The sequence below is a fragment of the Shewanella sp. TC10 genome, assembly GCF_009663145.1.
In the GTDB taxonomy this organism is placed as follows: domain Bacteria; phylum Pseudomonadota; class Gammaproteobacteria; order Enterobacterales; family Shewanellaceae; genus Shewanella.
Genome location: NZ_VKHR01000004.1, coordinates 1 through 115,343, shown reverse-complemented (window position 1 = coordinate 115,343; position 115,343 = coordinate 1). Strand labels below are relative to the sequence as shown.

Below are 115,343 nucleotides of genomic sequence, written 5' to 3'. Positions count from 1 at the left end.
AGGTCAACATCACTGTTTTGAAATGCACTGACCATTTCAATATTGTCTTCAACACTGAAACCTGAAACGCTGACAATGACTGGCTTACCTAACGCTTTTAATTGCGGGATCATTTCTAAATAGGCTTTGTAACCTAAGTTAGGTAACCCCATAGATTGGATAGAACCTAAAGGTAAGTTTTGATATCTAGGTTCAGGGTTTCCTTCCCGAGGTTCAATAGTACAAGATTTTGTCACCACTGCAGCTGAAGCTGAATGAGCAATGGTTTGCAGTTCATCCCAAGTTGTACATTTAGGGCCAGAGGCATTCATCAAATAACTGTCTAGCTGTACTCCAGCAATTTGAGTGGATAAATCGATTTTCATGAAGCGTCCTCTTGACTGAATTAGTATGGATAAAACAATACGACCGCTTTGTGGTGATAAGAGCTTATAGAAAGATTCACCGCCAAATTGCGCCATAGTTTATTCAGCAAGACAATAGAGACTTTGATTAGAAACAAGAAAAAAGCAAAAGAGATAATAAAATTGTAATAGTGTTAACTAGAGCAAACAAACAAGATGGCCCGCTTGTGCTAGGCCACCCTTTTAGTTGTTTAGATGTGTTTATTGGCTACTTTAAACGATAAACAACTTCTACACGTTCTTGGACGCTAACTTCACCATATTGATAGCTTTCTGCAATATCATTTTGCATAGCACTCATGCGCATCATGACTGGTTGAACAGGGTGCTGAGTTAAATAGCGAATTTCCCACACACCTGCCAACTCACGTTCAAAACCTTGGGCTAAAGATTGGGCTTTTTGTTTGGCATCTTTTATTGCAGCTTGCCTTGCTTGCTCAACTGCTTTGGTTTCGTCAGATGATTTTAGGGCAATGTTTTGAACACGATTAATGCCTTCTTCCAAGGCGGAATCAAGAATGTCGTTCAGCTTTGTTAAGTCCTTAACACTCACTGTAATTTGTCTGCTCGCGCTGTAACCTGTTAACTCTTTCGGCTGGTTTGATGGATAATGATATTGAGGTTGAATGTGCAGGTTGGCACTTTGAATGTCCTGTTTGTTGACCCCAGCTTGATTTAAGCGCTTTATAAATTTGCTCACAGCTTGATCAACGGCAGTCTTAGCCTCTTTAGCATTATCTTTGCTTAAGCTAACTTGAACTGAGATTTCAGCCATGTCTGGCGCAATATTAACTTGGCTAGTGCCAACAGTTTCTAAGTGCGGGAAATCATAATTAGCAGCAATAGCACTATTAGCGGCAAAACCAATAAACAGTCCAGAGGCAATTAATGTATTTAAGATGGTTTTTTTTAGGGGGTTAGCTTTGTTTAATTGAGTCATAAATGCTCCAGCAATAACGGTAAATTGATTCGGTGTTATTGCTATAAACGTAAGCAAATTGGAAAAGGGTTATTTATTTCATCTTATATTTTAGTTTTTAAATAACAGATTCATGTAAGGACAAACAAGAGAGGGATGAGTCGACATAAGACTTAGCCTGTCGACTCATATAGGTAACTGTGTTGCCATCTTTTGGTTTTTGGCTGATTTAAAGGCTGATCAATAGCTGATTAAAGAGTCGCTAATGTTTAACTCAATAGACTCGTTGACCATTAACCCAAGTTTCACTGACCTTAGTTTTCCAAATATCTTCAGCAGGCATCGAAAAAATATCAGACTCGACTAAGATAAAGTCTGCTTTCATTCCAGGTACAAGTTGGCCAATCTCTTTGTCTTGGTGGGCAGCAAAAGCGGCATGGCTAGTAAAGCTGGCTAAAGCCTCGGTTAATGTCATGCTTTCTTTTCGGTACCAGCCATCAAGCGGCTGATTGTCATGATCTTGTCTGGTCACAGATGCATGCAAGCCATAAAACGGGTTTGGCGATTCAATAGGGAAGTCAGAACCCGCGGCAATTACCGCACCTGCATTGATCAATTTACGCCATGCATAAGCGCCTTCAATACGCGCGTTCCCAACTCTGTCTACTGCCATGTTTTTATCGCTAGTGGCATGGGTTGCCTGCATTGAAGCAATGACATTTAGCTCTGCAAATCGTGATATATCACTGAGCTGCAATACTTGTGCGTGTTCGATACGGTGGCGCAAATGACGGCTTTTGCTGGTGGCAATTAACGATTGATAATGGTCTAGCACCATCTGATTTGCATGATCGCCAATGGCATGGGTATTAACTTGAAAACCAGCTTCCATCGCTTTTTCAATCGTTTCGCCTAATGTTTTATTAGAATATAACAATAAGCCTTTGTGACCTTTTAAGTCGCTATAATCTTCTATTAAAGCTGCACCACGGCTACCTAATGCGCCATCGGCTGATATTTTTACGCTACTGACGCGCAACTTATCAGTATTGATACGATAAGGGCCAGCTGCCATGATTTCATCAAACTTTGGGTCTTCAGCATCTACCATAGCGTAAACACGAATTGGCATTTTACTGCGTAAATCTAACGCTTGATAAGCCGCAATCGTATCTGATTGGATCCCAGCATCATGAACGCTAGTTAAACCAAGTTGAGCTAAAGACGTTAGTGCCGTTTCTAATACTGCTTGTTGCTCATCAATAGAAAGCTTAGGGATGTTGCTGGTAATCAAGCTCATGGCATTATCAATAAAAACACCAGTAGGCTCGCCATTTGAATCCCGAATGATCTCGCCACCAGAAGGACTTTTTGAACTAGCATTAACGCCCGCTATTTTCATCGCTGCCGAGTTTGCCCAACCAGCATGACCATCAATACGCACTAGCCATACCGGAGTGTTAGGAAAAACCTTATCAAGTGAAGCTGCGGTAGGGAATTGCTTACTAGGCCATAAAACTTGGTTCCAACCTCTTCCCTGAACCCAATCAAGAGAGGATTGTTGTTGCCTAAATTTGTCGACCAAACTGACAGCGTGTTCCTCTGAATCGCTGTCACGTAATTGGGCGCGCATTAAGCTTAAACCGTAACTTAATACATGGCCGTGGGCATCAATGAGTCCAGGTAATAAAGTGCGGCCTTTACCATCGATATGATTAATATTGGCTTCGGTTTTATAGGGCAGATTATCTTGTTCAGTATAAATTTTTTCGATGGTATCGCCATTAAACTGCAAAGCTCGAAATTGAACTAGACGATTATCTTGAACAGTATAGCCGTGAATATTACTGATTAATTGGCTTTGACTCAGTGCAGGGAAACTCGCTAAACAAACACAAGTGATAAGCAGCTTTTGGTAGATATTTATCATGACTTTCATCGTTCCATGTTCTTATTGTTTTGTTTTTTTGGGCTTGAACAATATTTAATTTTTGTTGTTGATTTTATGTTAACTGGTTTTGAGCGGAAAAACGAGAGCGCTTATGAGTAAAGATTAATCCTGCGTTATAAACGATTTAGAGCCTTTGTTTGAGTTATTAAAAAGCAAATAATCATGTAACTGCTACACTAAAAATGATTAAAACACCTGTGTTGCTGAGGTGATATTCAAGTAAAAAACTGACAGACGTAAAATGACGATGCTTTGTTATTGAATGTATAGTGGAGAGCCAATGGATTTATCTGCATCAATATTAGTGCTCTTGGGGTTAGTAGGACTCAGCCTTTCTTTAAAACCTGCCTATCATATATGTGCTTATTCCCAATTTAGTAGTAAAGGCTGGCTGACATTAATGATGTTGATCGTATTATTCATTGTGAGCTATTTAAGTTACTTTTCTTTACTGCTAAACAGTCAGCAAGCGATTAACTTTATTCAACTCATTGTGTCGGGGATATTCTTCGCTGGGGGATGGTTTGTGTATTTGGTTACTCGCTTGAGTAAGCAAACTATCGCTAGTATGGATAGCCTACTGCAAGAGAAAAACCATCAAGCAAATCATGACATGCTGACAGGGCTACCAAATCGCCAGCAATATTATCGCCACATAGATAACACCATAGCTCAAAAGCCTGAGTCTTTTTATTGCCTAATGTTAGACATCAATAACTTTAAAATGATTAACGATACTTTCGGTCATTCTGAGGGCGATAGAGTTTTACAGATTGTGGCTGAACGGGTAGAAAGTGTATTGCCAAACGACGCGTTAGCTGCCCGTATTGGTGGTGATGAAATAGCAATTATTATACCTGATGCTGAAGAGCGTAATATTTCTAAAACTGCCAAAGACATAGAGCAAGCTTTGCTAGTCGATATACCTTGTTCAGGACATATGATTGTGATTGGTGCTAGCATTGGTATTGCACAATATCCTAAAGATGGCCAAGACAGAAAGTCATTAATGAAGAACGCTGATATCGCAATGTACCATGCCAAGCGTAATGAAATTACCCACCAATATTTTCAGCCTCACCTGACATCAAGTCAATTTTCTAATTATGTTTTAGAAATCGATCAATCTCGATTTTAACCATAAGACGTACTGACTCGTTTACAACTGAAAGTGGAATCAGCCTAGTGCTTTAAATTGGAGTCTATACAGATGTTAAATCAGCTATTATATAATGGCTTAAATAATCGTTATTGAGATAATTATGACCACTGAACAACGACTTCTAAAAGCTGCTAAAGATTTAATAAAAGAGCATGGCTTAATCAACTTCAATATGTCTGATGTGCCAAGAAAATGCGGTTTATCAAGGGCTTGTTGTTATCAAAACTTTAGAGATAAGAACGAGATATTGGCTGCATTATGTATTGATGAAATTCAGCACAATATTAACGTTATTCAAGAGCAACGCTTTGAAGATTTTTTAGGTACCTTTACGGTGGTATTAAGGCCGCTTGTTTTTAATCATCTAAAAAATAAAGACCGCTTAGCATTAGACCATGTTTTTGCCGAGTTTCTAGACTTGGTAAATGCGTTACCAGAGCAAGAAGAATTTAAATTTTTAAAGCGTGGCTTTGAGTTTGTCGATATGGAAAGAAAACAGAATCCAATTTAATACTGGTCTATGAATACACGGTTAAATTTTCGCTTGTTTATGCCTGCGAATACCGCCAATAAGCCTTACTGATAAGGCTTTTTTTATGCTTGAATGTTAACTCTCGGCAGTTTTCAGTTTATTTGGCTTCAGTTCATTTGGCTCGATAGATTTACAGTAGACTGGTAAAAATCAAAGATAAAAAATAACAGTTTACAGAACTATTTCGTGACAACTGTAACAATGTTAATTTAAAGTAAAAGGCATAACTTAATGAATTACATGCCGTAAATTTTAATATGGCTATAAATCTATCGATACAGCTGAAAATGTATCAATAGCAAGGAAGCAAAAGCTTAATGAGTGAGCAATGCAATAACGGCGCCCCCCTAGCCGAAGAAAAGGCAATATTAGAAGAGCAAGCGCTCAATCAACAAGCCGCTATTCAAGCATCTGAAGACGATCACCACCAACACCTATTAGGCCACTGTCATCACCATAATCAAATGCAGCAGCATCTTGAAGATGCTAAACAGAATCTAGCTTCTACAGTAAATTCTGCTCTTAAAGCTGAAGTTGCTCGTGCGACTGATACTGCTACAGATACTGCAATTGATACCGTTAGCTCTCAAACTCGCACAGTAAAATTACCTCTAGTTAATGTATTTGCCAAAGGCGGCTACTGTGTGCAAATGCACCTTGGAAGTGAAGGTCGTCCAGCAAATCTAATCGTTGATACTGGCAGCAGTACTTTAGTGGTTAAAAAGCAGGTCTATAGACCGCACGATGATCAGCTACTGCAACCTGGCCCATTTGCTCAGCAAGTGATTTATGGTGCAGGCGGTTGGGATGGACCATTAGTGCATACCAAGGTGAGTGTCAGCCAAGATGGGCTTAAACATGATTTGTTAGCGCAAGATTCACTAGATAAAAATACGACAACCCATGTGCCGCATCTTAACCTCGCTCATGAGCCACTTGATTTAGAAGGCTGCCCTGTAGCAATTGTACCTTCGTTAGAACATCAAAAAACCTTTGCCGATGCCGATGGAATATTGGGTCTTGCTTATTATGGCTTGAACAAAAGTTATGATTTATCTGCCTATATTGAAGAGCATAAAATCAATCCCGCATCGACATTTCCATGGCCATTTTCTGAGCCTAACTCAGTGTGTCCTGCGCATAGTGATCATGAGACTAAGAGTAGTGATGAGTCTGACGAGCAAGATAGCTTTAGCGGCGAAGATTTAAAACGCTTTCGAAAGTTTCTTAAAAAGCAGCCGCAACAGACCGTCGTACCGTACTTTACGCGCTTAAAAAATAATGGTTTAACAGATAACCGTTTTGCTTTTCATTCAAAGCGATCAAGTATTCATATTGCTAAAGATGACTTTACCCAAGAGCAAATAGCAGCCGATCCACTTAACAAAGGCTGGCTTATTTTAGGCGGCGGTAAAGAGCATACCGAGTTGTATCAGGGAAAGTTTAAAACCATTGATGTTATTCATAATCGCTATTACAACGTCAAATTGTATTCCATGACTGTCGGCGACCAAGCGTCTGTCGCTGCCCCAGCATTGCAAGAAAAATACATTCCTTCCCATAAAAGTAACGCCATTATTGATACTGGGGTGTCAGGGATTTTACTAACCAACTTATTGTACGAAGCTATGTTGCAAGGCTTTGGTAATGTGTCAGAACAGTTTGTGGAGTTAGTCACCCCGTTTAAAGATATCCGCTTGCAAGAAGAGGGGATTGATATGACTGAGCTATTTAAAGGCCGTGATATGACGGGGCATCACCCCAATGATTTGAGCCATTGGCCGACACTGCACTTCACTTTTGATGGTGAAATCACCAATGAATGTCCTGACAAAGAAAATGAAGTGATTGATAAAGCGATAACTATCAGTTGTAAGCCTGAACATTATTGGCAGCTTAATTGTCCAAAACCAGGCAAGGCTTGTTTTAAAGTACTTGGACAGATTGATGGTTGGCCAAACCAGTGTTTATTAGGTTTACCATTACTCAATGATTATTATGTGGTATTTGATCGCTCTGCCCATGAAACGGGTGTGATTCGATTTGCAGAGCAAAGTTAGCACTGGGGATAGCATGCAGGAATATGAGTTTGAAACTGAGAGGTTAAAAGCAAGATTACTTGGAATAAAGGATAAAGACTTTTTTATAAGTTTGTACACCGATCCCCTAATTATGAAGTATATTGCAAAACCTTTATGTAAAGAAAAAGCTTTATTAATGTTTGATAACGCATTAAAAAACTCAAGTTTATCGTTTGTTGATGCTAAACAACATATTTGGTTGATAATCTTAAAAAGTACAAATCAATTAATTGGTATTCAGAGCTTTACGTATAACACTGATGAAAATGATAGCGCAGAAGCAGGTATGATTTTTTGCCGTAATGTTCAAAAAAAAGGGTTCGCTGTTGAAGCATTTAAGGGATTTATAGATTTTGGATTATCGGTTATGGCTTTAAATAAAGTGTTTACTTATTGCAGTCGAGGTAATGAGGCGGCAATTAAAGTTATTGTTAAAACCGGTTTTAAGAAACTAGATAGTCAGTCTGAACTGTTAGGCTTTTCTATTTCTTAAGTTCAATCTTTTGAGTTTAATATAGCATGCAACAATTCCAAAACAATTGTATTGCTGTTATCTTAAGCAGAAATTTAGTGTTTATGAATCAAGAAGATTAAAGATGTCGGGTTCTATAGCTTGCGTAGGTATTGGTATGACATTGGGTGCACATATATGCCCAATAAGTAAAAGTTACATTGAGCAAGCTGATGTAGTGTTTTCTGCTGTATCGCACGGTATTACTGAATTATGGTTGCAAGAAATGCATCCAGATGTACGCAGTTTACAAAAGTATTATCAAGAGGGTAAATCACGCCAAATAACCTATAACGAAATGGTTGATGCGATGATGACTGAAGTCAGAGCGGGCAAAAAGGTGGCAGGGGCTTTTTATGGTCATCCTGGGGTATTTGCTCAAGCACCGCATAAGTCTATTGCTATGGCGAAAGCTGAAGGGTTTCCAGCAAAGATGGTCCCGGGTATTTCAGCTGAAGATTGTTTAATCGCAGATTTAGGTATTGACCCTGGTCGTTTTGGCTGCCAGCAATTTGAGACAAGTCAGTTTATGTTTTATAAACGTCTATATGATCCATCTTGTTATCTGATCTTATGGCAAATTGGCTTAGCCGGCGATAAATCGCTGTCTAAATTCTCAACTGGGGCAGCTCATCGACAAGTATTGGTTGAGTTATTAGCCGAGAAATATCCTTTGGAACACCAAGTCATTTTATATGAGGCTGCCGTACTTCCAATAGATAAGATTCGCATTGAAACTTTATCGCTTTCAGAGCTAGTGACTGCTGATATTCATATGCACACCACCCTAGTTATTCCACCAAGCCAAAAAATGCAGCTAAATAAAGAGCTTGTAGCACGTTTGGCTGAAATTGAGCAAGAATTAGCGCAGTAGGATATCGCGCAATTAAATAGTGTATTAGCATAAGTTGAATTGCTGCATTATAACTAAAAAACGTCGTTAAATCGGCACTTTAGCAATCTTAAGGAGACAAGATGTCAAGTATTATCAAGTTATTAGAACGTATTGGACAAGAATCAGGCTTAACAGAATCAGCAATCGAGTTTGAAACGGCCATTACAGAATCGAACCTAAATGAACAATTAAAGCAAACTATGTTGAATAGAGATATTGTTGCTTTAGAAAAAGCATTGGATATTTGTCCTGATGTTGTTTGTATTTTATTGCCTGCAGATGAAGAAGAAAGTGAAAGTGAGGCTGATAAGCCATCAGAAGATAAAGTTGATATTGCAGCAATAGCGTAATATCGAAAAGTGCTAATGTTCAAAACTATATTTTTTTTAATACCACTTTTTTTCATTACCTCGGTTTGGGGTAATGAAAAAAATGACGTAAATACTTTATTGGAAACAGCTGATAAGTTCAGAACAAGTGATCCTAAAGAGTTTAACATACTGTTAGATGAATTAAGCTTAAATAAGAATAATTTCAATCAAAATCAAAATGAATATTTTGATTATTTAAAAGCATTTAAATTTGCTTTTAATGGAAACTTTTTGGAAGCTCAAGCAGTGTGGGAGCGACTAAGTAAACATGGACAATCTAGAAATATCCAATTTAGAGCGAATGTATCCCTGATAAATACTTTAGCTATCTCTAAGCAATGGAGTAAGGGGTTAAATCTAGTTGAAGAAAATTTAAATAACTTGAAATTTATTGATGACGATGAGTTGAGCCAGCTTGGTATCTCTGCAACTGCACTTTTTTATAACAAATTAGGGCAATATGAACTTGGCTTAAATTACGCGAACAAGCTTGATAACTTACTTCTAGAAGGACGCAATCATTGTATAGCTAAACATCAGGTTGTCGAGGCTAAATTTTATCTTAAGCAGCTATCGTTTAATTCAGCTGAGCTTTTGGATGCTATAACTATTTGTAAATTAAATAATGAGCCAATTATTCTCAGCTCTATATATACATTTATGGCTAACTTGCATTTGGATATGGGTAATTCACAAGATGCGATAAATTTGTTGTTAGAAAACCTAACAAACCTTGAAAACGTTAATTATGTACCAATTTTATCACATTTTTATTCATTGTTATCTCAAGCTTATTTTGAAATCGAAGAGAATGATAAAGCAAAACTCTATGGCCAAAAAGCTATATCGATAGTAGATAATATGTCCCATCCAGTAGCTGAAATGATAGCTTATGAAGTTTTGTATCAAATTGCAGTTTTTGATAATAACTTCGAGGAAGCGTTGAATTACTACATTAAATTTGCTGAAGCTGACAAAGCTTACTTTGACGATCTTAAAACCAAATACCTCGCTTTTCAGTTAGCGCAACATAAAGCCGTTGAGCAAAAAGTCCAAATAGAATTACTCAATAAACAAAACAAACTATTACAAGCTAGTCAGCGCTTAGCCGAAAGTGAAACTGAAAATAACCGTTTATTTATGGCTTTGCTGATCATGGTGATCAGTTTGTTGGCGATTGCGGCTATTCGCTCGAACAGAAACCAAAAACGATTAAAACACCTTGCTCAAATAGACTCGTTAACCCAAATTTATAACCGTGGCCATTTTAATACGGCAGCGCAAGATGCGATGTCAGCTTGCCAAGTTAATCAAGACAATATCAGCTGTATTCTGTTTGATTTAGATAAGTTTAAAACTATCAACGACAACTATGGCCATGCATGTGGTGATTGGGTGCTTAAAAATGTTGCTCGTACTTGTAAGAATATAGGCCGTACAAACGATATTTTTGCTCGCTTAGGTGGAGAAGAGTTTTGTATTATTCTGTCCCAATGCGATGCTGCGACAGCAATACAAATTGCTGAGGATTACCGTAAGGCAATTGAAAACATTGATAGTAGCCCAAGTGGTTACACATTCCCTATTACTGCAAGTTTTGGGGTAACGGACAGTGAGCAGTCTGGTTACAGTGTTGAAGCACTAACAGGTCATGCAGACAATGCCATGTACCTAGCCAAAAGCACAGGCCGTAATAAAGTATGTAACTATGCCGATGTTCAAGCCTCTAAAGAATCTTGTTCGGTGATTATTTAGTTTTACACTGACTTAACGCCATAAGGCTAATGCCACAAGAGATAAGCCGTTTACAAATAAAGCGATTGCGCTCAAAGCGTTAATCGCTTTATTTTTGGGTAACAAACCGAGTAGTGAACTGCTATTCTATGCTTCAAGAAATTATGCCCTCACTTACTCATTTTTGGAGACCACTTTGGATAAATCAGCTTATTTAGATGCAATGGGTGTATCTCGTTGGCGCAGTGCTGATGCCAAAGGTAAGCCTTATCTTATTATTCAAGATTCCGATACTGATATTTCTCAGCATGCCATTGCCCTAGAGGTTTTGGGGTTACTGAGTGTAGATCTGAACGATTGTGAATTTGATACAGAGATGGTCAAAGGAATGCAAGTGGTGTGGGATATGCGTAAATTAAAGGTGCGCCCTAGAGTTGCTTGGCTGGTATCTGCACCATTAGCAGCTCTTGAAACTGGTCATCAAGCTAAGCGCGAATTATGGCAACAGATATACCAACACCTTGCTAAAGCAGCCTAATTAAATCCTTATTTCGATAAAGAATCGCTTGGCTTTTAGTTAGCTTTTATTTTAAGAAACCTATTTTAAAAATTATGTCAGAAACAAGCTCATTCTCGAATTCTATAGTGATTAAGCCTCTTAGCCCTGAAAACGTTGCTGAGATGTCTAGTGTTGAAAATCAAGCTCATAGTCATCCTATGAGCTTGTCCAATCTAGAAGACTGTTTTGGGCGTTTGTATCGTGTTTTTGGTGCTTACGAAGGTGAACAACTTATTGGTTTTGCGATAGTGCAACAAATAGTTGATGAGCTGACCTTGTTAGATATTTGCATCAAACCTCAGTCTCAAGGTAAAGGCTTAGGTTTACATTTACTGAATCATATAATTAGCGACGCAAAACAGCATGAGGCTGTGATTGTCATGCTTGAGGTGCGTCAGTCTAATAAAGCGGCAATAGGCTTATATCAAAAACTGGGTTTTGTAGAGTCTGGTCGTAGAACAGGCTATTACCCTGCAGAGTCGGGTCGTGAGGATGCGATTTTAATGGATTACAGGCTTTAGATTTTCTTTAGCTTTCTATGACTCTCTTTGACTTTGTTTTAGCTTGTTAGCTATGCCTTAGCTTGTTAGCCATTTCTTGAACAGTGATTTAATGCATTTACCGATGTAAGAGCCGATTTAATAACAGGATAAAAATGAGAGACTCATTAAGAGCGAAGATTATTCAAGTCTGCGATAAGAAAATAGCCGCAAAAGGCGATAATGTTGGTTTATCTTTTTATGCTTTTTTTGCCAATAAAAATGACAATCCTGAGCTATTGATGGAAGCCGCAACATGGTGGATTGAGACTCATCGACTTGATCATTTTGTTAAGGCAAAAGAGATTAAAGCCATGGTTGAAAGCGGTTTGTAACTTGAATCAATTATTTAAGGCAAATAAAAACGGCGCTTAAAGCGCCGTTTTTTTTATGAGTAAGGAAGTTTATTTCACTTCTTTACCTTGAGCTTGTAAGTCTGCATGGTAACTTGAGCGAACTAAAGGACCACAAGCAGCATGGGTAAAGCCCAGTTCGTCTGCTAAATCTTTTAATTCATCAAACTCAGCTGGCGGCACGTAACGTTCAACCGGCAAATGGAACTTAGATGGTTGTAAGTACTGACCTAAGGTTAGCATTTCCACATCATGGCTGCGTAAGTCACGAAGTACTTGAGCAATCTCTTCGTTAGTTTCACCTAAGCCCATCATTAAGCCAGATTTTGTTGGCACATCAGGGTGACGCTCTTTAAAGCGTTTCAGTAAATCTAATGACCACTGATAATTAGCACCCGGACGCGCTTTACGGTAATGCTTAGGCGCTGTCTCAAGGTTATGGTTGAAAACATCAGGTGGCTCAGTAGCAATAATATCTAAAGCTGCATCAATACGACCACGGAAATCTGGGACTAAAATCTCAATTTTGATGTGAGGGTTTAAAATACGGATTTCACGAATACAATCAGCAAAGTGTTGTGCACCACCGTCACGTAAATCATCACGATCCACTGAGGTAATAACCACATACTTAAGCTTCATGTCTTTGATGGTTTGGGCAAGCTTTTTAGGTTCAGCTGCGTCAGGTTTAAGTGGACGACCATGGGCAACATCACAGAAAGGACAACGACGAGTACAAATAGCACCTAAAATCATAAAGGTGGCAGTACCGTGGTTAAAACATTCAGCTAAGTTAGGGCACGATGCCTCTTCACAAACTGAGTGCAAACCGTTTTTACGTAAAGCTGACTTAATCTCAGTAATACGCTGGTTTGATGCAGGTAGCTTTACGCGTAACCAGTTTGGTTTGCGTAACATGGTTTCCTTTTCAGAAGGAACCACTTTTACTGGAATACGTGCGACTTTTTCGGCATCACGCAGTTTTACACCAGGTTGTAATCTTTCAGGCCTATTCATATTATTCTGCTAATCCTTGATGATGTACAAGTTCTTGGTAGCCCAATACTTTGCTTAATGTTTGAATCAGTTTGTCGCCAGCATCTTCAACGGTTTGTGGGCCGCCTAACGCTTTGCATTGCACCATTTCCATTCCCGCATAACCACATGGGTTAATACGCTGAAACGGAGCTAAATCCATATCGACATTGAGTGCTAGGCCGTGGAATGAACAACCTTTACGAATACGAAGCCCTAGCGAGGCAACTTTACGCTCATCAACATATACCCCAGGGGCATCTGCTTTGGCGTAGGCGTTCACATCGTACATTGCCAACATATCAACAATACTTTGTTCAATATTGTTCACTAATTGTCTGACGCCGAGTTTACCGCGTTTTATGTCGATAAGTGGATAGACAACTAGTTGGCCAGGTCCGTGGTAGGTCACTTGCCCGCCACGGTCGACTTGGATAACTGGGATATCGCCAGGATTGAGAATATGCTCGCTTTTGCCTGCTTGGCCTTGGGTGAATACGGGCGAGTGTTCAACAATCCACAATTCGTCGTTGCTGTCGCTATCACGATTATCGGTATAAGCCTGCATAGCATGCCACACGGATTCGTAATCTTGACGGCCAAGATGTCTGATATGTAACGCTTGAGTTTGCAAGGGCAACCTCTCCCCTCAAAAAAGATGGCTTATTATACGCACCTAACACCAAAATGACATCAAAGTGTTAGCTTGATCACGTTTTGCTCATGATTAAAGTACGCGGTTTACGCCTTCAATTGCCGCAAGGTCGGTATAAACTTGTTCGATATGCTCTTTGCTGGTGACGGTAATGCGAATTGAAATCGCGTAGTAAGTCCCTTTGCTTGAGGCTTTTACAGTTGGTGCATAGTCACCTGGAGCAAGCTTTTGCGCTACTGCGACAATGCGATCCGCTAGGGTATCATCGGCTGTGCCAATCACTTTGAATGGGCAAGAATTCGGAAATTCCATTAGTTCGCCAAAGTTTGTTTCTAACATGTGTTTGCTCTCTGCAGTTGTAATATGTGCTATCAGTTCTATATGGGGTAATTATACTGTAATACAAGGCTAATGCCGCTAAATAAAGCGCTAAAAACAATAAAGCCACCCTGAGGTGGCTTTAAATAAATCGCTTAATACTTCAGTTTGCTGAAATTATTAACCGAACCAACCTTCAAACATTTGCTTAAAGTAATCCATTAACTTGCTGAACCAGCTACCTTCGTTAACTTCATTAAGTGTAACAAGTGGGAATTCAGCAATGTCTTTTCCGTTTAGCTGGAAGAAGATACGGCCGACAGTTTCACCTTTTGCTAATGGTGCTGTTAGCGGTTTAGTTAACTCGAAGTTGGCTTCTAAGTTTTTAGCCTGACCACGGTTGATGGTGATAGGCGTGTCAGTGACAACACCTAAATCAACAGTTTCACGATCGCCGTACCAGATTTTTTGAGTGACGAAAGTATCGCCAGCTTTGTATGGGGTAATCGTTTCAAAGAATCGGAAGCCATAGTTCAGTAACTTTTTACTTTCAGCTTTACGTGCCGATTCGCTGTTGGTGCCCATTACAACTGTGATTAAACGCATGCCATCATTAGTGGCTGATGATACTAGGTTATAACCTGCGCCAGATGTATGGCCGGTTTTAATACCGTCAACGTTTAGGCTGTTATCCCACAATAAGCCATTACGGTTATATTGTTTGATGCCGTTAAAGGTGAATGATTTTTCCGCGTAAACACGGTACTCATCAGGTACGTCACGGATTAAGGCAGCGCCTAATAGTGCCATGTCGTAAGCGGTGGTTTTATGATTGTCAGAATCTAAGCCATGTGAGTTTTCAAAGTAACTTTGGGTCATGCCCAGTTGCTTTGACCATGAATTCATTAAATCAACAAAGCCGTCTTCAGTGCCTGCAATGTGCTCTGCCATTGCAACACAAGCGTCGTTACCTGATTGGATAATGATGCCGCGGTTAAGATCTTCTACGGTAACTTTTTTGCCAACTTCGATAAACATTTTTGAAGAGTCTGGGAAGTTTTTCGACCAAGCTTTTTTACTGATGGTCACTTCATCTTCAAGAGAAATATTGCCCACTTTAACTTCATGACCAATCACGTAACTGGTCATCATTTTAGTTAAGCTAGCAGGGTTTAGGGATTCATAGGCATTACTTTCAGCGATAACACGGCCTGAGTTGTAATCCATTAAAACGTAAGCTTTAGCGGCTACTGTTGGCGCATTAGGCATAACCATGGGTGCGTTGGCTGCTAGAGAAGAAAAAGATACAGATACAGCGGAAAGCAGCAGCAAAGATTTAAGCGGAGTGTTAACAATTTTCATCATTGAGTTTGCACATCTCTGGTCAGTCGTGAAAGAAGTAGTGTCGTTTATTAATATTTAATTATATTACAGCGTGTTAAAACTAAAGTGGATAATTAGTTAAGCTGATTTACAAAGTAAAACGACACAATTAATAGAATTATATCATTAGTCGACCACAAATAGGCATTAAGGTTCCTTAACACTCACTATTTACTGAAGCCGACATATTGCACTGAGTAACGATAGTTTAGTTTATTTCGCTTTAGGTTTTCTTAAATAGCTTTGTGGATAGCCGTCTTGCTTAATTTGCAGCAGCAATTTATTGGCTAAATAACTTTGTCCTATTGGACCTAGTAATAAGCGATAAAACCCATTAGCCGATTCAACAGTAGCAGGCACTTGATACTTAGCTTCAAGCTCTTTTGCGAGCACATTAATTCGAACCTGATCTTTAGAAGCGACCACTTGAATGATGTGAATGCTATCGTCTTTGAGCTCATCCAGTGCCATCGACTCTGGTGATTCGATGTGAATCGTTTCAATATTAACTTTCGCGGTACCACTTCCGAGCATGTCGAGCTTGTAAGCGGCGGCGTAAGATAAATCTATGATGCGACCTTCATGGAAAGGGCCGCGGTCATTCACACGTACTATCACTTGCTTATTATTGGCTTCGTTAGTGACTTTAACGTAGCTAGGCAAGGGTAACGTTTTGTGCGCCGCAGACATAGAATACATGTCGTAGGTTTCACCATTTGAGGTTAAATGGCCATGGAATTTTGATCCGTACCAAGACGCATAACCACTTTGGCTAAAATCTTTTGCGCTTGGCATAACAGTATAAGATTTACCACGAACGGTATAAGTACGTTTATTGCCTTGGCGGCTATATGGCTCGTATTTAGGGTGAGCGTCTTCAACTTTACTGACATCTGGTGCGCTTTTAGGTGCACGGTCGTTTTTCATCTGATAACGATCATCTTGGCTAGTCGATGAGGAGCTTGAACAAGCACTAAGCAGTGTCATTAAGCTCACCGTACCGATTGCGACAAGGCTATTTTTCAGTGTCATTGACGAAATACTCAGTCTATTTTGCATTGTAAGCCGCTTCTAACTGTTGGCTGAATTGATAAACGGCCATGGCGTATAACGGACTGCGGTTATAACGAGTAATCACGTAAAAGTTGTTTAAACCTAACCAGTACTCAGTCGCTTCTGGTTGTTCTAATTTAACCAATAAAGCACGTTGAGAAGCATCAATGTCTTTTGCTTTCGCTAGGCTTAAAGTTGGCGATAAAATGTCGGCAACAGTCTGAGTTGGCTTACCTTTTACCCAGACTTTAGCTTTAGGGGCTGTGTCAACGGTATGGTTTAATTCTAATGTAACGGGGGCGCCTCGTTGCCAACCATGTTGATGGAAGTAGTTCGCCACACTGCCAATCGCATCTTGTTTATTATTGAGTAAGTCACGACGACCATCGCCACTGAAATCAACAGCGTAATGGCGGTAGCTTGACGGGATAAATTGGCCAAATCCCATTGCACCGGCATAAGAGCCTTTTAGGTTGTCATTATCTAATTGTTCTTCTTTAACTAATGACATTAAGTTACCAAATTCACTACGGAAAAAGGTCGCTCTTGGCGGGTAATAAAACCCAAGAGTGTATAGCGCATCTTGGACTTTATAATTACCCATATAACCGCCATAAAAGGTTTCGATACCAATTATAGCTACTATGATTTGCGGGTCGACTTGAAATTTATCTGCCGCTTTTTTGATGGTGTCAGCATTGTCATGCCAAAAGGCTAAGCCTTTTTCTAAGCGTTTGTCAGTCAGAAAAATAGGATAGTACTGATGCCAAGGCTTGGCTTCCCAAGGTTTAGATATCGCATCTAATACCGCTTGGTTATGATTAGCTGTGGTGAGAAACTCTGTGACTTCCTGTTCTGAAAAGCCCTTACTCACTTGCTCAGTAATAAATGCTTGTTTAAGTGCCGTGACTTCTGGAGTGTCTGCTGAGTCTATCTCGGTTGCTTGAATACTTGAGCAACTAAGTAATAAGGCTAAACCCGCAGCAAATGTTGTTTTTAAATGCATTAACAATCCTTTTGTTATCTTGGTATCTTCATTTCGGCTTAATTTGAACTGCCAACCATTGAATATACAGGGCAAATCTTAACGGTCTATGAAACGTCTATGGGTATGAATACTCATTAATATCCCAAAACCTATCATCAAGGTCATCATGGAGGTACCACCATAGCTGACTAATGGCAGCGGTACACCTACAACAGGTAATAGACCGGAAACCATACCAATATTTACGAAGATATAAACGAAGAAAGTCAGTGTAATACTGCCTGCAAGTAGACGAGCAAAACTGGTTTGTGCCCTCGATGCAATGACTAACCCACGGCCAATAATATACATGTATAAAGCCAGTAGTACTAAGCTACCAATTAAGCCAAACTCTTCGCCGATCACCGCAAAAATAAAGTCGGTGTGTCTTTCAGGTAAAAACTCTAACTGAGATTGTGAGCCTTGCAGCCAACCTTTACCCCATAAACCACCTGAGCCGATGGCAATTTTTGATTGGATAATATGGTAACCAGCGCCCAATGGATCACGCTCTGGGTCGAACAAGGTCATGACCCGAGTTCGCTGATAATCATGCATCAAGAAGAACCATAATATTGGCAATAACGCGAGAATTGCAGCCACACAACTGCCAACAATTACCCAACTCATCCCTGATAAAAACAACACGAATACACCTGATGCGGCGACTAAAATAGAGGTTCCTAAATCAGGTTGTTTCGCAATTAACAGTGTTGGAATTAATAGAATCACTAAACCACCGGCAAGGTGGCGCTTTTTAGGCGGCAATGGAAACTTACTAATGTACCAAGCCATGGTAATAGGAAAGGCGAGTTTGATTAGCTCAGACGGCTGAAACTCCATAAATCCAAGGTTTAACCAGCGCTGCGCCCCTTTGTTGATGGTGCCAAAAAAGTGCACCCCAAGTAACAAGATAATGCCTGCAATATAAATGGGCAGTGCCCATCGCCGCAGTATTTCTGGGTTAATCTGTGCAAAAACAAACATCACAAACAGTGACAAGCTTAAACGAACCAGTTGTCTTTCCATCATTGCGGCGTCTTCGCCGCTGGCAGAGTAAATAACGAATAGACCAAATACCATTAGCGCCAATAAGCCTAATAATAAAGGCAAGTCTATGTGTAGTTTTTGCCAGATGTTCTTTTTATGGGGGTGGTGAGATGTATTCATTCTGCCACCAACCATTCATCACGTAACATATATTCGTCCAATAAGGCGCGGGCAACAGGGCCTGCATTAACGCCACCCCAACCAGCATTTTCTAGCACAACTGCTAGCACAATTTTAGGGTTTTCATATGGGGCATAAGCAATGATTAATGCGTTGTCTCTTAAATGTTCAGCAACGGTTTCAGAATCATATTTGGCATCTTGTGCCACACTGAATACCTGCGCTGTACCGGTTTTCATTGCTGCTGTATAAGTGGCATCGGTAAAGCGAGATTTATCGGCGGTGCGGCGCATGGCTTCGTTAATGATTTCCCAGTTATTGTCATCATTAAGCAGGATTGGAGCTTGCTCATCAATTGGAGTATCAATCTTAGATGTTTCATCTTTAAATGATTTCAACAAGTGTGGTGTAAAGCGCTGGCCACGATTAGCTAAAATGGTAGCCGCATTAGTCAGCTGCAAAGGGGTAGTAGTCCAATAGCCTTGCCCAATACCCACTGAAATAGTATCGCCTATATACCAAGGTTGGTTATAGCGCATACGTTTCCAATCTTTAGAAGGCATGATGCCGTTGGCTTCTTCGTATATGTCGATGCCCGTTGGTTCACCAAAGCCAAATTTAGACATGAATTCAGCCATTTTATCGACGCCGACTTTGTAAGCAAGGTCATAAAAAAAGGTGTCACAAGAGTCTATTATTGAGCTATAAACATCAACCCAGCCATGACCCCAGCGTTTCCAGTCACGATACTTACGTTCAACATTAGGAATCTGCCAGAAGCCTGGATCCCAAATGCGAGTTTTCTCAGTAATGGTTTTTTCTTCAAGTCCTAACAAGGCAACGTGTGGTTTAATAGTTGAAGCAGGAGAGTATTGGCCTTGGGTCGCACGGTTAATCAGTGGTCGTGATTTATCATTTAACAGCGCGCTGTATGCTTTGGAGCTTATTCCATGTACGAACAGGTTAGGGTCGTAAGTTGGGCTTGAAACCATAGCTAGTACGCCGCCATCTTGTGGATCGATTGCCACCACAGAGCCTCGGCGCCCATCAAGTAATTCCATGGCTTTTTGCTGAAGCTTCAAATCTAGCGTTAGGTAAATGTCTTGTCCTGGTGTCGGCGGGGTAGCTTTAAGCGTTCGAATGACACGGCCGCGGTTATTGACTTCTTCTTCTAAATGCCCAGGTTTACCGAGTAATAGGCTTTCATAAAATTTTTCAACGCCTTGCTTACCAATGTCATTGGTTGCAGCATAATTTTTCCATTCTCCAGACTTTTCAAGCGAAGTTCTGTCACGTGCATTAATTTTACCCACATAACCCAATACATGGGTCATCAAACCTTCATAAGGGTAATGACGCTTAAGGCCTGCCTCGACTCTAAAACCTGGGAATTGGTGTTGATTGACACTAAAGGTCGCGACTTGTTCTTCGGTTAAACGCGATTTGATTGTTAACGGTTTAAAGCGGCGATGGTAGCGAAGTCTTTCGGTGATGGTCTCACGTTCATCTGCGCTCAATTCTATATATTCGTTGAGCTTATCGAGTGAAGCGGTAATGTCTTGCGCTTTTTCAGGGATAAGTTCAAGGGTATAAAAAGGTTGGTTTTCAGCTAAAAGCTGACCATGTCGGTCGTAAATGAGTCCACGACTTGGCGCGACTGGAACAACACGGATTCGGTTATCATTAGAGCGAGTTTCATAATCTTGATATGAGACGACTTGCAACTGATACAAGTTGGAAAGTATTAAACTGATTAGGATAAACACGCACAGGAAAGTGAACAAAGCACGACGTTTGAATAGCGACGCCTCGGCAGCGTGGTCGTGCATGGCAATGCGCTTTTTTGGCGACACTTAAGCTATCTCCGATAGGGTTCAGGCTGAAAAATTCAGAATAGCTATATTAGCTGAATTAACTTCACTTTTACCAGAGGTTTACCAATAAGGATTATTCTCTGTGGTAGGGGTGGTTGTTATTTATGCTCCATGCTCGATAAAGGCTTTCTGCAACCAAAACTCGAACTAATGGATGGGGTAGCGTGAGCGCTGATAAACACCAACTTTGACTAGCGGCAGCTTTGCAATCTGGAGCAAGACCTTCAGGACCGCCAATCAATAAACTGACATCGCGGCCATCAAGTTGCCATTTACTGAGTTGCTGAGCAAGTTGGGGCGTTTCCCAATTCTTGCCTGGCAAATCTAGGCTTACAATGTGATTGCCTTTGGGCACTGCTGCTAGCATAAGTTCGCCTTCTTTTTGAAGAATGCGTGCTATATCAGCATTTTTACCGCGCTTTCCTGCTGGGATCTCGATGAGTTCTAGCGCCATATCACGAGGAAATCGGCGTTGGTACTCTTCAAACCCGCGGGTGACCCAATCTGGCATCTTAGTGCCAACAGCAATCAGTTGTAACTTCATTAGGCGTCGTTTTCAGTCCATAGCTTTTCTAGGTCATAAAACTCACGTGTTTGCTGCTGCATTACGTGTAAGATTACGCCACCTAAATCAACGAGTACCCATTCGCTGCTATCACGGCCTTCAACACCTAACGGTTGGTTGCCAGCAGTTTTAGCTTCAACAATCATGTTTTCGGCGATTGCACGAACATGAGTTTTAGATGTACCTGAACAAATTACCATGTAATCAGTAATGTGTGATTGGTTTGCCACGTCTAATACCACAACGTCTTTGGCTTTTAGGTCGTCAATTTTATCGACAACAAAATCTTTTAATTCCGTGCTCTGCACGTCACTTACCTCAATATGTAAAAATAACGGAGCATTATACGCAAAATACCCATGCTAGCGCAATTGAAGCCGTGTTCAATTAAGCATCTAAAATCGGTTTTACTTATTTTGGTACAGATGATGTTCGAAAATGTACTCTTGGATCACATTTGGCAGCATGTGAGAGATTTCTGAAACGTTAGTCGTTTCGACTGTGGGAGCAGAGCCAAAACTATTTTGCCCACTCTGATTGAGAATTTGTCGAATTTCAGTTGATGAAATGTCTTGCAAACTAACGTCGAGCGGAAGAATTTTGCCCGTCCTTGCCAACGCTGAAATCGCCCCGTTTTGCTCGAGTATTTTTGCCATCGGACTGGTTTTATCTAATTGCCAACCAGGGCGCTGGCATACAGCGAGGTTGCACAATTTCAATATTGACTGCCATTGGTACCATGATTGAAATTGGATAAAGGAATCAGTCCCCATGATGAAGTAAAACTGATGCTGTGGATATTGCTCAGTAAGCAGCTGCAAAGTTGTTGCAGTGAAAGAGGGCGTATCACGATTAATTTCAATATCGCACACTTCAAATTCATCATACTGCTGACAAATCAGTTGAGTCATTGCGAGTCGATGCTGGCTGCTCACTTGGGTGGTTTGTTTGTGCGGTGGAATATGGTTTGGCATTAACCAGACTTTATCGAGTCCAAGGCGTTGCTTAACTTCTAAAGCGGGTTTGATATGGCCATAGTGAATTGGGTCAAAGGTGCCACCGAGTAGACCTATTTTCATGTCTGTAGTTCTATATGGGCTAGACGTCGGTGCGCATTGGGATCAAACAATAAACATAAGTGGCTCATTGCAGTCCAATCTTCGATGCCATGTTGCTTAAGGTTCATTTCCATTTTTGAAGCGAACGCAAGCATGTGTTCGATTTGGCTAAGGGTTAAACGTGTTAATGCCGCTTGATATAAAGGCTTACGTTTATCCCAAATACGGTGTTGCTGCCACAAGCTATTAAGTTGTGCACCTTGCTCAACGGCAGTTTTAAGGCTTAATAGTACGTTTAACTCTTTAAACAGCGCCCACATCAAAATAGGCATAGCAGTGCCTTCGCCATTGAGCTGCACTACCATATGCTGGGCATGTTTTTGATGATTACCCAGTAATGCATCGGTCAGTTGGAATACCGTAAAGCGTGATTGGTCTTCAAAATAATCGGTTAAATGATCGCTATGAATCGGCTCATTAGGGCTAAGTAACTGCAGTAATTGTAATGCCTGCTCTGCTGCGAGTAGATTACCTTCAAACAAGTTAAACAGCATGGCTTTGGCGTCCATCTGCACGTGTAACTTGTAATGACTAATACGGTTATCTAACCAACGCTGAAACTGCTTACCTTCTGGCGTGGTACAAGGTAAGTAAATACCTGCTGCATCAAGAGTTTTAAACCACTTACTTTTAGTCTCTGCTGAAAGCTTAGGGCCATGAATTAATAAGATCATGTCAGGGTTTGGGTTTTGCATCATCGAAATAAATGCTGCAGAACCTTCGGTACCCGGTTTAGCTTGGGGTAAGGTCAGCTCGATAATGCGGCGACTGGCAAACAAACTCATTGATTGCCACTCTTGGATTAAATCATTCCAGCTAAAGCCAGTTTCTTGAGTTAATTGAACTCGCTCATCAAAGCCCTGTTTTTTTGCTGCTGTTAAGATTTGGCTTTTACAGTTCTCAATAAGCCAGGGGTCATCACCGAATAAAAGGTAACAACCTTGAGGGCTTTTAAGATGTTGGCTTAGTTGATCAGGATAAACCCGCATCAATTCACCTCGATTGAGGCCAGAGTTTGAATAATATTGTCAGCTGCTTGAATGCGCATTTCTTTTACCAACATATCCATTTCACGGCTTTTAGCGAGTGCTGTACGAGGATCGTCTTGGTAATCACGGCGAATTTCAGTTTGGAATGACTGTGGCTCTGATTCAGGTAGTGTCACTGAATAATTGACCAAGTAAATAAGCTCGTACTCTGCAACGTTACCCGTTGGATATAAAGACAAAGTAGCACGCTCAAGAGAGTCATTAACCAGTCTTAATGTCGCTGTGGTATCAGATGCTGGGACTGTAGAGATGGCGTGAATGCGTAATCGATCGTTAACCAAACGTGACAGTTCACTGTATTGATCATTCGTGCTTAAGTGTAATTCTTCAAGCTCTGCTGGAATTGAATAACTGCGTTGTAATTTAAAGCCGCAACCTGCAGTGGTTAGAATAACAACTGCCATCATTGCCAAGCTAATGCGTTTTATTAGCATCACTGTTATTGGCATCCTTTTACTTAAGTTTTAAATTGAAATTAACTGCTTATAAACCCTAGATTACAGGGAAATAAGTAAGGTTGCTAATCAATAGCAACCTTATAGTGGGCAAATGCAATTTGCAGTGCATTTATCATGGCTTGAAGGCCATAATAAATGTATCAATATCGTTTATTTAGCGACGATATTTAATAGTTTTCCTGGCACGTAAATCACTTTACGAACCGTTACACCATCAACAAATTTTTGCACGTTTTCGTCAGCTAAACCAAGTGCTTCAACTTCTTCTTTAGAAGCATCTGCAGCAACAGTAATTTTAGCGCGAAGTTTACCGTTAACTTGAACAATAATAAGCTTGCTGTCTTCAACTAACGCAGACTCATCAACGGTTGGCCATAAGCTATCTTCGATATCTGTTGTATTACCTAACTCAGTCCATAAGCTAAAGCTTGTGTGAGGAATGATTGGGTACAGTAAACGAGTCACGGCAGTTAATGCTTCTTGCATTAGGGCACGATCTTGCTCATTGGCAGATGGCGCTTTTTGCAATTTATTCATCAACTCCATGATAGCGGCAATGGCAGTGTTAAACATTTGACGACGCTCAATGTCATCACTGACTTTAGCGATAGTCTTATGCAATTCACGGCGTAAGGCTTTTTGGTTGTTGTCTAAAGCTTTAGGATCTAGTGCAACCACTTCACCTTGGGCAATGTGATCATGTGCGGTTTTCCATAAACGCTTAATAAAGCGATGGGCACCTTCAACACTAGACTCTTGCCATTCAAGGGTTAATTCAGGCGGCGCTGCAAACATCATGAATAAACGCACGGTATCAGCACCGTATTTATCAACCATCTCTTGAGGGTCAATACCGTTATTCTTAGACTTCGACATTTTGCTCATACCGGTATAAACCAGTTCATGACCTTCACTGTCGACAGCTTTGGTTACACGGCCTTTGTCATCTGTTTCTTGAACAGTAACGTCAGCAGGTGAAACCCAAACACGTGCGCCTTTCTCATTGGTGTAGTAGTAAGCATCAGCTAATACCATACCTTGAGTTAATAAGCGTTTTGCTGGCTCATCAGAGTCAACTAAACCGATATCACGCAGTAATTTGTGGAAGAAGCGGAAGTACAATAGGTGCATACAAGCATGCTCAATACCACCAATGTATTGATCCACTGGTAACCAGTAGTTAGCTTTAGCAGGATCAAGCATTTGATCTGCATGCGGGCTACAGTAACGCGCGTAGTACCATGAAGATTCCATAAAGGTATCGAAGGTATCAGTTTCGCGAAGTGCTGGCTGACCGTTAACTTCAGTTTTAGCCCATTCTTTGTCTGATTTGATTGGGCTTTGAATGCCATCCATCACCACATCTTCAGGCAGGATAACCGGAAGCTGTTCAGCTGGTGTTGGCATTACCGTACCGTCTTCAAGGGTGACCATTGGAATTGGCGCGCCCCAGTAACGCTGACGAGATACACCCCAGTCACGTAGACGGAAGTTTACTTGACGCTTACCTTTGCCTTCAGCTGTCAGTTTAGCGTCAATAGCATCAAATGCGGCTTGGAATTCAAGTCCATCCAGCTCTGGATAAGAAGAGCCTGAATTAAACAACACACCTTTTTCTGTGTATGCCGCTTCAGAGATGTCTACATCGCTGTCAGCAGGTTTAATTACAGCTTCAATACTTAGGCCGTATTTTTTAGCGAACTCGTAGTCACGTTGGTCGTGAGCAGGTACAGACATCACTGCGCCTGTACCGTAGTTCATTAATACAAAGTTACCTACCCAGATTGGCACTTCTTTACCAGTCAGTGGATGGATTGCATTAAGACCGGTAGCAACACCTTTCTTTTCCATCGCAGCCATAGCAGCTTCGGTGGTATCAACGTTTTTACATTCTTCGATGAATGCCGCTAATTCAGGGTTGTTCTTTGCCGCTTGCTCTGCCAGTGGGTGACCACTTGCAATCGCAACATACGTCACACCCATTACGGTGTCAGGACGTGTGGTATAGATATCAAACGTGTCATCGCTACCCGCAACATTAAAGGTCATTTCAATACCTTCACTGCGGCCAATCCAGTTACGTTGCATAGACTTAACCTGTTCAGGCCATTCGTCTAAGTTATCGATATCGTTTAATAGTTCTTCAGCGTAATCGGTAATTTTAATGAACCACTGAGGGATTTCTTTTTGAACCACCTCTGTGTCACAGCGCCAGCAGGCACCGTCTTGCACTTGCTCGTTAGCAAGTACTGTTTCATCGTTTGGACACCAGTTTACTGAAGCTGTCTTTTTGTAGACTAAGCCTTTTTCGTAAAGCTGGGTGAAGAACCATTGTTCCCACTGGTAGTACTCAGGCGTACATGTGGCGATTTCACGGCTCCAATCGTAACCAAAACCTAATAGCTTAAGTTGGTTCTTCATGTAGTCGATATTTTCGTATGTCCACGGTGCTGGGGCAGTCTTATTATTGATTGCCGCGTTTTCAGCAGGTAGGCCGAATGAGTCCCAACCAATAGGTTGTAGAACATTTTTACCTTGCAAACGTTGGTAACGAGCAACAACATCACCTATGGTGTAGTTACGGACGTGTCCCATGTGAAGTCGGCCAGACGGATAAGGGAACATAGAGAGACAGTAGAACTTCTCTTTGTTTTCATCTTCTGTAACTTCGAAGGTTTTTTTGTCTTCCCAGTGCTTTTGCACTAAGGCTTCAATTTCTGAGGGATTATATTGCTCTTGCATCAATCTATTCCGGCCTATGCCGCCCATTGTTTGATCTAACGCTAAAAAGCGCGAGTGAGATCTGCATAGAATAAACTAGAAGTGATGCATTAAAAAGGTTCAGATGAAGGAGTATTTTTTATGAGTGGACGAAGTTCAGCGTTATTAGCACTTTATCACACGCTTTTCGAGCAAGTTAAGCAGCGTTATGATGAAGATAACTCATTGACTGCAAAGAGCCTTTTTGCATCAGTAACCCAGTGTAAAGATTATTTGCAACTCAAATCTGATGCAGGTGAAGATGAGTTAGCTTTAGTAGAAGAATTTTTAAAGCGTGACATTGCAAGTTACCTAAAAGACGAAAATGCCGATAATCTTAGTTATAGCCCAACGGTGATCACCTTAGAAAACACCCTTTGGCACTGGTTAGGTGAAATTACTGACCGCAGCCAAGTTGAGTGGCATGAGATAGCTCAAGATTTCAAACACAAAGGCTTTTATATGTCAGGTGAAGTGATTAATCAGGGCAAAGTGATTTGTACTGAATGTAATCATGAAATGAATATTGAGTTTCCGAGCTTAATTCCTGATTGCCCGCAGTGTGACAATGAAATGTTTACCCGAGAATCGTTAGCGCCTTAAATTTTGAGGTTGCACATTTAATGGTTACTAGCTGTGTTAAAACGGCTAGCAACCTGTTGTGACATTATTATATTGGGGCCCAGTGGTTGCGTTACTGGCTTGAACGTAGTGAAAATAACAATTGTCATCTAATACCTTACCGTCGTCATTGAGATCATAACCGATAAAAGTATCGGCAATGCCTTGATACTCAATGACAAAACCATCATCTAAAATCAACCAGTCTTCAATATCGGTATTATCCAAATAACCCCATTTAAGGCGTGTATTAAAGCTGCCATCACCTTCAAGGTCGATATCAAGTAAGTCATCTCTATTGTTGACAACTTGGGTAGAAAAACTGCTCATTTGCGAGCGAGCGTAGACTAAGTTATTTGCGGATTTTGCACTGGCATTTAGCTGAGATAAACCGCTAATACGGGCGTCAGTGGACATATTGATAAATTTAGGGGCGGCAATAATAGCTATGATGGCCAAAATAATAATGACCACGACAAGCTCTATTAAGGTAAAACCTTGTTGAAAATTTTTAATTTTCAATCGCGCTGCCCTTTATTCCACAGTAATACTTGCTGGATTAAGCCGAATAAGGAGAGCAAGCCACATAAGATTAATAACGGCGTTTGTCCTATACGTTTAAACCAAGTCTCACCGTCGTATAAAGCGACATCAGCAACTAATACCCCTTCTTGAAATTGCGGGATTTGATGAGTGATACGGCCATGGATGTCGACCACTGCTGTCACGCCATTGTTGGTTGCTCGAACCAATGGACGGCCTAGTTCAATTGAGCGCATTTGGGCTATTTCCATGTGTTGCAATGGACCAATTGAATCGCCAAACCAAGCATCATTTGAAACCGTTAACAGCAAATCGGTATCTTTATCAATATTGGCGCGCAGCTGCTCAGGAAACACAATTTCGTAGCAAAGGGCAGGGGCTATTTGATAGCCCATGGCATTTAAGTTTTGCTGTTGAAAATTGCCGCGAGCAAACGATGACATAGGTAAATTAAAAAACGGCGCTAATGGTCTTAATAGGCTTTCAAAGGGAACAAACTCGCCAATAGGCAGTAGATGATGTTTCTTATAATCATTGGTGCCATTGCCTTGATAGTCACCTTGGGGCTGCACCGATTCATTGGCGTTACCCAATACAATAAGTGAGTTGTAAAATTCTTGCTGCTGTAGGCTGATAATACCCGTAATAATGGCACTATCATTCATGTTCGCTACTTTGTCGGTGTTATGTAAAAAATCACCTACCATTGACTCAGGCGCTGGCACAGCAGCTTCTGGCCAAACAACGATATCAGCATCAAAATTAGGACGACTTAAGTCCATATATTTAAGCAGTGTCGGCCATAGTGCATCAGGCTCCCACTTCATGCTTTGTTCGATATTCCCCTGAACTAAGGCGACCTTTACAGTCTCGCCGCGAGGGGTAATGTCAGAAATTAAAGGTGCAACGAGCGTCGCCAAGATAATTGAGGTTGTGATGATTGCAGCGCTAATAAAGCGTTTCTTTAACACTAAAACGATGCTGCCACAAAATAAGGCAATGAGGTAACTCAGACCAAGCGCACCAATAATGCTACCCAGCTCGGATATGGGGCCTTGAGTTTGGCTGTAGCCTGCCCACAACCAAGGAAACCCAGTTAATACCCAGCCACGCATCCATTCTGTCAATACCCAAAGAGCAGGGAATAGACCAAGGTATTGAAAGGCGTTATGCCAGTGTTTAAAGTGGGGGAATTGACTTAGCTTGGCGGTGAGATAGCCCGCTAAAGCAGGGTAAAGGGCTAAATATAATGCTAACAAGCCCATGAGTCCCATTGACACAACCAGCGGTAGCCCGCCAAACGTATCAATACTGACATGGACCCAGCTGATGCCAAATGCAAAACAACCAAAACCGAAACTCAGCCAATGAAAGAAGTTTTCTTTCGGGGTTAAGTGTCGGCTTTGATAGAGCACAAATATCATTGCCGCAGGGTAAAAAGCCCAGATTGCGTAAGGAGCAAAGGCGAGAGTGGTACTCGCGCCAGCAGCAAAAGCCGTCACCATCTTTATCAGTGATGACTTAGTGATATTGAGTTTTTTAAACACAGTGTTAGTCGTCGTTATCTTCTTGAAGTTTAGGATCAGGTAACTTAACACTCAGTTGAATCAAACGTCTTGTATCAGCGTTAGTGACTTTAAATTCGATATTATCGATTAGGACACTTTCATTGCGCTCTGGTAAATGACCAAAGGCATGTGACACAAGGCCGCCAACAGTATCAAATTCTTCATCGCTGAATTGAGTACCACAAGCTTCGTTAAACTCATCAATAGGTGTACGTGCTTTAATCATAAACACGGTGTTACTGATCTTTTTGATTTCCGTATCTTCTACTGAACTATGGTCGAACTCATCTTCAATTTCACCGACGATTTCTTCCAAGATATCCTCAATAGTAACAAGACCGGATACCCCGCCATATTCATCGACCACGATGGCCATATGATATCGCTGGGAGCGGAATTCTTTGAGTAGCACATCGACTCGTTTGCTTTCTGGAACCACGACAGCAGGTCTAATAACTTGATGCAGTGAGAAAGGTTGGTCTGATTGCTTGAAGCCATACTTCAGTAAGTCTTTTGCAAGCAAAATACCTTCGATATGGTCTTTGTCTTCGTTGACTACAGGGAAACGAGAGTGAGCTGACTCGATTACTGTTTCCAGTAATTCTTCAACGGTACTGTCGATTTGTAGTGTGACTATTTGGCTACGAGGGATCATGATATCGCGAACGCGTAATCCTGATACTTCTAATACGCCATTCATCATTTCGCGGGTATCTTCAGTAATTAAGTCGCGCTCTTCAGCGCCCGCAATTACTTCAACAAGATCTTCGCGATTTTGAGGTTCGCCCTGAAACATCTGACCTAATTTGTCAATCCAGTTCTTTTTACGGGCGTTGGTACTCGGTGGGATGTCGTCACTCATAATATTTTACTAAATCTCAGGAGGCACTTTCATGCATTCCATTGACTTATTTATGCTTCCTTATACGGATTTGAAAAACCTAAGCCTTCAATGAGTTGAGTCTCTAATGACTCCATTTCTTCAGCTTCATTGTCGATAATATGGTCATAACCTAGCAAATGCAAGCAGCCGTGTATAACCATGTGGGCCCAATGTGCAACAAGGGGCTTATTCTGTTGTTTTGCTTCGAGTTCTACGACTTCCGCTGCAATGATTAAATCACCTAAAAGTGGTAATTCAATTCCTGGAGGCGCCTCGAATGGAAATGATAAAACATTGGTCGGTTTATCTTTTCCGCGGTATGTATGATTTAGCTGCTGACTTTCACTATTTTCAACGATACGAATGGTCAGTTCAGCAGTTTCCATCGTGTTACCTAGTGCCGTTTTGACCCATAACTCAAACTCTTGTTCCGTTGGGAGTCGTTGCGGCTCATCTACAGCGATTTGTAAATCTAGGTCTAAATCAAGCTTTGAATTTAACTTAACGTCCATTGGGGAATTAGTTGTCACTGTTAATGGCTCCCACAGCTTTGACGTCTTCATTGCTCATTTGTTCATTAAATGCGTTTTGGCGCTGCTTATATTGGCGCTCTTTTTCAGCTTTTATCGCGCTCTCTTTTGAGTCAAAGGCGTCATAGGCTTCAACAATACGAGCAACAATCGGATGACGTACAACATCATGTGACATAAAGAAATTAAAGCTGATTTCGTTAACTTCACTAAGCACTTCAATCGCTTGGCGCAACCCTGACTTTTGGCTGCGAGGTAAATCGATTTGAGTGATATCGCCAGTAATCACGGCTCTTGAGTTAAAACCAATACGGGTAAGGAACATTTTCATTTGTTCAACCGTAGTGTTTTGGCTTTCATCTAAAATCACAAAGGCATCATTTAACGTTCGGCCACGCATATATGCCAGCGGGGCGATTTCAATGATGTTGCGCTCTAGAAGTTTTTCAACTTTCTCAAAGCCGAGCATTTCAAATAATGCATCATAAAGTGGACGTAAATATGGGTCGACTTTTTGGCTTAAATCACCAGGTAAGAAACCCAGTTTTTCACCCGCTTCAACCGCAGGGCGAGTTAATAAAATACGTCTTACTTCTTGGCGCTCTAACGCATCGACAGCAGCAGCTACGGCTAAGAAGGTTTTACCCGTACCAGCAGGTCCAATACCAAAGGTGATGTCATGTTTGGCAATATTAGCCACATAATTTGCTTGGTTTGGATTACGCGGCTTGATAATGCCACGCTTGGTTTTAATATGCAGGGTGTCGTCTTCAGCAGAAGATTCAGCTTCAAGATTAATCACTTCTTGAATGGCTAAATGCACTCGTTCAGGATCAAGATCAGGCGTGCTGCCTTTAATGGTCTGAGTCTCAATGTAGAGTTGCTTGAGCAAATTGTTGACGTTAAATGCATTACGAGGCAAACCAACAATTTTGAAGTGGTTGTTCTTGTGAACAATCTCAACACCTAAACGGCGTTCAAGTTGCTTAATGTTGTCATCATAAGGACCACATAATGAGACTAATCTTCGAGTCTCAGCAGGCTCGAGGTACAAATTCATGGTTGTAACTTTAGTGGACAAAAATATTGCTCCAAAAACGATATGTTTATTAACAAAGAGTCTACGAGTGTTGTGTTTAAAATACCATGGTATTAAGGCAAAAGCACAATAAAGGCGGCTTATAGCCGCCTTTATTAACTAAAATTTATGACTAATTTTAATCTTTAGTTAGGCGTAAACTGAGTTACACCTAGATCATCATCAGTTTTATGTTTAGCTAAAATGTCTGACGGACGTAAGCTGCGGCGTAAATCCATTTCATCTTCAGCGCGAACAAATACGCCACGAAGTGAGTTGGTATATACATCGACGATTTCTACGTCAACGAATCCGCCGATGCTCTTAGGATTACCTTCGAAATTCACCACGCGGTTATTTTCAGTACGACCACGAAGCTCCATTGGATTCTTTACAGAAGGACCTTCTACTAAAATACGTTGTACCGTCCCTAACATTTGGCGGCTATAACGCATCGCTTGTTGGGTAATACGGTCTTGTAAAATCGCTAAGCGCTGCTTCTTTTCTTCCATCGAAACATCATCAGGCAAGTCCGCTGCAGGTGTACCTGGGCGCGCACTGTAAATAAAGCTAAAGCTGTGATCGAAGCTTACATCTTCAATTAACTTCATTGTGTCTTCAAAGTCAGCTTGGCTTTCACCTGGGAAACCAATAATAAAGTCAGAGCTGATATGAATATCAGGACGAGCTTTACGTAAGCGACGAATAATAGACTTGTATTCAATCGCCATATGGCCGCGTTTCATATTGGTTAAGATACGATCAGAGCCCGATTGAACAGGTAAGTGTAAGAAGCTCACTAACTCTGGCGTGTCTTCATAAACATCAATGATGTCTTGTGAAAACTCAATAGGGTGACTGGTAGTGAAACGAATGCGGTCAATACCGTCGATTGATGCAACTAAGCGGATTAGTTCAGCAAATGTGCAGATTTCATCATCGTGTGTTGGACCGCGGAATGCGTTGACGTTCTGACCTAATAGGTTAACTTCACGTACGCCTTGCTCTGCTAACTGCGCGACTTCTAAAATCACATCATCAACAGGACGGCTGACTTCTTCACCACGGGTATAAGGTACAACACAGAATGAACAGTACTTACTACAGCCTTCCATAATTGATACGAATGCAGTTGGACCATCAGCTTTTGGCTCTGGTAAACGGTCAAACTTTTCAATTTCAGGGAAGCTCACATCAATAACTGCTTTGTCGCCGTTATTAATTTGGGTGATCATCTCAGGTAAACGGTGCAAGGTTTGTGGGCCAAAGATGATATCGACACATTGGGCACGCTCTTTAATTGCTTTACCTTCTTGTGAAGCAACACAGCCACCGACACCGATAACTAAATTAGGATTTTTATCTTTTAAGGTTTTCCAGCGTCCAAGCTGATGAAACACTTTTTCCTGTGCTTTTTCACGAATCGAGCATGTGTTAAGCAGCAGTACGTCTGCTTCTTCAGCATTCTCAGTCAAGGTGTAACCTTGATAGTCGTCTAGCAAGTCAGCCATTTTAGATGAATCATACTCATTCATCTGACAGCCCCAGGTTTTTATGTGTAGTTTTTTACTCATCAGATACGCCGTTCTATATACCACAGAAAAATAGCCGCATATTTTAACTGCACAAAGGCTCGCTGGCTAGCCTTTGTGCACATCTAGTGAGCTTTATTCTGAAAAGCTTAATACCCTTATTTTTTCAGGGTATTTATTTGTATTGGCTAACTCGTTTGATTGATTAGCAAAAAAGCCTAATTGCTTGGCCATTAGTTGATTATTTTGACGCGCTTGAGTCATTAAGTTTTGTTGAAGTTCATCTGCATGGTAATCAAATGACACTAAATGATTCGCTTCTTGGATTGAAAATCCAAAATCTTTGGCCATTGCCACATTATCTTGGCGCGCTTGAGCAATTATTTTTTGGGGTAGCTCTCGATTAAAGCGTGTGAGTATTTCCGTGGTTTGTTGATATAAGGCATAATCAAACGCAGAACGGTAAATCACTGTGACAGTTTCCATTGGTTTCATTTGAGCTTGCGACGCTACTGAAAATAATGCAGTAAAGGCCAGAAAACCAGCAGTAAGCACTTGAGTCATCCTTTTTGCTTTTGAAGCTAAAGGGACTGTCGAATTTGTGGTGCTAATTTTTGTAGAATGTACGTACGTGCAATGACTAGACATAGTATCCTCTCTTACCTTGGCATGGCGGATGTGCTGCAAGGTGTTTCCATTAGACAGTTTGAGTATAAGAAGAGGTTTACTGGATAATATGTCACCATTGTAAGCAGGTGTTGCTCAAAGATGACCTAGCAACATATCGACACGATTAAGCGATTTTAGACACGTTTGTTCATATTTTAACCGTTAAGCTTAGGTTAAAGTTTAATGCAAAAGTGCGATGATAAGGGTTTAACAATGCAAGATGCAGGTAATGATGCAAGTAGTAAAGCTGAACAGGGGCAACCTGTTCAACATGATGTCGTTATTGTTGGCGGTGGTATGGTCGGTGCGGCTGTTGCGGTAGGTTTAGGTCAACTTGGGCTAAATGTCGCTATGATAGAAGCGCATCAACCAAAATCCTATGATCCCGAACAAGCGTTAGATCTTCGTGTTTCTGCAATTAGTGTCGCTTCTGAGCAGTTACTTGAGCGCTTAGGTGTAATGGACGAGTTACTTTCTTTACGCCATGTCGCTTATAAAGGATTAGAAACTTGGGAAATGGAAGATTGCATTACCCAGTTTCATGCCGATCAAATCGATGAAACGCATTTAGGCTACTTTTTTGAAAATCGACTCATTCAACTTTGTTTATGGCAGCAAATTAACACCATGGACAATATCACCGTTTATTGTCCTGATAGCGTCAGTGCTTTTGAGCGAATAAGCGCTAATGGTCAACAACATATAAAAGTGACACTACAATCTGGCGTTGTATTGAACGCCAGATTATTAGTTGGTGCAGATGGTGCTAACTCGCAAGTGCGTCAATGGGCGGGTATTGGTATTACGGGTTGGGATTATGCGCAATCTGCCATGCTGATTAATGTTGCTACAGCCACAGAGCAACAAGATGTCACTTGGCAGCAATTTACTCCAGCAGGGCCACGTTCGTTATTACCGCTTCCTGGCAATAATGCTTCACTAGTTTGGTATGACAGTCGCAGCCGTATTAAACAGTTAATGCAGCTTAATCATCAGCAATTAGCTGAGCAAATTAGGCAACATTTTCCAGAGCGTTTAGACAGTGATTTTACTGTCATCGATCGTGGTAGTTTCCCGCTTACTCGTCGTCACGCTCAATCATATTGCCAAGATAATGTGGTGATATTAGGCGATGCTGCCCACACGATTAACCCACTGGCAGGCCAAGGGGTTAATATTGGTTTTAAAGATGTTGATGTTCTCATTGCAACCATTGCAGATGCTGTAGGCAATGATCGCCCATGGTGGACACAAAGCACTTTAAAGCAATATCAGTGTAAACGTTATAGCGACAACTTATTAATGATGTCTGCCATGGATGCATTCTATGCCGGTTTCAGTAATGATTTATTACCGATGAAGTTATTACGTAATGGCATGCTAAAACTGGCAAATCACGATAATCCCATCAAAAAGAAAGTCCTCAAGTACGCACTAGGCTTATCGTAAAGCCTTCGCTGAGCAAAGCTAAAATAAACCTCCCTGAGCATAACTTCTTGAACATAAATAGCACAGGGGATTTGTTGAGTTCAGTTTTGAGTGTTAAAATGCCGCGCTTTAGCGCCTTCAAATCATATTTGATGTTTTATATTTGAATGATTTGAAGTCGGCGCGGTCATATTATTCGCTAAAAATGAGTGCTAATGAGTCAAATTAAACTGATTGTAGGTCTTGCCAATCCAGGTGCTGAATACGCCCAAACTCGCCATAATGCTGGTGCGTGGTATGTTCAAGAGTTAGCCCGTTTATGCGGCGTCACATTAGTCCCTGACAGTAAGTACTTTGGCTTAACGGCTAGAGTTACCATTGACGGTAAAGACGTACGGTTATTGATCCCGACCACTTTTATGAATTTAAGTGGCAAGTCTGTGGGGGCGTTAGCCAATTTTTTCCGAATTACCCCTACAGAAATATTAGTGGCTCATGATGAGCTTGATATGGAGCCTGGTGTTGCCAAGTTTAAACTCGGCGGCGGTCATGGTGGTCATAACGGCTTAAAAGATATTATTGCGAAAATGGCCAATGACAAAGGTTTCCACCGTCTACGGATAGGTATTGGCCATCCTGGTGACAAAAACCGTGTCAGCGGTTATGTCTTAGGTAAAGCGCCAGCGAGCGAACAAGAAAAGATGGATGCAGTGATTGATGAAGCAGTGCGTTCAACTGAGATTTTATTTAAGCAAGATATGGCGAAAGCCATGAACAGATTACATACTTTTAAAGCAGTTTAAATTTTATAGCCTACATAAAGGTAGTAAGGTTTTTCTGTTTCAAAGCAACTATTGATATTCACTGCCTCAGTTTCGATGCAGTTCAACATATATAAAGGTAACAAATATGGGTTTTAAATGCGGCATTGTGGGTTTGCCAAACGTAGGTAAGTCGACACTATTTAATGCATTAACAGAAGCAGGAATTGAAGCAGCTAACTTCCCGTTTTGTACCATTGAGCCTAACACAGGTGTTGTACCTGTACCGGATTCACGTCTAGATAAGTTAGCAGCAATTGTTAGCCCTGAGCGCATTCTACCTACAACAATGGAATTTGTTGATATTGCAGGTTTGGTTGCTGGTGCATCTAAAGGTGAAGGTCTAGGTAACAAGTTCCTAGCTAACATTCGAGAAACTGATGCAATTGGTCATGTTGTACGTTGTTTTGAAGATCCAAACATTGTTCACGTTGCGAACAAAGTCGATCCTGCTGGCGATATCGAAGTGATTAACACTGAACTTGCACTTGCTGACTTAGATAGTTTAGAGCGTGCGATTACCCGCCAACAAAAACGTGCTAAAGGCGGCGATCAAGAAGCTAAGTTTGAAGTTGAAGTGCTAGAAAAAATGCGCCCAACATTAGATGAAGGCCAAATGTTGCGTTCACTAGAGTTAAGCAAAGAAGAAATTGCCGCAGTTGCATACCTTAACTTCTTAACACTGAAACCAACAATGTACATTGCTAACGTTGCTGAAGACGGTTTTGAAGACAACCCGCATTTAGATGCTGTTAAAGCCATTGCTGAAACTGAAAATGCAGTGGTTGTTGCTGTTTGCGCTGCAATTGAATCAGAGCTTGCTGAAATGGATGCAGAAGACCGTATCGAGTTCATGGCAGATCTTGGACTTGAAGAGTCTGGTCTTGATCGCGTGATCCGTGCTGGTTACGATTTATTAGACTTACAAACTTACTTCACAGCAGGCGTAAAAGAAGTTCGCGCTTGGACTGTGCCTGTTGGCGCGAGTGCGCCACAAGCTGCAGGTGTGATCCATACTGACTTCGAACGTGGCTTTATTCGTGCTCAAGTAATGAGCTATGATGACTTTATTGAATATAAAGGTGAAGCTGGCGCTAAAGATGCGGGTAAATTACGCGTTGAAGGTAAGGCTTATATCGTTAAAGATGGCGATGTTATGCATTTCCTATTTAACGTTTAATCGGTATTTTCAAACTATAATAGTCTGAAGATCACTGCTAAAGAGTATTGAGGTTAACTTTATTAGGATATTTTGTCGATTTGACGCTCAGTTTGGTGAACTTATAGCCGAACAACAACAATTGATGAAAATAGCTAAAAAAAGCAGTTGACCTCGATACCCTGAATAAGCATAATACGCCCCGTCCTCACGACGAGGGCAAGTAAGAATGAAGTGGCAATGTAGCTCAGCTGGTTAGAGCACAGCACTCATAATGCTGGGGTCGCAGGTTCAAGTCCCGCCATTGCTACCATCTTCTCAAGATGTAAAAGATGAGATTTGCTAGTTAGTTAAAATCGTAAGGTTTTAGAAATATGACTGGCTACCTTCTCAAGGTTAAATGAGCATCGTGTTCTGGATGTTAAACAGAGTCAGTGCGGGAGTGGTGGAATTGGTAGACACGCCAGATTTAGGTTCTGGTGCCGTAAGGTGTGAGAGTTCAAGTCTCTCTTCCCGTACCATTATTAAGAAAGACTGGCTTTAAGCGGGTTTTTCAAAAAAGCTTTAGATTGGGATATCGCCAAGTGGTAAGGCACCGGGTTTTGATCTCGGCATCCCCAGGTTCGAATCCTGGTATCCCAGCCATTTTAAAGTAAGTAGTAAAAGATTATTGGGATATCGCCAAGTGGTAAGGCACCGGGTTTTGATCTCGGCATCCCCAGGTTCGAATCCTGGTATCCCAGCCATCTTCGGCAATGTAGCTCAGCTGGTTAGAGCACAGCACTCATAATGCTGGGGTCGCAGGTTCAAGTCCCGCCATTGCTACCATATTTTGAAGGTAGGATAGAGGGAAACCTTTTACTACTTAGTTAGAAAAGAGCAAGAAACAGAGTTTACTCATGATGTAAATGAGTTTATTCTGGTGAAAATTTGATGCGGGAGTGGTGGAATTGGTAGACACGCCAGATTTAGGTTCTGGTGCCGTAAGGTGTGAGAGTTCAAGTCTCTCCTCCCGTACCATCAAATTTTTCTTCAATATGTAAACCTTCCTAGTTTAAGTGATACATATCCAAATTTTGGGATATCGCCAAGTGGTAAGGCACCGGGTTTTGATCTCGGCATCCCCAGGTTCGAATCCTGGTATCCCAGCCATATTTAGCTTAACAGCTAGAGCAAAAGCCCGTCTTATGACGGGCTTTTTGTTGTCTGAAATTTATTGGTTCACTCACTTCTCATTTGACAAGCGTCACTGAGAAGTGGATTAGTATTTAATGATTCTGTTGTTTGTAGAAGAATGTAAGCTAACCCTAGCCTTTTATAGCTTGAGTAAATAATACATGCCGATTAATCCTATTAATGAATCTTTGTGGCCAGAGATATTTGAACTGCAATCCCGTGCCTATATGGATATTGAGCCTGAGTCCCTTGAAGTATTAAGAGACAAGTGGCTGCATTCTCCCCATTGCTGTTTTGTGTTTCAAAATGAAGACAATAAAATCAGTGCTTACTTGCTAGCCCATGTTTGGGGCGAGGAAACACCTCCTAAGCTTTATCAGCCGCTTTGTGAACAAAATAACTGCAGTAGTTTGTTTTTACATGATTTGGCTGTGTCAGCATCGCTTAATGGCTCTGGGCTAGGAAAACAAATGGTGCAGCGGTTAATTTCTATCGCTAAACAACATCATTATCAGCAAATACAATTAGTGGCGATTCAAGGCTCTGTGCCTTTTTGGCAAAAAATGGGCTTTATCGTCGATAAAAGTCAATTGGCGAACGAATGTTATGGGGAAGGCGCGAAGGTGATGAAGCAAATAGTGTAACTGCTTTGACTTAGTATCCTAATACCCAAAAAAATACGGCCAGTTGGCCGTATTTTTATTAGCTGCAAATTAAACAAGGCGATTAACTAGGTAAAAAGTCGATTGCCCAAATAGTTGTCATTGTTGCCACATCTTCAGCTGGGAAGACGATGGAGCGCAGTACAACTTTTAATTGCCGTTCTAACTTGGCATTGTTTAACTGGCTTGATTGAATATCAACACGGCTAATACTGCCGTTCGGTTGGATTTCAATCTCAAACATCACTTTTCCTTTCAGGAAAGGATCTTTGCGTAAAGCTCGATTATACAAAGCATATAATCTGGCTTTATTAGCTTCAAGCGTGCGTCTTAATGCAGCTTCAGAGCGCTGGTTTCCTGCTGAAGCCAGTTGCTCTTCCTCGGCAATCGCCCCTTGAGTGGCTAATACTTCCTCTTCTGCCAACCTGATTTGTTGAGTGTTTTTAGTGCTTAACGCATCTGACGCAACGGTTTGATTGACGGTAGAGGTGGTTAAGCTTTCGCTTTGGGTATTGGCCGATGCAGCTAACATCTTGCGTTTAACTTTTACTTCCTGCGCCTCAGTTTGCTCAAGTGTGGTTTGAGAGGCAGGTTTAATGTCAAATGCTTCACGCATTGAGAAAAGCTCATCTTTCATCGCTGCAAGACCAGAGGTTTGTGCTTTCTCTTTTGCGGCTTCACGGGTCATTGTCGGCTGTACTATTGGCTTTTCAACAGGTTTATCGACTGGCGTTTCTTCAAGCTTATCAGGTTCTTTTTCAAGTTCTGGCTCAGGTTCAGGAATAACTTCAGGCTTTTCGGGCACTGGAAGTTGTTTCTCTTTGAGCATGATTTTAGCCAATTGCGGTGGCAGTTGCTCTTTAACTTCCCTTGGCAGTTCAACTTGCTCAAGAAAAGGCACACCTATACCGAAAACGGCATAAATCACTAGCAAAAGAATTAAGATTTGCTTGAACAGCCTATCTTGCTTGCTGGGCTTAAACAAATCACCAATATCATTAAAGCTATTACTGGTTCCACTAATTGGTTGGGCTAAACTTGCTGTTGTCATATTAGCCCTCCTCAACAGATTTACTGGCTTGACGCTCAACGGCAAGAGACATGTTTCGGTAACCCGTTTCAGCACATGCAGCCATGATTTGTTTCAGCGCCATATAAGGCGTCGAACTATCGCCAATAATGGTTACTGCACGACCTTTTTCTAACTCTGACTCGGTTAGCTCAACACGTTTACTTGCTTGATAGTTCAGCTCAGTCGTTATAGCTTCAATAAACTCAGTATTTTCTTGCTCACTGAAGTTAGGTTTATCATCACTGTTTTGCCATATTGCACGTTCTTGAATTAGCACTGTATCTGCTAAAACAGTAATAACTAGGTTTTCAACTGGCAGTTCTTCAGCAATCGAAACAGGCAGTTTTATCTTTTCAATGTTTTGCAGCACTCGTACTTCAGATTGGTTCACAATCAAGAAGAACACCAAAATGGTAAAAATATCCATGAGGGCAACGAGGTTAAGCTTACCACCGGCTTTAAAGCGCTTATGGTGCTTTGCAAGTCGTTTAGTTCTGGATGATTGCTTCATGATTTATCTCCCGTATTCATACTCTCTTGAGTATCTGAGGAGAGATTTTCTGGGGCATCCCCTAGCGAGATCATCGGAAACAACTCAGCATCCACTAAACTAGCTGCAACAACTGCTTTATAGGAACGAACAGTATCCATGGCCGTGACAATGGTTTGATAATCAATATCGGGTTCAAGTAACAATACGATGTCATTCTTTTCGATAGATTGTTGCTGAAAGGTCAGTTTTAAGTCTTGTAAGTAAACTGATAAAGCCTTGAAATCATAACCTTGTTCGTTGGCTTCAAAGCGTTTTAGCAATATGCCTGCAGGGTAGTTAAGCTCAAGGCTTTGCTGAGTGATGACCAATTCTAATATTTTAGGCTCTTGTTCATCTTCAGCTTGTTGGGACTCTGACATAACTGGCAATTGCAGGTTTAATATCCGCACTTGTGAAAATACCAAACTAAGCAATAACACAGGCACGAGCACGATCATCAAATTCATAAATGAAGTGATATCGAGTTCTGCATCTTCGGTATTGGGGCGACGACGGCGTCTCATAATTATTAGCCTCGGTCTGAATCCGCTTGCTTAGTAAATGACAATGAATTAAGTAATTTAATACCTGCCATTTCAATAGAATCTACAACTGCTGCAGTTTTAGTTTGTAGTGTTGAATGAAATAAAATCAGTGGAATAGCGGTAATAAGACCAAATGCTGTGGTGTTCATCGCGACTGAAATACTTGATGAAAGCAGGTTAGCTTTTTCAGCTGGATCAGCACTGGCTACCGCTGAGAAAGCTGCAATCAGGCCCATAATGGTTCCTAATAGACCCAGTAATGTGGCGATATTAGCTAAAGTGGCAATAAATGGCGTACGTTTTTCAAGTCTTAACATGTACTCCATGATGGTTTCTTCCATTGCATATTCCACGTCTTCACGGCGGTTTGCTTGTGAGATCCGCACGATCCCAGATTGCAGAACATCAAAAACAGGTGCTTTGTTATTTTGTGCGTGCTGACTAATGGTTGCGACATCACCATTTTTAAGGGCTTCTTTGATTAAAGAAAACGCTTTTTGATTGGTTCTATGGGCTGAGCTGAGGTAAAGCCAACGCTCGATAGTAATGGCCAAACCGACCACTAAAACCAACGCGATAGGGTAAATGAAAGGTCCGCCATTTTGTAAAAATGCAATGATATGGTCGGTAAAACTCATGATATTTTCCTTTTTATTGAGTTGAACGAATGTGTTCTTATTGACTCGTCCTGAATGTAAATTCACGTGTTACTGTTACGGGTTAAAGTATTGCTTTTATTAGTACTATTAATTTGCTTTGCCCAAGTTTTTTATTGTTTTACTCCCTGAGCTGCACTGAATTCTCTGACTTCTTTTTGAAAGTGTTTGGGATTAATCGGTCGAAATTCAGGTAATGTGATTTGCATGTTTTTATCTTGAATTGCAATTGGATTAGTAATGCCTTGCCAAGGCATGATGTAGAGCACTTTAGGTTGCTCTTGTGTACCGGTGACTTTACTTTCTATTAATAAGGGTTTGTTTGCTGTGCTGATGGTTTCAGCGGCATTAAGCTGGCCAATGCTAATGACTGATATCAGCAAGAGTGCCATAACAGCAATAACAACTGCGTTAACACGGTATGTTGTCATCGGGATTAATGAACTAAGCATCTTATCCTTCTCCTTCTTGCAAATTGAGTCCTGCTCGCTGAATTTTTATTTCAACGCCAGCCAACCATCGCTGGGCTTGAACATCATCAGGTTTTAGCAATAAATAGGATTGATAATAACGTCTCGAATCCAGTAGTTTTCCTCGGTATAGCTCGAGCAAAATAGCGAGGTTAACTTGTGCTTCTGGATAATTAGGCCAAATAGATAATGCGGTTAAATAGTCTTGTTCAGCTTGTTCAAACCGACCTTGTTGTCTAGCAACCTGTGCTTTGAGTTGATAGGCGTAGGGGTTTTTATCATTGGCAGCTATAGCTTGAGTTAATTGACTGTCAGCCAATTCAAAGTCATTTTTATTGATAGCGATAAGGGCTTTGTTTACCAATGCACCTGATAGGGTTGGCTGCGCCAAGAGTACCTGATCAAATAATGCATCAGCTTGATCAAATTGCTGCTGTTTCATCAGAGCTAGCGCGTCTTGATATTGAGTTAACACCGAACTGGGTACATTGGCTAAACGCTGCTGAGCTTGCTCTGCGTATAAGTTGTAATTATTGGCTGATATATCATTTAAAGCCCCATTACTTGCCGTTTGCTTATTTGAACCATTCCCTACAGAGCCATTCGCCACAGAACTAGCATTGCCAGCATCAGTGTTGACCATATCCACCATACTGCTATCTAGGGCATCAATAGCGTTAGTTTCTGGGTTTTCACTCGTTTGATCATTTGTCATCGTTGAACATGCTGACAAGATCATTAAGCTGAAACCCATTAATAACTTGATGGCGATATGAGCTGATAAAAGTGTTTTATTCACTTTATTCTTCACCTGCCTATTTACTATTTTGCTTAAAGGTTTAGTGAATTGATTCAACGACATCATGTGTCACCTCCTGTTTGTTATATAACGCAGGTGACAGCTCAGTTAAGGTTGCGAAACTTTTGCCAATCCATTGGTCATAAATATTTTGCCATGCCCGCTCAGTGTTACTGATATGAATTTCAATTGCCTTTTCCTCAAATGGATAGGCGAGCTCTTCAAGCAATATTTCGTACTCTTCCAGCGCTAATTCATCTAAGTCACTAGGGCGCTCAGAATCCATGACATCTGCAGCAAGTTGACGATACATTTCAGCTAAGTTAAACGTCGCTTGTGGTACATATTGTGCCCGCTGGAAATCTAGCACTTGTTGATAATAACTAATGGCCTGTTTCATAGCGTCTTGCTTGCGCTTCAGGGTTTTATTTAATGGTGCGGTTAACTTAATCGAGATAAATGTTTGTTGATGGGCATGGGCCAGTCTTGATGCTGCAATAGAGGCAATTTCTATTTCACGGCCAGAAACGGGCTTGCTGCTTGCACCTTGTTTGCTATGGAAATTTAAAATTTGGCGATACCAGTAATACTCTTTGTTTGGCTCGTTAGATTGCTGATAAAAACCGCTCATTTTTAACCGTACTTCTTGGGCTATATCAAATGGTTCAGGATAAGTTTTTGCATAAGTACGGAAGGTTAAGCGTGCTTTTTCGGTTTCACCTGCTTTAAGATAATACTCAGCTGCGGTGTACTGAGCTTCACGTTTTAACGCTCCAGAAGGTTGGTTAGCAACAATAATTAACAGTTGCTCTGCGGCTAAATCCCATTGTCCTAATGCTTCATAGGATTGGGCAAGTTTAGCTGGTATAGATGCACTGAATTGGTGTTGAGGGTAACGCTGCTGAAAGGGAATAAGCACAGCAACGGCTTGTTGCCATTGCTGCTGCGATAACAACAGATTTGCCGCTTCAAACTCACCACTTATGGCATATTTAGATTCTGGCACCACGTTACTGATCCGCAGTAAATCCACTACGGCAAGTTCAGGTGCTTGCGTTTTATTGGCTTGCCCCTGGAAGTAGATACTAGAAGCTAATAAGTCACGCATTTCTGCACGAGCTTGTTTTTGTTGTGCGTTACTATTGCTATCAGCACTTAAGTACTTCAGGGCTAAATTGTAAGATTGTTCAGCGAGTACATATTGGTTTTGTTGATATAAACCATGTGCATATAACTGACTAACCACTTGTACTTGTTTTAGATGAGTACTGGAAAGCATTTTTCCATGCTGTAGCGCATTAGTTACTGCGGTATTGCTAAGGTCAATGGTTCTAATTTGGGCTTGCTGTTGATCAAGTTGTAGATCTGTTTCCGATACCGTTTCAGCTTGATTTATCACACCGTGGGCGACTAATACAAATTCAGTAAATTGACTTAAATCCTGATAGTTCTTCATTTCAAAAGAATACTGACTAGCATGAGTTGCTAACTCTAAAGCGCGTTTATCAGTTGGATAATGGGCAATAAACTGTTTATCTAATGCTAATCTTTCATCGAGAATAAGTTGCCTTTGGGGATTTTCGATATCAGCTTTATTTTGTAGAGGTTGCAAAATCTCGCGAATCGCAACGGTTGTGGCATAAGCTGATTGTTTTTTAAGGCGCGCGCGCTCTGGAGTTAATTGCTCTTGATTGCTAGCAGTCAATTCAGGCTTTTTATCAGCTTGTTGTTCTGATTGTTGTTCTGGCAGTTTCTCTGCTGATGGCTCACCATAGGCAATGGCTTTATAGCTGGTGAGTGCCTGTCTAAATTGCTGCGCTTCAAAGTTGGCATCAGCGTAAAGATACTCATCGGTTAATATATCTTTGGTAAGTAACTGTGTTGCTTGAGGAAGCTTAGCTAATTGTAGGTAAGTATCTAAAGCGTTAGCCGCATCTTTAAAAGCATTGATTCGATTTGTGCCAGCCAGTTGCTGCTGGGCGTTGGCATAAACTCTGCGGCTATGCTCATCACTAAAGCTCAGTAAATGCGGTAATAATTCTTGTTGCTGCTCAATCGGTGCTTGAGCCCAAAAGCGACTGTTGAGCCCGTATTGGGCAATATAGTCATTTTTAAGGTTATGCATCGAGGCAAATTTGCCTTGGCGCTGATAAAGCTCAAGTAATGCCAGCGAATAGCGCGCTGACCAAATATTGTCTTTGGCCAAATCGATATAGGCTTGGTAAGTCAATTCAGCATCATGCTGTAAATCTTGCTTAAGCAAAAATTTAGCTAGATTATCAAATAATACATGCTGATAAATGTGTAAGTAACTGGTATTTGCCTGTTGGGATTTAACCAGTTCTACCAGTGAATGAGCTTGATGTTGTTGACTGAGTGAGATGCTCAATACACGTTGAGCATCTATCGCGAGATTTTGTTCTCGGCTGCTCAGGCTGTCAAAGCTAAAATTTGTTGAGTGTAATGGGTTTGCTTGGCTGCCAGTATCACGGTCACCGTCTGCCAAAGGGCTTACTGATATATGATTCGCTAAAATGGTATCAAATACAGCTAAGAAAGTTTTATCGGCTTCAGGTAAGCGGTTTAATTTAAATAGTGACCAACCAGTCATATAGATGCTGTTTAGTAAGTATTTGTCATTATTTTCAGCCGACTGAACTTGTTGATAAGCACTAATTGCAGCAGGGTAATCTTGCAGATTGTAATAAATTTCGCCACGCCTAAAGTTAAGCTCCGCAAGGTATTGTGTATTAGGGTAGCGAGCTAGCAAGGACTCCATTTCAAGTAAACTTTCATCTAGCTCACCTTGTAAATCTAATGCTTTTGCAAGCTGATATTGCAAATGCTCATTATCAGTTCTAGTAGGGTAACGCTGTAATAAACCTTGGTACTCAGTAATTAACTTGGCTAGCTGCTGATCATTTTGTTTGAACTGGGCTAAAGCTGCTTGCTCAGCACTCAGTGCCAGTGCGGTCGGATTGGTATTTGATGTATCAAGCGCAGCGTCAAACTCACCAAACATTTGTTCTTCAAGGTTTTCGGTCTTGATTTGAACTAGGCGATATTCAACATTGGTTCGCACTTCAGGATTCGGTTCTAGGGTTAGCAGCTGCTGATATATCTTTGCTAAAGCTTGAGTGCGTTGTGCTTTGGTTAATACGACTGAATCCAGATTTAATGCAGGTTGTTGTTTGGCTAAATCGGTGAGTGTTGCCCGCTGTGATTGACGTTCACTTGGTGTATCAGTGGTACTTTTACAACCAGTAACACTGATACCTGCAGTTAACATGCAAGTGATTAAGACTGATAATTTAAATCTAGGCTGAATCATTACAATCCCTCCTTAGTATTGACTAAAGAAGTCGTTGCTTTTGGAGCTGAACTTGCCATAGGTACTGAGTCCATCTGTGACATTTGCTCTAAAACAGCTGCCATTTCGTGGCGAGATATCAGTAACAATTGCTGCAGTTGGCTTTGTTGTTGTGAAACAAATACGGCTATTTTTTGCTGAATTTTTTGCTCAGTGGCCGTTGTGAGTTGGGCAATATTTTTAGTCACCTTAGTCAGTGCTAGCTCTGCTTGAACCTGACGTTGCTCAAACGGGTTAGTTTGCTGCTGAGCATTAGCTAACAGTGCAAAACGCTGTTGCTGCTTAGTGGCAATAATCAGTTGTTGCTCAACTTCTTTTAACAGTTTTTTATGTTGCCATAATCGCTGAGGGAACTGCTGCTGTAGCTTCCAATCTAATACTGCTTCAACTCGTGCAAGTCTTTGTTGATAGTCCTCAGTATTTCTTTGGCCATTAACTACAGCGATTATTTGATGACTTTGATTGACTCGGTTAAGCCAGTCTTGTTCTGCCTCATTGGCAAAAATACGCGCATTTTGCTGCTGTTCTGCTTCAGCAATAGTGATACTGAGTTGTTGCTGTTGAAGTGTTAGTTGCTGAATGAGTTCAGCATAAGGTGTTTGTTTTTGCTGCTTTATAATTCGTGTTTGGCGACGCTTATTAAGCTCAATGGTTTCCTTTATCCAAGCATTTTTTTGTTGCTGTTCAAACAGGTTTTGCTTGAGTAATGTTAGCTCGGTTAAGGTGTCGACATCGTTTTTAAGTTCAGGATTTTTTAACGCTTTTTGTAGCCACAAGCTTTGGCTATCATTTTGCGTCGTTAGCGGATTTTGGTTATCGAAAATACTGACAAACTTATGCTGTTTAATGTCTTTTTGAAAGCGTTCTAAATCGGCTAACTGCTGAAGGTAAAGCTGCTCGGCTTGTTGGTAGCTGGTTAAACTTTCTGCCAATGTATTTTGTTGTTTAATTTGCGCCGATAAAAGTAGCGCTGACTGCCAGCCTAGCTGTGAATGTGGGTATTGACGGGTTAATAAATCGAGCAGGGCTGTTGAAGTAGTATATTGATTAACTTGCTGAGCTGAAAAAGCAAATAAAAACAGAGCCGACTCTGTATATGGACTGAGCTGCGGGAAATCTTTTAATTGGTCAAATGCGGCTTGATATTGCGTTTGTTTAACATACATTTGCGCAAGTAATAGTTGCGCATAATCTTTGATGGCTTGCTGTTGTAGCATTTTATCGTTTGCGCTGTCTTCACTTGAACCAGCCTGGTTGTTTATGACATCGCTATTAACCGATTGAGGGCTTTTTTCGGTAAACAAGTCTTGCCAAAAACTGGTTTCAGTTTGTGCTAAACGAATATTTTTAAGACGTGTAAGCAGTTGTTCTGCACCTTGAAAATCACTGACTTCAATCATTTGTAATGCTTGGTTAAGCATTACGTATGCAGAAAGCGATGAGTAGCCAATGGTTTCTGCTTCATCATCAAGGTTAACTGCAAACTTGCTGGATGCTTCACCTATGATGTTAGCGGTAGCTGTGTAAATTACTGGCCAGTGGGCTAATTGGTTTAAAATCAGATATTGCTCGGCATAAGATGCTGGTAGCTGATTTATTTTTCCTAACGTGCGTTGGGCTGCAGTTAATTTACCTTGCTCGATTTGTTGCTCTGACAATTGTAAAAGGGCAATTAATTTAAGCTCAGCTGCTGAGGTGTTAGATTTGGCACTATTAGTTTCATTAGGCTTGTCATCAATGATGCTATCTGTAGATTGTGGCGATATTCCTGCCAGTTTGTCTTTAGCTTGTTGATCTATTAATGCTTGCTCAAATGTGGCTAATGTCTGAGTTGCCTGATGATGTAAACCAATAGAAACCTGTAAGCCTGCTTCAAATAAATGACTTTTAGCTGTATCGGCTTCAAAACGTTGTCGATTAAAGGCAACCTGTCTTAATGCGGCGTTGTAGTCGCCTTCGAAGTAATAATATAAGGCTTGGCGATAGAGTTTATTTCGAAAACTTGCCTGCTGCTCCGGCGTTGCTACTGCTGATTCTGTTGCGATAGTAGATGCGACTTCAGCGTTATCAGCTTGAGCAGTATTAGGCTGGTCGCTTATAGATAGCGCGGCATTGACCGAAAGTGAACAGATAAGGCAGCTTGTCACAATAAAGCGCGGTAATGCAGACTTAAGACTTCTGCTAACTCGTGCCAATGAGCTAACTAGTACCAATGAGCTAACTACTGATAATGAGCTTGAGCTAATCATTGAACTCACTAGCGAGAGATGAGTTTTTGGTAAGTAAACTGGCATAATCAGTTATAAAACCCACTCTTCAACTTTTACATCAGCGCGATAGCTAGATGCATTATCTTCAAGTTTTAGCTCCAACATGACGGTTTCATCGGTTTTTTCAAACTCATGATTAACGGCTCTTTGTACTGGTCGACCTTCAGCATCAACACCGGTAAAAATAGCGGTGAGCTGGTGTTGGCCAGTTTTCAAATTACCCATATAGACTTTTTGAATGCCGCCTTTTTCCAGTGCACGACGTTGGCGTTGGGTATATAGAAAACCAGCCACGTTCTCGCTATTAATTTTAAGTTCGACACTGTCTAGGGTAAAAAAGCGCCCGATATCTACTGACACAAATACCGCCACTTGAGTACTGGCTGGAAACAATAGATCTTCTTCGAGGATAAATAAGTCGCGGTTAAGCTTGATAACTTGGCTCTTAATGTCTTCTAGCTCACTCGCTACAGCGCTATTAGCTATATTATTTTCAACCTTGGCAGCATTTTCATCATTCGCATAGCTTGGATTAATAACTGCGATGCATAGTGCAATGGCTGCCAACAGCCCAGACATAAACGGTTTGGAAAATACACTTTTAATCATGATGTTCTGGTGTAAAAATCCTTGTTCTACTTGATTCATATTCTCTGCCTTGAAAATGGGTAAATGGCTAACAGTACGCAGCATGATTAAAAGTAAACGCTGTAAAAGGCGCGTATTACGTTAGCTGAAAAGTTATAAAACGGTTCATTTCCCACACCGCCATCAGCGGTTGGATCTCTAAAGTTGTTGTAATCGAAAGTAATATAGTCCCATTGCAAACTGGCCTCTGAGCGAGTGTCGCCAAAAGATAAGCTTTCAGGCATTAGGTATGTGACCCCAAGACCCAGGGTTAAATCATTAAAATCACTGAGCTCTTTATCCCGTGCTAAGTAATTTTGTGCATCTTGATAAGGGAATAAATCACTATAGAACTCGGCTTGGGTTTGCTGGTAATAGCGGACTTTAAATTCAAGTTCTAAAAAGTCACCAATAGGATGGCGGTAACCTAACTCAATATCATTGGCGTTGATTTCCCAGCTGTCGTTGAAATACCGGTAATGAAAAAACAGTGCGGCTCGGTAAGGTAGAAAATAGCTGGCAGATAATTTACTTGAAAATGAATTACGGGTTTCAGGGTAAACCTCAGATTGATAGCCTACACCTGATGGATTGCTGTTATCCAAATAACGCACTGTACGGTATGGATTATTTAGGTAACCTTCATCTGCAATTGCTTCAAAATTGAGTTGTGCTGTTAAGTTTTTAGTCAAGATTTGGCTGATACCAGCGCGAATGCGGTATTGCTGACTTTGCTCTTCAAACAGGTCATCACCATTACGACGAATCTCATTATCGCCAAAAGACACACCAAGGCTTAGGTTGGTTAGATCGCCAAAGGTATCTTGAGAAACATTGACACTAAACGACTGTGCTAAGTAATCATCTTCATCACTTTGACGTACATTGAAAGACATTAAGGTTTTGTCATTCAGGTATTCAACCCCAACTTGGCCTTCGTGTCGTTTTTCAGTGTAGGGACTTGCGGTACTGATGACATCGACTGAGGCTGATGAAATGGTATCGAGGTAGTAATAGCCAGTGAAGGCTAATGACTCAGTGGCTTTTTTACGAAGTAACACTGACGGCCCATCAATCTTCATCCCACCGCCTTCGTAGCTATGATAGAGCACGTCAGCGCGATCAGGCTCTAATACCGCAGCCCAAGACAATGGAACGTGTAAGGTCACTAGCAGCAAAGCAATAAGCTTAATCAAAGGAGACTTCATATTAGTTACAACCACAACCACCGCCTCCTGTTCCTTCAGCGCCGCGGGCTGATTCACGCGCTTCTAATACGTGAGCAACATGCATATTCGCGATAGGGTGACGGCCAAAGCGCATAATGGGATCGGCTAAGTTTTGACGTTCATAGGGTTTAACCCAAGGGTCGATATCTAAGCTTGAACAACCTGATAATGTCAGAAACGAGGTTAAGGCTGTTGCTGTGATGATTAGTTTTCTCATTGGGTTCACCATAGGGTTATTCTCTGATCAGCTTTTTAATCGCAGCGGCATATTTTTTCTCGTAACCGTCTTGGTAACCAAGAAACACATATCGCACTTTGCCATCACGGTCGACAATCACTGTGGTTGGCATCGCTTTTACATCGTAGGTTTCAGAAAGGGAGTTGGTTTCATCAAAAAATATATCGAAACTTAAATTAAGGTCGGCGAGGAAATCTTTACCAGCTTGGTTCTCTTGTTCAACGTTAACTCCCCATACCGCAATACCTAAGTCTTGATATTTATTCTCAAGCTTTTGCAATACAGGCATCTCTTTACGGCACGGTCCACACCAAGAAGCCCAAAAGTTAATTAAAATAATATTGCCGCGCTGCTCAGAAAGGTTAAGGTTCTCACCTTGCATATTTTTAAGGGTAAAATCAGGTGCCATGTCTCCTTCAGATAATGCATGGGCTTGCATCGACAAGCTCAGTGTTAACAAGGTACATAAGGCGATAAAACAGCGCTTTGAAAACATCATTTATAATCCTTTATTTGTTTCTTATATTTTGTTTTTCATGATTTAGCCTGCCGTCGATGGCGCGACTTTTAAGTATTCGGGGAGCGTTAAGCCCGTCCTAAAAGTAAACAGCAATACCAGTCGCAAACGTTAAGTTATGGGTGGTTTTTGATGAACCGGTTATTTGCGTGTCAAAGATGTAGTCGCTCATTGCTAAATCCCATGCGACCCAATCATTTAAAAACACTCGATAATTAGCGGTTAAATTGACTGTAAATTGTTCATCGCCAGCAAATTCAGTGCTACCACCACCCAGTTCAAAAGAGAACACGCTGTTAAACACTAAGTCTTCACTGAAAAATATTTCACCAGGCAAAAAGTTATAGCCAATGTTCAGTCCGTAATAGCTCATTTCACGTTCTTCATCGGTCAGAAGGGGCGCGGTGTTGGCAAGCTTTTCAAAACTTGTGTCTCCACCCTCAGCAACCGCGTAACGCGCTTTTACATAAAAGTGTTCACTGATGTGATACCCAAGGTGTGCACTTATCCAAGGACTATTTTCAAAGTCTTCAATCGACATTAAGCCGCCTTGAATGCCCACTTCAAAATTCTCAGTATCAAGTACATCATCAAGTACTTCTCGGCGCTCAACATCGGCTTTTACGCCAACACTTGCCTGAGAGTCTGCAGCCATCACACCTGCACTGAAGTTAATCCCAAAGGCTAAAAGACTTATCGTTGATAGGCTTTTAAACGCGGTTTTAGCATGGTTTGTTATTATTGTTTTCATTGCTACCTTCATGACGACTTTGATGTTCCGTTAATGGGGTTAGAAAAATACGCTAAAGCCTACTTTCCAAGATTGAAGTTGTTCGTTTTCATCTCGGTCGGTTAATGCCAACGAAAATTTATATTCAGCACGTAAAATAAAGTTACGGGCTAAGTGATATTTTATGCCTGCGGCAGCGCTCATTAAGGTGCTATCACGTGATTCAGAATCAGCGATAACACTATGAGGTTTAGTGTTGATAATGCCGCCGCCCACACCTAGGTAAGGGCTAATGAGTAAATCAGGAAAAGGGTGGCTGATGAGCATGGCTTCAAATAAATCACTGTCGGAAATACTGCCAAGTGCTTTACCCGCTGACAGTTCGGCGGTAAACACTGGGGTGAATACATAGCCTAATTGAAGTTGGTAGAAATTCGCGCCTTCAAGGTCGCCGTACATTACTCCAGCTTCCCAATCTCGTTGTAGGTAAGCTTCGGTCCCTATCACTTGTTGATTGACTGCTTCACCATGTTGGCTAAAACCCAGTAAATCATCTTCATGGAACCAGCCTTCAATACCACGCTTATCACGAACTTTTAACCATGAGGTGCGTTTAAGTAATACGTTAACTTGTTCATTTTGCTCGACCACATGCACCACTGGATAACCTGCACTCGGACCTGAGTGAAGTTCAATAAAAGGCACATCGATGGTTAATTTAGCCGCAGCAGATTCAGCCAGAGCTAGATTCGGATTCAATAATGTCAGGCAAAGTAAGGCACCTGATAACACAGTGTTGAATATAAGGCGATAATTAAGCATGGCTTCCTTGTTGTAACATCATCTGTCCCTGTTCGTTTGGCTCTAAAGTTAATCCTGAGAGTAAAATGGCGTGTTGTAATACTGTGCGCCAATATCTATCCATTCGCTTAATAGCTTAAGCTCTTCAGCTGTCAGCATATTTTGATGGGTTTCATTGTTCATAGTGTCAAAAAAGTTAGCGCTGGCTCTGGCGCCATTGGTCGACATAATGGCAGGTACATTCACTGTGGTCATCACAGGAATTGGGTTACCTTCTGCGTCGAGTATCAGTTCGCCTTCGGCATCAACTTGGTAAACAATATTGCCGTCAGCATCGAGCACTACGACGAGTTTGTCGACGATGATGCCGTCAATCTCTTCCTGTTCAACATCATTGAAAAATAACTCTCGGTAGCTGGTGAGGTGGGCGACTTCATCTATTGATGGGGTTGCCAGTAACTCAAGTTGCCCCGCCGGTACTTGAGCAAGGTTATTATCATCGACAATGTTGTGACAGCTTGTGCAAGTGTTGTCGGCAAGAATTTCTAAAGTGACCTCATCGATTGCAAGGCGTTGTAAATCCCAAATTGGCTGAATATGTTCGACGTAATTGATTTGAATGCGGCAATAGGTATTCCAGTTATTAAAGCATTCGCTACCATTTGGAGCCGGGGTTTGCAGGTTTTCGTAAGCAATATTGATGTTGTCGTTAACGGCTGAAATATCAGGGTTGGTCCAACGGTCTTGGTAATTTAAGCTTGATGTTAACTCTGGGATGCCATTGACCATGGCATCAGCTTGCGCCATCGTTTGGCCTTGGATTGGAATGATATTTTGACTGGCATTAGGAAATGCTGAGCCGCCGATGGCACCTGAGTTTATACTGTCAGCTTGGGCTGCATATCGGCCATGGGGTAATTGACTGTTAGCAGTATGACAACCCGTACATTGCAGGGTTTCACCCGCTTTTAAGCTTATCCACTGACTGTGACGTCCGCCAATACGTTGGCCGTTAATATCAAGCACACTAATCGCTACAGGGATATTAGCAGGTACTTTAATTTTTACTGAACCGTCTGGCTGGATCGGCGTGTAGCCAATGATTTCACGCATGAGTTGATTGCGGCTTCGACCAAAATCAGTATTAGCAATATCTCTCACCTCATCAGATGGCATAGGGACGCCGCGGACAACTTTCAAAAAACGTGCAGGTAGCTCACTTGCTGGAGTTAGGGAAGGATCGCTTAATTGAGCGATACCACCTAGATTAGCGGTGCTGTCTTGGCCATCGAAATCGTAAACGCTGCGAATATGAATCGCGGCGGCAAGTTCTTCATGTAATTGTGGATCAAGTTCATTACCAATGACTTTATCCGCAATAAAGGTTTTAGGTTGTGAAGAAGGCTGCATCACAAGTGCTTCTGTAATGACTTTACCTGCCTCGCTGTCGGCCACTAACTGCTGAGTTCCGTCGGCATCATTGAGCAACCACAGCTCATACAAGGGGTCGGCAAGTTCAAGGGTTTGATCTAATAGCTGCTCGTCTGTTAACTGACCGCAGGCACGGATTTGCTCTTCAATCACGACCCGACATAAATCCCAGCTCAACAAATAGCGCTGACTATTATCGGGTAGCGGGGAAAGGTGAGTTAATCGACCTGAAGGAGAGAGTAAATCTGAAAAGTTAAAATTAAACTCAAAGCTCATCTCTAAGTCATTAATGGCGTTATCGCTAGCGCCAGATTGCACAGTGGCTTGTTGGTTATCAGTGAACTCTTCAATATTGATGACCACAGGACGCTTTTGATAACTCATGTCATCTTGTGATGACAGTAAAACTAATATGTCACCATTGGGCAGTTGTTGTGGCTTGATAAACTCAATGAGTTCACTTTGTTCATCAAAATCAACTTGGTGTGAATGCCAGCCAAACATCAGTTGGTTATCAGTCCCATCAGGATTCATTTGATATAAGTTAATGCCTTTATTACCGCCCATGTTATCCCAGCGACTATAAAGAATTTGGCCGTTTTGCAGAACTAATGGATAAAAATCATGGCTTAAATTAAAACTTAGCTGTTCTATGCCTGTTCCATCAGGATTCATCAGATGAATATTGAAGGTCTCATTATCACGGCTTTCATCAAGGGCTGTGTATTGTGGCTTACCTTCATCTAACATTATGGCGCGGGATAAACGCTGGCGAGTTGATGCAAATACAATGCGACCATCAGGTAAGAATGATGCCATTAAATCATCACCTTGAGCTGCCGTGGTATCGCTGGTGATAATGCGTTCAAGGGTTTGGTTAGCTAGCTGGTAACGCCAAATGTTCCAGCTAGGCTGCTCCATTTCATCTACACCTTCAATTTCAGGTGCGCGAATTGATACTAAAAATTGTTGTCCATCATCAGAGACAGACAAGTCTCGAATATCGATGCGTTGAACAGTTTCAGGGGCGGCGTCTTCGCCTAACAAGTCAGCGAATAATTCAGCGGTGATGTTGGTGACAGGGGAGTCGGTAAAGGCATTCCGTTTTACAAAGAGTTGTGCACCAGGGTTAAATTGGGCTGGGTTTCGAGACTGGAAGCTCGCGCCTTGGGGATCGTCATTATCGCTTTGTGCTATCAAATCACGTTGAATATAAACGACAGGGTATTCGACTAATACAGGATCGGGTTGTTCATCTTTGATAGCAGTGTCGGTGTTGCAACCAGAAAGAAGAACAAAGGCCAGCAAAGCTTTACAGCCTAAAGCATTAGAGCCTACGAATGGCCTCATTTATTACCCTTAATATATAATTGTTATTATTGTTATTGTTACATAGTAAAAATGTAATAACTCTTGACATTATTGCCCCCTAGCCCCAGTGTTTCAATACTTTTTAGCAAATTTTATTTTGCCAAGTAAAAAAATAAAGTTAACAAAATAAAAACAATAAGCTTTATGATTTTAGGATTACCGATCATTGTCTGTGTTTTTATCCCATTGCTACATAAAGCATTTGTTAGCTAAAAATATTGACAAGGAGACAGTATGAAGGGGCAACTTTGTACGCAAATAAGTCGGCATTTTTCAGGTAGTTTTAGTGTGTATTCTCAGCGTTGCAGTGGTGTTTTTAAGCTTGTTACATTAGCTGGGTTGGTTGTTTTTTCAGCAGCTGCCTCTGCAGGAACCCTCGAACAAGCAAAACAGTTACATGACCGAATTGCAGGGGTGCCTGCCTCAGAGCAAACTCTCAATGATATAGCTGCATTACTCAGTGACAGTAAGCCAATTGAAGCCGCTTATTTAGCCATGGAAAACCCTGCATTTTATTCAACCACCCTCAAATTATTTGCTACGCCTTGGACCAATATTGATCAAGATAGCTTTGCGCCGCTAAATGATTACAGCGCCACAGTGATAGGCGCGGTAAGAGATGACGTCGACTTTAGACAGTTATTACAGGCTGATATGGTTTACGTGGGTGACAATAGCCTTAACCTTCCAGCATATAGCACCAGTAATAATCAGCACTACCAAGCATTAGAAGATCAGTTTATTGATTTAAAAGATGGATTAGAGCGCACCAGTCAGTCTAGCTTAAACGGCTTGCCAAGCGACGCGACTGCAGGGGTGCTTACAAGTCGAGCAGCGGCAAAGGCCTTCTTTTATTTAGGTACAAACAGAGCCATGGTTCGTTTTACCTTAATGAACCATTTGTGTACCGATCTTGAACCGCTTAAAGACAATACCCGTTCACCCGACAGGATCCGTCAAGATGTCAGCCGCAGCCCTGGTGGCGATAGCCGCTTGTTTATCAATAATTGTTTAGCTTGTCATAGTGGCATGGATCCATTGGCACAGGCGTTTGCATTTTATCAGTATGATTTTAATGTCGAAGCCGATCCCGCAGGTGATAGTGGCGCGATTGCTTACAATCAAAATGGTCAAATAGACCCTGATACTGGCACTCGAGTGCAAGGTAAGTATCACATTAACTCAACCAGCTTTCCCTATGGTTATGTCACCGAAGATGATGAGTGGAATAACTATTGGCGTGAGGGCGTTAACCAAAAACTAGGTTGGGATCAAAGTCTAGACGGTAAAGGTTTTGGAGCTAAATCCTTAGGTGAAGAGTTTGCCAACAGCCAAGCTTTTGCCCAATGCCAAGTTAAGAAAGTATTTAAATCTGTGTGCTTACGAGATGCAGAGTCGAATGATGATCTTTCTCAAATAGCTGCCACCACTGAGTCTTTCAAACAAAATTCCTATCAACTTAAGCGAGTATTCGCTGAAGTTGGCAATTACTGTATGGGAGAGTAACGGTGAAACTTATTCATAAAAAGCTATCGCTATTCTCAGTATTAACCCTGTCACTGGCATTAACTGCCTGTGGCGGTGGTGATGTTGAAAGTAATCCTCCTCAGCAGCAAGACCCTGATTCAGATGTCTACACAGGGCCTGCACCTGCCACTGAGGATATTCAAAAATATAAGGTGTCATTGTGGGATAACATTTCAGGTCAAAATCGTTGTGGAGCTTGTCATACAGAAGGCAATCAAGCGCCATACTTTGCTAACCGTGAAGATGTTAATGATGCCTATGCTGCCACCAATCCACTGGTGGATTTAGCCGATCCTGTTTCATCTCGTTTAGTTGAAAAAGTCGCTGGTGGCCATAACTGCTGGTTAGACAGTGACAGCGCCTGTGGCGAAACCATGATTTCGTGGATCAAATTATGGTCGGATGAACGGGTTAGTAGTGCCAATACCATTGAATTAACTGCGCCGGTTATTCGAGAGCCAGGTTCAAGTAAAAGCTTTCCTGATGATAGCGGCTTATTTTCTCAACATGTTTATCCAATTGTCAGCCAGTACTGCGTTGATTGCCATAACGAAGGAGCGACTTTTGCTCAGTCACCATTTTTTGCCAGTAACGATATTACTCAAGCTTACGAGTCGGCTAAAAATGTCATCAATATCGATGAGCCTGCTCAATCGCGTTTGGTCGTGCGTTTAGGTAGCGAGTTCCATAACTGTTGGACTAATTGCCAAGAAAATAGCAATGAAATGTTGGCTGCCATTACTGCCATGAGTGATGCTATTGAACTTGATCAAATATCGCCTGAGATGGTGGTATCTAAATCCCTAAGGCTGACAGATGGTATAACGGCTTCAAGTGGAGGTCGATTTGAGACTGACGTTATTGCCCTTTATCAATTTAAAACTGGAGAGGGTGCAACAGCGTACGATACTTCTGGTATCGCGCCTGAAGCTAACTTATCACTGACGGGTGATGTTGAATGGCTTGGAAGTTGGGGCTTATCGTTTACTAACGGTAAAGCGCAAGCGAGCACTGCGAACAGTAAAAAACTTCATGACTTAATCACTTCAACAGGTGAGTTTTCTATTGAAGCTTGGGTTACCCCTAATAATGTGACCCAAGAAGGCCCTGCCAGAATCATCACTTATTCAGCAGGAGATGATGCCCGTAACTTTACCTTAGGTCAGACTCAATATAACTACGACTTTATGCTACGAACCGAAAGCTCAAGCGTTAATGGTGAGCCTGCATTAAGTACGCCAGATGCAGATGAAGTATTGCAAGCGACACTGCAACATGTGGTGCTTACCTATAACGCCACAGAAGGTCGTCGTATATACATTAACGGTAATCTTATTGAGGTGGTTGATGAAGATATTGCACCACTGGCCTCGTGGGACGACAGTTTTGCATTAATTTTAGGCCGTGAAGCATCTAATCAGCATGTATGGCAAGGCGACATTCGCTTATTAGCCATTTATAACCGTGTATTAGAACAAGAGCAGATTAGCCAAAATTATGATGTGGGCGTGGGTGAGAAATTCTTCTTACTTTTCTCGGTTAGTCATTTAATTGATTTGCCTGAAACTTACGTGATGTTTGAAGTGAGTCAGTTCGATAATTACAGCTACTTGTTTACGGGCGCTTCGCTAGTGAATATTGATGGCACCCCAGTCTCTGAACCATTCGATATGCGCTCTATTCGCATTGGCATGAATGGTAAAGAAAGCGCTCAAGGTCAGGCATATTCAAATCTCGACTTATCTATTACCAGTGGCCAAGCATTAGCTGAGCCTATGCCGTTATCAGCATTAGGCACGATTATCGGCCTTGAAAAGGGCGCAAGTCAGGATGAATTCTTTTTAACTTTCGAACAAATTGGCGAGCATGTCAATGTGGTGGTTCCAGGGGTTATTGTCACCCCAGATGAGTTGCCGGCAACCACTGAAACTGCCCACATAGGTTTGCGAAACTTTGCTGAAATCAACCATACCATGAGCGTGCTAACTGGTGTTACGCAAGATACCGCCAAAGTGTTCACAACATATGATTTGGTTAAGCGTCAATTGCCGAGTATTGAAAATATCGACACCTTTATTTCGGCGCAGCAGATGGGCGTGACTCAACTTGCTATCGCTTACTGTGATGTCGCAATCGATGATAACGATATTCGCAGTAACTGGTTTCCAAATATCGACTTCACTCAAGCGCCAGCAGATGCACTTAGTGCCAGTAACCGAGATAATTTTTTAACTCCATTAATTAACCAGTTAATGCCGCTGAGTTTATCGACACAACCGGATAGTGCATTAGTGTATGGCGAACTTGATTCTTTGGTCACTAACTTGTCAGTTTGCGGCACAAATTGCGACGCAGAGCGAACTCAGACCATTGCTAAAGCCTCGTGTGCGGCAGTATTAGCCAGCGCCGTTATGCTGATTCAATAGGAGAGTGATAATGACTAATCAAATCGATATGACTCCCTTAGCAACCATGAGCAAGACTCATTTAACTGCTTTGGTTTGTCATCAAATTAATGCTCATTCTTATGCAAAGAGTTTGAATGATATAAAACTCAACAAAGTCAGTGTGATTAAAAACAGTGTGAAAGGACTTCAATATGACTAAACGTACTCATCTCCATCCTGACAGTCCTTTATTGTTTTCCGATCATCGTAAACCTATGACTCGCCGTGAGTTCATCTCAACCGGGTTGGTTAAAGGTGGTCAAGCGGTCGCAGGTTTATCATTAATGAGCATGTTTGCCAGTCCAAACCAAGCCAATGCCGCTTTATCAGCAGATTTAGAAGCGCTGCGGGATTCGTGTGGAATAAGCGTTCAAGGCGCTGGTAAAATTCCGTTTATCAGTTTCGACCTAGCAGGTGGTGCTAATATCGCCGGCTCAAACGTATTGGTTGGCGGCGCTGGTGGCCAGCAAGATTTTCTTTCTACTGCGGGTTATAACAAGCTGGGTTTACCCGGTGATATGGCGCCATCGATTGCTAACCCTGATGTTGGTATGTCTGATTTTATCAATACAGATTTAGGGTTGGCTTTTCATTCCGACTCTTCATTTTTGCGGGGAATTTTAGAGAAAGTATCAGCGGATACTGCCTCTCGGATTAATGGCGCAGTGATCCCGTGTCGCTCTGATAATGATACTGGCAATAACCCACATAACCCCATGTATGCCATTGCAGCAGCGGGGGCTAACGGCTCGTTAATGCCACTCATTGGCTCGCGCAGCACTGATTCTGGCGGCAACTCTATGGCAGCGAATAACTTTATTGATTTAAGTATGCGGCCTACCAAGATTGACCGTCCCTCAGACGTAACAGGTTTAGTGGATGTTGGCGATTTATTCAGTCTGCTGTCACAGCGTGATGCCGTTACCGTAATGGAAAGTATTCAACGGATCAGTGCCCAAAAAATGGGATCTGTGAATACTCAAGTCACCCGCGATGATGTGATTAAAGACTTAGTTAATTGCGGTTATGTCAAAAGTGCGGATTTAGCAGACCGATTTGGCGACCCATCAACACTTAACCCAGTGTTAGATCCTGATATTGTTGGGCCAAGCGGCATATTTACTATTAACGAATTTGACTCAGAATCTGAGTTTCAAAAAACTGCCTCGATTATGAAGCTAGTAGTTAATGGTTTTTCTGGCGCCGGCACAGTCACTATGGGTGGTTTTGATTACCATACTGGTGAGCGTGGTACGGGTGAGCTAAGAGATTTACGTGCAGGGCGTTGTATGGGCGCATGTTTGGAATATGCAGCTCGTCGTAACCAACCTTTGATGATGTATGTATTCAGTGATGGCTCAGTTGCCAGTAATGGCCGCATTGATGAGTCAATGGAAGGGCGAGGCAAGGGTGAGTGGACAGGTGATAACTCATCTACGGGGGCATCATTCTTCTTAGTGTATAACCCTTCAGGTAAACCACAATTGATGGGAGCTAATGCTGATCAAATGGCACAAAGTCAACAGATTGGTTTTATGCGCTCAGATGCCTCAGTGGATACTGCATCAGCGCCATCGGCGAATAACGTCAACTTGTTAGTAGATACGGTGTTACTGAACTACATGGCACTGCATGGTGAACAAGGCCAGTTTAATACGGTGGCACCAAGACAAGGGTTAGGGAACAGCACAATGCTGGATTCACTGACAGCGTTTCAACCGATAGTTTGATTAAAATATCGGTTTATTTTGCAGGTTAAATTGAAAAGCTCAGAGGTTTTCTCTGAGCTTTTTTGTTTTCAAATTTGTTTTTAAATTTGTTTTTAATTTTAGCTGAAAACCAAAACTAGAATCAAAGTCGTGGCGCTTCGCCCACACCCGACGAAAGGGAAACAACAGCATTTCCCTTCTCGACATCCCTTGCCGCCCCTACGAAATTGCTCTTAAAAGCGAGCAATCTTCATGCTTATTCAAAAATAGCTAACGCTTTAGATAGGCCATCCATGGCCAACTAAAGCTAGCCAGACTTCCTGTCAGGCTTACGCTATTTTCATAACAAAGAGTCTTCAACGCATTTCAGCAATTTCAATGGTTTCCTTGTGTCGGCTGATTCATTTGTTCAGCCCAAACTCTTAGAGTGTCTTTTTAGATTATGAATGCTCAATTTGAATTGAGGTAAGCAAGAAAATCGCGTGAGTCCAGACATGGCCTTTCTCGCACATCCATGTGCTTCAAGGCATTTAGTGCATCCTGCACATAAGATACTGGCTAGCTTTCGAGGGGAAGGGACGCCCCATCGGAAGCGTTAGTGATTTTTGCAGCTTACCGAAGAAGGTTGCAAAAGAAGGTTAAAGCTGGATCAGACTCCGTTGGAAATTTTGCTGTTTAAATTTCGCCGGAGCGGCGAGGGGGATGCAAGAGGGAGTTGCCGTCCACTCCCTTTGCTCTGGTGTGGGCGAAGCGCCACGACGTTGCTCTTAATTCAAATGAACTTTGTAGATGAAGCAATGATATAAACCTTCTTCACAATTGAACACTTCGAAATATTGATGCTCGTTTATGCAATAGGACTTTGATAGAGTACTTATTGATCAATAGCTTTGCTTTGGTCAGGGGAAAAATACTTTTTATTAAATATGTATACGCACTATACAAATACTAGCAGGCAAATGGAGATAGCATGCGGGATTTAGAAAAAGTTAATGTGTTAACTCGTGGTGAATCTACCATTATAGGAGGTGTTTGCTCTGGCTTGGCTGATTATTATCACCTGAGAAAGAATGGTTTACGTATGGCTTTTATTATCTCAAGTTTATTTTTAGCTATACCAGTAATAATATACATTGTTTTATGGCTAGCCTTGCCTAAGTATCCATCGACGCAAGCTATGAAAAGGCATTTAAGGCGAAAGGCACTTCAACAAAAAAGTAATGCTAGCTAACAAGAATTTTGATTAGATTACGCAAGTTGTTCTTTTGATTTCAAGGCTCCAAAAGCCCAGCCAATTAATGCTTTACAAATTAAATGGCGTTATATGCTACGGATATTCTGCAATGAATGATAAGCCTTGGATGATGGTAATTATAATTTATCTAAAAGTTTAGATTCTGATTTTACATCAACCTGTGTTACTTAATTAAAAACCCAAGAAGAAAAATACCTAAATCAGATAAGTTAATAGCTTTAGTTGTAATGTTAGGGGATTTATTTGGGGACTAGCTTTGCCACCTATCAACTTGTTTATTATTTCAATAGTATATATTAACCATATAAATCAGAGTGTTATGCAGCATGGGTATGAGCGGAATGTTCAAACAAAATAGTATTAATTTACTTTGCTCGACACTGGCAATTTTATGCGCTTTCTATATAGAAATAGGAAGTGTTTTATTTTGGTATGGTGGGCTTCTAGTCATTCCTGCAATTGCAATTTGGTATCAGTTTAAGTTTGCTCTCGGTAATTTTATATTACGCCTCAGTATTGCTCTTTTACCTTGGTTAGTTCTTTGTGTTATTGGTCTATTGTGGGCATCAAATACAGAGCATGATGGCCAGAGAACCATGAATATGTTCTTTTTTGAAATGCCATTATATTCTGTTGCAATCGGAACTCTTGCAGTAACAGGATGTTTTTTATTTAAAAAAGCTACAATACGGAGTTAGTTGCTACATAACGAGTTGTTCAAAGGAAGTAAAATGCATTGCTTATGCTTCTTCGCTGCTTATATCAATCAACTAATATTTGTCCCTACAAATAAGTAGGGGCAGAAAAACTAAGCAAATGCCATTAATCCACCACTTATCTAATTCTCTTGTAACCCTTTAGATACATGCAAGGTTTGCTGATTATCAATAATAATCGCTTCATATTCTGGAAGTTGGTTAATTAGCCCCATGCCTTCTTGTAAGCCTTTTACAAACACGGCTGTCGATAGGGCATCAACGTAAGTTGAGTCTTTACCAATGATGGACACGCTGACCACTTTTCTGGCTGAGTCGCCCGTTTTTGGATTAATAATGTGATGGTAACGCACGCCATCTTCGATGAAGTAACGCTCGTAATCACCAGAGGTAGAGATTGACTCATTACTTAACGGTAATTGCACTGCTGTTTTTTCAGCCGCGCGTGGATGTTTAATGCCAACAAACCAAGGGCGACCGCGCCTGTCACCTAATAGTCCTGTGTCACCGCCTGCACTCACAAGGGCATGTTCGATACCTGCGGCTTTAAGTATGGCTAGGCACTGCTTTACTGCGTGGCCTTTGGCGATGCCGCCTAGATCTATTCTGACATCTTGGTTTTGAAATTTAACGCTAGATTGCTGCTTATCTAATATAACTGCACGATAATCAATGGCATCAAGGGTTTGGTGAATTTCATTTTCTGCAGGTTTTTGCCCTTGGCGGTAATCGTATTGATAACCAATTGAGGCGTAAGTGATATCAAATGTGCCGTTTGTCAGCTCAGCAATCTTGTGTGAATCAAGCAGCAAATCAAACAGTTCTTGATTAATAACAACGGCCTCTTTTCCTGCCAGTTGGTTGATTTTGCTTAATTCGCTATCAGCTTTGTAAGGACTCATTAACCTGTCGATACGGTTCATCTCCTGTTCGACTGCGCTAATCAATTCAGATGCTGAGCTTGCGTTTTCAATTGTCGAATCATTATCAGCAAGCCAAAACTCTACATGGGCTTGAGTTCCCATCACTTTAAAGCTTTTTTGATGCCACTGGGCTAATGCTTGTGAAGGTAATAGCAGGCTGATAAAACATAAGCTTATCAATGAGCAGAGCTTTAGTTTGAAATTGAACATGGAGTTGAGCGCTTAATTTTTAATATTGTTATGCCCAATAGGGTACTGAGTTATGAGGGATTTATCTAGATGGTTTTTCAGCCTAGGTTAGATAACAGGGATGGGTAACTGGTTCTAAACAATTTGCAATAAACTATTGGCAATAAACGGTTGGTAATAAACGAATGGCACAAACAATTAGCACAAACTACAGATATCAAATCATGAGCAATAAATCATAGCCAATAAAAAACGCACTCATGGAGTGCGTTTTTTTACGACGAGCAAATAACTTGCTTATTAGTGACGGAACATCGCAGAGATAGACTCTTCGTTGCTTACGCGACGAATAGCTTCTGCAAGTACCGCTGACATAGTCAGCTGAGTCACTTTTTCAACTTTAAGCATTTCAGGGCTTAACGGTACAGTATCGGTGACGATAACTTCATCGATTACTGATTCAGCAATGTTAGCTGCTGCGTTGCCTGAGAATACTGGGTGAGTTGCGTAAGCAAAAACACGGTTTGCGCCATGTTCTTTTAATGCTTCAGCAGCTTTACAAAGTGTGCCGCCAGTATCGATCATGTCATCTACGATGATACAGTCGCGACCTTGTACGTCACCAATGATATGCATTACCTGAGCAACGTTCGCTTGTGGGCGACGCTTATCGATAATTGCTAAGTCAGAATCATCAAGTAGTTTAGCTACAGCGCGAGCACGTACTACACCACCAATGTCTGGAGAAACCACAACTGGGTTATCAAGTTCTTTACCTAACATGTCTTCTAGTAACACTGGGCTACCAAACACGTTATCAACAGGCACATCAAAGAAACCTTGAATTTGCTCTGCGTGTAAATCACAAGTTAGTACGCGGTCAACACCAACACTTGAAAGGAAGTCAGCAACAACTTTCGCAGTAATTGGTACACGAGCACTACGTACACGACGGTCTTGACGAGCATAACCGAAGTAAGGAATAACGGCAGTGATACGGCCTGCAGATGCACGACGTAACGCGTCAACCATAACGATAAGTTCCATTAGGTTGTCGTTAGTCGGTGCGCAAGTAGACTGGATGATAAATACATCAGCACCACGTACGTTTTCATTGATTTGAACACTGATTTCACCGTCGCTGAAACGGCCTACTACTGCATCGCCAAGTTTGCAAAATAAACGGTCGGCTATTTTTTTGGCTAGTTTAGGGGTAGCGTTACCAGCAAAGAGCTTGATATCGGGCACTTTATGAACCTCAGGTGTTGGCTTTAATGTTAGTGGCTAAAAATGTGGATAAATGACTGTGAACTAAACAGTAAACTTTATCGTAATACACTTTTAGAAATATGTTAACTTTGGCTTAATCGGGTCAACAAAGGTGACTGATTCAAGCCTTTAGCAACAAAACCTTGCATAGATTTAGGCAGTTTTGCCAGAGCATCTAACGCTGTTTGTTGCTGTTCGAATTCACCGAAGACGCATGCGCCAGTTCCGGTCATTCTTGACGGCGCATATTCTACCAGCCAGCTTAATGCATTGGCAACTTGGGGGTGCTTTTCTGCGACCAAGCTCTGACAATCATTTGTCCATTTATTATCCATTAATGTATCTATTAATAACTTAGGCGTGTTACGGGGCAGTAGTGGATCTTGAAAAATAGCCTGAGTAGATACATGTACATTTGGCACTATGACTAAATAGTATAATTCTGCTGGCTGAACATTAACTAAACGCTCACCAACACCTTCGGCAAAAGCTGCAAAACCATTAATAAAAACAGGGACATCCGCACCAAGTTTAAGGCCGATTTCAGCTAAAGTTTGTTGAGGTAAATTAAGTTGCCACAACTTATTTAGGGCAATTAATGTGGTCGCAGCATCTGATGAACCACCGCCTAAACCTCCACCCATAGGTAAGTTTTTACGTAACCAAATCTCGGCGCCACCCTGATAATTGCAATATTCCTGTAATGATTTTGCGGCTTTTAGAATTAAGTTATCTTTTTCTGCGACAACTTTTGATAATTCCGAATGTAATCTTATGGATTTATCTTCAGTGGGTAAAAAGTCCAAATAATCACATTGATCAATAAACTGAAACAAGGTTTGCAGTTCATGATAACCATCAGCGCGTTGACCTGTGATGTGCAAAAATAAATTAAGCTTTGCTGGTGCAGGCCAGTTTTTTGAAATGTTGACAGTGTTGCTTAGGTTTGTGGTCATAAAATGCTTCTTAGTGACAATATAAAGTTTGAACGTAAGTCTGGTTAAGCAAATACAAGCTTAAGATAAGCCGGTTTGTGATGTCTTAAGCTCGAGTTAGGTTAACTAAATATGAGTTAACCTAACTATATATGGCTAAATAGGATTAATCACAGGCGCTAAAGCTTGCCATTGGTTAATCTGAATTTTAATTTGCACATCTGCGCGATTAATTTGTAGTAACCGTGGGACGTTGGCGCCGCTCTGTTGCTGGTAACTGATAAATTTAACCTGCCAGTCTTCACCCACATCTTTACTGGTGAACGCTTTTATAGTGCCATCTTGGTTATATTCTAAAACCTGATCATCATCAGTGACTTGACCTGTGATCCACAAAGGCAATTTATTTAACGGTATCTGCATGCCACTGACCCGAGAAATCAGTTGCTGCGGATTGCTATCGGTATAAGTTTTGCCTTGTACATCGATACTGGCTAAACCATATTGAGAAGTTAACGATAAAACCGTTGTGCCTATAACTGTCGTGAGTTTTAATTCATCTTGCGGCTCGTTAAAGGTGTTGTCATGGAACCAAAACAAATTGGTACTGAACTTATCGGCATCCGAGCGAAACGCAAGCTTTCCCTGTATTTCCCAGGCATTGGCTTCACTGGCTTGTGATACGTCAATATTGGTCAGAGTATGGGGAGGCTTAACCGAACAAGCTGCTAGAAATAGACAACAAAGCAGCATTAAGCGTTGGAAGGAAAATGTTAAATATCGCAAAAGAGTTCGCTACCTATATATAGTGTTACTTTATAATACTGACCTAAAGCAGTATTGTAAAAATCCATTTTGATTTTTGGGTTTTTATTAACCTATAGAAGTAAATATAGTAAGAATGCTTTGCTTGTTAGATGTTTATAGGCATCATAATGTTTAATAGAATTGGTCAACTTTCCTATCGTTTTGTTAACAAGATAGAATATTTAGAAAAAATATAGACAATTATTCGGTTTTGTTAAGCCAATTGTGTTTTTAGTTTTGGCAATTAAGTAGAATAGCCTAATTAATGATCCCGCGAAGAACTTAAAACGAGTCAAATGAGCCTAGTAGCAATCGGAATAAATCATAAAACCGCCACGGTCGACCTTCGTGAGAAAGTCGCTTTTTCACCGGATAAGATTCATGACGCCATGAAGAGTCTGGCGAGCCGCACTAGTTCTGGTGAAGCCGTGATCGTGTCAACATGTAATCGCACCGAACTCTATTGTAATAATGGATCTAAAGCAGACATTATTGAGTGGCTAGAAGATTATCATGACTTGACCCATGAAGAATTAATGCCTTGTATCTACAGCTACGAGAATCAAGAGTGCGCCAAGCATTTAATGCGCGTGTCTTCTGGACTTGACTCGTTAGTGCTGGGCGAACCCCAAATTTTAGGCCAAGTGAAACAAGCTTTTGTAAAAGCTAAAGAAGCGGGTACGACCGCTGTCACGATTGATCGCCTATTTCAAAATACCTTCTCTGTTGCTAAGAAAGTGCGTACCGAAACTGAAATCGGCGCCGCAGCAGTGTCAGTGGCATTTGCTGCTGTTAGCATGGCCAAACATATTTTCTCGTCACTGAGCACCACTAACGTATTGTTAATTGGCGCTGGTGAAACAATTGAACTGGTTGCTAAACATTTAAAAGACAATGAAGTTGCTGGCATTGTGGTTGCTAACCGAACGGTTAAGCGCGCTCAAGCCATGTGTGAAGAGTTCAATGCCACAGCAATTACGCTACAAGAAATACCTGACTATCTACCTAAAGCCGATATCGTGATATCCTCTACCGCCAGTCCGTTACCTATATTGGGTAAAGGCATGGTTGAAAAGGCGCTGAAACAACGACGTCATCAACCGATGTTATTAGTTGATATTGCCGTTCCACGAGATATTGAAGCAGAAGTTGGCGAATTAGACGATGCTTTCCTTTATACTGTGGACGATTTGCACAGCATCATTGAACAGAACATGGCTTCGCGTAAAGAAGCCGCCGAGCAAGCAGAGATAATTGCCGATGAGCAAGCCCATGTATTTATGGAGTGGGTACGTTCGTTAGAGTCTGTAGATAGTATTCGAGAATACCGTAGCCAAAGTTTGGCAATTAAAGACGAACTAGTAGAACGCGCCTTGAACAAATTGACTCAAGGTGGTGACAATGAACAAGTGATTTTAGAGTTAGCTAATCGCCTAACTAATCGCTTAATCCATGCACCGACACAAGCGTTAACATCTGCTAGTCGTCAAGGAGACTTGAATACCTTAGGCCAATTACGCGTCACGCTTGGTTTAGATAAAAATTAAGGTAATAGAGTTAAATGAAAGAGTCGGTTATTCGCAAGCTGGAAGGCTTGCTTGAACGTAATGAAGAAGTGTTAGCATTACTAAGTGATGCGAGTGTAATTGCGGATCAAGACCGCTTTCGTGCCTTATCAAAAGAATTTTCTCAATTAGAAGACATCGTTAAAAGCTTCACTTCATTTCAAGAGGCTCAAGATAACCTTGAGTCTGCAAACGAAATGTTAACTGAAGATGACGCAGAAATGCGTGAGATGGCCCAAGAAGAAATCAAAGAAGCAAAATCAGAAATTGCCCGTCTTGAAGACGAATTGCAAATTTTACTGCTGCCTAAAGATCCTAACGATGATCGTAATGCCTTTATTGAAATCCGCGCAGGTGCAGGTGGTGATGAAGCAGCGATTTTTGCGGGTGACTTATTCCGTATGTATTCACGTTACTGCGAATCGAACAAATGGCAAATGGAAATCATGAACGCTAACGAAGGCGAGCATGGTGGATTTAAAGAGCTGATTGTTCAAGTGAGCGGTGAAGGTGTGTACGGTAAGCTTAAGTTTGAGTCAGGTGGACACCGTGTTCAACGTGTACCTGAAACTGAATCTCAAGGCCGTGTTCATACCTCTGCTGTTACTGTTGTGGTATTGCCAGAAGTTCCAGAAGCTGAACAAATTTCAATTAATCCAGCAGACTTGAAAGTGGATACCTTCCGCGCATCAGGTGCCGGTGGTCAGCACGTCAACAAAACCGATTCTGCAATTCGTATTACTCACGTACCTTCAGGTATTGTGGTGGAATGTCAGGATCAACGTTCGCAGCATAAGAACCGTGCACAAGCAATGAGTGTTCTTTCAGCTCGCCTGCAAGCGGTTGAAGATGAAAAGCGTCGTAGTGAAGAAGAATCTACTCGTCGTAACTTAGTCGCCAGTGGCGATCGCTCTGAACGTATTCGTACGTATAACTTCCCACAAGGTCGCATGAGCGAACACCGCATTAATTTAACGCTTTATCGCTTAAATGAAATTATGGAAGGTGACTTAAACTCCATCATTGAGCCATTGATGCAAGAAGAACAAGCTGATTTGCTTGCTGCATTAGCTGACGATTAATTTAAAAGACTTACTTTAATAGTAAGTTTTAATAGCTAGTTTCAATGGCTATAAAAAAGACTATTAAAATGACTAAGGAAAGACGTTGCCACAGTCTTCTTTTTCTACCATTGCGGAATCTTTGCAATGGGCTTATAGCCAGTTAGTCGACTCGTCAGAGTCGGCTAATATTGATGCAGAAGCTTTGCTTCTGCATTGTCTTAATAAGCAGCGTAGTTTTATCTACACTTGGCCTGAAAAGGTACTCACAGCAGACCAATTTAAATCGTTTCAAACCATGATTGAAAAGCGTAAGCAGGGTATGCCTGTTGCACATATTATTGGTGAACGTGAATTTTGGTCTCTGCCATTTATTGTAAATGCCACCACACTTATCCCGCGTCCTGATACAGAAATATTAGTCGAAACAGCACTTAACTTGCCGTTAAATAACAATGCAAAAGTATTGGATTTAGGCACAGGAACTGGCGCTATTGCCTTGTCATTAGCCTCTGAACGCCCAGAGTGGCAGATGACCGCTATCGACAAAGTGGGTGATGCAGTTGAATTAGCAAAAGCCAATCGTGAAAACTTAAATCTCGCTCATGTTCAAATACTGCAATCTGACTGGTTCAGTGCTGTAGAACATCAAGATTTTAATTTGATTGTGTCCAACCCTCCGTACATCGATGAAACCGATGTTCACTTAGACTTAGGTGATGTTCGTTTTGAACCATCAAGTGCACTAACGGCTGCTGAGCAAGGTTTTGCGGATTTATTTCATATTGCCGAGCATGCTAGAGCGCATTTATCTGAGGGCGGTTATCTGCTACTAGAACACGGCTTTGAGCAAGCGTTAACAGTAAGGCAAAAACTAATAGATCTAGGTTATGAGAATGTCGCCACGGTGCGTGATTTTGGCAGTAACGATCGCTGTACTTTAGGTCAGTGGAACCCTAAGTCATAGTTAATTCACTGTCAGATAAGTGAATTATTTGTCAGCGGGCGGCAATTAAGCTTAGGTTTTCTTAAAATTGCTATAGGGTCGCTTGATCGAGTAAACTAGCGGCCATTTTATCTGTAGTTCAAAAGAGAAAAACAATAATGGAAACCTTTTACAGTTTATATCCTGCAGTTAAGCACACCCACTTAACCTTCATATTATTAAGTGTGATATTCTTTATTACTCGCTTTGTGCTGCATATGCGTCAATCTCCAGTAATGGATAAGAAGTTTGTTAAGGTTGCGCCTCATGTAATTGATACCTTCTTATTATTGTCAGGACTGACTTTGTGCTTCATGATCAAGCAGTATCCATTTGTGGATGCGTGGATGACAGAGAAGCTTCTTGCAGTACTTGCTTACATCGGTTTAGGTGTAATGGCCTTAAAAGGCAACCGCAATAAATTCTTTAAAATCTTTGCCTTTTTAGGCGCTATTGGATGGCTCGTATTAGCTGCCAGGCTGGCTCATTTTAAACAAGTTGTATTAATGGGTTAATAGAGTTTCATGGCTAAACATCAAATGAATGATGTAGTGAAGATCCCCGACACTGCATTCGAAATTACGCAGCATTTAGGTTTTTCTCAAGAGAAAAAAGCACTCTGGGCTTGGTATGAAATTGCCGGCTCAGTGATGAGTTTGCATGTGGAAAATCCACAGCAACGCTTAGACGGCTTGCTTCGTTGGTTTTATACCGACTTAGGTTTTTGCGCACGTGAAGATTATTTCAGTGTTGAAGCCGCCGATTTAGGTAGTTGTATTATGAGTCGCCAAGGCAATAGTACGACACTGGCGACGGTAATGATTTTACTGGCTAAACAACTTGATATTACCTTAGATGCGGTATTGCTACCGGGACAAACGGTAGTGCGTTCTCGTATTAATGACAACATAGTCTATATCGACCCGTTAACAGGTCAGGAACTAAGTCGTCATCAATTACACCTTTTAGTGCGTGGTGAATTAGGTAACTCGGCGATGTTAAAGCCAAAGTACCTAAAAACTGCTTCGCTAAAACGATTAATTACGCGCATGCTGCATGAGTTAAAAGCAGGCTGTATTGTGACTCATCAATTTGAGCAAGCAATGGAGTGTTGTAATTTACTACTGCAGTGGCATCCTGACGACGTTAATTTGAATCGTGAACGTGCTTTTATTGCTCAACAATTGGGTTGTATTAAAGTGGCTATGTCTGACTTACAGCACTTTATTGATAGCAGTCCACATGATCCCGTGACTGAAATCGTAAAGATGCAATTAAAAGAGTTAAGCGATAGACCGCAAACTTACCATTAGATTTAGTTTGGTAAAGTGTGAATTCAGGCTCATTTATTGAGCCTGAATTTTTTATAATACCCGCACCGAATATCGAAGGAAAAATGCTCGCTAAGTAAGTGATCCATCGCGAGTAAAAATAGCGCAACTAAAACAGCCAATAAATTAACCGCAATGAGTTAATCGGCTTTAGATTTAATCATAATAAAAAATATAAAAATAAGTGCGTTAAGCACAAAACAATAAAAATAATTCACTATGAAATGCATTCGCAAGGGAGATTTTTCATGACTGCCAGTCCTATGGTCACTAATGATGCTACGGCATTAGGCCTATTAGCTGTTATTCTCGGCTTCGTTTTTTACACCAGTTCTTCAGCACATCCTTTTTGGCAAAAATTCTATAAGTTTATCCCAGCGCTTTTGCTGTGTTATTTCTTACCTTCGTTATTGAATACTTTTGGGGTTGTCGATGGCGACACTTCAAAGCTTTACTACGTGGCTTCGCGTTACTTATTACCAGCATGTTTAGTGCTGCTGATTTTAAGTGTCGACTTAAAAGCGATATTAAGTCTTGGCCCTAAAGCCATTGTGATGTTTTTAACAGGCACAGTGGGGATTGTTATTGGCGGTCCCATTGCGCTGTTAATCATTTCAGCGATTAATCCTGATGTTTTAGGTGGCAATGGCCCTGATGCGGTATGGCGCGGGATGACAACGCTTGCAGGCAGCTGGATTGGCGGCGGCGCTAACCAAGCGTCAATGAAAGAAATTTATGAAGCAGGTGGCAGTATATTCTCTGTGATGGTGACCGTTGATGTCATCGTAGCCAATATCTGGATGGCAGTGTTACTGCTTATGGCTTCTCGGGCTAAGCAGATTGATGCTAAAACAGGGGCGGATACAACTGCACTTGAAGCATTAAAGGAAAAAGTTGAAAAGTACCACGCCGAGAATGCCCGTATTCCGTCACTGCGTGATTTAATGCTGATCGTTGCTATTGGTTTTGGTGTAACAGGTCTTGCGCATTTTGCAGCAGACTTCTTAGGGCCATTTTTTGAAACCAACTATCCTTGGACTCGAGACTACAGTTTAACCTCTAAGTTTTTCTGGTTAGTAGTACTAGTGACCTCAATCGGCTTAGCGTTGTCATTTAGCCCAGTAAAACATTTAGAGGCCGCTGGCGCATCAAAAGTGGCTTCTGCGTTTTTATACATTCTTGTGGCGACCATTGGTCTGCACATGGATGTATCAAAGCTCGCTGATGAGCAAAACCTGTGGTACTTCGCTATTGGTATTATTTGGATGATAGTCCACGCCAGCTTTATGTTGATTGTGGCTAAACTGATTAAAGCCCCGCTGTTTTATATGGCTGTGGGTAGCCAAGCAAACGTAGGTGGCGCGGCATCGGCTCCTGTGGTTGCAGCAGCATTTCATCCAGCATTAGCACCTGTTGGCGTGTTATTGGCGGTATTAGGTTATGCTGTAGGAACATATATGGCGTGGTTATGTGGTCAGTTACTGCAAATTATCGCCGTTTAGCCCTTATTTTTATGTCTCGTTAAACACTTAACGCGACGAGTATTGATAAAAGAGATATGACTATGGAACAAAAAATCATTGGTTTGAACGAACTTGAAATTGCAAATGACAAACCATTTGTTTTATTCGGTGGCATGAACGTGCTTGAGTCTCGTGATTTAGCCATGTCGATTGCTGAGCATTATGTAGAAGTCACACAGAAGCTAGGCATTCCATATGTATTCAAAGCCTCTTTTGACAAAGCTAACCGTTCATCGGTTAATTCCTACCGTGGTCCAGGTATGGAAGAAGGTTTGAAGATTTTTGAAGAAATCAAATCAACTTTCAATGTGCCGATCATCACTGACGTGCATGAAATTCACCAGTGTCAGCCAGTGGCTGATGTGGTTGATGTTATTCAGTTACCAGCGTTCTTGGCACGTCAAACTGACTTAGTTGTTGCAATGGCGGCGACAGGTTCAATCATTAACGTTAAAAAGCCGCAGTTCCTCGCTCCCCATGAAATGCGTCATATCATTAAGAAGTTTAACGAAGCGGGTAACGACAACATCATGTTATGTGAGCGTGGTTCAAGCTTTGGTTATAACAACTTGGTTGTTGATATGCTGGGTATGGATGAAATGAAGCAATCTGGTTACCCAGTTATCTTTGACGCAACCCATGCACTACAACGTCCTGGTGGACGTACAGATAGTGCTGGCGGACGCCGCGCTCAAGCAACAGAGCTTGCCCGCAGCGGTATGGCTTTAGGTCTTGCTGGTTTGTTCATTGAAGCGCATCCAGATCCAGATAACGCCAAGTGTGACGGCCCATGTGCATTGCCATTAAATCAATTAGAAAACTACTTAACTCAAATGAAAGCGGTAGATGATTTGGTTAAGTCGTTTGAGCCAATTGATACCAGTAAGTAGATAATCGATTCTATAAAAAGCCCTGAACTTATGCTTAAGTTCAGGGCTTTTTTGTGGCTTGAATTTAACGTTGTTTGGATAGGATTAGGAAGTATATTGATATTCTAGTTGGTCATAAGATCAAAGTCGTGGCGCTTCGCCTACACCAGAATCAAGGAGGATTTATCCAGCTTTAGACTTTATTTTTAGCCGCCTTAGATCATTGCCGAAATGCCCTAACGCTTCCGTTCGGACATCCGTGGCTTAAAGAAAACAAGCTTGGTATCCAAGTCAAACGCACAGCATTTTTTCGATGACCTCAAATTTTATCGAACCTATCAGCCTTCAAACTTTGTCACTAAAAAGCTGAATCAAAGAGATAATAATCCCTGTGTCGCTAACTCGTTTTTGCTCCATTATTAGTTACAGCATTCGGCAGCTATTGATTTCTAGATTCGAATAAACATCTAAATTCAAAGTCTAGGTCAACGTCTAAATCAAAGTCGTGGCGCTTCGCCCACACCAGACTAAAAGGGAGTGAACTGCGACTCCCTCTTAGAACACCCCGCAGCTCCGGCGAAATTTAAACAGCAAAATTTCCAACGGAGAATCATCTAGCTTTCAACCTCACTTGTAGACTGCTTCGGCCTTATTCGAAAATGCTAACGCTTCCGATGGGCCATCCATGGCCCGACGAAAGCTAGCCTGACGTCCTGTCAGGCTCACGCTATTTTCTCTGCGTCCTCAATTCAAACTGAGTCTTTTAGATTTGTATCTTTTTTATCTTTAAGTTGACGCGAATAAAGTTTAAATCGAAGAGACAATAATCCCAGTGCAGATGCAGCAGCGAGCTTCCAAAACATGGATGTTTTGGCAGAGCTTACAGGGACGTACTTGCAGCGTCTCGCAGTTGTATCTGCACATAAGCCTGCGGCAGGCAATGGGTTAGATTGAAGTCGTGATATAAGACAATCTTGCCAATAAAACTAAACAAAAAATTTAATTCCGATGTGTCAAACCACCCTAGAATAAATTTTACTCTGACCCAACTAATTTAAGCCTGTGTTCTCTTTGATTACCTTCTTCATTTAACTGTGTGGATATACAGTTATAATTAAAACTCTGCAATTGAGAGCATTTGCTTCTCGTTATGTAAAAGCAAGAATTCTCGGATTCACCAACCTGATAAATCTATGTGATTGAAAAATATTAATTTTACTCTAAGGGGAGTTTACATAACGACCCAAGTTAATTCTCGGTTATCTCAATTCTCGGTTTTATCCAGTATTTAGTCGATTGATTTAAATTTTAATGACTGTTAAGTTATTAAAAATATTGAAAAAATAAGCCTAAAAGTGACAGGGGTTTGGTAATTAGCCTAGGGGTGTTTATCGGAATTCTCGCTAATAAGCTGTTATATTCCTTGTCGAGCATGGAGGCGTAATTGAAATTTATTGGCATTACTCTAGGTTTTATTTTCTGCTTTTACGCAGGAGCATTTTGGCAAAAGTGGCAATTGTTAGAATCAGGCGCAGTTGAATTAACGAAGCCGTTAACTTTGCAGTCTTCTCCTGATGCTATTGGAGAGTTGCCAAAAGGCACAATTCTATATCCGTATTCAAGTACTGGAAGTATTGAGACATTTGTAATTTTCGTTAATTCCAAAAACTTAGATCTATTAAAGCTTCATACTTTTGAGCAGCGTTTAACCGTTGTACCAATTGATGGATATTCTGAATAAGGTATATAACAAGCAATTTAAGTGGGACTTTTTACAGTTTGCTGGTTTCACTTCGTTCAACATTTTAGCAAACTATAAAAAGCCCCTTAATTGGGCGTTATACACCCTCAGGGAGATTGGTATTTTAGGACGTGCAATTCGAAGCCAAATGAACTTAAAGCCGTATTTCTATAAAAAATCGTCGAAGGTTGGCACGTATGGTTCGGTCGTAGGCTTTTTCATTACCTATTTAGTCTTTTTTAAATATTTGGACGTTGTTGGGATTGATATTAACGAACCATTGAGAAATAGTGACTTTGTATCTAATCTGAAATTGTTAGCGTTCGCCATTTTTTTACTAATATTCTTTTTGTATACATCATGCTCATTTTTTGCTGCACTTTACTTTAGGCGATCGTATCTAAAAAAACATATTAGTCGTTACGAGTATTTGAATATCGTATTTAAAAGTACTTATCCAGATCATTGGCAAAAAGGTAGACAAACGGGTGTATAACAAAAACATCATGGTGGGAATTTTACTCGCTGGCCTTCGGCCAAAAGCGCTCGTAAAATCCCCATATGTTAAGCGTTAGGAGGTTTCTGTGAATCTAGAGCATATTCTTAGTCAGGCGAGTGAAGACGAGTTGGATTTCGATGTGGCTGTAGAATTTGCAAAGTCTAAAAGTATGACGCTGGTTGAGTTTGTGAACTTGTTCGCTATAACTCTTGCTAAAGGTTACAAAGAGCAGGTTTATGACTTTGAATTTAGTGATAGTGCTGCCAATTGGCTTTTTGGTTTCCTGACTGAGGATGTATTTTTATCCTCAAACAACAATGCATTGCCGTCACCTGCTTATGATGTTTATTTAGCATTTGATGAAGGTGAGTATCATCATGACGGAGATTCAGATGAGGTTGTGGCAGAGGAAAAGTATACAAAGCCGCAAATAGACCAAATTTTATCTGTCAAATACTCCTAACAAAAACAAGCACAGGAGCGGTTTTAAGCTGCTTTCGCTTCACTCAATCAACTTAAAACACGTCATGTGTTGTTGGCGTTAACCGTGAATTTATGATCAACGAAAAATCTAAGGTAAAAATTCTCGAACTCTGGAAAGCTAGAGAGCTGGGTATTTCTTATCCTCCAGCAAGTGACGAACAGATCGAAGACTTCGAGGACGTATGTCGAGCGATGCCAGAAGACTATAAATGGTTTCTCTTAAACTGCGGAGGAGGAATCATAGGTTCAGAATGGGTCGATTCCATCGATGAATTGCATTCAACTCACACTAAATTTGATGAAGAGTGCTCTATTGAAAACGGTTGGACTATTGGCAAGTGCTTTATCATTGGCTGGGACGGCTCTGGAAGCCCAATCGCAATAGATCCTGAAGGAAAAATAATTATAGAATGGGAAGCAGATGGTGAAGTTTATCAATTGGCTTCTTCACTGGAAGAATGGTTATTAAATGGTTTGGTGCCAAGCAACGGTTAACAAGTCAAAGCACGCGGACTTGGAAAAGCTATCACCCTTTTTGTTCCAAAAAAGCCGCCAACTTCACCAAGCCGGTGTTTGAGGCGTTAAGCATTCAGGCAATAGAGAGGTTGTTTTGAGCAAAGAAGTCCTTAGTGAGTCAATACCTGAAGTACAGTTGGATATTGAAGCCAAGAAGCGACCAGCTCTTATATCAATAGTTTGTATTCTTCATTTCGTTGGGGGATTAATTTCTCTACCAATTATTTTTACTGATTCCGCAACAATAGTAGGGGCCTGGTATCCATACTTTTTAGCTATTGCGACCTTAATTGGTTTGGCCACTTTTATAGGTCTCTGGATGATGAAGAGGTTAGCAGCGTACGCATATATTTTTTACGCCTTAGTTAATCAATTTGTACTTATATATACAGGGGTTTGGGTCGTAGCTACTTTAGTCATGCCTGTTTTAATGGTGGTTCTTATCGCGGTCTATTTTAAAAGGTTGAAATAATGCTTAACAAAGCAAGCCCAAATCGCCCCTTCGGTGTTGGACTCGCTATCGCTCGCCTTTGATTGCGGTATTACAAACTCGTTTCTGTCCAAAAACAAGCTAGTGAACTTCTAATCTAGTCACCATTATGCATTAGCCACTGCACGTTATTAGACAATTAACTTAGCTGTATGCGTAGCGATGATATAAAACGGAATTACTTTGGTTTATTGAGTCTTTATTATGGCTGCCAAATTTAGTCCATATATTGCACTTAAGCTGATGTCTTAGACTTTTTGAGCGGTTGACTGATAAGGGCAAGCTGTTATCTTTTGATGCTTGCTCGTTAATTATGGCTTATAGCTGTTCATTAACGAGTTGTTTTACTTTGGTAAATCTTTAAAGAAACTCATCAAATCAATATTAAAAAGGAATTGATATGAAGCATGCATTACTCATCGCGTTCGTGGCCACTTTTATTAGTTTTAATAGTTTTGCCCATTCATTTAACGGCAATTGGTACTTTATTAAAGGTGAATATGTGCAACCCGATGGTGAGGTGTTAACTGCTGATAATTCAAGCTTGGTTGCGGTAAAGTCGATAAAAGATGACATATTCTCATTTACTAATACCGAGAATGGCGTGTTCTTAGGTTACCTTGCAGGTAAATTTGAAGTCGATGGTGATTATTATGTGGAAGCCATTAAAGAGGGGACACGTGCTGAACACCATGGTAAGCGATATAAATTTAAAGGTTGGATTGAAACCAAACAAGAACATGGTGTAGATGTGGATTACTGGCATCATGTTGGGGAAGTGAATGGGGTTAAAGAAACAGAAGTGTGGCGTCGTATTCACTAGGTCTTTCCAGTAAGCTTATTTAAGTTGTTTCTCATCTCAGTTTGTCATTATGCTATTTCAGTTAGTTTGTCTTCCTCAGAAAGATAGGTCGCACTTTAGTATAAATTACGTCCTATCTTGATTGCTCCATTTGAATAACTAGAGCTAGAGCCAACCCAATTTATTTCCTCTAACTTAGAACAAGTTATCAAGGTTACTATTTAGGTAATGTGATACTTTATCTGTCTCAAAGCTCTGAATTATTGGGATAAATCTATGTGGATAGCACTGACAATACTTGCCGCTTTTATGCAGTCATGGCGCAATGCTTTTCAAAGCGAACTCAGTCAGCAAGTTAAGGTCAGTGGTGTCACACTCGCACGGTTTATCTGGGCAGGCCCCATTGCCGCATTGTATTTATTCAGTCTTTATCAATTTCAGCCAAGTGATATCCCGAGCTTTAGTCATCAGTTTTATGCTTTTGTTATTGGAGCCTCGCTAATGCAGATCCTTGCCACTGGTTTGATGGTTAAACTATTCCAATTAAAAAACTTTGCTGTTGGCGCTGGGTTTGCTAAAAGTGAAGCCTTGGTCGCTGCTATTTTAGGTGTAGTCTTTTTTGGTACTAGTTTAAGTTTATTAGGTTGGGTCGGGGTTATTGTTGGCGCAGTGGCAGTGATGTTACTGAGCACACAAAAGGGAGTTAGGCGTTTGTCGCTAAACACTGTTGTCCTTGGTATTGGTAGCGGTGTGGCATTTGCTTTTACTTCGCTATGGGTGCGAGAGGCGAGTTTGTTGTTAATGGTCGATTCTGCAGTTTCTATTCCTTTTACCCACCGCGCCGCTTGGGTGCTGTTATCTGTTATTAGCTTGCAAACCTTGATATTGGTGACTTATCTTGGGATTAAAGATCGACTGACGTTACACGCTTTATGGCAGCGGCCTAGGTTGACCATCCTCATTAGTATTTGCAGTTGTATTGCTTCAATTGGTTGGTTTAGCGCGATGTCCTTGCAAGAAGTGCCATATGTTAAAACCCTAGGTCAAATTGAAGTGTTTTTCACTATGCTGATTAGTGTGTTTTGGCTAAAACAAAAAGTTAAAATCAATGAAGTATTGGGTTTAGTACTGATCGCTGTAGCCGCGATTTTAGTTATGTGGACTTAAGGCTTAATGCATTGACTCATTCGATTAATTTCATTAGTTCCTAACTCTCAATTGTGATTTCAATTTGTTGTTTTTTCGTACTATACTGGCGAAGATAAAACAAAGAAATCATTATTCAGGGAGTGTTTTATGGATCTTGTTACTCAGCGTTTTGCGCGTAAAAAAGCATCGCGTTTCGCCACTAAGTGGAGCATGGCTTTAAGTTGTGCAAGCTTATCGTTAGTGTTTAGTTCAAGCCTACTTTCTGCGACCATTAGCGCTGAAAGTATTATGCAAGATGTTGATGCTTCCAGTGCTGAAACGGTCGAACCACTGGTTGCTAATTCGCAATCAATCCCCACTAAGGATGACATTCCATTTACGCCAGAGCAATTGAGTCTGCCTCAAGATACTGAGTATGATTGGCTACAATTTACCTCGTTAGAATTGTTAAAGGGGGAGATTAAAAACCTCTATGACGACCAACTAGAATTTGAAAGTGATGAGCTAGACACAATTTTTATCGACTGGGAGGATGTCAAAGAGCTACAAAGTGCTGGTGTTGTCAGTATTGGCTTTTTAGATTTATCAACTAAAAGCGGCCAGTTGGTAGTGAAAGATGGCAAGATGTATATCGATGGTCAAGAGTTTGAGCGCAGCCAAATGTTGACGATTATTGCAGGCGAGCAAACAGAGTCAAATTACTGGTCTAGCAAGATTTCATTAGGGGCAAACTTTCGCTCAGGTAATACTGACCAAATAGATTACAGCGCAATAGCCAAAACGGTTCGCCGCACCACTGAATCCCGTTTCAATATTGATTATTTGGGTAACTATTCTAAATCTGACAGCGAAGAGAAAATTAACAATAACCGTATCAATACTAATTTTGATTGGTTCTTATCAAAGCAGTTTTATATCAGGCCTATTTTTGCCGAAATCTATACCGATAAGTTCTTAAATATTGAGTATAAGGTCACTGTTGGTTCTGGTTTAGGTTATAACATCATAGATAACTCAAAAACCGAGTGGAGCATCTCAGGTGGTCCCGCTTATACCTACACTAAATTTGATAATGTTGAAGATGGTGCTGAAACTGATAGTAGCTCTGCAACAGTGGTTATTGAAACCGTTTACGACACAGAAATTACCAGTGATATCGATTTTGTGACGTCTTATAGAGTGCAGTACGGTAATGACGACTCAGGTGGTTATACTCATCATGCATTAGCAACGTTAGAAATTGAACTGACTGATATGTTCGATTTAGATTTATCATTTGTGTGGGATCATACAGGTAGTCCGCAACCTGATTCCGATGGCAACACACCTAAGGAAAACGATTATCAATTTATCGTTGGCTTTGGTATTGATATTTAACCAGCTGATGTAAAGCTGTTACCAAAATAAAATGATTAAAGGCTCGTTATTGAGCCTTTTTTTGCGCCTGAAAAAACTGACTATAGCGATTAATCGTCAAATGAGTCACTAGGGTGCCAATCAATCCTCCAGCCAGTAAATCCCCTAAGTAATGATAGTTTTGGCCGAGTTGGCCAATGATGACCGCAATCATGCACAAAAACCACACTAGTCGATATTGAGGAGCAAAGCGCCAAAATAAGCTGGCAAAGGCAAAGGTCAATAAAGCATGACCAGATGGAAAAGAATGGAAGCTATTTGAAAGTGAGAAGGGGTGGAATGCTTCAACACCATCAGAAATCCATGACAAATTATCCTTGGTCCAGGTTTCAGGCCAAGTTCGGCCAAATATTATTTTGGCTGCGACTCGAATACTACTGGCAATAATTGCCACAAGAATAATGATCCGGCGTATATGAAAAAGTGTTGTTTGATAGCGCGCATGAAAACTCAAAAGCACGATAGCTGCAGCTAATATTTCTAGCAATAATGGTATTTTAGAAAAGCCTTCAAACAAAAAGTTGGACTGACTGTGTGTATGCATAAATTCAGCAATGCTTCGGTCGAAAAAAGCAACACTGAGCAGAGCTAATACCCCGGTGAGCAGATAAGCCAACAGAATTTTATGGCTAAAAGGGATTGGTATCGGCATTGACGGATTTAACTTATCAGACGCATTTTTAGTTGCGTATATCACTGAGCTTTATCTTCAGTTATCTGATTAATTTTTGCCGTTAAAGCATCATTAATCTGCGTTGAAATATGATGTTTGCGTGCCCGCTCGCCAACAAACCCATTAATTTGCTTAATTTCTGTCATACGTTGATGTTTCACATCTTGGTGCATGGATGAGAAGTTGTTTGCGGTCAGTTGAATGACCTGATTAATAGTCGCTACAGAATCAGCTAATGACAACTTAATGCCATCAGCTAGAGCAACATCGACACATTCTTTGGCAATAGCATTTATATGTGCTTGATACTGAACCTGAGCAAGTTGGCCATTGTTGCATTGCTCAATAGCGGTCAGTGGGTTAATAGCACAATTGACAATGAGCTTTTGCCATAGCGCAAGCAAGATATTGGAGCTCAATTGACTATTTGGTATGGCTGCAAGTAGCAGAGATAACAATTGAGGCGCTAAGGTTGAACCATGAAAGTGGCCAATAACAGTTTTTCCGGTGCCAGTTTGACGAACATGCAGGTTTGACACTTTTAAGGCTGCTTGGGATGTTGTGCCAAGGTATAAATTAATGTCATTGCGACACTGCTTTTGTAAAGCATCCATCACTTGAAGGTGCGGCCCCATACCATTATGCAGCAATAATAAGCTTGTGTTGTTTGGCAGTTTTTCAATTAGTGGCGTTATTGCAGCTGCGACTTGATAAGACTTTACACACACAATAACCAGCTCAATAGTCGCAAGTTGCTCTGGGGTTACAGTCTCTAGGTTATTTATTAAACATGCTTGTGTTTCAGGTGCTAGATCATCTGGTGCTAGATCGTCTGCTGAGAGTACTTTACCTGAAAACGGCTCAAGGGTTAATTGCGCAGCCTGATTTTCTGCAGTGGCTAAGGTGAAGTTTCTACCCAATAAAAGAGGCGTGGTGGATGCAGTTAGTTGATGGTAAATCAACATACCAATAGCACCCGCGCCAACAACCGCAATGTTAGGAGGAGTGTGCTGGTGGCTCATTAATTGTGCCCTTATGATGCTTTTGACGAACGCTTCGGAAATAACTTAGCTGCTTGATACTTTCTAAAGGCAAATAAAAATAAGTAAAACAAAACAATACCAATAATATCAGCCACAACATCAGCCACAGAAGCACTGCGATAGGGAATTTGAGATTGAATGACTTCAATAAGAATGGCGTAAAAGGTCAATACTGAACACATCCAATACCATTTAGGTTTAAAGGCAAAGTAAGCGAGAAACGCCAATCCGAAAAAGCTTAGGGTATGGCCAACCTTATCCATGTTGTTAAACGTCACAGGGTAGTTGGGTTTTGAAAAAACGAGGTAACTGACAACAAGTACAGCTAAAGCAAATGCGGCTGTAAAAAAGAGTTTTAATTTCATGTTGTCGTTTATTTCGCCTGAGTTAATGAGACTGTATTGAGCAATAATAAAAAATGCGGCTGGCAAAGTCATTATTTTCCAGTTAATTATTGTTTTCTATTTTATGGAGGGTTTGCGCTATCAAGTAAAATGCTAGTATTACCTCATAGATTAAATGGGAGAATTACTATGCCATCAATGGACATTGTTTCAGAAGTAGATGAAGTTGAGTTACGAAATGCGGTAGAAAATTCACGTCGTGAACTTGCTGGTCGTTTCGATTTTCGTGGCAAAGATGCCGATATTGAACATAAAGACCACACGGTGACGTTGAAAGCTGAGGACGACTTCCAATGTCGCCAGCTAGTAGACATTTTACGGATTCAATTAAGTAAGCGTAATGTTGAACCATCAGCAATGGATGTCGATGAAAAGTCAGTTCATAGTGGCAAAACCTTCAGTTTGAAAGTGAACTTCAAACAAGGAATAGATAGCCTGGTAGCTAAAAAGCTAGTGAAACAAATTAAAGACAGTAAGTTAAAAGTACAGTCGTCTATTCAAGGTGACTCTGTACGTGTTACGGGTAAAAAGCGTGATGATTTACAAGCTGTGATGCGATTAGCGAAAGAATCTGAATTAGGCCAACCATTTCAGTTTAATAACTTTCGTGATTAATCATTTAAATTAATTTTTTATCAAACTAATTTTTAAAAAATACTGTAATGCTCTGGTGTTACAGTATTTTTTATTGCACCTTTAAAATCAGCCTCTCTTTTAGAGCTTGTTAGATAGAGCTTATTAGAAACAAATCCATATTTTTATTTCAGTTACGGCCGTTTAGTGTCGCCTTGACGCTGCATACTTTTAAATTGCGACGTTAAGAACTGAGTTATGACCACTGCAAAAATGAAATTCGCCATCGACGATGGTTCTACCAATGTAAAAATTAGCTGGATAAAAGACGAGAAGGTGCATTGTGTCACGTCCCCTAACTCTTTTCGTAAAGATTGGAAGAGTGCAGCATTACTCAGTGGAAAAAAGATTTTCAATTATCAAATTGGCTCAACCAAGTACACTTTTGATGCCACTTCAGACAGAGCGTTATCGACCACTCACGTTGCATACCAATATGACGATTTAAACCTACTTTCAGTGCATCATGCACTACTGCAAACAGGCATTAAACCTTGCCCGGTTAGTATTCTAGTGACTTTGCCAATCACTGAGTATTACAACGCCGATGATTGCCAGAAGAATGAAGCCAATATCGAACGTAAAAAGGCTAACCTGTTACGTGACATTTCGCTGAACAAAGGCGAGTTGTTTGAAATCGTTGATGTTGAAGTGTTGCCAGAGAGTTTACCTGCAGTACTTACAACATTAGTCGATTCTGGAATTAACGCTTTCACTAAATCTCTGGTTATTGATGTGGGCGGTACCACGCTTGATATGGGCGTGATTGTAGGTGAGTTTGATGATGTCTCGAGTGTATATGGCAATGCGACTATAGGTGTTTCAATGGTGACTGATGCGGCGCGAAAGGCATTAGCAGCAGCCGATAGTGACGCGAGTTACCTCGTGGCCAACGAGTTAATTAAAAATCGTCATAATCGTGAGTTTGCTTGTGAAGTGATTAATGATTTAACCAAAGTTGATTGGGTGCTTGAGAGAATTGAGCATAAAATTGAAGAGTTAGGTAATGCCATTGCCTACGAAGCGAAAACATTTATGCGCAATCCCAATAGAGTTTACTTAGTGGGCGGTGGTGCGACTTTAATTGAGGCTGCAGTGCATGAAGCTTATCCAAGCCTTGGCGAGAAAATCGTGTTACTTGATCAACCTCAAGAAGCGTTATCACGAGAGATTTGCTGTTACCATGCAGCAGAAAGTCATGCAGCAGAAAGCCATGCTGATGAAAGTGATGATACCAATACAGATAACTCTGCAGCTGCTTAAATAGGTAACTTGTATGCGCATTCAATGTACCTTCAATTTAGCGCCAGAACTTCACGAACAGCATAGTTATGCCATAGAGAACTTACGTGCTTGGCAAGTGAGTGAAAAAGCGCGCAATGATGAAAAAGATATTGCTCAGCAGCGACGAAGTATTTTTCATCGTGATATCTATTTGTCAGGATTGTACCTTTATCAATTGTCAGCAGACTTGCCCAAACTTGTGAGTGAGCAATACAGGCCAAGTAAGGTCAATGCTAAAACCTTAACTCAGCAAGTTGCATTGTTTAATAGTGAATTAAATACTCCAGCAGAAATTGACTCTGAGGAGCAACAAAGCAATGTGAAGCTTGATGACAGTCAGTGGCATAAATTTGAACAAATCTTGTCAGCGCATCAGCAAGACTTTGTTGCTCAGCAAGCACTGCAGGCTGAGAAATATCAACAGCAGTTGGCTTCGCAAGAGTCTGCAAAAATTGAGCGTGAAAACAATAATGCTCAGCAGTTGGAGCAATCAGTCAACCAATTAGCTGAACTTCTGTCTGGTCAGTTTTCTGAGCAACTGAATCAATTACAGTCTCAGAGTAAGCAAATACTGACTGATATAGCAGAGCAATCAGAATCATTAACAATGACTGTTGAAGCTGTTTCTAAGCTCTCTTCTGGTGCTTTAGAAGGGGTATCTAACGTACAAGAGCCTTCTAATTTACAAGAACCTTCTAACTTACAAGAACCTTATAAGCTGGAAGCTGAAGATAAGTCTGATGTATTAACTTCGATAGAAAATCAGAAGGTTGAGTTACTAGCAGCAATCGATGTAAATCAACAAAGCTTATTATCAGTGTTTAATGGTCTTAAAAAGCAAATGACGCTTCTTAGCGAGCAGGTAAGTCAAAACTCAGCCAATGGTAAGCAAACTTTATCATCAGAAGAGCAAGCTGAAGTTCAACAGCTTAATACTCAGCTACAGCGAGCGAGTAAGGTTAAAGCCAAAGGCCTTTGGTAAACTTGAATAACGGCCCTAATAACTGCTCTGATAACGCTCTTTTACCGCGCAGCTAATTAAACGATATTAAAAACAAAGCCCAACATGATGTTGGGCTTTTTGTGTAAGAGAGCGCTTGATTAACGAGTTAACTTTTTTGCTCAGCAGTATCAGTTAACTTATCTTCATTAGCGCTCTCAGTAGTGGCGTTTTCTACTTGTTGCTCAGGCGGTGGGTAACGTTGTATTAAGCTGATTAACAATAAAACTGGGAAGCCAATTAAGCTTGCGGCAATAAAGAAGTTCACATAGCCATAAGCATTAACGTATACCCCTGAGAATCCGGCAATAAACTTAGGGAACAACAGCATAATTGAAGACAGTAAAGCATACTGACTGGCACTGTAGCCGCTACTGGTGAGGCTTGAAAGGTAGGCAATAAAGGCAGCAGTGGCTATGCCAGCACTGAAATTATCAACCGATATGGCAAAGGTTAAGAATGGCACGTTATAGCCAATGTAAGCTTGCCATGCAAAGAGTAAGTTGGTGACAGCAACCAATAAAGCACCGACAAATAATATCTTCATCGTGCCATAGCGCATGATTAAAATTCCGCCTGCTCCGGCGCCAAGTAACGTCATGATCAAACCATAGACTTTACTTAAAAAGGCAATTTCTTCTTTACTGAAACCCATATCCACATAAAACACATTGGCCATAATGCCCATGACAATATCTGAAATGCGATAGCAAGAAATCAGCAATAAAATCAAAATAGCTGATTTGCCGTAACGTTTAAAAAAGTCGAGGAATGGCAGTACACTTGCGCTGTATAGCCATGCCATAGCACCAGCGACTTTTGTTGGGTACTTTTGTGCAAATTTAGCTTTTAATTGGCTTTCTTGCTCATCAGCATCTTTGGTGTCTACTTGTGGTTCTTTGCTGAAAAATGTGGTGATTAAGCCAACGGACATCAGCATGGCCATGACAAAATAAGCCGTTTGCCAAGCTTCTAAGTTGTATTCTGTGTTCCCTGGGTCAACCCATGCGGCAATGGTGAGAGCCCCTGCAGTGGCAACTATCATCGCGCCACGGTAACCCACTTGGTAAGCCGCAGCTAGCGCGGCTTGCATCTCTTGTGGGGCTGACTCTATTCGAAAAGCGTCGATGACAATATCTTGGGTTGCAGAAGCAAATGCCAATATCAGTGCAAAAATAGCGAGTTGCTCTAAATCGACTAAAGGATCGCTTTGCGCCATGCCTAAAATTGCCGCGACCAATCCAAGTTGGGCGAATATCATCCAACCTCGTCGCCGTCCAAATAGCCGAGTGAATATGGGTAAAGACATCCGATCAACCAGCGGTGACCATGCCCATTTAAAAGCGTAGGTGAGTGCAATCCAACTGAAGTATCCGATAGCGGCGCGATCAACCCCCGCTTCACGAAGCCAAAAGCTTAAAGTTGAGAATACCAACATGAGCGGTAGACCAGCAGAAAAGCCCAGTAATAACATGATAAGTACACGTTTGTGATAATAAACAGATAAGGCTTCACGGGTACGAGTTAACAGTTCTGACATTGAGGCAACTGATTGAAGGAGAATGGCTCTAGCTTATGTTGCGTAGCTGATTGGTTCAAGCCATTCTGATTGGAAATTTAAAGGGTTGTTAATTAAAAGCATTGTAATTGAACATATTGGTCAACTTGTGGGCCTAATACCGATACATCCATGGGGCATATCGCCACCAATATTAATGTAATCACAGCAGTCATGAATTTGTTGCCGTAAGTATTGATTACCTCTAATAACCATATCTGGCCATTCATCAAAACAGTGGAGTAAATGCCAAAATACTTTTTCTGTGTCTGTGGGAGAGGGTGAGTTATCACTTGTGTCTACACTAATACTTTGCCATTCCTCGAGTACATCCCACATATACAGCTTGAGTTCTTTATGCTCCAATTGGTTATCTAAAAATGCTTTTCCATAATAGGCCAATTGAGGCGCCTTGGTTTCTATAAAGTCATTTGGGGTCATTGATGACATCCTTTTTTATTGTTTTCCATTGACTAAAGACTGAATTAAAACTAATCGAAATTATTTATCGAATAAGACAAGGTTTATAAGCTGCAGATGATTAACAACTCGATAAATAATGCTCTAAACACTAATGCACTATACACAGGCACCGCAGCTTACAGGTAAATTTAAGTATAGTCAGGATTGTGGAATAACGACTCAAGTTTACAGTGTAAATGGAATTTCAGAGGCTTTATCTAGTTTTGAAATAAGTCGTACCATAAACGGCTATAAAAAAGTGGAATGAAATCAATATTTCACTCCACTTTTATATTCGTTTTTACTTAAGGCTATCAAAACATCATTTAAAATTAATTTATATTTATCTAGTTTTGACCTAGTTTTGAATTAGTCAGTGGCTTATGGCTAAGCCGCTATCTGTTCAATTTAGCCGGAGTAAACAGACTTGAAAGCAAAACTACTTAGAAAGTAAAGTTGCTTTATTTAATAGAATTTCTTTTACAGGAAAATCAGGCCAATTGAGGTGGTCATTATGCTGAGTTGGCACATATGATATTGCTTCTAAAACAGCCATGCCTTCAACCACTTCACCAAATACGGCATAACCCCAACGACGTTTTGATGGGTTGAGGTTTTTGTTGTCACCGACATTAAAATAAAACTGACGAGTTGCTGAGTGCGGGTCATTATCCCGCGCCATGGCGATAGTACCTATGCTGTTAGATAAGCCATTACCTGATTCATTAAACAAAGGCTCCATTGACTCACGTTCTTCTAGTTGCGTGGTTAATCCGCCGCCTTGCACAACAAAATCAGCAATCACTCGATGAAAAATGGTGTTGTCATATTCACCTTTCACAACGTAAGTCAGAAAGTTATCGACAGTGAGTGGTGCGCGTGTGCGGTCTAATTCAACAATAATTTTCCCCATAGTCGTATCAAACTCGACTTGTGGGTAAAGGGTATTAGGTTGAATATCGATGGCTGCATTTGCCATCATTGATGAAAACAAAAATACACTGGCTACAATCCGCTTAAACATAAGGTCTTCCTAATCTGTTGTATAAGGTTGATAACTTTCTATTTCAGCTCATTGGCTGGGTTAACTCTGCTTATGAGTTAGCTTTGTAAAAATTGATGTAACTCAGGATCATTAATGATTTTAGTAGTGAGTTCATCAATTAGCTTATTCATATCAAGCTCTAACGTAGCAAAGTCTGGGCTAAAAGGTCCTTTTAACAGGCCTTTTGCGTTATAAATTTTAGTGAATTCTTGGGTTTGATTTTTAGCAATGACATTGATGGTTAAATCGGTTTTTGCTTCGAATCCAAACGTTGACTCGGTGACATCAGTTAATAGGTAATCTAACTGGAACTCAACTGTATTTCTGGCTGCAGGATCCACTTGGTATCCGGATTTACTCATCGACTTTTTAAATACGTCATCAAGTTGCTGTCTAATCGGTTCGCTTGGACTTACTAATTTTGCAGCGTCATCGCCATTATTAAATCGAACGATGAAGTTTGCTTTTCGGACATCAATTGTATTTACCGCCACGGTGTCATAACGATCAATTTTAGTGATGACATTTGGCACATTCGGGTTAAGTGCAATATGGGTCGGAGTATGACTAGCACAAGCTGATAAAAATAATGCGGAGCACAAGAGTAATGACAGTGATTTCATGGTAAAAAAAAGTAAAAAATGGTGCGCTCAGAATAACAGATTTTTAGCGCTATTCCAGTCAAAACAAAGCGGTTTATTAGATATTGTCAATGTAAGGGACATCAATAAATTTAGCACCAATGAAAGAAAGTTTGGGTGCAAAAGTATTGGTGGTGAGCAGAAAGGTAAACGTTGACTTATGTTTATAATTTATTCACGTTAGAGTGACGTAAAAATAATTAAATTATCGAGCTGGGTGTATCTTACTGTCGCTTTGCTCTTTAATTGAGACGTTTTTAATTTAGATAAATCATGGAATGCAGTATGTCATTGGATCATTTGCAACTTGCGCCAGACAAGCTAATGAACTCAGAAGGCCAGCCTATTTATGGACACTTTGACGGTGTTGTTGCTGACTTAGATGTTAAACAGTTTAATTACTTCAACGAAATGGATAAGCCATGCTCTTGGCTCGCTAAATATTTCGATTATAAACAGTTTCAATTTATCAATATTACTACCCCGAGATACATTATTGGCGTCGCCATTGCTGATATTCGTTATGTAGGCAGTAGTTTTTGTTACCTTTATGATATTGCAAAGAATAAGTTGACCGAAACTCAAGCGTTAAAACCCTTATCTTGGGGGATGTCGGTATCAGGCTCTCCTCAGCACGGTAAAGCAAGAATAAAACATCGCCAAGGTAGAATTGAGTTTTCAATTAAAGATGCCCAATGGCAGCTAAAAATAAAAACGGATGATATTAATGCTGAACTGCAATTGTGCCCGTTGCCATTAAGTTTACCGATGAGCTTATGTACTCCAACAGGCTATAACGGTTGGACTTATACTCAAAAGCATAATGGTTTAAAAGTGACGGGCAGTTTAACGGTTAAAGATGAGCCACAGCCGTTAAACCTTGCTTTAGGCGGTTATGATTTTTCTGCAGGTTATATGCGCCGTGAAACCAGTTGGCGCTGGGCTTCTATTAATGCACAAGTGGAAGATGGAGTGTTAGGGTTAAATTTAGCTGCTGGCGTCAATGAAACTGGTGCAACAGAAAACGTATTGTGGATTAATGGGGAGCGTCACTTATTGCCAGCTGTTAAGTTCGACTTTAATCGTCACTTAAGTGATGACTATTGGCAAATAAGTGCTGGTAGTGGTCAAGTCGATCTGACTTTTAGGGCGCTTAATTGCCGCAGCGAAAAACTCAATTTTGGTTTTCTGAAAAGCAATTTTAGGCAGTACATAGGTTATTTTAGTGGCCATATTATTGATAATAATGGCCACAAACATTTACTACATAATCAGCTTGGTTTAACCGAAGATCATTTTGCAAAGTGGTAGCGATTAATTATCCGCATAAAACAATTTAAATAATATTAGGTTTTCAATGGATTTGAACTCAATCATCAATCACCCTGAAATGCTGTTATTGGCTTTAGCGCCAATTTTTTTCGTTTGTATTTTTCTTGAATGGTATTTAGGAGATAAACGCCAAAAACTTCCAATATCTGCACGTTATAAAAAGGCGGAAGTATTTTGTAATATCTGCTTAGCTGGTATGCACCAGTTAACTGATATTATTGCAGGTTTATTGATAGCTAAAGTTTACCTTGCTGTATTTGGTTGGAAGCTATTTGATATCCAAATGGGTGTGCTGAGTTTTATAGTGCTAATGGTGCTACAGGATTTCTTTTATTACTGGTTCCATCGTGCAAGTCATAGAGTCCGTTGGATGTGGGCTGCTCATGTGGTTCACCATAGCTCTGAGAACATGAACTTCAGTACCGCGTTTAGACAAAGCCTAATGTACCCACTAGCAGGGATGTGGTTATTTTGGCTTCCTTTAGTCGTCATTGGCTTTGACCCTAATTGGGTGGTGTTTGTTGTGCTGCTTAACCTAGGGTTACAATTTTTTGTTCACACTCAAGCGATAAAATCACTTGGCCCGTTTGAGCTCATTTTTAATACCCCATCTCACCACAGAGTTCATCATGGTCAAAACCCGCAATATATTGATAAAAATTATGCCGGTGTGCTGATTATTTGGGATAAGTTATTTTCAACTTTTGAGCCTGAAGCTGAAACCGTGGTTTACGGCATTACTAAGCCGATTAACAGTTTTAACCCTTTCATTGTCAGCTTTGCTGAGTGGCGAGATATGTTTATAGAGGTGACACAGACAGGACTTACATTCAAACAAAGGTTTGCGGTGCTGTTTTCGCCCCCGGCTCAAGTTGAATCTGAATCAATAACTAGCAGCGAAGTCGCGGTAAAGCATAGAGATGAAATTTAAGCTTTAAGTTAAAGCTAAGTGAGGAAACTCACTTGGCCTACTTAACACAGGCTCGGAAGGGGTTGAGTATGTGTTAAATAGACCTCATGAAAATAAAAAAGGGCTCTTTGGGTACAGCCCCAGCTTAAATTATCAATATCAAATCGATCACCGATGTCGATATATCCACTGAGCAATGAGTAGTTTTCAATGAATATATCGACACGATAATCAAGATTAACGATAAAGATAATGTCTTGCTAAATCGTTTATTTTATTTACCTTTTGGACTAACTGGTTCAATTTTAGGTATCAATATCCACACTGCAGCTATCGCAATAATTGCTAAAGAAGCACCAATGACAAATGCTGGAGTGTAATTACCGTCAGCCGTTAAATAAGGGACTAACGCTGTTAATCCTAACGCCCCTAATTTGGCTGCCATTCCCGAAATTCCCGCTAAGGTGCCAACCGCTTTTTTACCAAATAAATCACTTGGCAGTGTTTGCACATTACCAATGGCAGTTTGAAAGCCGAATAAGATGACGGCCATAATCATTACTGCAGTTGTTGGCCCACCAGGACTTGCCATGGACAACAATGCAGGCAGCATGATCAAGCAACCTAAGGTAATGGTCAGTTTTCGGGTTTTGTTAGTATCCCAACCGGCTTTTAATCTGTTTTGTGCCAATAGCCCACCAAACCATGCACCAAGCATAGCGCCGACATAAGGTACCCAGCCGTATATGCCAATAGACTTAACATCCATTGCGTATACTTCATTGAGGTAGATAGGGATCCAGAAAACAAACAACCACCAAATAGGATCGATTGCAGCAGATGCAATAATAACGCCCCAACTTTGCTTATGAGAAAGCAGTTTAGTGGTCGTTGGGTTGTATTCTTCCACATCAAATTCATCGTCAGTATTAGTACATTTTTGACCCGTTAAAATATATTGGCGTTCTTCCTCAGTAATCCAAGGATGTGATTTAGGTGGCGCTTTAACCAAGATAATCCAAGGGATTAACCAAAGCAGGCCGACTAAACCAATTACTACAAACACCATTTGCCAGCTAAAATAAACTGTCATGTAAGCGATAAGTGGAATAGATACAATCCCGCCAATGGCGGCGCCTGAATTAAATATTCCCTGGGCTAATGCACGCTCTTTAGTTGGAAACCAATCAGCATTACTTTTAGCAGCACCTGGCCAGTTTCCTGCCTCAGCGACACCTAAGATTGCTCTAAAGATACTGAAACTCAGCATGCCTTGTGCAAAGGCATGAGCCGCAGTCGCAAGAGACCAAACACCAATTGACAGAACAAAGCCAAGGCGAGTGCCAATCCAGTCAAATATTTTACCGAATATGGCCTGACCAAAAGCATAAGATAATATGAAAACAATCGAAATATTTGCATATATCTGTTTGCGCTCTAAAGCCGTTTCATTAGGGAATATATCTTCAACGATGTCAGGCCAAAGCACACTTAGCGCAGAGCGATCGATATAGTTAATAACGGTCGCTAAAGCGATAAGCAGGATGACCCACCATCGAAGATTGTTTATTTTCATGTTAATCCCTCAATAAAATCTTCTCGTGCAGGGCTGAAGGTATCAATCAAAATACCGCCAGTTGGGCATGTTGCGCCATGGTCGGCATGAGGCGGGATTAAACAGCTATCACCAGCTCTTAAAATTTTAGTCACGCCGGCAATATTAAAGTGAAACTCGCCTTCCACAACGTAAGTCACTTGAGAGTGTCTGTGGGCATGGTTATAACCAATTGCTCCCTTCTCAAACCAAATTTTTACGGCCATTAACTCTTCATTAAACCCAAGCATTTGTCGCTTTAGGCCGCCACCTATATCTTCGATTTCCGTTTCATTTCCAAATGAAAAATGTGCACTTTGTTTCATAGTTAACTCCTACTGCGTAATGGTTAATAACAGGTATCTTCCGCTGAAGCTGTATGGCTTGCTGAGGTAAGAAAAGCTATTAGTTATGGAATGGTTGTTTGATTTTTGTTTGTTGTTTTTCAAATTATCGTCAGCCTGTTTATGAGACACGGCCAATACGAATTGCTGCGCTGCATCGGTTTGGGTTGTTAAACTAAAACCAATGACACTGATGTCGTCCTGGCGATCATAGGTTAATGATTGCAATCTGCTGGTGGCATTTAAGGTGTACTCTGCTGCAGGGTTGTATTCGCCGTGAGGTTCTAACACGCTGATAAATCTGTGTTGTGCGCGGTTATTTACCCTTTGAATAAAGCTTTTTTCGTTGCGAAGATTATTATTGGGATCATTAGCGCCAAGTTGGGTGAATAGGACTTGGGTCGAACCGTCATTGATACTGCTATGGGTATAGAAGTGGCCGTTGTCATTCAACCAAGTCACTTTTGCTAAAGCGTTATCAGTCAACATATTCTTAGCTAAATCACTATCAACTCGGGAAGGGGTTTCAGTCGCAAAAGGTTGAGAGGTCGCTTTTAGCCATAAGTGTTGATAACCAGCATTTTCACCTAATGGCTTAAGCTGGTTAGTAAACGACTGACGCGGAAAGTTTGCATCAATAAACTGGCCTTGATAATGAACTGGGAGATCATATTGGTGCTGATTAACGCTATCGACATCCAAGACATCAAACACCAGCGGGTATTCGATACCATGAGCATTCACTGAAATGAGTGCTATCGTTCGGGTAAAGCTTACATCATCATAAGCGGTATCTATGCTTGCTGAAGCTAAGGTTGCTTGTGAGTCACTATGATAAAAATTTACCTGTGGATGGTGCTTATTGCCTTCTCTGGTATTGCCATCAAAGTGGCTTGTCTCATCGACCACTAGGGTATTGTGGGCAATGGTTTGTTTAGCCCAAGTTTTATTCTCTGGTAAATAACCACCGCCAGATTTAGCTTCGATATTTAGGAATCGTGCAGCGCCATAATCTGAGACAATCTCTGCTCCTGCATCGTAAAACTGCCAATTTAATTTGTCGAAATGACCATGACCTAATCCCTGTGCTGTAGCTTTAAATACCAGTGCTTGGCTAGGTTCAGCTTGATTAACCTGTTGGCGCATGACAATTAATGCGCCTTCATCACCATTTTTACCATCATGAAACTTTCTAGATGTAAAAGGGTAATGAGACTGTGTTGATTCAGTTTCAGCATCAATTGCCTGTGCAAGTTTGAGCCCATCCCCAGTGAGTAAAATTCGGTTTTGTTGCTTGGCGATATCGATGAGCCCGCTTTTATCATTAATAGCATCAGTATTAAGCCCATAAGCAATGCTAACAGCGATAACCAATTCCATGGTGTCGATGCCTTTGCTTTTAATGGCATCATTTATCGGGAAAAATAAACCGTTGTAGCTTAATTCAATCGTGCTATAAATCGCTTTTAACAGAATATCATTACGGTAATTAAAGATGTTTCGCTGTGGTTGATTTTGCTCAATGGCTTTAGCAAACGTGACAAAAGGGAGTAGTGCAAAACGTTGATAGTATGGACCTTCATTGTAATAGCCGTCCGGCGAAAACAACTCGTCTAACTGTTTAAGGAATCCACCTTTTCCTGCTTTGTCTAAATCTAATAATGCTATTTCAACCAGCTCAGGTTTATCCAAAACAAAACCAGTCATTCCTACTGCAGCCGTAGCCCAAGTACCATGGTTATGGACTTTATTAAAGGTTTTAGGTGACTGAAAAGACAGAAAGTCAGCTATAGGTAACAGAACACCAGTTTCAATTTTTTGTCGTTCACTTTCTGTCAGTGACTCAATAATAAAGTCATAGGCTTGAATGGTATAAACCAGCCACATTGCTTCATTTAAGCCTTGCCAAAAAAGTTTACCTTCATTGCTATTTTTACGCTTGGGATGGCGAGGTAATTGAGGATAAAGCTCGGCATATTTAAATAGCATATCTCGAACAAATAGAGCGTATTTAGGGTCTTGAGTGAGCTGGAATAAGATGCCCGCATCATACATTTGTTGGTAGTTTTTCTTATGGCGCTCATGAGTATAGCCACCGCCGCTGTCAGCGGGTACAGGGACAGTAATGGCGTGAGCAATATAGCTTTCAACGTGTGACTTCTTGCTATTAAACGCTTGTTGAAATGCACCTGGTGTTTTTATCGCCGCGCGCATATCAATGACGTCTTGTAGATTAATCACCAAGGTCGGGTGGTTTACTGTAATCGCAGCTTGAGTTGATAATGTGATAGCTAACGACACAATTGCAGCAATCAACTGAGCAGCTTTAGTTATGAGTTGTAAATGAGGTTTTTTCATATTTACAACGCTGTATTATCAGATTGAGTTACGAGATTATCAGTCATAGTTGCCGTTGACTCACCGACGGCATAAAGCTCGGTGACCTTAGGTTCACCTGTGTTGTTAAATTGGTTATGTGTTACCTGTGTTATTGGTTCCCCAGTGGTATGTTCAATATTGATGTAAGCGCTACTATTGAAATGGTTTTTGTTGATATCAGTTACTTGAACCCCATGAAGAAATAAGCTTGCTTGAGTCTTATTGCGTTTGCCCTTGCCGACGTTATTCACATCGTTATTGTTAAAGCTGATATGAGGGCCAAAGGTACTTTCATCAGTTCCACCGCGATAAAGTTTCACCAGTGCGCCATCGATGTCATTAAACTGATTGTTATTGATGGTGAGGTATTCAACATTATAAATTCCGCGATCATCTGTTTCTTTATTCAGCCTAAATAAATCACCTGTAATCTTGCTAAAACGGTTGTTGATGACTTCAATATTGCTGGCAAATGCACGGGAACCTGAATCAAAAAAGCTAAATGAATGGTTAATATTTAAGTGGCTAATATCACTGTTATACATACTAAAACGATAGTTGGTGAGCATGCCCCATTTGCTGGTTCTAACTAAAGTGTTACCTGATGAGTCTGGGCTAGACTCACCACTGATAGTTAAGCCATCGAGCTTTAAGTTACCGCCATTTTGTATTTCAAATAAACTGGCTCGGCCAAAGGTCACTGTAGGTTTTTGCGCCTTTGCAGCAATGATAGAAATAGTTTTGTTTATCTCGATAATTTTACCAATGTGATATTGGCCTGTTTGCAAGCTGATGATATCGCCATCATTGGCTTTGTTTATTGCATTGAGCAGTTGCTCGGCAGTCGAAACTGTATGGGTTTGACCAGAATCAAAGGCACTTTCAGGCTCAGATTTTGGGTACCAAGAAACGCCAGTTTGCGACTTTAAGGTGGGCTTGATTGTCTTTGATGCGCCAAAAACGGCATTATCATCATTATCTGGGTATAGCAGCCCATTATCCGCTCGTTTTAGTGAGATTTTAGTGGGCTTGATACCTTGAGTAATCTGGTTGTTAGTGAGCTCATTAGACAGATTATTTGAGAAAGCGATGCCTGAAATATCATCAAAAATTGAGAATGGCGCTTGTTGGTTATTATTGACGAATAAATTACTGTTTATCTTTGAATCTTTTGGTGTAGCAGAGCGCTCTTGATCGCTACCCGCCGCTAAATGAATGTGGTCTACATTGATAAAACTGTTGTGGTTAACATTGGCATTAACGACTTGATGGTAGCGGTTGAGTGGTGAGTCGGGCACGCCATTCATAATGGTAAATCCGCTACCGAAACGATAACCTTTTAAACCTTCTAAGTAGTTATTAGTAATGGTTTGGTCTCGGTTAATAATTCGAATTCCCCCCGTGTGATCCACGTTATTACCTAAAAAAACATTACTATCGATTTGATTACCGTTACCGTGACGCATTGTGAGTGTGCCGCGTGATTCAAAGAAAGTGTTATTTCTTACAATATTTTGGCCCGCTTTGATTGAGATGATCTCAACTTCTCCATCACAGCGATCAAAATAATTGTTCTCGATGACAGTATACGAATTAGTCATCGAATAATGACTGGTACCGATACGTATGGTTTCGCCGCCATTTGAACCTAGGGTAGGGCGTGGGCCGAAATAGTTATGATCAATTCGATGATGATTTTGTTGGCTTGCTTCGCTGCGTAACCTCACTGTTAATGTCACGCCTTTATTACGTTTCCCGATGAGGTGGTTGTGATCAAAACGATTATGCTTGCCATAAAGTGCAACCCAAAAGTCAGATTCGTGACGATCTGGATTGTTGAAATTATCGATTACCACTTCACTTACTCGAGAATGATTAGCAAATTGGTCTTCGCTAGTTCGAAATGAAATCACCGAATTACTTGGGGTGTAACCGTCTTTAAATACTAAGCCTGAAACTTCTAAGTATTCACCGGCTAACGATAAATTAGATTGCCCTGTAAGGATGACTTTGCCTTTGGTTTCAGCTGAAAGGCGAATAGGAGCATTTTGTGTGCCTTGTCCGATAAACTGAATTTCAAAGTCTTGCCAAACACCATTGGTGAGTATGATGTCATCACCTGGGGTCAGTTTTGCAACAGCTTGTTTAAACTCTGCTTGGTTTTTAACGGTATAGGTTTCAGCGTTAACTGAAGTTATAGCTAGCAGAATACTCAAAGCTAAGGCGAATTTGAGGATTAACTTTATAGGGGTTGAGAACAACTTGTCATTGTATGCTGAGCAATGTGTAACTTGGCTTAAAAAACTCATCATGACTCTCTTTTAGTTATCGTTGATTTAGTTTTGTTTTTAATCTTTTGTTTCTACAGTTATTGCTACTTTTTATGTAAATAAACTCCTACCTCAATCATTAAGGTAGGAGTTGCACGACTAAGTTTTACTTAAGGTTAAAACTTAACTTTTGCACCAAGGAAATATTTAGAACCAGAGCGAGAGTAGTCTGAAACAGTTGTGTCGTTACCACGAGTCATAATTTGTGGCTCGTCTAACAAGTTCAGCGCTTTAAGTGATAGTGATAAGTAATCTGTCACTTTGATGACTTCCATTTCTGGTTCATCTTTTTTTACTTCAGGGTTTTGTTCTGATACCTGTGCTGTCGGAGTAGTGACTTCAATGGCTTCATTTTCATCTTGTGCGAAAACCGGCGAAGCTAATAAAGTTAAAAGAGCAGAGCTGTATATGGCACTTTTCGGTTGAACGTTGATCCTGTTTATTCTTAATGCGCGACTTATTTTATTAAGTTTCACGTTAATCTCCCCAGATTAATCGTTTATTTAATTTAGTGTGAACACAATCATTTAAACAAGATCTCTAAATACAACTTTGCGTCAACTAGAAACTAACCAATGGTTATATATCTTGTCAACCAATTTATGTTACCAACAAGTTCTTAAATGTGTGCTATTGTTATTACCAATAACATTTTACTAACCAAATCAGGGTTTACATGAAAACTGTTCTAGGACAATAATTTTTCAAAATAGGATTTGCGTTGACTAGGTAAATAGATATCATGTTAGTAATACAAGAAAATTGGTTTAAACCATTGAAGGACCAAAGATGAAGAGTAGGCGTATGTTTTGGCGCATCGTAGAACAGATCGAAGCGTCTATTGCTAGCGGCGAATATACTCCTGGAAGTCGTTTACCTCCAGAAAGGGAGTTGGCTGAAAAGTTTGATGTCAGTCGACCAACAGTTCGTGAAGCAATAATTGCACTGGAAGTGCGTGAGAAAATTGAAGTTAAAACTGGCTCTGGTGTATATGTTTTACACTCTGCTAATAAAGCTGACCAATTGAGTAAGATTAATGCATTTGAACTTACCCAAGCGCGTGCGCTTGTTGAAGGTGAAATTGCAGCACTTGCAGCGAACACTATCACAGAAGAAGAGCTGGTTGAGTTAAACAAGACACTGATAATGATGGAGAATAAGTCATACGTTGAAGAAGCGGATGAAATGTTCCATCAAATTATTGCTAACTCCACGCGAAATGGCGCTTTAATTAAATCGTTTCAAAATTTATGGGCGCTGCGTGCTTCAAGTCAGAAAATTATCACTGACTATGCCAGTGTATGTAGCAAGGATAATAAGAAAACCCTTGATGAGCACACTTCTATTTATCAAGCGTTATTAGCGAATGATGCATCAGAAGCTAGACTTGCAATGCATAGGCATTTTAACCGTTTAATTAATGTTCTTTTTGATACGGTAGAAGCGCAGTCTCTTGAAGAAGTTCGTCGAAAAAATAGCGAAAAGCGCGATTTGTACTCGATTGATAATTTGGTGAACCGTATAGGATAACGAGTGTTTTATCGCTGAGTTTTAAGTTATTTCGATTAAAGCCTTTCTAAACGAAAGGCTTTTTTATTGCCTAAATCGTTATAAGTGAAATTTTGATAAGAATTTGAAATTAAGTGTTATTTAAATCTATAAATGTAAAAAAGGCCTCTCAATGAGAGGCCTTTTTACTTCGTTCCAATCGAGGGGGGAATGAATTGGAACGAACTTACCCGATTAAAACAATGAGTATTAGTCACAGCTTAGGGTGCTATTACTCATTTTTAGTGTTTCTCTATCTAATGTGTTGATTATTCTTATCAAGGTTTAAAATCAGTAACGAAGTTTTGATCCTTTGTATCGAACTTAAAAGTGGGTTTTAAACACTGCGAACATGGATTTCTGATTAAGCACCAAACCTAAATCTGAAACAAAATTAATACAATTATAGCCAACAACAGGAAAATTCATGTTGATTTGGTTAGTGTTTTAGTGTTTTTTTTAGTTAAAACTTAATCAATAAAACTGTTAATGTTAATCATTTATTGTTTGGCGTTTCGAGGGTAAATGCCATTTTTATTACCTTGTTATCGTTCACAATAGCGCTGCAATATATATTGTGTCAACCAGTTTTGCTTTGTTGTATTACCAATTTAATGCTGGTTAAGATCATTTTAAAAGAAAGGTTAATCAGTCCTATATTAGGGGAAGTGGGAGGAGTTTGAGCGTGATAGCTAATGCTGATTAAAAAGTTAGTTAGTGCGTTATATGATCAAATTTGTGTTGTTTAGGTTTACGACTTTCTTGTCGACACAAATTAATGACCAACAGGCCGTGAGGCTAAGAGCTTTAACTTAAAAGCTTTAAATTATCAGCTTTTGCTTAAGAGTTTTAAATTAAGAGCTTTAAAATAAGCGCTTTAAATTAAGACTATGAGCCAGTTTACCCTGCTCATAGTCTTAGTTTAAGATTTATTAAGGGGCTTGTTTAAAACAAAAAGCGGAAAGTAATATTATTTACGAGCCTGTAAAATGACGAATTTTCCGTTAGAAGCAACTGTTTTGCAGTTTTTAAATATCCGCTGCAGTTTGATGTGATATGACAAATGGCGATTGCCAACCACTTGCAATAGTCCTCCAGGCGCAAGTCTTCTTCTTGCATCTAGGAACATTTGCCAGGCAATATGATCTGTTATTGCCTCACCTTGGTGAAATGGAGGATTACATAGTACCAAGTCAGCACTGATTTCACTGTCTAAATGTGTGAGGCAGTCATCCCAGTGGAAATGCCCTCGTTCTGCTGGGAGTTGATTAAGTTGCCAGTTATGCTCACTGGAAGCTACAGCCATTTCTGAATCATCCACAAAGTGAATATTTGCATCAGCATAAAGTTGAGCCGCTCTTAAACCTAAAATACCATTGCCACAGCCTAAATCGATAACGGTATTAAATTCACCTTTTGGCATATTATCGAGCATTATTCGTGCGCCAATATCCAGTTTATTTGCTGCAAAAACATTACTTAGGTTGCTGATTGTTAAGCTTAATTCATCTACGGGCCAAGTCACCTCTTTAACACTTGGACGTACTTTTCCGTCAGCTACACAAGTGATAACGCGCGTTTTTTTCCAGGTTAAACTTGCAGATGCAGGGCCAAGGTTTTGCTCGATTAGTGCTAGCAAAGACTTGTTAATATTTTTTGCTTTTGCACCAATAATGACTTGAATGCCTTCAGGTAACACTTGTGATAAACGCTGTAACTGATGAGTAAAATAGGTCAAGTTCTTAGGAAGCTTCATTAAAACCAACTGTGTATCGGTTGGTAATAATTCGCGACTATTATAGCGACTGATGTTGACTTGATCTAAGTGGTTATCGGTTAAGTTTTGCAATGCGCCTAATAAACCTGTCTTTGCATCGGTTTCAACAACAAGTGGCCAAGCAGCGTCTATATGGGTTAATGCACACTGTAAAGCACCAAAGCTATCATTAATAATGGCCGTTTTTGTTGGTATTATTTTTTCGTCTACGATGTGTTTTATCAGATGTTCGTCAGCAGCGTCCCATGCCTGAAGGTTCGAATCTTGCTGTTTGGGATAGCGGTATAAATCTAATTCGATACCTGCACATGAAAACTGACTAACAATCATTATTTTTTACCTAAAACGTACGCAATGAATAGCCAGTAATTATCGCAGATTAGCTTGAGTTGTGCGAGGTAAGTTCATCGTAAGTTGTCTCAGTGATTTATTTATTATCTCAGTGCTTAGGTTTATTATCGCAGTGCTTAGGTTTGCTATTGAAGTGGCCAATGAGTACCATCAATTAATAGATAAGTTGAGTTATTACAAAGGAATTGTATGAACGGTGCAGGTGGTACTTCTGGCGGTATTGGGTCATTTTTTATCGGTTTAATTATGATGTGTGGCGGCTTTTATATGTTATTAAAAGCAATAAAAGTCACTAGTACGTTTGGTTTTAGTCACAGCCTTTACAATGTGGGTGGGATTGGCTTAACCAGTGGGATGATAATGATCCCATTTATGTTCGGTATCGGGCTTATGTTTTATAACGCCAAAAATATTTTGGGCTGGATCCTGACTTTTGGTTCGTTAGTCGGTCTTATTTTCGGTGTAATCAGTTCTATTAATTTCCGCTTTAGTCATATGAGTGCATTTGACCTGATTGTTATTTTGGTTCTGAGTGTCGGTGGGTTAGGGATATTTTTACGCTCGCTAAAAGCCATCGATTCAAGCGTGAAAGAATAAAGACGCGACTATTTTGACTTTTACATTCCGACAATGAATGTGAAGGTCAGGCTTTATCTGTGAAACCTAAACTCTTGTATTAGAGTTTTTTGTTTGTCGCTATAGTTTATATAGCGTTAATTTTTGAAATATATTGAGCTTTAGTCGCTCTATTGTTCTTACCTCATCTATCAGCCAGAAATACTGCTAAACAGTAATGCTACTAGTCAATGATGATTACTAGTCAGTGATTCGGCGACTGATACTATGCTTTTATGAGAGTTCATTTTGACAACACAAATTACCTCATCAGCTGCAGGCATTAAAGCTGCATCTTCTTCTCAACATTCTGTACTTGCTTGGATTATGACCTTTTTAAAGCCATACCGTATGAAAGTACTGGCTGCGGTGGTGTTTTTGTTTATTGGATCTTTCGCATGGTTGTCATTGGGGCAAGGCGTAAAGATGATGGTTGATGAAGGCTTTGTTGCAGACAATGCTGAGCGCTTAAATGAAATTGTTTTATTCATTCTAGGTATCACTGCAATTAGTGGGACAGCCGTTTTTTGTCGATTCTATTTAATGACATGGCTTGGTGAACGAGTTATCGCTGATATTAGATTAACGGTATACAACCACCTCTTAAACTTATCACCTGCTTTTTTTGCCGAACAGCGCACAGGGGAAGTTATTTCACGTTTCACTGCCGATAGCACATTATTACAGAGTGTGGTTGGCAGTAGTCTATCGATGGCTTTTCGCTCGACTGTGACAGTCATTGGCGCGATGGTGATGATGGCCATTACCAGTCTTAAACTGACAGGTTTAGTGCTTCTTGCCGTGCCGATGGTGTTTATTCCGGTCATTTTCTTGGGTAAGAAAGTACGTCAGTATTCTCGTAAAAGCCAAGATAAAGTCGGTGATTTAGGCGCTTACATCGATGAGACTCTCCATGAGATCCATACAGTGCAAGCCTATGGTCATGAGTCTAAAGATCGCACAGTATTTAATACCCAAGTTGAGTCAGTCATGACTGCGGCCAAAGGGCGTATTTTATTTCGCTCTATTTTAATATCGTCAGTGATGTTTTTGAGTATTGCTGCAATTGCTGTGGTGCTTTGGGTAGGTGCTCAAGATGTGATGCAAAATAATATCAGCGCAGGTGAGTTATCAGCCTTTATGTTTTATGCGGTGATGGCTGCTGGTTCTGTAGCAACAATTAGTGAGGTTTTTAGCGAGATACAGCGGGCGTCAGGGGCGGCTGAAAGGTTAATTGAATTACTACACACACCTATTGATATTCCTCAAGAGGCCTCACCTATAGCGTTGCCTACAAAAATTAATGGCAATGTTGACCTTGAAGGACTTCGTTTTTCATACCCTAGTAATAAAGAAGACGTCATTAAGGGCATTAATCTCAGCATTCAAGCGGGTGAAAGGGTGGCTTTGGTTGGCGAAAGTGGCGCAGGAAAAAGCACCTTATTTGAGTTGTTGCTACGCTTCTATCAGCCTAAATCGGGTAAGGTGATGTTAGATGATATTGATATTTCGAAATTGAGTTTACAGCAGCTTAGGGAGCAATATGCTTTAGTCCCGCAAGAGTCCGTTATTTTCGCCACCAGTGTATTTGAAAATGTCCGCTACGGGCGAGTAGATGCAAGCACAGAAGAAGTGGTGGAAGCATGTATAACAGCAAAAGCAGATGAGTTTATAAGAGAGCTTTCAGATGGTTATGATACTTACCTTGGTGAGCGCGGGGTTAAGCTATCAGGCGGCCAAAAACAGCGAATAGCCATTGCCAGAGCCATATTAGCTGATAGACCGATATTGTTATTGGATGAGGCTACGAGTGCTTTAGATGCGGTCAGTGAAGTTAAGGTAAAACAAGGCTTGGATAATTTAATGGCGGGCAGAACTACGTTAATTATAGCTCATAGACTGGCTACTGTGATTAATGCTGATCGCATTATCGTGCTTGAGAAAGGGCAAGTTGTTGCGCAAGGTACCCATCAAGAGTTAATGCTATCCAGTGATGTTTATAAAGAGTTTGCCAGTTTGCAGTTGTTGACTGAGCAGAGTTAATTAGGGCATTAATTAACTTAGCTTAACTTAGCTAAAATAGAAAACGCCGTCATCAATCAGCTGATAACGGCGTTTTGCTTTAATAAATTAAGGCTGTTTTGTTCGTTTAAATCCTAGCTCAATTACTTAGGCTAATTAACGTGATTTAGGATCTAAGCTCGCGACGTAAAATCTTACCCACTGTGCTTTTTGGTAATTGCTCTGTGAACTCAATAATGCGAGGGATTTTATAAGCTGTTAATTGACTACGGCAATAATCAGAAATGAGCTGTTTAGTTTGAGCCTCATCAATTGAAGCCTCTTTTAGTACGATGACTGCCTTAACTGCTTCACCTGATTTATCATCGGCTACACCTACTACAGCGCACTCAAGTACTAACTCATTTTGAGATAATACGTCTTCGACTTCGTTTGGATAGACGTTAAAGCCTGATACGATAATCATGTCTTTCTTACGATCGACAATTTTGTGAAAACCTTCTTCAGTGGCTACCGCAATATCACCGGTTTTAAAGTATCCATCTGCTGTCATTACCTTTGCGGTTTCATCTGGTTTTTGCCAGTAACCTTGCATGACTTGTGGCCCTTTTACGGCTAATTCGCCAGCATCACCCAGTGGGACTTCTTCATCATTGATATCCAAGATTTTTACATCTGTTTCCAGTACTGGCTTACCTATCGTGCCCAGTTGCTGGAACCCAGGTGCATTCAAGCTCACAACGGGTGAGGTTTCCGATAAACCATAACCTTCTGAGATCATGCAATGGGTCGTTTTTTGCCAAATATCAGCGGCTGCACTAGTGAGAGCAGTACCACCAGAGATAGTAATGGTTAACTTACTAAAATCGAGTGCTTGAAATTCAGGTTGGTGACATAGACCCACAAATAAAGTGTTCAAACCTGCAAACCCAGTAAAAGGGTAGCTTGCCATGGTTTTAATGAGTCCGCCAATATCACGCGGATTCGGAATTAATACCGAACAACTACCTGATTCAAAATAAAGCACAAGGTTAACCATGAAGGCGTAAATGTGATAAATCGGCAGGGGGGCAACAAAAATATCATTACCAGGTGTCATGGTACTAGCAATACGAGATTTAACCTGTGCCGAATTGGCTAGCATGTTGCGATGAGACAGCATCGCACCTTTAGATAAGCCTGTGGTGCCGCCAGTGTATTGCAGCGCTGCTAAATCATTTTGTTGAGGCTTTACGGGGGAGAATTTTGCTTGTTCACCGAGAGCTAACATCTGATTAAATTCAATTTTGGCAAAGGGGGTTTCCGGTTGTGCCTGCGGGTTTTTTAGATCCAAAGCATGGGTGCTAATAACCAGTGATATATCGGTTTTTTCAATTACGTTATTTAGCGTAGGTAGCAGATCAGATAGTACTATTAATGCTTTTGCACCCGAATCATTGAATTGATGGATTAACTCGCGCTCGGTATAAAGCGGGTTGGTATTGACTATGACCAACCCAGCTCGAATTGCCCCATAAGCTGCAATGACAAATTGAGTGATATTAGGTAACTGAATTGCAATACGATCACCTGCAACTAATGCGCTTTGGTTTTGAATGTAAGCTGCAAATTGACGAGATGCCTGTTCAATTTCACTAAAAGTGGTTTGTTTACCTAAACAAGCATAAGCCACATTATCCCCATAACGTTGGCAAGTTTGCTCGATTAAGTCGACCAGAGATTGGTACTGATTGAGATCAAGCTTTGTATCTGCGTCATATGTCATGCCTACCACCTAATAGTTTATTTTTTATGGGTAAATCAAACGAGCGTTTAGATTAGAGCTGTTTTGTATAAAAGGTCAACAAAAATAACTGTAATTTCGAATTATCACGTTAATTATTATAGAGTTTTTACTCCACTATATGCATCGTGTGATTAATGCAACTAAAGTACTGCTGTTGGTTTTTTCAACTGAATCTGGTTTGTTTTGTAGGGTTTGCTAATTAAGTTATGGCTTATTTGTGGTTTATTCACCTGAATCTGGCGCCAATTTATAATTTATTTAGTTTATTTGACTGTTTATCGCTTTGAAAGCCGTTGATTATTTTGACTAATAATAGAAATTGTTAGCAATTAGGTTTCATTTGTTATAAAAGTGTAAATGCAAATGGAGTTACTTCATTTTGGGAGAGACAGAAATTTAATCAACTAGTGTGATTTAAACACCTGTCACAAGCACATAAATATAATAAAGAGACACAAATGATGACGAATCTTAAAAAAAGGAAGTTTGGCTTAAATTCGCTGAGTCTTGCCGTAACAGTTGCTTTAGCAGGCTCTGTTATATCAACACAAGCAATGGCTGAAGATGAAGAAGTCGCAGACAACGTAGAAAAAATTGCTGTTGTTGGTAGCCGTGCAGCACCTCGCTCTGTGGGTGAGTCACCTGTGCCAGTTGATATTCTTAGTGCTGATGACTTAAGAAAAAATGGCTCAACTGACATGATTGATATGCTGGTAACCTCAGTGCCTTCGTTTAACTCACGTGCACAACCTATTAGTGATGCAGCAACTCTTGTGCGTCCTGTAAACTTACGTGGTTTACCATCTGACAGTACTTTGATTCTAGTAAATGGTAAGCGCCGTCACCGAGCTTCAGTGATTGCTTTCCAAGGTGGTGGTATCAATGATGGTGCCCAAGGTCCCGATATTTCAGTTATTCCAAGTATTGCACTAAAGCAAGTTGAAGTTCTTCGTGATGGAGCAGCGGCGCAATATGGCTCAGATGCTATTGCTGGTGTGATGAACTTCCAGTTAAAAGATAGTGCTGAAGGTGGCTCTATTAGCATCAGCCAAGGTGAATACTATGAAGGTGATGGTGCAACAACAACTATAGACGGCAACATTGGCTTACCTTTAACAGATGCAGGTTTCGTTAATATCAGTGCTCAATATAAAACTGCTGATGCTACAAGTCGAAGTGTACAGCGTCCGGATGCTGCTGGTTTAATTGCTGGGGGCAACACTTTTGTCAATGATCCTGCGCAAGTGTGGGGTAACCCAGAAATAAACGATGATTACACTGTTTTTGCTAATCTTGGTTTTGATTTTAATGATAAACACAGGGTTTACGCATTTGGTAATGTGTCTTCTAGAGAAGCGATTGGTGGTTTCTATTACCGTAACCCTCATAATCGTGGCAATGTTTATTCTGTTGACGGTGGAGAAACTTTATTAGTCGGTGCAGTTAATGGAGACCAATCTACCTGTAATGTTGTTCCTGCTAATGTTCCTAATGTACTTGATACGCCTGAGTATGCAGCGATGGTTGCGGATCCTAACTGTTTCTCTATGAACCAAGTTCGTCCAGGTGGTTACACGCCACAATTTGCCGGTACGATTGAAGATATGTCTTTCTTCTTCGGCTTTGAAGGTGAGTTGGGTGAATGGAATTATGATGCTAGTGCCGGTACGGGATCGAACAAATCTAGTTTTAGCCTTTATAATTCTTTAAATCCTTCACTCGGTCTTGCTGCGAATCCCGAAGATACCCAAACTGATTTTGATACTGGTGCCTATGAGCAAGTAGAGACCACTGTAAACTTAGATTTCTCTCGTTTCTTTACTCTAGGTTCTCTTGAAGATATTAGCTTTGCTACGGGTTTTGAATGGCGTGAAGAGTCATTTGAAATCACACAAGGTGAAGAGGCTTCGTGGATAGCAGGTCCATATGCTGATCAAGGTTTCAATATCGGCTCACATGGCTTTAAGGGCTTTGGTCCAGAAGCAGCGGGTAAAAATGATCGAAGCAACATTGGTATTTATGCTGATGTTGAAGCCTATTTAACTGATGACTGGTTATTGGGTGTTGCACTTCGATATGAAGATTTCTCGACATTTGGTGATACGTTAAATTATAAAATCTCAACCCAATATTCATTTACTGATTATTGGTCTATGCGAGCATCTCACAGTACAGGCTTTAGAGCACCGACTGTTGGGCAAGAAAATGTTGTTAATACCCAGACATCAATTGTAAATGGCGACTTAATACAAACATTTATTGCACCGCCAACAGATCCTTTAGCGGCTTATTATGGTGGTGAAGTCTTAGAACCAGAAGAATCTGTCAACTACGCGATTGGTACAGTATTTGAGTATGAAGATTTCTTCTTAACTGTTGATTACTACAACATTGAAGTAACAGGACGTATTGCTCAGTCAAGTCAAATTGCGGTCGAGCCGGAAGATTATGACGACCTACGTGATGCAGGTGTTGAGTTCCCAGAATTAATTTCTGCGGTAACTTATTATACCAACGATTTTGATACAACCACTCAAGGTATTGATATTGTAGGTTCATATGAAACTGAGTTACTTGCTGGTGACACTATGTTTAGCCTTGCATATGGCTGGACTGATACGAGTGTTGATAAGTTCGATCCGGAAACGACTGATGAAGGTAAGGTTCGTCGTTTAGAAGACGGTATTCCTGCTCACCGTGCGACGTTAACATGGGGTCAAACATGGGATGACTTAAGTGTCTCGTTACGTGGTAATTACTTTGGTGAATACTATGCAACTCATGCTGATGACACATCTGACTGGGGATCTGAAACAGCCGACTCTGCAGTCACTGTCGACTTAGAGGTTAGCTATACCATGTTTGAACAGTTGACTCTGTCTGTTGGTGCTAATAACTTGTTTGATCAAGAGGCGCAGGAACTTAAAGATGGTACTCAAGGTGTGCTAGGTGCGGTTTACTATGAAAGTGGTCCATTTGATTACAATGGTGGATTCTACTACGGTAAATTGAGTTACGTGTTCTAAAGTTATGTTATTTATAAAAAAGACTGCTTAAGCAGTCTTTTTTTTTAAATCAAAAGCGATTACTTCGCTGCATCTAAGGCTTGGAATACTGCATTTATCGTTAATTCTACCGGTAATATGATCCCTTTAGGGTGACTAGGACCATAGACTTTATTGAATGGTGTTCCAATTCCCCCTTGATTACCGACATAATTTTCTATCATAGGGTTGGGCTCAGTCCAATTACCTTTCATCAAAATAATATTATCAGCATCAAGCACATCGACGACTTTTTCACGGCGAGTGACATTAGCTTTATTCGCCCTGCATGGTAAGCACCAGTCAGCATATATATCAACAAATACGGTATAACCTTGTTCTACTAACGGGGTTATTTGTTCAGGGTTAAGAGGCTGCCACTGTAATCGCTGATAAGCATTATAATCTTCAGTCTTTTGTAAAAAGGCGTACACACCGGTAAAGCATATCGTCATGAAACCCAACAATACAATTATGGTTGTTGGTATATTTTTGCCTTTAATCTTAAAAAAAATGAGCACTGCAATACCTGCGAGCAGTAGCCCAAGAAGAATGGGTAGCATTAATGACATGTCTTTATCTCAGTAAGTAAGAGGTGAGTGCCTATGACTATATCAAGAATTGCTTAAATTGAGGTTAACTGAATGCTGTTAAAGCAAAATCATGATACCGTACGGCTTTTTCAACCCAATAAAAATAACTCATTAAGGATGAAAACAAAATGGCATTTAGTACATGGTTAGGTTTATTAGCCATTTGTTGTTTAGGTGCGATGTCGCCAGGGCCTAGCTTAGCTATGGTGTTAAGACATACTTTATCTGGAGGTCGTTTACATGGTGTTGTTTGCGCTTGGGCGCATTCAATTGGCATTGGAGTTTACGCCCTAGTCACTTTACTAGGCTTAGCTGTTGTACTAGAAAAATCGCCTATTGTGTTTAATGGCATCGCCATTGTCGGTGCACTATATCTTGCTTGGATGGGGTTTCAGGCGCTGCAATCTAAAGGCGGGATGGAGCAAAAATTACAATCCGGAGAGTCGAGTACATTATTGCAAGCAGCTCGGGATGGATTGGCTATTTCGTTATTTAATCCCAAGATTCTACTTTTCTTTCTAGCGTTATTTAGTCAATTTGTTTTAGCCGCTGAAACGTTAACAGGGCAAACGTTAATTGTATTAACACCGCTGGTGATTGATGGGCTGTGGTATACCATCATTGCGGTAGTACTTTCTCATGGGCCCATTTTATCGAGGCTTAGAGATAAGGCCGCATTAATTGATAAGCTTTCAGGGATAGTACTTATTTTGCTTGCTTTGCGGGTTATTGTTAACTTGTTTTAGTGAGCGTAAGAACAAGTTGAAAAGAATGTTTAGCACATTAAAAAGCCATCGAGAGATGGCTTTTTAAGTATAGTTATTCAATAACTTTACGATTATTCAATTAGTTTTTGAATACTTGTACTGAGTCGTCAGGCTTTTCTTCTGCAGCGTTTTGACCACCTGGCGGGTTTTTAATATGGTCGTTTAAATTTTCGTTCAACATACCTTTGTATTCTTCAGTAAACCAGCTTAGCGCATTTTCTTTTTCTGCTTCTAAGTTAGATGATTTTACTGCTGCTTCGAATGCATTATAACGTGCGGCTGCAAAACGTAATGCTGTACCCACTTTACCGATATCGTTTTCTGTTTGGCCCAGTTGATTTGCTAGCGCGATAAATTGATCAGCAAGCTGATACATTGTTGTTTCAGTTTTTTCTTCTGACATGAACTCTACTCATCATTTTTGAAAATTCAGCAAAGAGTGTACCTACTTTGCTGACAGAATAAAGTAACAATTAGCTATTAGGGTCTGAATCTGTGATCACTTGTCCATTGCGGGAGTCATAATAAATCGACAGTGTTGGCAGAGGATTATAGATGTACCGGCATTGATCTGGATTAATGTAGGTGGCGAGATACATTGTGTCTTCGGGCGCAGCTGTGTCAGAAATTGAAGGGGCATCTTGTAAAATGGTTTCCCAAACAGACATGCAGTCATTCTCGTTATTAAGTCGAGGGGAGGATTCGAAAGGAGGCCAATTTTGAGCCGGAAATCCCCATTGGTTTATATCTAATTGACCATCAGTGCCTGCGTTTTCAAAAATCTGAAGATTATCAGCAGGGCCAGAACTTCCCAACGCTGCCCACTTCATATTAGCCAGTGAAATACCGCTGGAAAAAGCGCCGCCAGTCCCTTGGACTGTAGAAACTTCAGCATTTTGCTTAATATTGATAAACTTGGGTAATGCGATAACGGCGATGACCCCTAATATAATAATAACAACGACTAATTCTATTAGGGTAAAACCAAATGTCTTTTTGGTGTTCAGTTTTTTGGGCATCAATGAACATCCTTTTTATTTTATTTTGAAATTAATTTTAAGTTAAAAAATATTTTTATGCGAGTTGTTGGCTATTTAAGTGGAGTAAGTGATCTGATGGGCAGTTGGAAAGAGTTTATAGCACTAGAGAAAAAGAAAGCGTATTTTGTCGCGCTTGAGCAGTTTCTAGCTAATCAAAGGCGACTTGATAAAGTCATCTTTCCGCCATCGGAAGATATCTATAATGCGTTTGATTTAACCCCGCTAGATAAGGTTAAAGTGGTGATCCTTGGGCAAGACCCTTATCACGGTGCAGGCCAAGCTCATGGCTTATGCTTCTCGGTTCAAGCTGGAGTTAAAACGCCACCATCATTGGTAAATATTTATAAAGAACTTCAGCAAGATATTGCAGATTTTGAAATCCCGAAACACGGTAACTTAACTCATTGGGCCAAACAAGGTGTGTTGTTGCTCAATACAGTATTAACGGTTGAAGAAAGTAAGGCTCACTCACACTCAAAGGCTGGATGGGAGACTTTTACCGATAATGTAATGCAATGTCTTAATGAACGTGAGGAGTCTATTATATTTGTGTTGTGGGGCGCACATGCGATTAAAAAAGGTAAGTTGATTACTGCAGAGCATCACCATGTTCTATCTGGTCCCCATCCATCACCATTATCTGCGTATCGTGGTTTTTTCGGCTGCCAGCATTTTTCGAAAACAAATCAGCTATTGAGTGACCTAGGGGAAACTCCAATTAATTGGCATGTTTGAATATATCTGAAACTGTCAGCGCCGTTAATAGCAATAAAAAATGCCCCGAACTTTTAAAGTGCAGGGCATTTATTTTCAGATTTATTTTGTGCGTATAATTAGTTATTACGCTGAACTGAAATTTTGGCTAATGAAATCAAAGCAGTTTTATATTCACTATCAGCTATTGGCGCAAGGGCAGCAATGGCTTTATCTGCTTCTTCATCTGCTTTTTTCTTCGTGTATTCAAGAGCGCCAGATTCTTTTAATGCCGCGACTATTTCATCAATTGCCTTGGTACCATCACCTTTTTCAATGGCTTCTTTAATTAACACTTTCGCTGTGTCATTGCCGTGTGCCATGGCATAGATTAAAGGTAGAGTTGGTTTACCTTCTGCTAGGTCGTCACCAATATTCTTTCCAAGCTCTTCAGAATCCGCAGTGTAATCAAGTAGGTCATCAGTTAGCTGGAATGCAGTACCGAGAAACTTACCGTATTCGCCTAATGCGGTTTGTTGCTCTTTACTCACATCTGCAATGACACCTGTGAGTAAGGTCGCGGCTTCGAATAATTTAGCTGTTTTACAGTAAATCACTCGCATATAATTCTCTTCAGTGGTTTCAGGGTCATTACAATTCATTAATTGTAAAACCTCACCTTCTGCAAGAATATTGGTGGTATCAGCTAAAACCCGTAGCACTTTCATGCTGTCGAGTTCTGTCATCATTTGGAACGAACGAGTATATAAGAAGTCTCCAACTAGGACGCTAGCACTATTTCCAAAAAGCGCGTTGGCCGTTTTACGGCCGCGTCTTAATGTAGATTCATCTACTACATCATCGTGCAGTAAAGAGGCTGTATGGATGAATTCGATAATAGCGGCTAACTTAAGATGTTCTTCACCTTTATAGTCAATAGCACGCGCTGCTAATACTGAAAGTAGTGGGCGAAGTCGTTTACCGCCACCATTGATAATGTAAAAACCTAGTTGGTTTATTAATGCAACATCAGACTCAAGTTGTTTGTAAATTAACTGATTAACGGCTTGCATGTCATTATCAGCTAGTTGACGAATGGCGTTCAAATCCATAATGGTCTCTAGTAATTAGGCTATCAGGCAAATTATATTGCCCACTATATAAGGTTCAAATTGTATATTAACAAATTTTAGCTAAAATTCATGCCTTAGACAGCTTTTGTTCTTAGAATGTGGGAGTTAAACCGAGCTTTTTTTATTGATTCAAATTTAACGCTTGCCAGAATGCAAATCTTCCCGTMSAGAMTYMGCGATCAGTTATCTAGAGTTAAAATTACTCAATGTTTCTAGCAAGCATACGATTGCTTTTGATATTGAAGAATTACGTCCGTTACCATTATTACAATGGGATTAGCTTTAGCGGGCTATAAGTATCTTTGCAGTGAAGGCTGTAGCATTAAGGAAT

At 40.8% G+C, this 115,343-nt stretch carries 107 protein-coding genes and 7 tRNA genes (1 of these 114 running past the window's edge); 53 read left to right on the top strand and 61 right to left on the bottom strand.

Annotated elements, in window-relative coordinates; translation table 11 throughout:
- From FNZ24_RS02515 to FNZ24_RS02505, 3 genes are all read right to left on the bottom strand, one after another.
- A protein-coding gene (locus FNZ24_RS02515; protein WP_153912836.1) for a dihydroorotate oxidase crosses the window boundary here: on the bottom strand, window positions 1-365 show its 5' end (the start). The gene continues 568 nt to the left of window position 1, outside the view; only the first 365 of its 933 coding nucleotides appear in the window; it begins with the start codon at window positions 363-365; its stop codon lies beyond the left edge, outside the window.
- A 247-nt stretch (window positions 366-612) separates the two neighbouring features.
- Window positions 613-1,344, bottom strand: a complete 732-nt coding sequence (locus tag FNZ24_RS02510; protein WP_153912835.1) for an oxidative stress defense protein — start codon at window positions 1,342-1,344, stop codon at window positions 613-615.
- Between the two features lie 253 nt (window positions 1,345-1,597).
- Window positions 1,598-3,253 (bottom strand): amidohydrolase, encoded by a 1,656-nt coding sequence (locus tag FNZ24_RS02505; RefSeq protein ID WP_153912834.1) that lies wholly within the window; start codon window positions 3,251-3,253, stop codon window positions 1,598-1,600.
- Window positions 3,254-3,554: 301 nt separating this feature from the next.
- Between FNZ24_RS02505 and FNZ24_RS02500 the strand changes: the two genes are divergently transcribed.
- The 10 genes from FNZ24_RS02500 to FNZ24_RS02455 all read left to right on the top strand — a co-directional run bounded on the left by FNZ24_RS02500 (window position 3,555) and on the right by FNZ24_RS02455 (window position 11,993).
- Window positions 3,555-4,412 (top strand): GGDEF domain-containing protein, encoded by an 858-nt coding sequence (locus FNZ24_RS02500; RefSeq protein WP_153912833.1) that lies wholly within the window; start codon window positions 3,555-3,557, stop codon window positions 4,410-4,412.
- Between the two features lie 124 nt (window positions 4,413-4,536).
- Window positions 4,537-4,947, top strand: coding sequence for a TetR/AcrR family transcriptional regulator (locus tag FNZ24_RS02495; RefSeq protein ID WP_153912832.1), 411 nt, complete (start codon window positions 4,537-4,539; stop codon window positions 4,945-4,947).
- Between the two features lie 338 nt (window positions 4,948-5,285).
- On the top strand, window positions 5,286-7,028 hold the full coding sequence (locus tag FNZ24_RS02490) for a pepsin-like aspartic protease (RefSeq protein ID WP_153912831.1): 1,743 nt from the start codon (window positions 5,286-5,288) through the stop codon (window positions 7,026-7,028).
- A 13-nt stretch (window positions 7,029-7,041) separates the two neighbouring features.
- Window positions 7,042-7,542 (top strand): GNAT family N-acetyltransferase, encoded by a 501-nt coding sequence (locus tag FNZ24_RS02485; RefSeq protein ID WP_153912830.1) that lies wholly within the window; start codon window positions 7,042-7,044, stop codon window positions 7,540-7,542.
- A gap of 103 nt (window positions 7,543-7,645) precedes the next feature.
- Window positions 7,646-8,434 (top strand): SAM-dependent methyltransferase, encoded by a 789-nt coding sequence (locus FNZ24_RS02480; RefSeq protein ID WP_153912829.1) that lies wholly within the window; start codon window positions 7,646-7,648, stop codon window positions 8,432-8,434.
- A 101-nt stretch (window positions 8,435-8,535) separates the two neighbouring features.
- Complete coding sequence (locus tag FNZ24_RS02475; RefSeq protein ID WP_153912828.1) at window positions 8,536-8,805, top strand: hypothetical protein; 270 nt, start codon at window positions 8,536-8,538, stop codon at window positions 8,803-8,805.
- Between the two features lie 252 nt (window positions 8,806-9,057).
- Window positions 9,058-10,581 (top strand): GGDEF domain-containing protein, encoded by a 1,524-nt coding sequence (locus tag FNZ24_RS02470; protein WP_194944979.1) that lies wholly within the window; start codon window positions 9,058-9,060, stop codon window positions 10,579-10,581.
- Between the two features lie 175 nt (window positions 10,582-10,756).
- Window positions 10,757-11,098, top strand: a complete 342-nt coding sequence (locus tag FNZ24_RS02465; protein WP_153912826.1) for a hypothetical protein — start codon at window positions 10,757-10,759, stop codon at window positions 11,096-11,098.
- A gap of 74 nt (window positions 11,099-11,172) precedes the next feature.
- The gene (gene rimI, locus FNZ24_RS02460; protein WP_153912825.1) at window positions 11,173-11,640 is read left to right on the top strand and encodes a ribosomal protein S18-alanine N-acetyltransferase; all 468 of its coding nucleotides are present in this window, start codon (window positions 11,173-11,175) and stop codon (window positions 11,638-11,640) included.
- Between the two features lie 134 nt (window positions 11,641-11,774).
- Window positions 11,775-11,993, top strand: a complete 219-nt coding sequence (locus tag FNZ24_RS02455) for a DUF6500 family protein (RefSeq protein WP_153912824.1) — start codon at window positions 11,775-11,777, stop codon at window positions 11,991-11,993.
- A gap of 69 nt (window positions 11,994-12,062) precedes the next feature.
- Here the strand turns inward: FNZ24_RS02455 and lipA are convergent, their stop codons facing one another.
- The 14 genes from lipA to leuS all read right to left on the bottom strand — a co-directional run bounded on the left by lipA (window position 12,063) and on the right by leuS (window position 26,458).
- Window positions 12,063-13,028, bottom strand: coding sequence for a lipoyl synthase (gene lipA / locus FNZ24_RS02450; protein ID WP_153912823.1), 966 nt, complete (start codon window positions 13,026-13,028; stop codon window positions 12,063-12,065).
- Between the two features lies 1 nt (window position 13,029).
- The gene (gene lipB, locus FNZ24_RS02445; RefSeq protein WP_153912822.1) at window positions 13,030-13,680 is read right to left on the bottom strand and encodes a lipoyl(octanoyl) transferase LipB; all 651 of its coding nucleotides are present in this window, start codon (window positions 13,678-13,680) and stop codon (window positions 13,030-13,032) included.
- Window positions 13,681-13,773: 93 nt separating this feature from the next.
- The gene (gene ybeD / locus FNZ24_RS02440; RefSeq protein ID WP_153912821.1) at window positions 13,774-14,040 is read right to left on the bottom strand and encodes a DUF493 family protein YbeD; all 267 of its coding nucleotides are present in this window, start codon (window positions 14,038-14,040) and stop codon (window positions 13,774-13,776) included.
- A gap of 159 nt (window positions 14,041-14,199) precedes the next feature.
- On the bottom strand, window positions 14,200-15,381 hold the full coding sequence (locus FNZ24_RS02435) for a serine hydrolase (protein ID WP_416384807.1): 1,182 nt from the start codon (window positions 15,379-15,381) through the stop codon (window positions 14,200-14,202).
- 234 nt (window positions 15,382-15,615) lie between these two features.
- Window positions 15,616-16,434, bottom strand: a complete 819-nt coding sequence (locus FNZ24_RS02430) for a septal ring lytic transglycosylase RlpA family protein (RefSeq protein WP_153912862.1) — start codon at window positions 16,432-16,434, stop codon at window positions 15,616-15,618.
- A gap of 16 nt (window positions 16,435-16,450) precedes the next feature.
- On the bottom strand, window positions 16,451-17,461 hold the full coding sequence (gene mltB / locus FNZ24_RS02425; RefSeq protein WP_153912819.1) for a lytic murein transglycosylase B: 1,011 nt from the start codon (window positions 17,459-17,461) through the stop codon (window positions 16,451-16,453).
- Window positions 17,462-17,539: 78 nt separating this feature from the next.
- Window positions 17,540-18,652 (bottom strand): rod shape-determining protein RodA, encoded by a 1,113-nt coding sequence (gene rodA / locus FNZ24_RS02420; RefSeq protein WP_153912818.1) that lies wholly within the window; start codon window positions 18,650-18,652, stop codon window positions 17,540-17,542.
- Complete coding sequence (mrdA, locus tag FNZ24_RS02415; protein WP_153912817.1) at window positions 18,649-20,505, bottom strand: penicillin-binding protein 2; 1,857 nt, start codon at window positions 20,503-20,505, stop codon at window positions 18,649-18,651. The genes rodA and mrdA overlap by 4 nt, the downstream gene beginning before the upstream one ends.
- Window positions 20,506-20,599: 94 nt before the next feature.
- Window positions 20,600-21,070, bottom strand: coding sequence for a 23S rRNA (pseudouridine(1915)-N(3))-methyltransferase RlmH (rlmH, locus tag FNZ24_RS02410; RefSeq protein WP_055025767.1), 471 nt, complete (start codon window positions 21,068-21,070; stop codon window positions 20,600-20,602).
- On the bottom strand, window positions 21,070-21,399 hold the full coding sequence (rsfS, locus tag FNZ24_RS02405) for a ribosome silencing factor (protein ID WP_102528089.1): 330 nt from the start codon (window positions 21,397-21,399) through the stop codon (window positions 21,070-21,072). The genes rlmH and rsfS overlap by 1 nt, the downstream gene beginning before the upstream one ends.
- 99 nt (window positions 21,400-21,498) lie before the next feature.
- Window positions 21,499-22,170 carry a nicotinate (nicotinamide) nucleotide adenylyltransferase gene (gene nadD, locus FNZ24_RS02400; protein ID WP_153912816.1) on the bottom strand — a complete coding sequence of 224 codons (672 nt, stop codon included), beginning with the start codon at window positions 22,168-22,170 and terminating at the stop codon, window positions 21,499-21,501.
- A complete protein-coding gene (gene holA, locus FNZ24_RS02395) occupies window positions 22,167-23,198 on the bottom strand; it encodes a DNA polymerase III subunit delta (RefSeq protein ID WP_153912815.1) in 1,032 nt (343 codons plus the stop codon). Before holA ends, nadD begins: the two co-directional genes overlap by 4 nt.
- Window positions 23,198-23,692: an LPS assembly lipoprotein LptE gene (lptE, locus tag FNZ24_RS02390; protein WP_153912861.1), complete on the bottom strand. Its 495-nt coding sequence runs from the start codon at window positions 23,690-23,692 to the stop codon at window positions 23,198-23,200. The genes holA and lptE overlap by 1 nt, the downstream gene beginning before the upstream one ends.
- A 174-nt stretch (window positions 23,693-23,866) precedes the next feature.
- A complete protein-coding gene (gene leuS / locus FNZ24_RS02385) occupies window positions 23,867-26,458 on the bottom strand; it encodes a leucine--tRNA ligase (RefSeq protein ID WP_153912814.1) in 2,592 nt (863 codons plus the stop codon).
- 120 nt (window positions 26,459-26,578) lie between these two features.
- Between leuS and FNZ24_RS02380 the strand changes: the two genes are divergently transcribed.
- Complete coding sequence (locus FNZ24_RS02380; protein ID WP_153912813.1) at window positions 26,579-27,079, top strand: zinc ribbon-containing protein; 501 nt, start codon at window positions 26,579-26,581, stop codon at window positions 27,077-27,079.
- 45 nt (window positions 27,080-27,124) lie between these two features.
- On the opposite strand, the gene FNZ24_RS02375 is transcribed toward FNZ24_RS02380, so the two are convergent.
- From FNZ24_RS02375 to FNZ24_RS02345, 7 genes are all read right to left on the bottom strand, one after another.
- Window positions 27,125-27,613: a prepilin-type N-terminal cleavage/methylation domain-containing protein gene (locus FNZ24_RS02375; RefSeq protein ID WP_153912860.1), complete on the bottom strand. Its 489-nt coding sequence runs from the start codon at window positions 27,611-27,613 to the stop codon at window positions 27,125-27,127.
- Between the two features lie 2 nt (window positions 27,614-27,615).
- A complete protein-coding gene (gene lnt, locus FNZ24_RS02370; RefSeq protein WP_153912859.1) occupies window positions 27,616-29,145 on the bottom strand; it encodes an apolipoprotein N-acyltransferase in 1,530 nt (509 codons plus the stop codon).
- Window positions 29,146-29,191: 46 nt separating this feature from the next.
- Window positions 29,192-30,070, bottom strand: a complete 879-nt coding sequence (gene corC, locus FNZ24_RS02365; protein WP_153912812.1) for a CNNM family magnesium/cobalt transport protein CorC — start codon at window positions 30,068-30,070, stop codon at window positions 29,192-29,194.
- 50 nt (window positions 30,071-30,120) lie between these two features.
- Window positions 30,121-30,603 (bottom strand): rRNA maturation RNase YbeY, encoded by a 483-nt coding sequence (ybeY, locus tag FNZ24_RS02360; RefSeq protein WP_153912858.1) that lies wholly within the window; start codon window positions 30,601-30,603, stop codon window positions 30,121-30,123.
- A gap of 7 nt (window positions 30,604-30,610) precedes the next feature.
- Window positions 30,611-31,702 (bottom strand): PhoH family protein, encoded by a 1,092-nt coding sequence (locus tag FNZ24_RS02355; RefSeq protein WP_153912811.1) that lies wholly within the window; start codon window positions 31,700-31,702, stop codon window positions 30,611-30,613.
- 143 nt (window positions 31,703-31,845) lie between these two features.
- Window positions 31,846-33,273: a tRNA (N6-isopentenyl adenosine(37)-C2)-methylthiotransferase MiaB gene (gene miaB / locus FNZ24_RS02350; RefSeq protein ID WP_153912810.1), complete on the bottom strand. Its 1,428-nt coding sequence runs from the start codon at window positions 33,271-33,273 to the stop codon at window positions 31,846-31,848.
- A gap of 93 nt (window positions 33,274-33,366) precedes the next feature.
- Window positions 33,367-33,795, bottom strand: a complete 429-nt coding sequence (locus tag FNZ24_RS02345; protein WP_153912809.1) for a hypothetical protein — start codon at window positions 33,793-33,795, stop codon at window positions 33,367-33,369.
- A 318-nt stretch (window positions 33,796-34,113) separates the two neighbouring features.
- On the opposite strand from FNZ24_RS02345, the gene FNZ24_RS02340 reads away from it, so the two are divergent.
- From FNZ24_RS02340 to FNZ24_RS02290, 11 genes are all read left to right on the top strand, one after another.
- Window positions 34,114-35,349, top strand: coding sequence for an FAD-dependent monooxygenase (locus FNZ24_RS02340; RefSeq protein WP_153912808.1), 1,236 nt, complete (start codon window positions 34,114-34,116; stop codon window positions 35,347-35,349).
- 194 nt (window positions 35,350-35,543) lie between these two features.
- On the top strand, window positions 35,544-36,131 hold the full coding sequence (pth, locus tag FNZ24_RS02335) for an aminoacyl-tRNA hydrolase (protein WP_153912807.1): 588 nt from the start codon (window positions 35,544-35,546) through the stop codon (window positions 36,129-36,131).
- 106 nt (window positions 36,132-36,237) lie between these two features.
- Window positions 36,238-37,329 (top strand): redox-regulated ATPase YchF, encoded by a 1,092-nt coding sequence (gene ychF, locus FNZ24_RS02330; protein ID WP_153912806.1) that lies wholly within the window; start codon window positions 36,238-36,240, stop codon window positions 37,327-37,329.
- A 215-nt stretch (window positions 37,330-37,544) separates the two neighbouring features.
- Window positions 37,545-37,621, top strand: a tRNA-Met gene (locus tag FNZ24_RS02325).
- 123 nt (window positions 37,622-37,744) lie between these two features.
- A tRNA-Leu gene (locus tag FNZ24_RS02320) sits at window positions 37,745-37,829 on the top strand.
- A 49-nt stretch (window positions 37,830-37,878) separates the two neighbouring features.
- A tRNA-Gln gene (locus FNZ24_RS02315) sits at window positions 37,879-37,953 on the top strand.
- 26 nt (window positions 37,954-37,979) lie between these two features.
- Window positions 37,980-38,054 (top strand) — tRNA-Gln (locus tag FNZ24_RS02310).
- Window positions 38,055-38,059: 5 nt separating this feature from the next.
- Window positions 38,060-38,136 (top strand) — tRNA-Met (locus FNZ24_RS02305).
- 107 nt (window positions 38,137-38,243) lie between these two features.
- Window positions 38,244-38,328, top strand: a tRNA-Leu gene (locus FNZ24_RS02300).
- 57 nt (window positions 38,329-38,385) lie between these two features.
- Window positions 38,386-38,460, top strand: a tRNA-Gln gene (locus FNZ24_RS02295).
- A gap of 185 nt (window positions 38,461-38,645) precedes the next feature.
- A complete protein-coding gene (locus FNZ24_RS02290; protein WP_153912805.1) occupies window positions 38,646-39,128 on the top strand; it encodes a GNAT family N-acetyltransferase in 483 nt (160 codons plus the stop codon).
- Window positions 39,129-39,210: 82 nt separating this feature from the next.
- Here FNZ24_RS02290 and FNZ24_RS02285 read toward each other — a convergent pair whose 3' ends face one another.
- From FNZ24_RS02285 to FNZ24_RS02215, 15 genes are all read right to left on the bottom strand, one after another.
- On the bottom strand, window positions 39,211-40,197 hold the full coding sequence (locus FNZ24_RS02285; RefSeq protein ID WP_153912804.1) for an AgmX/PglI C-terminal domain-containing protein: 987 nt from the start codon (window positions 40,195-40,197) through the stop codon (window positions 39,211-39,213).
- 1 nt (window position 40,198) lies between these two features.
- The gene (locus tag FNZ24_RS02280) at window positions 40,199-40,729 is read right to left on the bottom strand and encodes an ExbD/TolR family protein (RefSeq protein WP_228768350.1); all 531 of its coding nucleotides are present in this window, start codon (window positions 40,727-40,729) and stop codon (window positions 40,199-40,201) included.
- Window positions 40,726-41,274, bottom strand: a complete 549-nt coding sequence (locus FNZ24_RS02275) for a biopolymer transporter ExbD (protein WP_153912802.1) — start codon at window positions 41,272-41,274, stop codon at window positions 40,726-40,728. Before FNZ24_RS02275 ends, FNZ24_RS02280 begins: the two co-directional genes overlap by 4 nt.
- 5 nt (window positions 41,275-41,279) lie before the next feature.
- Window positions 41,280-41,933 (bottom strand): MotA/TolQ/ExbB proton channel family protein, encoded by a 654-nt coding sequence (locus tag FNZ24_RS02270; protein WP_153912801.1) that lies wholly within the window; start codon window positions 41,931-41,933, stop codon window positions 41,280-41,282.
- Window positions 41,934-42,064: 131 nt separating this feature from the next.
- Window positions 42,065-42,403 (bottom strand): hypothetical protein, encoded by a 339-nt coding sequence (locus FNZ24_RS02265; RefSeq protein ID WP_153912800.1) that lies wholly within the window; start codon window positions 42,401-42,403, stop codon window positions 42,065-42,067.
- A 1-nt stretch (window position 42,404) separates the two neighbouring features.
- Window positions 42,405-43,220: a tetratricopeptide repeat protein gene (locus FNZ24_RS02260; protein ID WP_194944978.1), complete on the bottom strand. Its 816-nt coding sequence runs from the start codon at window positions 43,218-43,220 to the stop codon at window positions 42,405-42,407.
- Window positions 43,221-43,260: 40 nt separating this feature from the next.
- Entirely contained in the window at window positions 43,261-46,551 is a 3,291-nt protein-coding gene (locus tag FNZ24_RS02255; protein WP_153912798.1) for a tetratricopeptide repeat protein, read from the bottom strand.
- Window positions 46,551-48,839: a tetratricopeptide repeat protein gene (locus FNZ24_RS02250; protein WP_153912797.1), complete on the bottom strand. Its 2,289-nt coding sequence runs from the start codon at window positions 48,837-48,839 to the stop codon at window positions 46,551-46,553. Before FNZ24_RS02250 ends, FNZ24_RS02255 begins: the two co-directional genes overlap by 1 nt.
- 51 nt (window positions 48,840-48,890) lie before the next feature.
- Complete coding sequence (locus FNZ24_RS02245; RefSeq protein WP_228768349.1) at window positions 48,891-49,508, bottom strand: AraC family transcriptional regulator; 618 nt, start codon at window positions 49,506-49,508, stop codon at window positions 48,891-48,893.
- Window positions 49,509-49,555: 47 nt separating this feature from the next.
- Complete coding sequence (locus tag FNZ24_RS02240; RefSeq protein WP_228768348.1) at window positions 49,556-50,710, bottom strand: DUF3570 domain-containing protein; 1,155 nt, start codon at window positions 50,708-50,710, stop codon at window positions 49,556-49,558.
- Window positions 50,697-50,933: a DUF4266 domain-containing protein gene (locus FNZ24_RS02235; protein WP_153912796.1), complete on the bottom strand. Its 237-nt coding sequence runs from the start codon at window positions 50,931-50,933 to the stop codon at window positions 50,697-50,699. Before FNZ24_RS02235 ends, FNZ24_RS02240 begins: the two co-directional genes overlap by 14 nt.
- A gap of 16 nt (window positions 50,934-50,949) precedes the next feature.
- Window positions 50,950-51,453 (bottom strand): TlpA family protein disulfide reductase, encoded by a 504-nt coding sequence (locus FNZ24_RS02230; RefSeq protein WP_153912795.1) that lies wholly within the window; start codon window positions 51,451-51,453, stop codon window positions 50,950-50,952.
- A gap of 97 nt (window positions 51,454-51,550) precedes the next feature.
- Window positions 51,551-52,222 (bottom strand): outer membrane beta-barrel domain-containing protein, encoded by a 672-nt coding sequence (locus FNZ24_RS02225; protein WP_228768347.1) that lies wholly within the window; start codon window positions 52,220-52,222, stop codon window positions 51,551-51,553.
- Window positions 52,223-52,261: 39 nt separating this feature from the next.
- The gene (locus tag FNZ24_RS02220) at window positions 52,262-53,023 is read right to left on the bottom strand and encodes an SH3 domain-containing protein (protein WP_153912794.1); all 762 of its coding nucleotides are present in this window, start codon (window positions 53,021-53,023) and stop codon (window positions 52,262-52,264) included.
- A 48-nt stretch (window positions 53,024-53,071) separates the two neighbouring features.
- A complete protein-coding gene (locus FNZ24_RS02215) occupies window positions 53,072-55,783 on the bottom strand; it encodes a hypothetical protein (RefSeq protein ID WP_153912793.1) in 2,712 nt (903 codons plus the stop codon).
- A 255-nt stretch (window positions 55,784-56,038) separates the two neighbouring features.
- Between FNZ24_RS02215 and FNZ24_RS02210 the strand changes: the two genes are divergently transcribed.
- The 6 genes from FNZ24_RS02210 (at window position 56,039) to FNZ24_RS02185 (ending at window position 63,440) form a co-directional block, all read left to right on the top strand.
- The gene (locus tag FNZ24_RS02210; RefSeq protein WP_228768346.1) at window positions 56,039-57,310 is read left to right on the top strand and encodes a hypothetical protein; all 1,272 of its coding nucleotides are present in this window, start codon (window positions 56,039-56,041) and stop codon (window positions 57,308-57,310) included.
- A 2-nt stretch (window positions 57,311-57,312) separates the two neighbouring features.
- Window positions 57,313-59,757, top strand: a complete 2,445-nt coding sequence (locus FNZ24_RS02205) for a LamG domain-containing protein (RefSeq protein ID WP_228768345.1) — start codon at window positions 57,313-57,315, stop codon at window positions 59,755-59,757.
- A 10-nt stretch (window positions 59,758-59,767) separates the two neighbouring features.
- Window positions 59,768-59,938, top strand: a complete 171-nt coding sequence (locus tag FNZ24_RS02200) for a hypothetical protein (protein ID WP_153912792.1) — start codon at window positions 59,768-59,770, stop codon at window positions 59,936-59,938.
- The gene (locus FNZ24_RS02195; RefSeq protein WP_153912791.1) at window positions 59,931-61,508 is read left to right on the top strand and encodes a general secretion pathway protein GspF; all 1,578 of its coding nucleotides are present in this window, start codon (window positions 59,931-59,933) and stop codon (window positions 61,506-61,508) included. Before FNZ24_RS02200 ends, FNZ24_RS02195 begins: the two co-directional genes overlap by 8 nt.
- A gap of 949 nt (window positions 61,509-62,457) precedes the next feature.
- Complete coding sequence (locus tag FNZ24_RS02190; RefSeq protein ID WP_153912790.1) at window positions 62,458-62,718, top strand: PspC domain-containing protein; 261 nt, start codon at window positions 62,458-62,460, stop codon at window positions 62,716-62,718.
- A gap of 365 nt (window positions 62,719-63,083) precedes the next feature.
- Window positions 63,084-63,440, top strand: coding sequence for a hypothetical protein (locus FNZ24_RS02185; RefSeq protein WP_194944977.1), 357 nt, complete (start codon window positions 63,084-63,086; stop codon window positions 63,438-63,440).
- 140 nt (window positions 63,441-63,580) lie between these two features.
- On the opposite strand, the gene FNZ24_RS02180 is transcribed toward FNZ24_RS02185, so the two are convergent.
- From FNZ24_RS02180 to lolB, 4 genes are all read right to left on the bottom strand, one after another.
- Window positions 63,581-64,591: an FAD:protein FMN transferase gene (locus tag FNZ24_RS02180; protein WP_153912788.1), complete on the bottom strand. Its 1,011-nt coding sequence runs from the start codon at window positions 64,589-64,591 to the stop codon at window positions 63,581-63,583.
- A gap of 279 nt (window positions 64,592-64,870) precedes the next feature.
- On the bottom strand, window positions 64,871-65,818 hold the full coding sequence (locus FNZ24_RS02175; protein WP_102528060.1) for a ribose-phosphate pyrophosphokinase: 948 nt from the start codon (window positions 65,816-65,818) through the stop codon (window positions 64,871-64,873).
- Window positions 65,819-65,922: 104 nt separating this feature from the next.
- Window positions 65,923-66,795, bottom strand: coding sequence for a 4-(cytidine 5'-diphospho)-2-C-methyl-D-erythritol kinase (gene ispE / locus FNZ24_RS02170; RefSeq protein ID WP_153912787.1), 873 nt, complete (start codon window positions 66,793-66,795; stop codon window positions 65,923-65,925).
- Between the two features lie 135 nt (window positions 66,796-66,930).
- Window positions 66,931-67,560, bottom strand: coding sequence for a lipoprotein insertase outer membrane protein LolB (gene lolB, locus FNZ24_RS02165; protein WP_228768344.1), 630 nt, complete (start codon window positions 67,558-67,560; stop codon window positions 66,931-66,933).
- Between the two features lie 317 nt (window positions 67,561-67,877).
- Here lolB and hemA point away from each other — a divergent pair, with 317 nt between their 5' ends.
- The 14 genes from hemA to FNZ24_RS02095 all read left to right on the top strand — a co-directional run bounded on the left by hemA (window position 67,878) and on the right by FNZ24_RS02095 (window position 81,972).
- Window positions 67,878-69,128 carry a glutamyl-tRNA reductase gene (gene hemA / locus FNZ24_RS02160; RefSeq protein WP_153912786.1) on the top strand — a complete coding sequence of 417 codons (1,251 nt, stop codon included), beginning with the start codon at window positions 67,878-67,880 and terminating at the stop codon, window positions 69,126-69,128.
- A 14-nt stretch (window positions 69,129-69,142) separates the two neighbouring features.
- Window positions 69,143-70,228, top strand: coding sequence for a peptide chain release factor 1 (gene prfA / locus FNZ24_RS02155; RefSeq protein ID WP_153912785.1), 1,086 nt, complete (start codon window positions 69,143-69,145; stop codon window positions 70,226-70,228).
- Window positions 70,229-70,313: 85 nt separating this feature from the next.
- Window positions 70,314-71,174: a peptide chain release factor N(5)-glutamine methyltransferase gene (gene prmC / locus FNZ24_RS02150; RefSeq protein WP_153912784.1), complete on the top strand. Its 861-nt coding sequence runs from the start codon at window positions 70,314-70,316 to the stop codon at window positions 71,172-71,174.
- A 137-nt stretch (window positions 71,175-71,311) separates the two neighbouring features.
- Window positions 71,312-71,707: a SirB2 family protein gene (locus tag FNZ24_RS02145; RefSeq protein ID WP_153912783.1), complete on the top strand. Its 396-nt coding sequence runs from the start codon at window positions 71,312-71,314 to the stop codon at window positions 71,705-71,707.
- Window positions 71,708-71,716: 9 nt separating this feature from the next.
- Window positions 71,717-72,505: a SirB1 family protein gene (locus FNZ24_RS02140; RefSeq protein ID WP_153912782.1), complete on the top strand. Its 789-nt coding sequence runs from the start codon at window positions 71,717-71,719 to the stop codon at window positions 72,503-72,505.
- Window positions 72,506-72,771: 266 nt separating this feature from the next.
- Window positions 72,772-74,025: a DUF819 domain-containing protein gene (locus FNZ24_RS02135; RefSeq protein WP_153912781.1), complete on the top strand. Its 1,254-nt coding sequence runs from the start codon at window positions 72,772-72,774 to the stop codon at window positions 74,023-74,025.
- Between the two features lie 62 nt (window positions 74,026-74,087).
- On the top strand, window positions 74,088-74,936 hold the full coding sequence (gene kdsA, locus FNZ24_RS02130) for a 3-deoxy-8-phosphooctulonate synthase (RefSeq protein WP_153912780.1): 849 nt from the start codon (window positions 74,088-74,090) through the stop codon (window positions 74,934-74,936).
- A 1,423-nt stretch (window positions 74,937-76,359) separates the two neighbouring features.
- On the top strand, window positions 76,360-76,656 hold the full coding sequence (locus tag FNZ24_RS02125) for a hypothetical protein (RefSeq protein WP_153912779.1): 297 nt from the start codon (window positions 76,360-76,362) through the stop codon (window positions 76,654-76,656).
- Between the two features lie 584 nt (window positions 76,657-77,240).
- Window positions 77,241-77,618, top strand: coding sequence for a hypothetical protein (locus tag FNZ24_RS02120; protein ID WP_153912778.1), 378 nt, complete (start codon window positions 77,241-77,243; stop codon window positions 77,616-77,618).
- A gap of 92 nt (window positions 77,619-77,710) precedes the next feature.
- The gene (locus FNZ24_RS02115; RefSeq protein WP_153912777.1) at window positions 77,711-78,133 is read left to right on the top strand and encodes an SMI1/KNR4 family protein; all 423 of its coding nucleotides are present in this window, start codon (window positions 77,711-77,713) and stop codon (window positions 78,131-78,133) included.
- Window positions 78,134-78,248: 115 nt separating this feature from the next.
- The gene (locus tag FNZ24_RS02110; RefSeq protein ID WP_153912776.1) at window positions 78,249-78,626 is read left to right on the top strand and encodes a hypothetical protein; all 378 of its coding nucleotides are present in this window, start codon (window positions 78,249-78,251) and stop codon (window positions 78,624-78,626) included.
- A gap of 418 nt (window positions 78,627-79,044) precedes the next feature.
- Entirely contained in the window at window positions 79,045-79,467 is a 423-nt protein-coding gene (locus FNZ24_RS02105) for a hypothetical protein (protein ID WP_153912775.1), read from the top strand.
- A 255-nt stretch (window positions 79,468-79,722) separates the two neighbouring features.
- Window positions 79,723-80,613: a DMT family transporter gene (locus tag FNZ24_RS02100; RefSeq protein ID WP_153912774.1), complete on the top strand. Its 891-nt coding sequence runs from the start codon at window positions 79,723-79,725 to the stop codon at window positions 80,611-80,613.
- Between the two features lie 129 nt (window positions 80,614-80,742).
- Window positions 80,743-81,972: a DUF481 domain-containing protein gene (locus FNZ24_RS02095; protein WP_228768343.1), complete on the top strand. Its 1,230-nt coding sequence runs from the start codon at window positions 80,743-80,745 to the stop codon at window positions 81,970-81,972.
- Window positions 81,973-82,018: 46 nt separating this feature from the next.
- Here the strand turns inward: FNZ24_RS02095 and FNZ24_RS02090 are convergent, their stop codons facing one another.
- The 3 genes from FNZ24_RS02090 to FNZ24_RS02080 are packed head-to-tail and all read right to left on the bottom strand — an operon-like array spanning window position 82,019 to window position 84,092.
- Window positions 82,019-82,708 carry a phosphatase PAP2 family protein gene (locus tag FNZ24_RS02090; protein WP_153912773.1) on the bottom strand — a complete coding sequence of 230 codons (690 nt, stop codon included), beginning with the start codon at window positions 82,706-82,708 and terminating at the stop codon, window positions 82,019-82,021.
- Complete coding sequence (locus FNZ24_RS02085) at window positions 82,705-83,706, bottom strand: ketopantoate reductase family protein (RefSeq protein WP_153912772.1); 1,002 nt, start codon at window positions 83,704-83,706, stop codon at window positions 82,705-82,707. Before FNZ24_RS02085 ends, FNZ24_RS02090 begins: the two co-directional genes overlap by 4 nt.
- Before the next feature lie 11 nt (window positions 83,707-83,717).
- On the bottom strand, window positions 83,718-84,092 hold the full coding sequence (locus FNZ24_RS02080) for a VanZ family protein (RefSeq protein ID WP_153912850.1): 375 nt from the start codon (window positions 84,090-84,092) through the stop codon (window positions 83,718-83,720).
- A 168-nt stretch (window positions 84,093-84,260) separates the two neighbouring features.
- Here FNZ24_RS02080 and FNZ24_RS02075 point away from each other — a divergent pair, with 168 nt between their 5' ends.
- From FNZ24_RS02075 to FNZ24_RS02065, 3 genes are all read left to right on the top strand, one after another.
- Window positions 84,261-84,746 carry a YajQ family cyclic di-GMP-binding protein gene (locus tag FNZ24_RS02075; RefSeq protein ID WP_153912771.1) on the top strand — a complete coding sequence of 162 codons (486 nt, stop codon included), beginning with the start codon at window positions 84,261-84,263 and terminating at the stop codon, window positions 84,744-84,746.
- Window positions 84,747-84,962: 216 nt separating this feature from the next.
- Window positions 84,963-86,027, top strand: a complete 1,065-nt coding sequence (gene parM, locus FNZ24_RS02070) for a plasmid segregation protein ParM domain-containing protein (protein ID WP_153912770.1) — start codon at window positions 84,963-84,965, stop codon at window positions 86,025-86,027.
- Between the two features lie 13 nt (window positions 86,028-86,040).
- The gene (locus FNZ24_RS02065; RefSeq protein ID WP_153912769.1) at window positions 86,041-87,030 is read left to right on the top strand and encodes a hypothetical protein; all 990 of its coding nucleotides are present in this window, start codon (window positions 86,041-86,043) and stop codon (window positions 87,028-87,030) included.
- 127 nt (window positions 87,031-87,157) lie between these two features.
- On the opposite strand, the gene FNZ24_RS02060 is transcribed toward FNZ24_RS02065, so the two are convergent.
- The 4 genes from FNZ24_RS02060 to FNZ24_RS02045 all read right to left on the bottom strand — a co-directional run bounded on the left by FNZ24_RS02060 (window position 87,158) and on the right by FNZ24_RS02045 (window position 90,736).
- Window positions 87,158-88,588, bottom strand: a complete 1,431-nt coding sequence (locus tag FNZ24_RS02060; protein WP_153912768.1) for an AmpG family muropeptide MFS transporter — start codon at window positions 88,586-88,588, stop codon at window positions 87,158-87,160.
- Between the two features lie 120 nt (window positions 88,589-88,708).
- Window positions 88,709-89,047 (bottom strand): hypothetical protein, encoded by a 339-nt coding sequence (locus tag FNZ24_RS02055; RefSeq protein ID WP_153912767.1) that lies wholly within the window; start codon window positions 89,045-89,047, stop codon window positions 88,709-88,711.
- Between the two features lie 460 nt (window positions 89,048-89,507).
- Window positions 89,508-90,092, bottom strand: a complete 585-nt coding sequence (locus FNZ24_RS02050) for a peptidylprolyl isomerase (protein ID WP_153912766.1) — start codon at window positions 90,090-90,092, stop codon at window positions 89,508-89,510.
- A gap of 77 nt (window positions 90,093-90,169) precedes the next feature.
- Window positions 90,170-90,736: a YajG family lipoprotein gene (locus FNZ24_RS02045; protein WP_153912765.1), complete on the bottom strand. Its 567-nt coding sequence runs from the start codon at window positions 90,734-90,736 to the stop codon at window positions 90,170-90,172.
- A gap of 303 nt (window positions 90,737-91,039) precedes the next feature.
- Here FNZ24_RS02045 and FNZ24_RS02040 point away from each other — a divergent pair, with 303 nt between their 5' ends.
- Both FNZ24_RS02040 and FNZ24_RS02035 read left to right on the top strand, forming a co-directional pair.
- Window positions 91,040-92,065 (top strand): DUF2804 domain-containing protein, encoded by a 1,026-nt coding sequence (locus FNZ24_RS02040; protein WP_153912764.1) that lies wholly within the window; start codon window positions 91,040-91,042, stop codon window positions 92,063-92,065.
- A 46-nt stretch (window positions 92,066-92,111) separates the two neighbouring features.
- Window positions 92,112-93,017 carry a sterol desaturase family protein gene (locus FNZ24_RS02035; protein ID WP_153912763.1) on the top strand — a complete coding sequence of 302 codons (906 nt, stop codon included), beginning with the start codon at window positions 92,112-92,114 and terminating at the stop codon, window positions 93,015-93,017.
- A 253-nt stretch (window positions 93,018-93,270) separates the two neighbouring features.
- On the opposite strand, the gene FNZ24_RS02030 is transcribed toward FNZ24_RS02035, so the two are convergent.
- The 5 genes from FNZ24_RS02030 to FNZ24_RS02010 form a co-directional block, all read right to left on the bottom strand.
- Window positions 93,271-94,572, bottom strand: a complete 1,302-nt coding sequence (locus FNZ24_RS02030) for an MFS transporter (protein ID WP_153912762.1) — start codon at window positions 94,570-94,572, stop codon at window positions 93,271-93,273.
- Window positions 94,569-94,916: a cupin domain-containing protein gene (locus tag FNZ24_RS02025; protein ID WP_153912761.1), complete on the bottom strand. Its 348-nt coding sequence runs from the start codon at window positions 94,914-94,916 to the stop codon at window positions 94,569-94,571. Before FNZ24_RS02025 ends, FNZ24_RS02030 begins: the two co-directional genes overlap by 4 nt.
- A 9-nt stretch (window positions 94,917-94,925) precedes the next feature.
- Window positions 94,926-97,292, bottom strand: a complete 2,367-nt coding sequence (locus tag FNZ24_RS02020) for a heparinase II/III domain-containing protein (protein WP_153912760.1) — start codon at window positions 97,290-97,292, stop codon at window positions 94,926-94,928.
- A 2-nt stretch (window positions 97,293-97,294) separates the two neighbouring features.
- Window positions 97,295-99,559: a polysaccharide lyase 6 family protein gene (locus tag FNZ24_RS02015; protein ID WP_416384806.1), complete on the bottom strand. Its 2,265-nt coding sequence runs from the start codon at window positions 99,557-99,559 to the stop codon at window positions 97,295-97,297.
- A gap of 200 nt (window positions 99,560-99,759) precedes the next feature.
- On the bottom strand, window positions 99,760-100,119 hold the full coding sequence (locus tag FNZ24_RS02010; protein ID WP_153912759.1) for a hypothetical protein: 360 nt from the start codon (window positions 100,117-100,119) through the stop codon (window positions 99,760-99,762).
- Between the two features lie 313 nt (window positions 100,120-100,432).
- On the opposite strand from FNZ24_RS02010, the gene FNZ24_RS02005 reads away from it, so the two are divergent.
- Window positions 100,433-101,173 carry a FadR/GntR family transcriptional regulator gene (locus FNZ24_RS02005; protein WP_153912758.1) on the top strand — a complete coding sequence of 247 codons (741 nt, stop codon included), beginning with the start codon at window positions 100,433-100,435 and terminating at the stop codon, window positions 101,171-101,173.
- Between the two features lie 988 nt (window positions 101,174-102,161).
- Here FNZ24_RS02005 and FNZ24_RS02000 read toward each other — a convergent pair.
- Complete coding sequence (locus FNZ24_RS02000) at window positions 102,162-103,295, bottom strand: methyltransferase (RefSeq protein ID WP_153912848.1); 1,134 nt, start codon at window positions 103,293-103,295, stop codon at window positions 102,162-102,164.
- Between the two features lie 213 nt (window positions 103,296-103,508).
- Between FNZ24_RS02000 and FNZ24_RS01995 the strand changes: the two genes are divergently transcribed.
- Together FNZ24_RS01995 and FNZ24_RS01990 are read left to right on the top strand one after the other, a co-directional pair.
- Entirely contained in the window at window positions 103,509-103,916 is a 408-nt protein-coding gene (locus FNZ24_RS01995) for a hypothetical protein (RefSeq protein WP_153912757.1), read from the top strand.
- A gap of 267 nt (window positions 103,917-104,183) precedes the next feature.
- A complete protein-coding gene (locus FNZ24_RS01990) occupies window positions 104,184-105,977 on the top strand; it encodes an ABC transporter transmembrane domain-containing protein (protein ID WP_267463718.1) in 1,794 nt (597 codons plus the stop codon).
- Between the two features lie 145 nt (window positions 105,978-106,122).
- Here FNZ24_RS01990 and FNZ24_RS01985 read toward each other — a convergent pair whose 3' ends face one another.
- Window positions 106,123-107,721, bottom strand: a complete 1,599-nt coding sequence (locus FNZ24_RS01985) for an AMP-binding protein (RefSeq protein ID WP_153912756.1) — start codon at window positions 107,719-107,721, stop codon at window positions 106,123-106,125.
- Window positions 107,722-108,200: 479 nt separating this feature from the next.
- On the opposite strand from FNZ24_RS01985, the gene FNZ24_RS01980 reads away from it, so the two are divergent.
- Window positions 108,201-110,768: a TonB-dependent receptor plug domain-containing protein gene (locus FNZ24_RS01980; RefSeq protein WP_153912755.1), complete on the top strand. Its 2,568-nt coding sequence runs from the start codon at window positions 108,201-108,203 to the stop codon at window positions 110,766-110,768.
- A 59-nt stretch (window positions 110,769-110,827) separates the two neighbouring features.
- Here the strand turns inward: FNZ24_RS01980 and FNZ24_RS01975 are convergent, their stop codons facing one another.
- Entirely contained in the window at window positions 110,828-111,358 is a 531-nt protein-coding gene (locus tag FNZ24_RS01975; protein ID WP_153912754.1) for a thioredoxin family protein, read from the bottom strand.
- Between the two features lie 149 nt (window positions 111,359-111,507).
- Here FNZ24_RS01975 and FNZ24_RS01970 point away from each other — a divergent pair, with 149 nt between their 5' ends.
- Window positions 111,508-112,125: a LysE family translocator gene (locus FNZ24_RS01970; protein WP_153912753.1), complete on the top strand. Its 618-nt coding sequence runs from the start codon at window positions 111,508-111,510 to the stop codon at window positions 112,123-112,125.
- Window positions 112,126-112,225: 100 nt separating this feature from the next.
- Here FNZ24_RS01970 and FNZ24_RS01965 read toward each other — a convergent pair whose 3' ends face one another.
- Together FNZ24_RS01965 and FNZ24_RS01960 are read right to left on the bottom strand one after the other, a co-directional pair.
- Window positions 112,226-112,549, bottom strand: coding sequence for a DUF3144 domain-containing protein (locus FNZ24_RS01965; RefSeq protein ID WP_153912752.1), 324 nt, complete (start codon window positions 112,547-112,549; stop codon window positions 112,226-112,228).
- 70 nt (window positions 112,550-112,619) lie between these two features.
- Window positions 112,620-113,165, bottom strand: coding sequence for a prepilin-type N-terminal cleavage/methylation domain-containing protein (locus tag FNZ24_RS01960; protein WP_153912751.1), 546 nt, complete (start codon window positions 113,163-113,165; stop codon window positions 112,620-112,622).
- A gap of 96 nt (window positions 113,166-113,261) precedes the next feature.
- Here FNZ24_RS01960 and ung point away from each other — a divergent pair, with 96 nt between their 5' ends.
- Window positions 113,262-113,921, top strand: coding sequence for a uracil-DNA glycosylase (gene ung / locus FNZ24_RS01955; RefSeq protein ID WP_153912750.1), 660 nt, complete (start codon window positions 113,262-113,264; stop codon window positions 113,919-113,921).
- Window positions 113,922-114,019: 98 nt separating this feature from the next.
- Here ung and ispB read toward each other — a convergent pair whose 3' ends face one another.
- A complete protein-coding gene (gene ispB, locus FNZ24_RS01950) occupies window positions 114,020-114,991 on the bottom strand; it encodes an octaprenyl diphosphate synthase (RefSeq protein ID WP_153912749.1) in 972 nt (323 codons plus the stop codon).
- Between the last annotated feature and the right edge of the window lie 352 nt (window positions 114,992-115,343).

Excerpts from the sequence above, each read along its gene's own strand:
- FNZ24_RS01975 (WP_153912754.1), bottom strand. The coding sequence starts at position 111,358 with ATGTCATTAATGCTACCCATTCTTCTTGGGCTACTGCTCGCAGGTATT.
- FNZ24_RS02250 (WP_153912797.1), bottom strand. The coding sequence starts at position 48,839 with ATGATTAGCTCAAGCTCATTATCAGTAGTTAGCTCATTGGTACTAGTT.
- FNZ24_RS02075 (WP_153912771.1), top strand. The coding sequence starts at position 84,261 with ATGCCATCAATGGACATTGTTTCAGAAGTAGATGAAGTTGAGTTACGA.
- FNZ24_RS02210 (WP_228768346.1), top strand. The coding sequence starts at position 56,039 with ATGAAGGGGCAACTTTGTACGCAAATAAGTCGGCATTTTTCAGGTAGT.
- FNZ24_RS02345 (WP_153912809.1), bottom strand. The coding sequence starts at position 33,795 with ATGACTCAAGTGCTTACTGCTGGTTTTCTGGCCTTTACTGCATTATTT.
- FNZ24_RS02100 (WP_153912774.1), top strand. The coding sequence starts at position 79,723 with ATGTGGATAGCACTGACAATACTTGCCGCTTTTATGCAGTCATGGCGC.
- FNZ24_RS02190 (WP_153912790.1), top strand. The coding sequence starts at position 62,458 with ATGCGGGATTTAGAAAAAGTTAATGTGTTAACTCGTGGTGAATCTACC.
- FNZ24_RS02095 (WP_228768343.1), top strand. The coding sequence starts at position 80,743 with ATGGATCTTGTTACTCAGCGTTTTGCGCGTAAAAAAGCATCGCGTTTC.
- FNZ24_RS02280 (WP_228768350.1), bottom strand. The coding sequence starts at position 40,729 with ATGAAGCAATCATCCAGAACTAAACGACTTGCAAAGCACCATAAGCGC.
- FNZ24_RS02020 (WP_153912760.1), bottom strand. The coding sequence starts at position 97,292 with ATGAAAAAACCTCATTTACAACTCATAACTAAAGCTGCTCAGTTGATT.
- FNZ24_RS02105 (WP_153912775.1), top strand. The coding sequence starts at position 79,045 with ATGAAGCATGCATTACTCATCGCGTTCGTGGCCACTTTTATTAGTTTT.
- FNZ24_RS02510 (WP_153912835.1), bottom strand. The coding sequence starts at position 1,344 with ATGACTCAATTAAACAAAGCTAACCCCCTAAAAAAAACCATCTTAAAT.
- FNZ24_RS02060 (WP_153912768.1), bottom strand. The coding sequence starts at position 88,588 with ATGTCAGAACTGTTAACTCGTACCCGTGAAGCCTTATCTGTTTATTAT.
- FNZ24_RS02475 (WP_153912828.1), top strand. The coding sequence starts at position 8,536 with ATGTCAAGTATTATCAAGTTATTAGAACGTATTGGACAAGAATCAGGC.
- FNZ24_RS02380 (WP_153912813.1), top strand. The coding sequence starts at position 26,579 with ATGAGTGGACGAAGTTCAGCGTTATTAGCACTTTATCACACGCTTTTC.
- FNZ24_RS02045 (WP_153912765.1), bottom strand. The coding sequence starts at position 90,736 with ATGAAATCACTGTCATTACTCTTGTGCTCCGCATTATTTTTATCAGCT.
- FNZ24_RS02485 (WP_153912830.1), top strand. The coding sequence starts at position 7,042 with ATGCAGGAATATGAGTTTGAAACTGAGAGGTTAAAAGCAAGATTACTT.
- kdsA (WP_153912780.1), top strand. The coding sequence starts at position 74,088 with ATGGAACAAAAAATCATTGGTTTGAACGAACTTGAAATTGCAAATGAC.
- rodA (WP_153912818.1), bottom strand. The coding sequence starts at position 18,652 with ATGAATACATCTCACCACCCCCATAAAAAGAACATCTGGCAAAAACTA.
- FNZ24_RS02270 (WP_153912801.1), bottom strand. The coding sequence starts at position 41,933 with ATGAGTTTTACCGACCATATCATTGCATTTTTACAAAATGGCGGACCT.
- FNZ24_RS02200 (WP_153912792.1), top strand. The coding sequence starts at position 59,768 with ATGACTAATCAAATCGATATGACTCCCTTAGCAACCATGAGCAAGACT.
- rimI (WP_153912825.1), top strand. The coding sequence starts at position 11,173 with ATGTCAGAAACAAGCTCATTCTCGAATTCTATAGTGATTAAGCCTCTT.
- miaB (WP_153912810.1), bottom strand. The coding sequence starts at position 33,273 with ATGAGTAAAAAACTACACATAAAAACCTGGGGCTGTCAGATGAATGAG.
- FNZ24_RS02235 (WP_153912796.1), bottom strand. The coding sequence starts at position 50,933 with ATGAGAAAACTAATCATCACAGCAACAGCCTTAACCTCGTTTCTGACA.
- FNZ24_RS02480 (WP_153912829.1), top strand. The coding sequence starts at position 7,646 with ATGTCGGGTTCTATAGCTTGCGTAGGTATTGGTATGACATTGGGTGCA.
- mltB (WP_153912819.1), bottom strand. The coding sequence starts at position 17,461 with ATGCATTTAAAAACAACATTTGCTGCGGGTTTAGCCTTATTACTTAGT.
- FNZ24_RS01960 (WP_153912751.1), bottom strand. The coding sequence starts at position 113,165 with ATGCCCAAAAAACTGAACACCAAAAAGACATTTGGTTTTACCCTAATA.
- FNZ24_RS02145 (WP_153912783.1), top strand. The coding sequence starts at position 71,312 with ATGGAAACCTTTTACAGTTTATATCCTGCAGTTAAGCACACCCACTTA.
- FNZ24_RS01995 (WP_153912757.1), top strand. The coding sequence starts at position 103,509 with ATGAACGGTGCAGGTGGTACTTCTGGCGGTATTGGGTCATTTTTTATC.
- nadD (WP_153912816.1), bottom strand. The coding sequence starts at position 22,170 with ATGAAAATAGGTCTACTCGGTGGCACCTTTGACCCAATTCACTATGGC.
- FNZ24_RS02030 (WP_153912762.1), bottom strand. The coding sequence starts at position 94,572 with ATGAAAATAAACAATCTTCGATGGTGGGTCATCCTGCTTATCGCTTTA.
- lipA (WP_153912823.1), bottom strand. The coding sequence starts at position 13,028 with ATGAATAGGCCTGAAAGATTACAACCTGGTGTAAAACTGCGTGATGCC.
- FNZ24_RS02500 (WP_153912833.1), top strand. The coding sequence starts at position 3,555 with ATGGATTTATCTGCATCAATATTAGTGCTCTTGGGGTTAGTAGGACTC.
- FNZ24_RS02005 (WP_153912758.1), top strand. The coding sequence starts at position 100,433 with ATGAAGAGTAGGCGTATGTTTTGGCGCATCGTAGAACAGATCGAAGCG.
- FNZ24_RS02055 (WP_153912767.1), bottom strand. The coding sequence starts at position 89,047 with ATGACCCCAAATGACTTTATAGAAACCAAGGCGCCTCAATTGGCCTAT.
- holA (WP_153912815.1), bottom strand. The coding sequence starts at position 23,198 with ATGCGGGTTTATCCTGATCAACTAAGCCAACATCTTAAAAGCCCTCAA.
- ybeY (WP_153912858.1), bottom strand. The coding sequence starts at position 30,603 with ATGGACGTTAAGTTAAATTCAAAGCTTGATTTAGACCTAGATTTACAA.
- pth (WP_153912807.1), top strand. The coding sequence starts at position 35,544 with ATGAGTCAAATTAAACTGATTGTAGGTCTTGCCAATCCAGGTGCTGAA.
- FNZ24_RS02040 (WP_153912764.1), top strand. The coding sequence starts at position 91,040 with ATGTCATTGGATCATTTGCAACTTGCGCCAGACAAGCTAATGAACTCA.
- ispE (WP_153912787.1), bottom strand. The coding sequence starts at position 66,795 with ATGACCACAAACCTAAGCAACACTGTCAACATTTCAAAAAACTGGCCT.
- FNZ24_RS02065 (WP_153912769.1), top strand. The coding sequence starts at position 86,041 with ATGCGCATTCAATGTACCTTCAATTTAGCGCCAGAACTTCACGAACAG.
- FNZ24_RS02290 (WP_153912805.1), top strand. The coding sequence starts at position 38,646 with ATGCCGATTAATCCTATTAATGAATCTTTGTGGCCAGAGATATTTGAA.
- FNZ24_RS02115 (WP_153912777.1), top strand. The coding sequence starts at position 77,711 with ATGATCAACGAAAAATCTAAGGTAAAAATTCTCGAACTCTGGAAAGCT.
- prfA (WP_153912785.1), top strand. The coding sequence starts at position 69,143 with ATGAAAGAGTCGGTTATTCGCAAGCTGGAAGGCTTGCTTGAACGTAAT.
- FNZ24_RS02080 (WP_153912850.1), bottom strand. The coding sequence starts at position 84,092 with ATGAAATTAAAACTCTTTTTTACAGCCGCATTTGCTTTAGCTGTACTT.
- FNZ24_RS02265 (WP_153912800.1), bottom strand. The coding sequence starts at position 42,403 with ATGCTTAGTTCATTAATCCCGATGACAACATACCGTGTTAACGCAGTT.
- rlmH (WP_055025767.1), bottom strand. The coding sequence starts at position 21,070 with ATGAAGTTACAACTGATTGCTGTTGGCACTAAGATGCCAGATTGGGTC.
- corC (WP_153912812.1), bottom strand. The coding sequence starts at position 30,070 with ATGAGTGACGACATCCCACCGAGTACCAACGCCCGTAAAAAGAACTGG.
- FNZ24_RS02140 (WP_153912782.1), top strand. The coding sequence starts at position 71,717 with ATGGCTAAACATCAAATGAATGATGTAGTGAAGATCCCCGACACTGCA.
- lnt (WP_153912859.1), bottom strand. The coding sequence starts at position 29,145 with ATGGTGACGGCTTTTGCTGCTGGCGCGAGTACCACTCTCGCCTTTGCT.
- parM (WP_153912770.1), top strand. The coding sequence starts at position 84,963 with ATGACCACTGCAAAAATGAAATTCGCCATCGACGATGGTTCTACCAAT.
- FNZ24_RS02435 (WP_416384807.1), bottom strand. The coding sequence starts at position 15,381 with ATGAAAATTGTTAACACTCCGCTTAAATCTTTGCTGCTGCTTTCCGCT.
- ispB (WP_153912749.1), bottom strand. The coding sequence starts at position 114,991 with ATGGATTTGAACGCCATTCGTCAACTAGCTGATAATGACATGCAAGCC.
- FNZ24_RS02085 (WP_153912772.1), bottom strand. The coding sequence starts at position 83,706 with ATGAGCCACCAGCACACTCCTCCTAACATTGCGGTTGTTGGCGCGGGT.
- ung (WP_153912750.1), top strand. The coding sequence starts at position 113,262 with ATGGGCAGTTGGAAAGAGTTTATAGCACTAGAGAAAAAGAAAGCGTAT.
- FNZ24_RS02215 (WP_153912793.1), bottom strand. The coding sequence starts at position 55,783 with ATGAGGCCATTCGTAGGCTCTAATGCTTTAGGCTGTAAAGCTTTGCTG.
- FNZ24_RS01970 (WP_153912753.1), top strand. The coding sequence starts at position 111,508 with ATGGCATTTAGTACATGGTTAGGTTTATTAGCCATTTGTTGTTTAGGT.
- ybeD (WP_153912821.1), bottom strand. The coding sequence starts at position 14,040 with ATGTTAGAAACAAACTTTGGCGAACTAATGGAATTTCCGAATTCTTGC.
- FNZ24_RS02255 (WP_153912798.1), bottom strand. The coding sequence starts at position 46,551 with ATGATTCAGCCTAGATTTAAATTATCAGTCTTAATCACTTGCATGTTA.
- FNZ24_RS02285 (WP_153912804.1), bottom strand. The coding sequence starts at position 40,197 with ATGACAACAGCAAGTTTAGCCCAACCAATTAGTGGAACCAGTAATAGC.
- FNZ24_RS02505 (WP_153912834.1), bottom strand. The coding sequence starts at position 3,253 with ATGATAAATATCTACCAAAAGCTGCTTATCACTTGTGTTTGTTTAGCG.
- FNZ24_RS02225 (WP_228768347.1), bottom strand. The coding sequence starts at position 52,222 with ATGAAAACAATAATAACAAACCATGCTAAAACCGCGTTTAAAAGCCTA.
- FNZ24_RS02495 (WP_153912832.1), top strand. The coding sequence starts at position 4,537 with ATGACCACTGAACAACGACTTCTAAAAGCTGCTAAAGATTTAATAAAA.
- leuS (WP_153912814.1), bottom strand. The coding sequence starts at position 26,458 with ATGCAAGAGCAATATAATCCCTCAGAAATTGAAGCCTTAGTGCAAAAG.
- FNZ24_RS02025 (WP_153912761.1), bottom strand. The coding sequence starts at position 94,916 with ATGAAACAAAGTGCACATTTTTCATTTGGAAATGAAACGGAAATCGAA.
- FNZ24_RS02035 (WP_153912763.1), top strand. The coding sequence starts at position 92,112 with ATGGATTTGAACTCAATCATCAATCACCCTGAAATGCTGTTATTGGCT.
- FNZ24_RS02180 (WP_153912788.1), bottom strand. The coding sequence starts at position 64,591 with ATGTTCAATTTCAAACTAAAGCTCTGCTCATTGATAAGCTTATGTTTT.
- FNZ24_RS02275 (WP_153912802.1), bottom strand. The coding sequence starts at position 41,274 with ATGAGACGCCGTCGTCGCCCCAATACCGAAGATGCAGAACTCGATATC.
- ychF (WP_153912806.1), top strand. The coding sequence starts at position 36,238 with ATGGGTTTTAAATGCGGCATTGTGGGTTTGCCAAACGTAGGTAAGTCG.
- FNZ24_RS02220 (WP_153912794.1), bottom strand. The coding sequence starts at position 53,023 with ATGCTTAATTATCGCCTTATATTCAACACTGTGTTATCAGGTGCCTTA.
- FNZ24_RS02050 (WP_153912766.1), bottom strand. The coding sequence starts at position 90,092 with ATGTTTAAGCGGATTGTAGCCAGTGTATTTTTGTTTTCATCAATGATG.
- FNZ24_RS02340 (WP_153912808.1), top strand. The coding sequence starts at position 34,114 with ATGCAAGATGCAGGTAATGATGCAAGTAGTAAAGCTGAACAGGGGCAA.
- FNZ24_RS01980 (WP_153912755.1), top strand. The coding sequence starts at position 108,201 with ATGATGACGAATCTTAAAAAAAGGAAGTTTGGCTTAAATTCGCTGAGT.
- FNZ24_RS02195 (WP_153912791.1), top strand. The coding sequence starts at position 59,931 with ATGACTAAACGTACTCATCTCCATCCTGACAGTCCTTTATTGTTTTCC.
- FNZ24_RS02230 (WP_153912795.1), bottom strand. The coding sequence starts at position 51,453 with ATGATGTTTTCAAAGCGCTGTTTTATCGCCTTATGTACCTTGTTAACA.
- FNZ24_RS02185 (WP_194944977.1), top strand. The coding sequence starts at position 63,084 with ATGTTCAAACAAAATAGTATTAATTTACTTTGCTCGACACTGGCAATT.
- FNZ24_RS02245 (WP_228768349.1), bottom strand. The coding sequence starts at position 49,508 with ATGAATCAAGTAGAACAAGGATTTTTACACCAGAACATCATGATTAAA.
- lptE (WP_153912861.1), bottom strand. The coding sequence starts at position 23,692 with ATGCTAATAAAACGCATTAGCTTGGCAATGATGGCAGTTGTTATTCTA.
- FNZ24_RS02490 (WP_153912831.1), top strand. The coding sequence starts at position 5,286 with ATGAGTGAGCAATGCAATAACGGCGCCCCCCTAGCCGAAGAAAAGGCA.
- FNZ24_RS02135 (WP_153912781.1), top strand. The coding sequence starts at position 72,772 with ATGACTGCCAGTCCTATGGTCACTAATGATGCTACGGCATTAGGCCTA.
- FNZ24_RS01985 (WP_153912756.1), bottom strand. The coding sequence starts at position 107,721 with ATGACATATGACGCAGATACAAAGCTTGATCTCAATCAGTACCAATCT.
- hemA (WP_153912786.1), top strand. The coding sequence starts at position 67,878 with ATGAGCCTAGTAGCAATCGGAATAAATCATAAAACCGCCACGGTCGAC.
- FNZ24_RS02430 (WP_153912862.1), bottom strand. The coding sequence starts at position 16,434 with ATGACACTGAAAAATAGCCTTGTCGCAATCGGTACGGTGAGCTTAATG.
- FNZ24_RS01965 (WP_153912752.1), bottom strand. The coding sequence starts at position 112,549 with ATGTCAGAAGAAAAAACTGAAACAACAATGTATCAGCTTGCTGATCAA.
- FNZ24_RS02455 (WP_153912824.1), top strand. The coding sequence starts at position 11,775 with ATGAGAGACTCATTAAGAGCGAAGATTATTCAAGTCTGCGATAAGAAA.